Here is a 102,368-nt window from a genome sequence, read left to right on the forward strand (position 1 = left end):
ATTCCGGACCGAAACGGCCCTGAACCCGCCGCTCGCGGCGTCGTGCGATCCGGAACCGTCGGTATCCGCCGCTAAGCTGGATACCGGGGGCCGGAGGTCAGCGATCCAGCGGATACCGCGCCCGGACCCGGAAGCCGCCGTCCTCCGTTCCCGACGTCTCGAAGCTTCCGCCCAGCAGGCGAGCCCGCTCCGCCAGGCCTGTCAGGCCGTGGCCGCCCGAGGGCAAGCCCTCCGTCGGGCGGCTGGCGCGCTCGTTGCGGACCTCGATCTTGAGTGCGCCGTGCTCACCCTGGATGCGGATGGTCGCCGTCGCGCCCGGGGCGTGCTTGTGGACGTTGGTCAAGCACTCCTGCACCGTCCGGTAGGCCGCCGCCGACACCTGGTTGGGCAGGGCCTCCGGCAGGTGCTCCACCGTGAGGTGCACCGGGACGTCGGACGTGCGGATCAGCCGGTCGAGCTCGTTGATGCCCGCCCGCGGGCCGTCGTCGTCCGAACCGGCCCGCAGGACGCTGACCAGCGAACGCAGCTCCTCCAGCGTCCGCTTGGACAACGTGCGGATGACCTGCGCCGTCTCCAGCGCGCGGTCGTCGGTGGTCTGGGCCTGGAGCGCGCCGGCCTGCATGGCGATCAGCGTGATCTGGTGGGAGACGACGTCGTGCATCTCGCGGGCCAGCCGGGCGCGTTCCTCGGCGCGGACGGCGTCGGCGTGGAAGCGGCGCTCGCGGTCGCGGCTCGTGGCCAGCTCGGCGAGCTTGTTCGAAACCTCGGTGCGGGCGCCGATGAGCAGGCCGATCGCGATCGGCATGCCGGCGACCAGGACGCCGTAGATGCCGTCGAGGATGTGCTCGCGCCAGCTGAGCTCGGCGAAGTCCTCCAGCGGCCACTGCACGAACCGGCACATCCACACCAGCGCGGCGCCGACCCAGGTCTGCCAGTGCAGCTGACGGCGGGTGGCGAGCATGCCGAGAGTGATCATCGACGCGAGCTGGGCCCAGCCGGCCAGGAAGCCGGGGACCGCGACGAGCACGGCGAGGAACGGGAACTTCCGCCGGAACACCACCGCGAGGCAGGCGGCGCCGGACAGGTAGATCGAGTACGGCTGGGCCTTCTCGGGGATGACCAGCCAGACGTCGAGCACGGCCAGGATGACCGCGGCCGCCTCGATGGCGAACGTGACCACAGCGGGGCGGGGCACCGAGCCGAACAGGCTCAGGCCGCGTTTGCGCACCCGCTCGGCGGCCGATGGCCCCGAGCCGGCGATCGAGATGCCTGGAATCGAGAGTCCCTCTGTACTCATCGCTGGCGACCCCATTCGTCTTGTGGACTTGGTGGTGAGAGGCGCTCAGGGCCCGATCGGGACGCGCAGCGGCAGAGAAATGTGCGGATGCTAACGAGGTCACGTACGGAGACGGTTAGTTTCACCCGCGGTCGGTGCTCCGGCGTCCGGATTCCGTAATCGGCTGGGCCGTCCGGGGGATCGCCGACGCCGGGGGCTACCCAGGGTGCGAGTTCTGTTTCCCAGTGTGCGCCAAGACGACCACATCGTGGGAATCATGTTACCCACGTGTGGTCGCCCGGCGGTAGTTCTCAGGCCGCCATGGACCGGAGGTCGTCGCTCAGCAGGTCGTGCAGGCCGGACGCGCAGGCTTTCGCCGTCTCGATCGACCGCGGCAGCATGCCGGCCTCGTAGGCCCGGACCGCCTCCTCGACGCTCGGCGCCGTGGCCAGCGCGGTCGCCAGCTCGGTCCCGTCCAGCAGGGCGAGGTTCGCGCCGACGCCGAGCGGCGGCATCAGGTGCGCGGCGTCGCCGACCAGGGTGAGGCCGGGAGTGGTCGTCCAGGCGTGAGGGACCGGCAGGACGTGGAGCGGCCGGTGCGTGAACCCGCCGTCGGGCTCCCGCAGGTACGCGAGCAGGTCCGGGTGCCAGCCGGCGTAGCGCTCGAGCAGGTGTGCCCGCACCGCGTCCGGAACGGCGAAGTCGAGACCGGCGGCCCAGTCCTCGGACGCGTAGAAGACGGCGTAGCAGCGGATGTGGCCGTTGCTGGTGCGTTGCGCGACGAGCGCCTTCCCGCCGACCTTGGTCATCATCGTCCCGTGGCCGGTCAGCGCGGCCAGGGCGGCGTGGCGGCGGTCGGCGTCGTCGAGGCCGAACTCGACGAACGTGACGCCGCTGTACCCGGGCCGGACGCCGGTGAGGGCGTGCCGGACGCGGGACCACGCACCGTCCGCGCCCACGACGAGGTCGAAGTCCCGGCTGACGCCGTCGGCGAACGTCAGCCGCGCGCCGTCGCCGGTCGTGGTGACGTCGGCGACCGGTCGTCCCCATCGGACGGTGCCGGGGGAGAGGGAGTCCAGCAGGATGCCGCGCAGCTGGCCGCGGTCGATCTCGGGCCGGAAGTCGTCGCCGTCGGCCGGGACCTCGTCGAGGACGGCTTCGGCGGTGTGCGGGTCGAGCCCGCGCATCTGCTGGCCTTCAGGCCGCGCGAGGGCGCGGAACTGTTCGTCCAGGCCCGCGGTGCGGAGGGCGACCTGGCCGGTGTCGGCGTGCATGTCGAGCGTGCCGCCCTGGGGCCGCGCGTCGGCGGCGGGTTCCTGTTCGAAGACGGTGACGTCGAGGCCGTGCAGCTGCAGGACGCGGGCGCAGGCGAGGCCGCCCAGCCCGGCGCCGGCGATGGCGATACGAGGAAAAGTCATGTCACCAAGAAAGCACAACCACTCAGAAGGTGCAACGACTGAACTTTTTGAGTGAGTTAGACTTCGTCTCATGACCGAAGTGATCGGACGCCGCGAGCGCAAGAAGGCCCAGACCCGCAAAGCCCTCGCCGACGCGGCGCTCGAGCTGTTCCTCGCCCGCGGCTACGACCAGGTCGGGGTGAAGGAGGTCGCGGACGCCGCGGACGTCTCGGTGACGACGTTGTTCAAGTACTTCCCCAGCAAGGAAGCGCTGGTGTTCGACCAGGACGAAGACATCGAGGAGGCGCTCGTCCTGGCGGTCCACGGGCGGCCGCCGGGCTACTCGGTCGTGGACGCGCTGCGCGAGCACCTCCTGCGCCTGGCCAAGAGCGCCCCCAGCGACGAATTCCGGCGGCTGATCGAGAGCGAACCGGCCCTGCGCGACTACGCCAGGCGGATGTGGATGCGCCACGAGACGGCGCTGGCCCGGGCGATCGCGGAGGAGATGGGCGCCCCGGAGGGTGACGTCGCGTGCGCGGCCTTGGCCCGGTTCGCCCTGGCCTCCCGCGAGCTGATCCTGGCCGACGACCACCCCCGCCGGGCGGCGGAGGAGATCTTCGCTCGCTTGCAGCGCGGCTGGCGGACGGAGTGAGCCCGGCGCGGTGACCGGGCAGACGGCAAGAGAAGAACCCGCTGGTCGTTCGCGCCACCGCCGGAGCCCTCGGCCGTCTCGCCGCAGCGGGAGATCTCGGCCCCGTCGCCACCGCCGGAGACCTGGGCCCCTCGACCGGCCAACGAGTGAAGGCCCCCTGCCGAAGCAGAGGGCCTTCACCGGACAAAACTCAAGCCGTGGGTGGCTGGTACACCTTTGTCAGCTTCCCCGCCGCGGCCCGGTCGAGCAGCCACAGCGTCCGCCGGTGGCCGCGAGCCCCGGCCACCGGGAGCTGCACTTCGCCCGCCCCCGCCAACGCCAGCGCCACCGCGTCCGCCTTCGCCTCGCCGGCCGTCATCAGCCACACGTCCTGTGCCCGGCGGATCGCCGGCAGCGTCAACGACACCCGGGTCGGCGGCGGCTTCGGGCAGTTGCGCACCGCCACCACCGAACGCTCGGTCTCGTACACCGCCGGGGACTCCGGGAACACCGACGCCGTGTGCCCCTCACCGCCGAGGCCCAGCAGCATGATGTCGAACGACGGCACGTCGCCGTGGTCCTCCGGGCCCGCCTGCGCGGCCAGCACCTCCGCGTAAGCCGCAGCCGCCGCGTCCACATCGGCGCCGAACTCGCCGTCCGATGGCGCCATGACGTGGATCCTCTTCGGATCCAGCGGAACGTGGTCCAGCAAGGCCTCGCGGGCCTGCTTCTCGTTCCGCTCGTCCGAATCCGCCGGGACGAACCGCTCGTCGCCCCAGTAGATGTCCAGGCGGGACCAGTCGATCGCGTCGCGGGCCGACGAAGCCCGCAGCTCGGACAGCACCGCGATGCCCGTGCCGCCGCCCGTCAGCACCAGCGAGGCCGACCCCTTGGCCGCCTGGACGTCCACCAGCCGGGTGACCAGGCGAGCCGCCGCGGCGGCCGCCAGGATGTCCTGGTTGGCGTAGACGACGACTTCCGTCTTGCTCATTTCTTGGCACCCGAACCGGCCGCGGCAGCCGAAGCGGCCGAACCGGGGGCCGCCGCCGGCGACGTGACGTCCGCCTTGGCCGGCGCGGCCGTCTTGCCGTTCGTGCCCGACGTGATCTTGCCCAGGCCCTGCAGGGCCGCTTCGTAGACCTCGTCCGGGTCGAGCCGGCGCAGCTCCTCGATCAGGCAGTCCTGCGTGCTGCGCCGCTGCAGCGCGATCCGGCGGGTCGGCTGGCCCGGCTGGGTCAGCGTGCCCACGCGGCCGTCCGGGCGGTGCAGCTCCACCGGGCCCGACCGGCGGTCGAGCGTCACCGAGATGATCCCGGCCGCGCCCGAGCTCTTGACCCGCTTGACCGGCACCTTCAGGTACTCGGCCAGCCAGGCGGCCAGCAGCTCGGTCGACGGCGAGTCGGCCTCGCCGGTCACCGTCGCGCCGGTGATCTTCTCGTACGGCGGCAGGTCCAGCGCGGAGACGAGCTGGGCCCGCCAGTGCGTCAGGCGCGTCCAGGCCAGGTCGGTGTCGCCCTCGGTGTACGCCTTCGCCCGCGTGGTCAGCGCCTTGACCGGGTTCTTCTCCGCGGCCGAGTCGGTGATCCGGCGCTGGGCCAGCTCGCCGAGCGGGTCCTTGTCCGGGTCCTTCGGGCCGGCGCCCGGCCACCAGCAGACGATCGGGGCGTCCGGCAGCAGCAGCGGCACCACCGCGCTCTGGCCCTGCGCGGCCAGCGGGCCGTACAGGCGCAGCACGATGACCTCGCTCGCGCCGGCGTCGCCGCCGACCCGGATCTGGCCGTCGATGCGCGGGGCCGCCGTGCGGGCGCCCTTGGCCACCACGATCACCCGCGACGGGTGCTCGCGGCTCGCGCCGTTGGCCGCCTCGATGGCTTCCTCGAGATGGGCGTCGTCGTCGGCCACGATCACCAGCGTCAGGACTCGCCCGAGCGCCACTTGCCCGCCCTGTTCGCGGATCTCCACCAGCTTCTTGTTGAGTGCCGAAGTCGTGGTGGACGGCAGGTCGATGATCACGGGCGCCTCCATTTCCGGCCGGTGCGCTCCAGCATTTCGTCGGCGGACGGCGGGCCCCACGTGCCCGGCGCGTACTGCTCGGGCGCGCCTTCCTTCGCCCAGTGCTCCAGGATCGGGTCGAGGATCTTCCAGGAGAGCTCGACCTCTTCGTTCACCGGGAACAGCGACGGCTCGCCGAGCAGGACGTCCAGGATCAGCCGCTCGTAGGCCTCGGGGGAGGACTCGGTGAACGCGTGGCCGTAGCCGAAGTCCATCGTGACGTCGCGGACCTCCATCGTGGTCCCCGGCACCTTCGAGCCGAACCGCAGCGTGATGCCCTCGTCCGGCTGGACCCGGATGACCAGGGCGTTCTGCCCCAGCTCCTCGGTCGACGTCGAGTCGAACGGCAGGTGCGGCGCCCGCTTGAACACCACGGCGATCTCGGTGACGCGGCGGCCGAGCCGCTTGCCGGTGCGCAGGTAGAACGGCACCCCGGCCCAGCGGCGGCTCTGCACTTCGAGGGTCACCGCGGCGTAGGTCTCGGTCTTCGAGTCCTTCGCGAAGCCCTCTTCCTGCAGCAGGCCGGGCACCTTCGTGCCGCCCTGCCAGCCGCCCGCGTACTGGCCGCGCGCGGTGGTCTTGCCCAGCGGCCCGAGGGGCTTGGTGCCCGAGAGCACCTTGATCTTCTCCGCGCGCAGGGCCCGCGGGTCGAACGACAGCGGCTCCTCCATCGCGGTGAAGGCCAGCAGCTGCAGCAGGTGGTTCTGGATGACGTCCCGGGCGGCGCCGATGCCGTCGTAGTACCCCGCGCGGCCGCCGAGGCCGATGTCCTCGGCCATGGTGATCTGCACGTGGTCGACGTAGTTGGCGTTCCAGATCGGTTCGAACAGCTGGTTCGCGAAGCGCAGCGCCAGGATGTTCTGCACCGTCTCCTTGCCGAGGTAGTGGTCGATGCGGAACACCGACTCCTCGGGGAAGACGTCGTTGACGATCGCGTTGAGCTCTTCGGCGCTCTTCAGGTCGTGCCCGAAGGGCTTCTCGATGACGACGCGCCGCCAGGTGTTCTCGTCGGCGTTCGCCAGCCCGGACCGGGCCAGCTGCTTGGTCACCACCGGGAACGCGCCGGGCGGGATCGACAGGTAGAACGCGGTGTTGCCGCCGGTGCCGCGTTCGGCGTCGAGGTCGCGGACCGTCTGCGCGAGCCGGTCGAAGGCGTCGTCGTCGTCGAAGGTGCCCTGGACGAACCGGATGCCTTCGGCGAGCCGGTTCCACACCGACTCCTTGAACGGCGTCCGCGCGTGCTCCTTGACCGAGTCGTGCACGAGCTCGCCGAAGTCCTGGTGCTCCCAGTCGCGGCGGGCGAACCCGACGAGCGAGAAGCCCGCGGGCAGCAGGCCGCGGTTGGCCAGGTCGTAGATGGCGGGCATCAGCTTCTTGCGTGCCAGGTCGCCGGTGACACCGAAGATCACCAGGCTGGACGGCCCGGCGATCCGCGGGAGCCGCTTGTCCCGCGGGTCGCGCAGCGGGTTGCTCCAGGTCATGCGCCGGCCTCCTGTACCGCGCGGGCGACGGCCGCGAGGCCCGCGGCCCGGTCGGTCAGGTGCAGGCGCAGCACCGGGCGGCCGTGCTCGGCGAGCACCTGCCCGTCGCCGAGGGCCTGGGCGTGCTGCAGCTGCCCCAGCGTGTACGGCCGGTCCGGCACGTCGAGGTCCTGCTCGACGGCGCCGGTCAGCTGCAGGAAGACGCCGTTCTGGTGCCCGCCCTTGTGGTACTGGCCGGTGGAGTGCAGGAACCGCGGGCCCCAGCCGAACGTCGTCTGCTTTCCGGTGCGCTTGGCGATCTCGCCGCGCAGCACCGCCGTCGACGCGTCGTCGAGCCGGTCGAGGTAGGCCTGCACCGCGATGTAGCCCGCGTCCGGCGCCGAGGCGAAGAACGCCCGGAGCACGTCGGTCAGGCTGCCGTCGGTGGAAACGCCGTCACTGCCGAAGATCTCGACCGAACCGTCCACATTGGATGGCTCTTCGCCGCCCTTCAGCTTCTCCGGGTCGTCCAGCAGCGCGCGGGCCGCCTTCTTCGCCGTCTCGACGTCGGGCTGGTCGAACGGGTTGATTCCGAGCAGCCGGCCGGCGAGCGCCGTGGCGAACTCCCAGAGCAGGAACTGCGCGCCGAGCGAGCCGGTGACCGCGATCTTCGCGGCGCCCTGCGAGCTGCCGACGGCGACCGGGGTGGCGTCGGACTTCGCGTCGGCGAAGCCGGGCGCCTCCGTGCCCTCGACCGCGACCGGCAGCAACCCGGTGCCCTGCTTTCCGGTGGACTCCGCGATCAGCTGCTCGGCCCAGTCCGGGAAGCCCTTGACGCCGGAACCGGAGTCGGCCAGCACGACCTTCTCGGCGCCGCCTTCGTGCGCGGCGGCCCAGGCTGCGGCCAGCTTGACCGCCGGGTTGCCCGCGGAGTCGGCCGCGAGCTCTTCGGCCACCGAAGCGGCCTGGTCGAGCAGCCGGGCGACGTCCGCGCCGGCGAGCCCGGCCGGGACGAGCCCGAACGCGGTCAGCGCCGAGTAGCGGCCGCCGACGTGCGGGTCGGCGAGGAAGACCTTGCGGTATCCCTCCTTTTCGGACAGTTCCTGGAACGGCGAGCCGGGGTCGGTGACGACCACGATCCGCCGCGCCGCGTCGATGCCCGCGTCGGCGAACGCTTTCGCGAAGATCCGCCGGTGGCTGTCGGTCTCGACGGTGCCGCCCGACTTCGACGACACCACGATCACGGTGCGCTCGAGGTCGCCGGCCAGCGCGTCGGCGACCTGGCCGGGGTCGGTGGTGTCGAGGACGGTCAGCGCGACGCCGTCGGTCGCGGTGATCACCTCCGGCGCCAGCGACGAGCCGCCCATACCGGCCAGCACGACACGGTCGACGCCTTCGGATCGCAGTTCGGTGCGCAGTGCCTCGATCTCGCCGATCAGCGGCCGCGACGACTTGTGCAGCGTCGTCCACGACAGCCGGATCGACGCCTCGGATTCGGCGTCCGGTCCCCAGAGCGTCGCGTCCTGCGCCGCCAGCTTCGAGGCGGCCTGGTCGGCGACCAGCCGCTCGACGAGGGGCGCAGCGCGCTCCGCCAGTTCGGCGTCCACGATCTCGACGCCGGTTTTTTCCCCTGTCGTCATGGTGCGCTTCAGCCCTTCGCCTTCTCGAGCTGGCCGTTCACGGTGTCGAGGAGTTCCGTCCAGGACTTCTCGAACTTCTCGACGCCTTCGTTCTCCAGCGTGAGGAACACGTCGCGGATGTCGATGCCGACGGCTTCGAGCTGGTCGAAGACCTCCTGCGCGTCCTTGCCGTGGCCGCTGACCCGGTCGCCCTGGAGGTCGGCGTGCTCGGCGACCGCGTCGAGGGTCTTCTCCGGCATGGTGTTGACGGTGTTCTTCACCACCAGGTCGTCGACGTAGAGCGTGGGGGAGTAGTCCGGGTTCTTCACACCGGTCGAGGCCCACAGCGGGCGCTGCGCGTTGGCGCCGTCGGCCGCGAGGGCCTTCCAGCGGTCCGAAGCGAACAGCTCCTCGAAGGCCACGTACGCGAGCCGGGCGTTGGCGACGGCCGCCTTGCCGCGCAGCGCCAGGGCCTCGTCGGTGCCGATGGCTTCCAGGCGCTTGTCGATCTCGGTGTCCACGCGGGACACGAAGAACGAGGCGACCGAGTGGATGCCGCGCAGGTCGTGGCCGTTGGCCTTCGCCTGCTCCAGGCCCGCGAAGAAGGCCTCGATGACCTTCTTGTAGCGCTCGACGGAGAAGATCAGCGTGACGTTGACGCTGATGCCCTCGGCGAGCGTGGCGGTGATGGCCGGCAGGCCCTCTTCGGTGGCCGGGATCTTGATCAGCACGTTCGGCCGGTCCACGGTCTTCCACAGGTCCTTAGCCTCGGCCACCGTCTTGTCGGTGTCCTTGGCCAGGCGCGGGTCGACCTCGATGGAGACGCGGCCGTCGACGCCGTTCGTGGCGTTGTAGACGTCGCGGAACAGGTCGGCGGCGTTGCGCACGTCGGTCGTGGTCAGGTCCCGGATGGTCGCCTCGACGTCGGCGCCCTGGGCCGCGAGCTCCCGGGTGCGCTCGTCGTAGGCGTCACCCTTGGACATCGCGTTCGCGAAGATCGTCGGGTTGGTCGTCACGCCGACGACGTGCTTGTCGCGGACGAGCGCGGCGAGGTTGCCGGTGTTCAGGCGTTCACGCGAAAGGTCGTCGAGCCAGATGGATACACCGGCTGCGGACAGCTGCGCGAGCTTGTCGTTGCTCATTACTGTCATCCCCTTCAGGAATTCTTGGTGTTCTGGATCGAGCGGCGGGCCGCCTCGACGACTGCTTCCGCGGTGAACCCGAACTCACGGAACAGTGTGGCGGCGTCGGCGGAGGCGCCGAAGTGCTCGATCGAAACGTTCACCCCGGCGTCACCGGTGAAGCGGTGCCACGACTGGGCGATGCCCGCCTCGACGGACACGCGGGCCTTCACGGCGGCCGGGATGACGGATTCGCGGTAGGCCGCGTCCTGCGCGTCGAACCACTCGACGCACGGCATCGAGACGACGCGCGCCTTGACCCCGTCGGCCTCGAGGGTCTTCTTCGCCTCGACGGCGAGCTGGACCTCGGAACCGGTGGCGATGAGCACCACGTCCGGGGTGCCGTCCGAGTCCGCCAGGACGTACCCGCCCTTGGCGACGCCCTCGGCGCTGGTGCCCTCGAGCACCGGCACGTTCTGGCGGGTCAGCGCCAGGCCGGACGGGTGGTGGATGTCCTCCAGCACGGCCTTCCACGCGTACGCGGTCTCGTTGGCGTCCGCCGGGCGGACGACGTTGAGGCCCGGGATCGCGCGCAGCGCGGAGAGCTGCTCGATCGGCTGGTGCGTCGGCCCGTCTTCGCCGAGGCCGATCGAGTCGTGCGTCCAGACGTAGGTGACCGGCGCCTTCATCAGCGCGGCCAGCCGGACCGGCGGGCGCATGTAGTCGGAGAAGATGAGGAAGGTCGCGCCGTACGGGCGGGTGCCGCCGTGCAGCGCGATCCCGTTGAGGATCGAGCCCATGGCGTGCTCGCGGACGCCGAAGTGCAGCGTCCGGCCGTACGGGTTGGCCTGCCACATGTCGGTGGCGGCCTTCTCGGGACCGAACGAGTCGGCGCCCTTCATCGTCGTGTTGTTGCTCTCGGCCAGGTCGGCCGAGCCGCCCCACAGCTCCGGCAGCGGTTCGGCCAGCGCGCTGAGGACCTCACCGGAGGCCTTGCGGGTGGCGATGCCCTTGGCGTCCGGCTCCCACTTCGGCAGGTTGTCGGCGAAGCCCTCGGGCAGCGTGCGGGTGGCCAGCCGGTCACCGAGCTTCTTGCGCTCCGGGTTGGCCTCGGCCCAGGCCTGGTACTTCTCCTGCCACTCGGCGTGCGCCACCCGGCCGCGCTCGGCCGCCTGGCGGGTGTGCTTGAGCACGTCGTCATCGACCTGGAACGACTGCTCCGGGTCGAAGCCGAGGATCTTCTTGACCGCGGCGACCTCTTCGCCGCCCAGCGCGGCGCCGTGCGCCTTGCCGGTGCCCATCTTCTTGGGCGCCGGGTAGCCGATCACGGTCCGCAGGGCGATGAACGACGGCCGCTGCGTCTCGGCCTTGGCGGCCTTGATGGCCTCCTCGATCGCGACGACGTCCTCGCCGCCCTCGACGACCTGGGTGTGCCACCCGTAGGCCTCGTAGCGGGCGACTGTGTCTTCCGAGAGCGCGATGTTCGTGTCGTCCTCGATCGAGATCTTGTTGTCGTCGTAGAAGACGATCAGGTTGCCCAGCTCCTGGCGGCCCGCGATGGACGAGGCCTCGGAGGTGACGCCCTCTTCGATGTCGCCGTCGGAGGCGATCACGTAGATGTGGTGGTCGAAGATGCTCTCGCCGGGCGCGGCGTCCGGGTCCAGCAGGCCGCGCTCGCGGCGGGCCGCCATCGCCATGCCCACGCCGTTCGCGAGGCCCTGCCCGAGCGGGCCGGTGGTGGTCTCGACGCCGTCGGTGTGGCGGTACTCGGGGTGCCCCGGGGTCTTCGAGCCCCACTTGCGCAGCTGCTTGAGGTCCTCGAGCTCGAGGCCGTAGCCGGCGAGGAAGAGCTGGATGTAGAGGGTCAGGCTCGAGTGGCCGGCCGAGAGGATGAACCGGTCGCGGGCCGGCCAGTGCTGGTCGTTCGGGTCGTGGCGCATGGTCCGCTGGAACAGCGTGTAGGCGAGCGGCGCCAGGCTCATCGCGGTGCCGGGGTGGCCACTGCCACAGTTCTCCACCGCGTCCGCGGCGAGCACCCGCACGGTGTCCACGGCGCGGGTGTCGGTGTCGGTCCAGTCGGCGGGCGTGTTGCGCCGGAGGAGTGGGTTGTTCTCGCTGGTAGTGGCGGTTTCGGACACTGAACTCCAACTCCCGGTCATGATGGTTGCGGCTGGTCTTCCTCGTTCCGGTTACCCGTACGCGCGGCTACTTATCTCAATCGATCCCGAAGGGACGATATTCCTGCTCGCGGCCATGCGCAGGGGCAATCGCGGCCCGTCGCGGCCAGCCTAGTGCTTGGGCCGGTCGAGGACCCGCGATCACCCACGGGATTCACCACGTCTAACATCGTTCGAGGGTTCAGTAGGGCTGGTTCTTCGGCTACCCGGACTGTCCCGCCCGAACCTGACGCAGGGAGTGAAATGTCGCCGGTGAACGCTGCGCACGGACGCAGTGACGACACCAGCGCCGTGCACCCGACCGGTGAACGACCGCACGGTGAGCGGCGAAGCCTCCGCCGGGTCGTCGGCGCCTACGCCGCGCTGGCGAAACCGCGCGTGATCGAGCTCCTGCTGGTGACCACCATCCCGGCGATGTTCCTCGCCGGCCGTCAGATCCCCTCGCCCTGGCTGGTCCTGGCCACGCTGGTCGGCGGGACGATGGCCGCGGGCAGCGCGAACGCGCTCAACTGCGTGATCGACGCGGACATCGACAAGGTGATGAACCGCACGAAGCGCCGCCCGCTGGTCAAGGACTCGGTGCCCCGCCGCGGCGCGCTGGTCTTCGGCCTCGTGATGGGCGTCGCGTCGGCGGTCGTGCTCTACCTCACGGTGAACCTGCTCTCGGCGATCCTCGCCATCGCGACGATTCTCTTCTACATCTTCGTGTACACGCTCGGCCTCAAGCGGCGCACGTCACAGAACGTGGTCTGGGGCGGCGCGGCGGGCTGCATGCCGGTCGTCATCGGCTGGGCCGCGGTCACCGGCACGGTGCAGTGGCCGGCGTTCGTGATGTTCGGCGTGATCTTCTTCTGGACCCCGCCGCACACGTGGGCGCTGGGCATGAAGTACCGCGACGACTACGAGCGCGCGGGCGTCCCGATGCTGCCGGTGGTGGCCACCGCCCAGCACGTCGCCCGCCAGATCGTCATCTACTCGTGGGTGATGGTGGCGTGGACGCTGCTGTTGCTCCCGGTGACGTCCTGGCTGTACGGCACGTTCGCGATCCTGGCGGGCGGCTGGTTCCTCTTCTACGCGCACAGCCTGCAGGCGGCGGTGCGGCGGGGTGAAGAGACGAAGCCGATGGCGCTGTTCCACCGGTCGAACACGTACCTGATGATCGTGTTCGTGGCCCTGGCCGTGGACTCGGCGATCGGGCTGCCGACCCTCGGCCTGCCGTTCTGAGACGGGTCGGGACCGCGGTAGCCGCGGTCGTCGTTCTCGGCCTGCTGGTCCTCCTCGGCCACGGGAAGCTCCCGGCCCTGGACGAGAGCCTGCTCACCGGCGGCTGCGCCATCCCGAAACGGATCACGGCGGTTCCCGGGGCGGCCCCCGACGGTGGTGGCGTCCGCCTCGCCGAGACCGGCCCGGGTGTCGCGGTCTTGGAGAACACCAGCACCCTCGCGGCCTACCGGATCCCCGTGACGTCCGGCATCCGGACCGTCGAGGTGCCGGTGCTCATCCCGGGAGAGCGGATCGGCGTCGTGCTCGACCGGCCCACACCCGGCCCGGTGATCTGGCTCGCACCCGAGGCGCTGGGCGGCTTCACGCCCGTGACCGCCGACGTCATGCCGGGCGGCGTCCGTTACCGCTCGGCGAACTGCCGCGCCTTGACCAGCCGCGGAGCCGCCGTGCTGCACCGCGACGCCGCCGGGCACCTCACCGGCGGTGAGCAGCTGCCGCCGGAAAGCGTGTCGTGCGCGCCGGGGGAGCGGGTGCTTCCCGGAGGAGCTCCCGGTGCCGAGGTCTACCCGTACTGCGCCCTCGGCGCGGAATGATCGCGCGGCGGCCGCCGTTACACTTCGTTGGCTCTTTTTCCCTTGAGGCGAAAGCAGGATGCTCTTGTCCGTCTCCTCGGACGACTTCTCCGCCGAGCTCGCCCGCGAGCAGGCGTACGTCACCACCCTCTACTCGAAGCTCGACGCCGAGCGCCTCGAAGCCCAGCGACGCCTCGACGAGACGCTGCGGCAGACCGGCGGCACCCCGCAGGCGCGCACCGAACGCGACGTCGCCACCACCCTCTACACCGACCGGCTCGCCCAGCTCGGCTCCGTCGAGCAGGGCCTCGCCTTCGGCCGGCTCGACTTCGTCCCCGGGAGCGCCGAGGAAACCACCTACATCGGCCGGCTCGGGCTGTTCGACGAAGACGACGACTACCAGCCGCTGCTGGTCGACTGGCGGGCGCCGGTCGCGCGGCCGTTCTACCTGGCCACCGCCGCGTCCCCCGAAGGGGTGCGGCGGCGACGGCACCTGCGGTCGCTGAGCCGCAAGGTCACCGGGTTCGACGACGAGATCCTCGACCTCACCGCCGCCGACCAGGGCCAGGACCTCGGCCTGGCCGGCGAAGCCGCACTGCTGGCCGCGCTGGAGCAGCGGCGCACCGGCGAGATGAGCGACATCGTCGCGACCATCCAGGCCGAGCAGGACCGCATCATCCGCGCCCCGCTCGGCGGCGTGATGGTCGTGCAGGGCGGCCCGGGCACCGGCAAGACCGCCGTCGCGCTGCACCGCGCGGCTTACCTGCTCTACACGCACCGCCAGCAGCTCACCACCCGCGGCGTGCTCGTCGTCGGCCCGAACAGCACGTTCCTGCGCTACATCGGCCAGGTGCTGCCGTCGCTCGGCGAGACCGGCGTGCTGCTCGCCACCGTCGGCCAGCTCTACCCCGGCCTGACCGCCGACGGCGTCGAGCCGCGCGAAGCGACCGAGGTCAAGGGCCGGCTGGTGATGGCCGAGGTGCTGGCCAACGCCGTCCGCGACCGCCAGCGCGTGCCCGAGCCGGTCCTGGAGATCGAGTACGAGCACGACGTCCTCAGGCTCGACCGCAAGACGTGCACCGACGCCCGCACCCGGGCCCGCCGGTCGCGGCGCCCGCACAACCCGGCGCGGCGCCTGTTCGTCTCCGACGTCCTCGACGCGCTGACCCGCCAGGCCGCCCGCAAGCTGGGGGAGGACCTCCTCGACGGGCAGGACCTGGCCGACATCCGCGCCGAGCTGGCCGCGGACGAAAACGTCGCCGCGGCGTTGGATTCGCTGTGGCCGGTGCTGAGCCCGGAAGGCGTCCTCGACGACCTGTTCGCCGACCGCGAACGCCTCTCCCGGGCGGCCGGGAAGCTGCTCGCGGAGGAGGACCGCGCGCTGCTGGAGAGCGGCCGCGACGCGAAGTGGACGCCCGCCGACGTGCCGCTGCTCGACGAGCTCGCCGAGCTGATCGGCGTCGACGACACCGAGGCCCGCGTCGAGCGCAAACGCCGTGAGCGCGAGGATCGCGCCTACGCCGAGGGCGTGCTCGACATCCTGGAGCAGGACGAAGAGATCATCGACGAGGAGCTGCTGCGCGTCTCCGACGTCCTCGACGCCGAGCTGTTCGCCGAACGCCAGCAGGCGCGCAGCGAGCTGACCGCCGCCCAGCGGGCCGCGCAGGACCGGACCTGGACGTTCGGGCACGTGATCGTCGACGAGGCCCAGGAGCTCTCGGCGATGGACTGGCGGCTGCTGATGCGGCGCACGCCGAACCGGTCGATGACCCTGGTCGGCGACGTGGCCCAGACCGGCGCGGCGGGCGGGGCGCGGTCGTGGGGCGAGGTGCTCTCGCCCTACGTCGAGGACCGCTGGCGGCTGGAGCAGCTGACCGTGAACTACCGCACGCCCGCCGAAATCATGGCCGTCGCCGCGCGGGTGCTCGCCGAGGTGGATCCCTCCCTCTCGGCGCCGTCTTCGGTGCGGGAGACCGGGCTCCCGCCGTGGACGGTGCGTGCCGGGGACCTTCCGGCGGAGCTGCCCGGGCTGGTCGCGCGCGAGCTGTCCGAAGTGGACGGCGGCACGGTGGCGGTCCTGGTGCCCGCGGCCCGCTTCGACGCGGTGTCGGCGCTGCTCGCCGGCCACGACGAGCGGCTGAGCGTCCTGACGGTCGAGCGGTCGAAGGGCCTGGAGTTCGACTCGGTGGTGCTGGTCGCGCCGGACGAGGTCGTCGCGGGCTCGCCGAGGGGCCTCAACGACCTGTACGTGGCCCTGACGCGGGCGACCCGGCGGCTCGGCGTGGTCGCCACCGGTGACGAAGTGCCGGCACTCTCCGTGCTTGGTTAGGGTGCCCGGCATGCAGAACATCGGGAAGATCGTGGTCGTCGCCGTGGCGGCGCTGTCGCTGGCCGCGTGCGGCCAGGACCCCAAGACCCAGACGGCGGCGCCGCCGTCGTCGGCCGCCCCGTCGTCGACCGCCGCGCCGGCCACCCAGAGCAAGGGCCGCGAGTGCACCGCGGACGACATCAAGACGACGGGGAAGTTCGGCGAGAAGCCCGAAATCACCATCCCGGACGACTGCGACCCGCCGAAGAAGCTGATCACCAAGGACCTGTCCGAGGGCACCGGCGACGGCGCGAAGGCCGGCCAGAAGCTCCTGATGAACTACCACCTGGTGACCTGGTCGGACAAGCAGGTGCTCGACAGCTCGTTCGGCCAGCGGCCGTTCGACCTCGTCCTCGGCGCCGGCAAGGTCATCCCGGGCTGGGACCAGGGCCTGGTGGGCATCAAGCAGGGCGGCCGCCGGCTGCTGATCATCCCGCCGGACCTGGCCTACGGCGAGGGCGGCAACGGCATGAAGCCGAACGAGACGCTGGTGTTCGTCACCGACGCCGTCTCGGTCGCCGCGGCCTGACGTGCGTGAAGGCCGCCGCGGGGGTGCCCCGTGGCGGCCTTCGGCGCGTCAGGGGATGAGCAGGAGCTTGCCGGTGGTGCGGCGGCCCTGCAGGTCCTCGTGGGCCTGGCGGGCGTCGGCCAGCGCGTACTTGCCGCCGATGCGGATGTTCAGCCGGCCGGCGAGGATGGCGTCGAACAGCTCCTTCGACCGCCAGTCGATCTCCTCGCGCGTGCGCGTGTAGTGCGCGGACGTCGGGCGGGTCAGGTACAGCGAGCCGCCGGAGTTGAGGCGCTGCGGGTCCAGGGGCGGCACCGGACCGCTGGAGGCGCCGAACAGCGCGAGCAGGCCGCGGACCTTCAGGCTGGCCAGGCTGCCGTCGACGGTGTCCTTGCCGACGCCGTCGTAGACGACGTCGACGCCTTCGCCGCCGGTCAGCTCCCGGGTGATCGCGGCGAAGTCGTCGCGGTCGTAGCGGATGACCTCGTCGGCGCCGGCTTCGCGGGCGAGCTTCGCCTTCTCCTCGGTCGACACCGTGCCGATGACGCGGGCGCCGCGCGCCTTCGCCAGCTGCACCAGGAGCAGGCCGACGCCGCCCGCGGCCGCGTGCACGAGCACGTCGTGGCCCGGCTTGACCTCGAAGGTGGAGGCGACCAGGTAGTGCGCGGTGATGCCCTGCAGCATGGTCGCGGCCGCGGTCTCGAGCGAGACGCCTTCGGGAACCTGCACCGCGACCGACGCCGGGACGAGCTTGCGGGCCGCGTAGCTGCCGATCGACCCCTGCCAGGCGACGCGGTCGCCGGGCGCGAAGCCGGTGTCGGCATCAGCCTCCACGACCGTGCCGGCGCCCTCGAGGCCGAGCACGACCGGCAGCTCCATCGGGTAGACGCCCTGGCGCTGGTAGGTGTCGATGTAGTTGACCCCGGCCGCGGCGACGTCGACCAGGAGCTCGCCGGCCTGCGGGGCGCGGACGTCCACTTCGGCCGGTTCGAGCACTTCCGGGCCGCCGGTCTTCGTCACCTGCACTGCGGTGGGCATGGGTCCTCCTCGGGTCGTCTTCTCCCGGGTGCAACTATGGCCGAGGCCACGCTGTTCCGCGTTCCGGCTCTCCGTTGGTTATCGTTCGGGACGTGACTTCAGAAGAGACCGTCGTTTCGCCGACCAGCGCGCAGCTGGGCGCGGCCCGCAAGTTCGTGACGGCGCACGGCAAGCCGTCCCGCGCGGTGGTGGAGAACATCGGCCGGGCGGGTGCCCGCGTGGTCCTGGTCGGCGCGGACGGCGCTCTCGGGGACGTCGTCGTGCCTTCGGTGGCGACGGGCGAGGCCCTGATCGAGGCGGTCGAGGACCTCGCACCGGCGACGTGGGACGCGGAGACGGTCAACCAGACGAAGATCGGCCCGGAGCACCGCCGCAAGATGGCGGGCAAGTGAGCCCCACGGCAGTCCTGGTCAGCTGCGCGGAACTCCCTTCGGGTGACGGCGACGACGACGCTGTCGTGCCTGCGTTGTCTTCGCTGGGCTTTTCGGTCTCGTGGGCACCCTGGGATTCTTCGTTCGACTTCGCCTCGGCGGACGCGGTCATCCTGCGCGCGACCTGGGATTATCCGGATCGGCGCGCCGAGTTCCTCGCGTGGTGCGAGTCGGTGCCGTCGCTGCTCAACCCGGCACCCGTGGTCCGGTGGAACACGGACAAGTCGTACCTGGTTGAGCTGCTGGACGCGGGCCTGCCGGTGGTCCCGACGACGCTGGTCCCGCTGGGCTCGCCGGCATCTTTTCCGTCGTCGGATTTCGTGGTGAAGCCCGCGGTGGGCGCGGGATCGCGGGGCGCGGCCCGGTTCGCCGGTGGCGCTGATGCTTCTTCGCACGTCGCGGCGTTGCACGCTTCGGGTCGCGCGGCGCTGATCCAGCCGTATCAGTCCAGTGTGGACACCGACGGCGAGCTCGCTCTGGTGTACCTGGGCGGAATCTACTCCCACGCGTTCACGAAGGGCGCGATGCTCGGGTCCACAGTGGATGGCTCGGGCCTGTACCTGTCGGAGAAGCTGGCACCGGCCTCGCCGCCTCTTGACGCGGTGGCGCTGGCGGAAGACGTCCTCGATGCGGCTACGGCGTTGCTGGGGATCCTGCGGGCGGAGCTGTTGTACGCGCGGGTGGACCTGGTGCGCGGGGCGGACGGGAAGCCGTTGCTGCTGGAACTGGAGCTGACGGAGCCCTCGCTGGGCTTCCGCCAGACGGACCCGGCCGCGGTGACGCGGTTCGCCTCCGCGGTGCGGCAGCAGCTGGCGTAACGTCACCGGGCCACCTGCACGGCCACCAGCACGAGCGCGACGACCGCCCCGATCACGGTCACGGCCAGTGAGCCGGTGACCAGGTAGAGCCCGCCGATCCCGGCCAGGCCGGCCTTGATGAGCTCGCGCAGTCCGCGCTCGTCGTCCCGCCAGGGCGGCGGCTCCGGTCTGCCGGCGATGTCCTTCGCCATTGTTCTACCCCTCTTGATGGTGTACTAGTACGCCTAGGGCCAATGGTGACCGGTGATGGGTTGCACCGGAAATGATCTTTTGTTTTCGGGCCGAGTTTCTCGTTGCCGGGCGGCTGTCGCCGCAGATCTCGCCGTTGCCCGGGCTTGCCGGGGAATTGTCGATCATTGTCGGTGGAGGGTGCCGTGACCATCCCTATGGACTGCGAGCGCGTCGCCGAGGTGGCTTCGCCCAAGGAGGTCGAAGACGCGCTGCGCTGGCTGGCGACGCGTAAAGAAGGTGAACCGCTCCGGTTTCTCCGGTACGCGATCGAAGAACCGGCGAGCCAGTCGGCCGTAGCGCTGCGCTCTTTGGTGGCGCCGTCAGCGATGTTGTCCGTCGAGACGCCCGAATCGCGCGCGTTCGCCGTATGGGGTCTGGTCGCCGACGAGATCGGCAAGCTCGGCTCGGCGGGGGACTCCCGCCGGCGCAACACCCTGATGGCGGCGTTCCGGATTCCGCCGGCGCCCGGCGAAACCGCCTGGAAGGGGACGCTCGAGGACCGCTTCGGCCAACTGAGGCCACTGCGGGGCGTCTTCGGCGAGCGGCCGCCCACCACGACCGCCCCCATGCACAAGGCGTGGAAGCGAGCGGTCGGCGACCTGGCCGGGTGCCTGGCCGGGAAATTCGCCTCGCTGGACGAACAGGGCTGGCGGTTCTACATCGACATCGGGCGGGCGGTGGAGGTCGCGGGCGACGAACGCTGGCAGGCTCGAGCAGCTTCCCAGGGGGCGCAACCCGTCTTCGTCGAGCGCATGGTCGTCACGGTGGTGATGCACCGCAAAACGGCGCTCCGCCGCATCACCGAACGCGACATCATCGCCCGCGAGGACGGCGTCGACGGCTATCACGTGCACGCGCTGACCGGCTGGACGCACGAACCGGAAGAGATCCCGGTGACGGCGCTGTGGGCGTGCCGGCTGGTCGCTTCACCCGGAGCGCAGCCGGGCGACCCCGTGCTGGCCCGTCTGCGCTTCCGCCGGCCCCTTCGCCGGGGCGAGCGGTACTCCTTCGTGTCCGAGGCGTTCGACGGCGAACTCGACGAGGAGCGCTTGTGGATCAACGTCGACGTCGACCACCACGGCATCGCACCCGGGAGGTGCGCTCCGGACGGCAGGCCGGTCACCGGTTTGACGATTCAGATCGCTTTCGACGAGAAGTGCGTGCCCGAAGCTTGCTGGTGGTACGCGGAGCAAACCGAATACGAGCGAAGGTGCCGCCCGCCGGACGGTGATCCGCACCTGCTGCCCATCGAGGACGGGTTCGTCCGGCACACCTTCATCGACGGGTGTCATCCACGGGAGGACTACGGGGTGGCTTTCCGGTGGAAATCCTCGTGACCGAAGTGAGATCACGTCTTGGGACGAGGATTTCTTCCCGTTCCTTCGGCGACGAGGGGGTCAGCCGATGGTGCTCACGTCATTGCCGGTGTTTCCGCCGCCACCGTACTGTCCCGTAGGTGCCGCGACGACAACCGGCGCCGGGGTGGGCGGTGCGAACGCCATCGCGATGACCGCGAACCCCGCGACGACCACGACGGCAAACCGAGAGTGGCCCGTGGCATTTCCCTTGCCGGCCGCGGATTCTAGTGAGCTTTTACGATGCTTTTGTTCCACGCGCGGGAAGTTACCGTGCGTCGTCGGACACGGTAGAGGAGCACGCTAGGTCACTCCCCGTGATCAAACCCGCTTCGCGGCCAGCCGATCGGCCCGCGGCCACCGCACATCAGTCGCCCACCCGAACCGCTCGAACGCCCAGATCACCCGCGCCGAAACGTCCAGCTGCCCCCGCAACACCCCGTGCCGCGCACAAGTCGGATCAGCGTGGTGCGAGTTGTGCCACGACTCGCCCATCGACAGCAACGCCAGCGGCCAGAAGTTCGCCGCCTTGTCCCGGCTCGCGAACGGCCTCTCGCCGATCAGGTGGCAGACCGAGTTCACCGACCACGTCACGTGGTGCAGGAACGCGATGCGCACCAGGCCCGCCCAGAAGAACGCCGTCACGACGCCCCACCAGGACCACGAGATCAGGCCACCGAGGACCGCCGGGAGGGCCAGGCTCAACGTGATCCACAGCCAGAAGTAGCGGTTCACCCAGCGGACGTCCGCGTCCGCCACCAGGTCCGGGGCGAAGCGGTCCGCGTTGGTCACCTCGCGGCCGAACATCCAGCCCATGTGCGCGTGCCAGAAGCCGCGCAGGAGGGCTGATGGGGAGGTGCCGAACAGCCACGGCGAGTGCGGGTCGCCCTCGCGGTCGGCGAACGCGTGGTGGCGGCGGTGGCTGGCCACCCAGAAGATCACCGAGCCCTGCACCGCCATGCTGCCCGCGATGGCCAGGACCATCCGTAGGGGCCGCGACGCCTTGAACGCGCCGTGGGTGAAGTACCGGTGGAAGCCGACCGTCACCCCGAGCGTCGCGAACGTGTAGAACGCCGCCGCGAGGATCAGGTCGATCCAGCTCATGCCCCAGCCCCAGACCAGCGGGACCGCGATGAGCAGGGCCGCGAACGGCACCAGCAGGAAGGTCTTGAGCACGATCATCTCGCCGGTGCCGCGGCGGTGGGAGATGAGCGGCTTGGGCGCGGTGCGCGACGTCATGGCGCGAACAGTAATACACGGCCGGGACGCGCACGCCGACGCGGAGTTAAGCCCGCGTTGCCGTCAGGCGGCCGTGAGCTCGCGGGGCGCCGCTGCCAGCGATGTCACCGGGCCGCGGTCGCGGCTGCCGGTCCACAGGGACGCCGTCGCGACGATGACCGCCATCGCGCCCAGGACGTGGAACGACACCATGGCCTCCGGCACGCCCAGCGCGTACTGCAGCGAACCGAGACCCCCCTGCGCGACGGCGACCACCCACACCATCGTGTAGCGCCGCCAGAGGCTCTTCGGGGCGCCGACGCGCAGCAGCTGGAGGCCGAACACCGCGAGCAGCAGCAGGTAGAGCACCAGCAGTCCGCCGTGGACCTGGGCGAGCGCCTCGACCGGGGCGTCGAGACGGTGGGTGTTGAGGTCGCCGCTGTGCGGGCCGGCGCCGGTCACCGTGGTGCCCGCCGCCAGCACCAGCCACATCACGGCGGCGAGCGCGACGAGGATCCCCCGGCCGGAGGCGGGGACCAGCGACCGCGCGGGTTCGTCGCCTTCGCGGAACGCGCGCAGCAGCAGGACGGCCAGCCAGACGAGCGGGGTGGTCGCGAGGAAGTGGATCGCCACGGTCCACCACTCCAGCTTCGCGAGCACGGTGAGACCGCCGACGACGGCCTGCAGCACGACGCCGCCGGGCATCGTCCAGGCCAGCTTGACCAGGCGCTTGCGGCCCGGGTGGTCGATCTGCACGCGCCACGCGGTGACGACCGCGACGGCGGCGACCAGGATGACGACGCCGGTGAGCAGCCGGTTGCCGAATTCGATCCACTGGTTGAGCGCGTCGATCCCGGAGTCGTGCTTCGGCACGAGGCTGCCGGCGACGCACTCGGGCCAGGTCGGGCAGCCGAGCCCGGACCCGGTGACGCGCACGATGGACCCGGTGACGCCGATCAGCGCCTGCGCGAGGACCGCGGCGATCCCGACGGCCCGCTGCACGGCGGCGGAGGGATACGGCAAGCGGGCGACGAGGCTGGTGAACGGCACGGCATCGATGGTAGAGCGCGCGGAAAACGCGCTTTCGGCAGGTCCGGGCGCCCAGAACGGCGAGGCGGGCGCAAGGGACCAAGGTCACTCGGTTTTCTTCTGCTTCTTCTGGAAGAAGCCCATCGACTGCGCGAAGACGGCGCCGAACCCCACCACGGCCAGGGGAACCGTCCGGAGCCAGAACGTTCCCGCGTCCACCTTGATCAGCAGGACGAGCACCCCGATCGCCACCGCGAGCAGGAGCAGCATGATCAGGAAGACGCGGGTTTTCGAGACCATGTGAACTGCCCCCTCGGGTCCGGCTGTGGTCCGGCCGACCTTCTCAGAGGTGGGGCGTGGTTCGTGAGGTCACTTCTACCCGGGACTCAGGTGAGCTTCGTCGTGCGTGAAGCCAGCGCGCCCGCGAGAACCGCCCAGACCGCCAGCACCGCCATCGGGCCGGGAGCGAACGCCCCGTCCACCAGTGCCGCTCGCATCCCCTCCGCCAGCGCGCCCGACGGCAGCAGCTCCACCACGCGCGCCAGCCCCGTGGGCAGGGAAGCCGGCGCCAGCAGGATCCCGCCCGCCAGCAGCAGTGCGAACCACACGATGTTCGCCAGCGCCAGCACGGCTTCCGCGCGCAAAGCGCCGCCCAGCAGCACACCGAGCGCCCCGAACGCCAACGTTCCGAGCACCAGCAGCAGGACCGCCGACACCAGCCCGGACAGCGACGGCGACCAGCCCAGGAACGCCGCCACCACGCCGATGATCACCGACTGCAGGGCCACGACCACCAGCGCCGCCGCGAGCCGTCCCGCCACCAGCAGCCAGCGCGGCAGCGCCGTGGCCGAGAGCCGCTTCAGCACTCCGTAGCGCCGGTCGAAGCCGAGGGCGATCGCCTGGCCGGTGAACGCCGACGACATCACCGCCAGCGCCAGGATCCGGGGCGTGATCCAGTCCACTTTGGACGTCGAGCCGAGCGAAGACGCCGGGAGGATGTCCAGCAGGGACAGCCCGATCAGCAACGCCAGCGGGATCAACAGCGTCAGCAGCACCTGCTCGCCGTGGCGCAACGTCAGGCTCACCTCGACGCGCGCGTGTGTCCGCAGCATCCGGCCCAGGGACCCCCGTCCGGGCGCCGGAGCGAAAACGCCGGGCTCGAATACGCTCATGCCCGCAGCTCCCGTCCGGTCAGCTCCAGGAAGACCTCTTCCAGGGTCCGCTTGCCGACCTGCAGTTCCTCCGGCAGCACGCCCTGCTGCGCGCACCACGCCGTCACCGTCGACACCACCTGCGGGTCGACCGAGCCCAGCACCACGTACGTCCCCGGCGCCGACTCGCGCACCGTGTAGCCCTCCGGCAGCGCCGCGGTCAGCAGGGCCGTGTCGAGCCGCGTGCGGGCCTTGAAGCGCAGCCCCGCGTTGCCCGTCTCGTCCATCGTCAGCGACTGCGGTGCGCCGGACACGACGACCTTGCCGTGGTCCACGATCACCACCGTGTCGGCCAGCGCCTCGGCCTCCTCCATCAGGTGCGTGGTCAGCAGCACCGAGACGCCGTCGGCGCGCAGCGCGCCCAGCAGGTCCCACACCAGTCGCCGGGCCTGCGGGTCCATGCCCGCCGTCGGCTCGTCGAGGAACACCAGTTCCGGCCGCCCGACCAGGGCGCACGCCAGCGAAAGCCGCTGCTGCTGGCCACCGGAGAGGCGCTTGAACGGCGTCCGCCGCACGGTGGCCAGCCCGAGGACGTCCAGCAGCCACTCCGGGTCCAGCGGGGTCGCGGCGCAGGACGCCACCAGGCGCAGCATCTCGTCGGCGCGGACGCCGGGGTAGGCGCCGCCGCCCTGGGGCATGATCCCGATACGGGGCCGCAGCGCGGCCGACTCGCGGACCGGGTCGAGGCCGAGCACGCGCACCGAACCGGCGTCAGCGCGGAGGAAGCCTTCGCAGATCTCGACGGTGGTGGTCTTCCCGGCCCCGTTCGGGCCGAGCAGGGCGAGCAGGCTGCCGCGCTCCATCCGCAGGTCGAGGCCGTCGACCGCGCGGGTGGAGCCGTAGCTTTTGACCAGCCCGGTGATCTCGACGGCGGGGACACTCACATCGGGTCACGATACGGCGTCGGCCCGCGCGGGCACCCGCGGGGACGGCCGGGAGAGCAACACGGGAGCGAGCCGCCGCACGATCAGCATCCCGCCGCCGCAGACGACGATCGCCGCGACGTAGGCGAACGGCAGCACGTACGGGCGGCCGTCGAAGGTGCTGCCGGTGGGCGGGAGGAGGAACGGCAGGGCGGCCGACAGCACCGCCGCCGCCACCCGGAACCGCGACGTCCCGGCCGCGGCGGCGAGCGGGATCACCGCCCAGAGCACGTACCAGGGCTGCAGGTTGATCTGCAGGATCATCACCGCGCCCATCGAGACGCCGAGCCCGATGATCGGCCGGTAGCGCCACTTGAAGCTGTCCCAGAGGAACTTGAAGGTGATCCCGACGGCGACGAGGTAGCCGAGCGCGCCGAGGATGGGCACCAGCGCGTTCGTGTGGTTGCCGAGCCCGAGGGCGATGCCGAGGACGCCGGAGAGGTTGGCCAGCTCGGCGGTGGGGGAGATCCACGAACGGACCAGGCCGGGGGTGTTGAACGTCGCCCCGAACCAGCCGAAGCCGAGCCCGGTGCCGAAGCAGACGGCCACCAGGACCACGCCGAACCACAGCGCCATCGGCACGCCGGCCACGAACAGGTCCTTGAGCCGGCCGTGCCATCGCCGGGCCACCATCACGGCGAAGAACGGCAACGCGAACACCGCGGGCAGCTTCACCGCGACGCCGAGGGTGATGATCGCGACGCCGAGGCCGATGTACAGCAGCTCCCCGCGCGCGAGCGGGGGCGGGGTGTCGCCCTTCACCCGGATCGGCAGCCGCCGGATGCCCACCTCCAGCCCGGCGAGCATCAGGCCCACGGCGAGCGCGTCGTTGTGGGCGCCGGCCACGAAGTGGAAGATCAGCAGCGGGTTCAGGGCGCCGAGCCACAGCGCGGTCGCGGGCTGCACGCCGAACCGCCGCGCCAGCCGTGGCAGCGCCCAGACGATGAGGACCACGCCGGCCAGCGCGAGCACGCGCTGCAGCAGCACGCCGACCGCGATGCTGTTGCCGGCCAGCGGGGCGAGCCAGCCGCCGAGGCGCAGCACGACCGGCCCGTACGGCGCCGGCGTCTCCCGCCACATGTTCGACACGCCCGCGGTGAACTTGTCCGCGACGCCGAGGGCCTGCGCCGGGCCGAGGGTGTAGGGGTCCATCCCGCGGTGCACGATCTCGCTCTGCGCCAGGTAGCTGTAGACGTCGCGGGAGAACAGCGGCGGGATGACCAGCAGCGGCAGCACCCACAGCGCGATGGTGCGCGCGAGCTGGCCCTGTGACGCCAGCCGCGTGCGGCTGGGCTGGGCGAATCGGCCGAGCATCAGCCAGCTCAGCACCAGGATGCCCATCCCGGAGATGGCGATGGCCAGCGACACCGTCGGGATCCGGGTGAACAGCCGCAGCACCGGGATCTCCTGCACCGGGTTGATCACCGGGGCGGCGCCGGCGCCGAGGGAGCCGAGCGCGAGGAAGAGCGACCCGACCGTGCCGAACCGGCGGACGACGTTCAGCCCGCGCTGTTCGTCGGCCTCCAGGGGCAGCGGTTCGCGGGGGTGGACCGGGGAGAGCGTCACCGGGTGGGCACTCCCGGTTTCGAGCCGTGCCACTTGCTGTTCCTGTTCGCCCACTGCCACGCGTGCAGGGTATCGGTCCGCTCCCGAGTGAGTCGGGTCACTGCCGGACACCCCGCCTTTGCCGACCGCGGGGAAATAAGACACACTTGTGTTGTGAAAAAGACGGCGGCGGGCGACCAGGCGGGCGGCGATCTGCCGCGTGCCCAGCACCCGCACGTTCCGTCGCAGGTCAGCGCCGAGGGCAAGACCCGCCAGGAGGTCGCCCGGCTGCTGCTGGAACAGGGTCCCATGACCGCCGTCGTGGTCGCCGAGCAGCTCGGGATCAGCCCCACCGCCGTCCGCCGGCACCTGGACGCACTTCTCGCGGATGGCGAAGCCGAGACGCGGGACGCGCCGCGGCGGGGCCCCCGGGGCCGGGGCCGCCCGGCGAAGCTCTTCCTGCTGACCGAGCCCGGCCGCGCCCGCTTCGGGCACGCCTACGACGACTTGGCCGTTTCCGCCATCCGCTTCCTGGCCGAGCACGCCGGTGAAGACGCCGTGCGCGCCTTCGCCGAGCAGCGCATCGAGAAGCTGGTCGGCCCGCACCGCTCCGCGATCACCGGACCGGGTGATCCGGCGTCGCGCGCGGAGGCCCTCGCGACCGCGCTGAGCAGGGAAGGCTACGCTGCGTCGACCCGTCAGATCGGCGCGCTGCAAGCTTCGAAAGAAGCGCCCGGTCCCGGACAGAACACCGGCGCCCAGCTCTGTCAGCACCACTGTCCGGTCGCCCACGTGGCCGCGGAGTTCCCGCAGCTGTGCGAGGCCGAGACGGAGGCGTTCGCCAAGCTGCTGGGCACCCACGTCCAGCGGCTGGCGACCATCGCACGCGGGGACTCCGCGTGCACCACCCACGTACCCGTCACGGCGGGTCAGCCGGCCCATCCCGAGCCGGTGAGCACAGAGCCTTCGAGGGCGGCGGCGAAGCCGCTGTCCCCGGGGCGCACAGCACGGATCCCGAATGGAGGGAAACCCGCATGACTGCCGCTGCCGAGCAGCGCACTCCCACCACCGCGCCACTGAGCCAGGAAGAGACCATCGAGTCCCTTGGCAAGTACGCGTTCGGCTGGGCCGACTCCGACGAAGCGGGCGCCAGCGCCCGTCGCGGGCTGAACGAAGATGTCGTCACCGACATCTCCGGGAAGAAGTCCGAGCCGGAGTGGATGCGCGAAGCGCGACTGAAGGCGCTCAAGCTCTTCGAGAAGAAGCCCATGCCCAACTGGGGGGCCGACCTCTCCGGGATCGACTTCGACAACATCAAGTACTTCGTCCGCTCCAGCGAGAAGCAGGCGGCGAGCTGGGAAGACCTTCCCGAGGACATCAAGAACACCTACGACAAGCTCGGCATCCCCGAGGCGGAGAAGCAGCGCCTCGTCGCCGGTGTCGCGGCCCAGTACGAGTCCGAGGTCGTCTACCACTCGATCCGCGAGGACCTCGAGAAGCAGGGCGTGCTCTTCCTCGACACGGACACGGCGCTGCGCGAGCAGCCGGAGCTGTTCCGGGAGTACTTCGGCTCGGTCATCCCGGCCGGCGACAACAAGTTCTCCGCGTTGAACACGGCGGTCTGGTCCGGCGGCTCGTTCATCTACGTGCCGAAGGGCGTGCACGTGGACATCCCGCTGCAGGCCTACTTCCGGATCAACACCGAGAACATGGGCCAGTTCGAGCGGACCCTGATCATCGTCGACGAGGGCGCGTACGTGCACTACGTCGAGGGCTGCACGGCGCCGATCTACCAGTCCGACTCGCTGCACTCGGCGGTCGTGGAGATCATCGTCAAGAAGGGCGCCCGCTGCCGCTACACGACCATCCAGAACTGGTCGAACAACGTCTACAACCTGGTCACCAAGCGCGCCAAGTGCGAAGAGGGCGCGACCATGGAATGGATCGACGGCAACATCGGTTCCAAGGTGACGATGAAGTACCCGTCGGTCTTCCTCATGGGCGAGCACGCCAAGGGCGAGGTCCTTTCGGTCGCGTTCGCGGGCGAGGGCCAGCACCAGGACGCGGGCGCCAAGATGGAGCACCTCGCGCCGTACACCTCTTCGACGATCGTGTCGAAGTCGGTGGCGCGCGGCGGCGGCCGCACCTCCTACCGCGGCCTGGTCCGCGTGGCGAAGCGCGCGCACCACTCGCGCTCCAGCGTGGTCTGTGACGCGCTGCTGGTGGACACGATCTCTCGCTCGGACACCTACCCGTACGTGGACATCCGCAACGACGAGGTGTCCATGGGCCACGAGGCCACGGTGTCCAAGGTCAGCGAAGAGCAGCTGTTCTACCTGATGTCGCGCGGCCTCGACGAGGCCGAGGCGATGGCGATGATCGTGCGCGGGTTCGTCGAGCCCATCGCGCGTGAGCTGCCGATGGAGTACGCGCTCGAGCTGAACCGCCTGATCGAGCTCCAGATGGAAGGGTCCGTCGGCTAGTCATGTCGGTAACCGAGAACAACGTTTCGGAGTCTCTGCGCGAGGGGGCCGTCATTCCGGCGGCCTCCCGCGCGGAGCGCTTCACCTCCTACGACGTCGAGGCCTTCGAGGTCCCGAGCGGCCGTGAGGAGAACTGGCGCTTCACGCCGATGAAGCGGCTGCGCGGCCTGCACGACGGCAGCGCGGTCGCCACCGGCGAGATCACCCTCGAAGCCGACGCCGCGCCCGAGCTGGGCATCGTGACCGTCGGCCGCGACGACCCGCGGCTGGGCCAGGCCGGCGTCCCGAGCGACCGCATCGCCGCCCAGGCGTACTCCTCGTTCACCAAGGCCACCATCGTGACGGTGCCCAAGGAGACCAAGGCGTCCAAGCCGTCGGTGCTGCGCATCCACGGCCCGGGCGAGGACAAGGTCGCCTACGGGCACCTGCAGGTCCGCGCCGAGGCGTTCGCGGAAGCTCTCATCGTGCTCGACCACGTCGGCTCCGGCACCTACGCCGACAACGTCGAGTTCGTCATCGGCGACGGCGCGAAGATCACCGTGGTCAGCGTCCAGGACTGGGCCGACGACGCGGTGCACGTCTCCGAGCAGCACCTGAAGCTCGGCCGCGACGCCTCGCTCAAGCACACGGTCATCACCCTGGGCGGTGACCTGGTCCGCGTCTCGCCGACGGCGACCTTCGCCGACAAGGGCGGCGACGTCGAGATGCTCGGCGTCTACTTCGCCGACGGCGGCCAGCACCAGGAGCACCGTCTCTTCGTCGACCACGCGGTGCCGAACTGCAAGTCGCGCGTGGGCTACAAGGGCGCGCTGCAGGGCGAGGGCGCGCACACGGTCTGGATCGGCGACGTGCTGATCCGCGCCGCGGCCGAGGCCACCGACACCTACGAGTTCAACCGCAACCTGGTGCTCACCCCCGGCGCCCGCGCGGACTCCGTGCCGAACCTCGAGATCGAGACCGGCGAGATCGAAGGCGCCGGCCACGCGAGCGCGACGGGAAGGTTCGACGACGAGCAGTTGTTCTACCTCCAGTCGCGCGGGATCGCCGAAGAAGCCGCCCGCCGGCTGGTCGTGCGCGGGTTCTTCCACGAGATCCTGGTGAAGATCGACGTCCCCGAGGTGCGCGAGCGCCTCGAAGCCGCGATCGAGGCCGAGCTCGAAGCCGTTGGCGCCTGACGCTCTCCACCGCAGACTTTAGGCCCTCGCAGATTTAGGAAATGAAGAATGGCTACCCTGGAAATCAAGGACCTGCACGCCTCGGTCGACACCGACGAAGGCGCCAAGGAGATCCTCAAGGGCGTGAACCTGACCATCAAGTCGGGTGAGACGCACGCGATCATGGGCCCCAACGGCTCCGGCAAGTCCACCCTGTCCTACGCGATCGCCGGCCACCCGAAGTACCAGGTGACCTCCGGCGAGGTGCTGCTCGACGGCGAGAACGTCCTCGAGATGAGCGTCGACGAGCGCGCCCGTGCTGGCCTGTTCCTGGCCATGCAGTACCCGGTCGAGGTGCCCGGCGTGTCCATGTCCAACTTCCTCCGCACCGCGGCCACCGCGGTCCGTGGCGAGGCTCCCAAGCTGCGCCAGTGGGTCAAGGAGGTCAAGGAGGAGATGGGCAAGCTCGAGATCTCGCAGGAGTTCGCCGAGCGCTCGGTCAACGAGGGCTTCTCCGGCGGCGAGAAGAAGCGCCACGAGATCCTGCAGCTGGCGCTGCTGAAGCCGAAGTTCGCCATCCTCGACGAGACCGACTCCGGCCTCGACGTCGACGCCCTGCGCGTCGTCTCCCAGGGTGTGAACGACTACAAGGCCAACAGCGAGGTCGGCGTCATGCTGATCACGCACTACACCCGGATCCTGCGGCACATCACGCCGGACTTCGTGCACGTCTTCGCCGGCGGCAAGATCGTCGAGTCGGGCGGCAAGGAGCTGGCGGACGAGCTGGAGGAGCACGGCTACGTCAAGTACGCCGGCAAGCCCGAGCCGGCCGCGCTCTGACGTTTTCCCAGTAGGACACCGAGAATGAGAGGAGTCGGCCCGATGACCACCACCTCGGCCAGCTCTGTGCCACTCGACGTGGCGGCCCTGCGGGCCGACTTCCCCATCCTGTCGCGCACCGTCCGCGACGGGAAACCGTTGGTGTACCTGGACTCCGGGGCGACCTCGCAACGTCCGACCGCGGTGTTCGACGCCGAACGCGACTACGTCTTCACGTCGAACGCAGCCGTCCACCGCGGTGCGCACCAGCTGTCCGAAGAGGCCACCGACGCCTACGAGTCCGCGCGCGCGAAGATCGCGGAGTTCGTCGGCGCCGACCCCGAGGAACTGGTGTTCACCAAGAACGCGACCGAGGGCATCAACCTCGTCGCGTACTCGATGAGCAACGCCGCCACGGCCGGTCCCGAAGCTTCGCGGTTCGTGGTCGGCCCGGGTGACGAGATCGTCATCACCGAGATGGAGCACCACGCGAACCTCGTGCCGTGGCAGCAGCTGTGCCAGCGCACCGGTGCCACGCTGAAGTGGTTCAAGGTGACTCCCGAGGGCCGCCTCGATCTGTCCGATGTGGACGAGCTGATCACCTCGAAGACCAAGGTCGTCGCGTTCGCGCACCAGTCGAACGTGCTCGGCACGGTCAACCCCGTCTCGCTGCTCGTCGAGAAGGCGAAGGCCGTCGGCGCGCTGACCGTGCTCGACGCGTGTCAGTCGGTGCCGCACTTCGCCGTCGACTTCCACGCGCTGGGTGTCGACTTCGCGGTGTTCTCCGGGCACAAGATGCTCGGCCCGTCCGGCATCGGCGTGCTCTACGGCCGCACCGAACTCCTCGAAGCGATGCCGCCGTTCCTCACCGGTGGCTCGATGATCGAGATGGTCCGCATGGAGGGCTCCACCTTCGCGCCGCCGCCGCAGCGGTTCGAGGCGGGCGTGCCGATGACGTCGCAGGCCATCGGCCTCGGCGCGGCCGTCGACTACCTCTCGGCCATCGGCATGGACCGGATCGCCGCCCACGAGCACGAGCTCGCCGCGGCGGCCATCGAGGGCATCGGCGCCATCCCGGGTGTGCGGATCATCGGGCCGACGGACCTGAAGGACCGCGGCGCGACGGTGTCGTTCGTGATCGACGGGGTGCACCCGCACGACGCCGGCCAGGTGCTCGACAGCCTCGGCATCGCCGTCCGCGTCGGCCACCACTGCGCGTGGCCGCTGCACCGCGCGTGCAACGCCCAGGCGACCGTGCGGGCGTCGTTCTACCTGTACAACGACCTGTCCGAAGTGGACGCACTGGTGGCAGGGGTGCGAGAGGCGCAGAAGTTCTTCGGAGTGGCCCGGTGAACCTGGAGAGCATGTACCAGGAGATCATCCTGGACCACTACAAGAACCCGCACGGCCGCGGCCTGCGCGACCCGTTCGACGCCGAGTCGTTCCAGGTCAACCCGACCTGCGGCGACGAGGTGACGCTGCGGGTCAAGCTCGACGACGGGAAGGTCACCGACGTCTCCTACGACGGCCAGGGCTGCTCGATCAGCCAGGCCTCGACGTCGGTCATGACGGACCTCGTCGTCGGCCACACACTCGAAGAAGCGTTCACCACCATGGACGCCTTCGTGGAACTGATGCAGGGCAAGGGAAAGATCGAGCCGGACGAGGACGTGCTGGAGGACGGGATCGCCTTCGCGGGCGTCGCCAAGTACCCGGCCCGCGTCAAGTGCGCCCTCCTCGGCTGGATGGCTTTCAAGGACGCCGTCGCCCGGACGACCAGTGGAGATGGACAGGCATGACCGAAGACACCGCCACCGACGCTCGCGAGGGTCGGACCGCCGCCGACCTCGACGCCGAGACCACCGCGACGCAGGACCTCGACCTCGCCAAGCTCGAAGACGTCGAAGAGGCCATGCGCGACGTCGTCGACCCCGAGCTCGGCATCAACGTCGTCGACCTCGGCCTGGTCTACGACATCCGCGTCGAGCCGGACAACACCGCGACCATCGACATGACGCTGACGTCCGCGGCCTGCCCGCTGACCGACGTCATCGAAGACCAGACGTCGGCGGCGCTGACCTCCGGCGGGCTGGTCAAGGACTTCCGGATCAACTGGGTCTGGATGCCGCCGTGGGGCCCGGAGAAGATCACCGAGGACGGCCGCGAGCAGCTGCGCGCCCTCGGCTTCACCGTCTGAGTTCGTTCGCGTCGAGCGGGTCACCTTCCGAGGTGGCCCGCTTTGCGTATAACGCCATATACCGTGCGTGCCAGGCCAGCGCGTAGAGCACGAGCGCGGCGAAGAACCCGCTGCAGGCACCGGTGACGAGCAGGTAAGTGGCGTTGCCGACGACGCCGGCGCGGGTCATCGGGTCGTGGTGGGCCAGGAACGGCAGCACTTCGAGGAGCCCGCCGGAGAGCGTGCCGGCCGCCAGGAACGCGGCGACGGCCCTGCGGTGGCGGGTGCCCGGCGGTGCCGGCGCGACCGGCGCGGTGCGGTACCAGCGCCACAGCCACCAGGCGAGGATCGCGGCACCGGCGATGGTGCTGACCAGCTGGATCAGCCGGCCGACGTCGACGCCGGTGACCAGCGGGGTCCGCAGGAACGCCGGCCCGCCGCTTTCGTGGGTGAAGGCGTCCCAGCCGACGTGCGTGGCGGCGCCGAGCACCAGCGAAAGGGCGATCCAGTGCGGCTTCCGCCAGTCGAAGTGGCGGGGAAGCCGGCCGGCGAGTGGTCCGGGCGCCAATGCCAGCAGCGGCCGCTTGAGCAGGACGTGGAACACGGCCAGCAGGACGAGCGCGATGAGCGGGTCGAGCCACAGGACCGCGGTGAATTCGTGGGTGTCCGTCAGGCCCACGCTGTGGAGCCGCGGCACGAACCAGAAGAGGTCGGGCGCGACGGACCCGGCGACGAGCGCCGAGGGCACCAGCGGACGTCGCGCCAGGGGGAGCACGGCGGCGGGATGACTCAGCGTGAACGGCACGAGGTTAGTATCCCGGAGTGGTCCTGCGGTCGATCCTCCTGTTCCTGGCCGCGGCGGTGTGCGAAATCGGCGGCGCCTGGCTGATCTGGCAAGGCATCCGCGAAAGCCGTGGTCTGCTGTGGATCGGCGGCGGGATCGTGGCGCTGGGCGTGTACGGCTTCGTGGCCACCCTCCAGCCGGACGCCCACTTCGGCCGCATCCTCGCCGCGTACGGCGGGGTGTTCGTGGCGGGCTCGCTGGCCTGGGGCATGGTCGCGGACGGCTACCGCCCCGACCGCTACGACGTCATCGGCGCTTTGCTGTGCCTGGCGGGGGTCGCGGTGATCATGTACGCGCCGCGCGCGGGGTAACGGCGCAGGTGGGCGGGCGATGATCGTCGTGACCGAACCCGCCTTCGGCGACGCGGGCCTGCCGGGCGCGCCGTTCGAAGACACGATGTACCCCGCGCTGCGCTGGTGGCCGCTCGGCGGCGCGGTCCTGTTCTTCGCCGGCTTCACCGGGCTGGTCGTGACGCTCGTCCGGAACGCCGGAACACGACGAAGAGCAGCCGCAGTCCCACCAGGGCGCTGATCACCAGCAGGTTGTAGCCGAACACCTGGTGCAGCGTCAGGTCCGCGGCGATGCGCGGCCCGCCCGAGCCGGTCAGCAGGAGCACCGCCATCAGCCCGGTCGCCGCGCCGGTGAAGGCCAGCAGGATCTCGTGGACCAGGCCGGTGACCACCTCGCGGTCGCGCTCGTCGGAGAACAGGCGGACGTTCACCGACAGCCGGCCCTCCTCCAGGGCCGCGCCGATCCGGTCGATGCGGCGGGGGATGCGGCGCAGCACCGGCAGCAGCGCCGTCAGCGCGCCTACCGCCGTGCGGCCGAGCGGGCCCGGCCGCAGCCCGGCGCCGACCTGCTCGACGGCGAACGCGCGGGACTCGGCGACGACGTCGAAGCCGGGATCCAGCGCGGCCAGCGTGCCCTCGACCGTGGCCAGCGCGCGGAACACCGCGGCCACCGGCGGGGGCACGCTGAGCCGGAAGTCGGCGACCACGCGGAACAGGCCGGTGAACAGGTCGAGGTCCGGGGTGCGGCCGGGACCGAAGTGCCGGGCGACCAGGGCACCGAGGGCGCGTTCGAGGCGCTGTTCGTCGATTTCGCCGGTGCGGTCGACGATTTCGAGGAGCCCGTCGCGCAGGCCCGCCGGGTCGCCGCGGTCCAGGGCGAGCAGGAGGTTTTGCAGGCCGCCGCGCAGCCCGCTGTCGAGCCGGCCGACCGAGCCGAAGTCGAGCAGGCCGAGGCGGCCGTCACTCAGCAGCATGAGGTTGCCCGGGTGCGGGTCGGCGTGGAAGACGCCGCCGATCATCACCTGGTCGAGCAGGCACCGCAGGAGTGACCGCGCGAGCCGCTTGCGCTCGGCCGCGGGGAGGGTGTCCTTCGCCGCGGTGAGCGGCCGGCCGGTCAGCCGGGACATGACCAGCACCCGGTCGGTGGAGAGTCCCTTGTGGACCTTCGGCAGCCCGACGTCCGGGGAGCCGGTGGCGGCGACGGCGGTGATGTTGCGGGCTTCGATGGTGAAGTCGAGCTCCTCGGCCAGCGCGGTGGCGAACCCGTCGGCCAGTTCGGCGACGCCGAGCGACCGCGCCCAGTCCGCGCGGTCCTCCAGGGCCGCGGCGACGCGCCGGATGATGGCGATGTCACGTTCGGCCTGCTCCCGCACACCCGGCCGCTGCACCTTGACCACGACGTCTTCGCCGCTGCGCAGCTTCGCGCGGTAGACCTGCGCGACCGACGCGGCGGCCAGCGGTTCGGGGTCGAACTCGGCGAAGACGTCGTCGGGGGAGCCGCCGAGTTCGTCGGCCAGCAGGGCCCACACGGCGTCGGCGCGGGCGGGCGCGACCTGGTCCTGGAGCCGGGCGAGCTCGTCGGCGAACACCGGGGGCAGCAGGTCCGCGCGGGTGGAGAGCAGCTGGCCGAGCTTCACGAACGTCACGCCACCCTCTTCCAGAGCGCGGCGCAGGGACCGTGCGAGCTTGGCGTGCCGGCCCGGCGCGAGGCCGGGTTCGCGGCGGCCGGTCAGGTAGCGGCCGAGGCCGTGCTTGACCGCGATCCGGCTGATCTGCGCGTACCGGCGGGTGCGGGAGAGCCGGCCGCGCAGCCGGCCGAGCCCGATGCCGTGGGGCAGCGCCATCTCGACGACGAACAGGAAGATCAGGGTCGCGAGGAAAGCGCTGCCCGCCAACGGGATCAGCAGGCCGATCGCCGCGCCGCCGTTGCGCAGCAGCGAACCGGGGAACGCCTGCGCGATGCCGCCGGCGACGAGCCACCCGAACGCGGCGGCGCACAGGGCACGTACGGCACCGATCCGGACGCCGAGCACGCGCCGGGCCGCGGCGACGAGCGGCCACAGCAGGAGCACGTACAGGGGGAGGGTCAGCAGGCCCAGCAAGATGTCCATCGGTTCCCTTTCGCCGGGCACGAGCAGACCACGGCGGCCGCCACCGGCGGCTCACGCGGCGGCGGGAGGGCTCTCCCTCCCACGGGGGAACGACTTTCGGCCGTGGTCCCGGCAGTGGTGGCCTTCTAACCTGATCGCGCGAACCACGGTGAAGTGCTCTGGCGAATCGGACGAAGGAGACACGATGAACGGACGCGTGATCGGCCGGGTCTTGGCGTTGGTCACGGCCGTCGCCGCCCCGCTCGGCCTGGGCCTGGCCACCGCCCCGGCCGCTTCGGCGGCCGCGGTCACGACGCTGTACTACAGCTCGTCGGGCGCCCCGGACTACCTCACCCAGATCGACCAGGGCGCGGCCAACTGGAACGCCGCCGTCACCGACGTGAAGCTGGTCAAGCGGAACACGAGCGCCACGATCGTGTTCCACGAGATCCACAGCGGCGGCTCGTACACGAACACGAACGGCCACGGCCGCGGGCAGATCTACCTGGACACGAGCCAGGTGGCGGAGGGCTTCGACCCGACCCGCATCGCGGCCCACGAACTGGGGCACAACCTGGGCCTGCCGGACCACTACAGCGGCCCGTGCACGGAGCTGATGTCGGGCCACGGGCCGGGCACGGCGTGCAAGAACGCCACGCCGTCCGCGGCCGAGGCGGCGAAGGTGCAGTCGCTGTGGGTCAACGGGTTGGTGGCGGCGGCGGAGAGCCGCGCGGTCGCCTACTGAGCTGACTCGAGGTGGCCTTCGGTGTCGGTTCGCCGAAGGCTGCCTCTGGTCTTCTTCCGGTGCAGACCCAGTGTCACGCCGGCGATGACCACCGCTCCGCCGAGCACCTGCACCAGCGCGAGCCGTTCCCCGGCCAGCACCACCGCCCACACCAGCCCCGCCACCGGGACGACGTTCAGCAGGTTCACCGCGACGCTCGCCTCCAGCCGCCGGAGGCCGTAGTTGTACAACAAGAACCCCGCCACCGAACACAACCCCGCCAAGAACGCGATCCGCAGCACGTTCGCCCCGCTCGGCACCACCCAACGGTCCACTTCGGATAGTGACAGCAGGACGAACCCGCCCGCCCCGGCGAGGGTCTGGTAATACGTCACCACGATCGGCGAAGCCCCGGATCGGTCCCGCCGCGCCAGGATGTTGTACGCCGCCCAGGCCACTCCGCCCGCGATCAAGAACACGTCGCCCCACAGCGAATGCGTGCCGTTGCCCCGGACCACCAGGCAGACACCCCCCACCGTCAGCAGCATGCCCGTCAGCCGAACCGGGGAAAATTCGGCGCGGCCGGACAGGACCAGCGTCAAAATCGGGTACGAAGCGACGATCAGCGTCGCGTCGGACGCCGTCGCCAGGTCGACGCCGACGTTCTCCAGCGCGAAGTACGCGGTGATTCCCAGCAGGCCCGCCGAGCCGATGAACAGCCGCTCCCGGGGTGAGGGCAGGCGACGGCGGTCCGGGCCCGTGTGCACCGCCACCCCGAGGATCAGCGCCGCCAGCGCGAACCGCAGCGCGCCCAGCGTCATCGGCGGGACCTCCGCCAGCGCCACCTTGGTGACCGCGAACGAACTGCTCCAGATCAGCGCCGCCCCCAGGACGGCGGACACGGACAGACCCAGGCGAGGCGAATCGGTGATCATGGCGTCACGGTAAACAACAGGCAGCAAGAGAACGACGAATACCGTGCTAGATTCGGCGCATCAGGCACAAGGCCGAATATCACGAGTCCCGGAAGCGGAGAACGGCCCGATGGACGAACTTGACACGGCGCTGCTGACCCTTCTCCAGGAGGACGCCAAGCAGACCAACAAGGAACTCGCCCGCCGCCTGCACATCGCGCAGTCCACCTGTCTCGAACGGGTGCGGGACCTCACCCGGCGCGGGATCGTGCGCGGGCACACCGTCGACGTCGACCTGAAGAAGATCGGCCGGCCCGTGCAGGCGATGGTCGCCGTGCGGCTGCGGCCGCCCGACCGGGCCGTGATCGAATCCTTCCGCGCCTTCGTGACCGGCCTGCCCGAGGTGCTGTCGGTGTTCGTCATGTCCGGCAGCGACGACTTCCTGCTGCACATCGCGGTCGCCGACAACGACCAGCTGAGCGGGTTCGTCCTCGACCGGCTGACCCAGCGCCGGGAGATCGTCGACGTCCGGACCTCCGTCATCTTCAACCACTTCCGCCGCACCGTGGTCACCCCGGCCGAGAGCGAGGGCTGAGGCGGTTCCACCGCAAGAGGGAGGCGCGGCCGGGCGCCGGGCTGCGAAGATCGGCCGGTGCGCATCTTCGGGCCCCTGACGAGCAAGGCGACCTACCGCCGCTGGGTCTACCTCGTCCTCGGTGGCGCCATCAGCGTGCCCTACCTGCTGTTCGCCGCGGTCGCCGTGCCGTCGCTGCCGCCGTTCCTCGTCACGCCGGAACGGGTCGTGGTCGTCGGCGGCCTGCTCACCCTGGCCGTCCTGGCCGGGACGGCGTTCCTGCCCGCCGTCCACGTCCTGGAGTCCACCGCGGTCCGCGAACTGCTCGACGATCCGGTGCCGGACGCGCCCGCGAAACCGCACACCCTCCAGGGCCGGCTGCGCGCCGCGGTGATGTACGTGCTGCACGTCGGCGCCGGGTTCGTCGTCAGCTTCTTCAGCCTCGCCGCCCCCGTCGCGATCGGGCTGTCGGTCAACGCCGTCTTCACCGGGGAGCTCTTCCGGACCGGGGAGGGCGACGCCGTCACCGTGCCGGCGGGCTGGGCCTCGGCGTGGCTGCCGGTGGTCCTCCTGTTCGGCCTGGTGCTGCTGGTCTACGCCGTCAGCGTGACCGGCGGGCTGCTGCGCCGGGCGGCGGCCGGGCTGCTCGGGACGACCGCCGCCGACCGGATCGCCCGGCTCGAACGGCGGACCGAGCAGCTCGCCGAACGCAACCGCCTGGCCAGGGAGCTGCACGACTCGGTCGGGCACGCGCTGAGCGTCGTCACCCTCCAGGCGGGGGCCGCCCGGCGGACGCTGCGCACCGACCCGGACTTCACCGAACGGGCGCTCGGCGCCATCGAGGAGTCCGCCCGCACCGCGCTCGACGACCTCGACCACGTCCTCGGCCTGCTGCGGGAGGAGGCGGCCGGCCGGGCACCGCAGCCGACGCTCGCCGCGCTGCCGGCGCTGCTCGAAACGACCCGGCTCGCCGGCACCGACGTCACCGCCGACCTCGGCGGCGACCTGGCCGCCGTGCCGCCGGTGGTGTCCCGCGAGGTGTACCGGATCCTGCAGGAATGCCTGACCAACGCGGTGCGCCACGCCGGTAGGGTCCCGGTGACGGTGGTCGTCGGCGTCGCGGCGCACGAGCTCCGCGCGCGGGTCGCCAACCCGCTGGGGAGCGGCCCGCGCCGCTCCGGTGGCGGCCGGGGCCTGCGCGGGATGGCCGAGCGGGTGGCGGTGCTCGGCGGTGAGCTGTCGGCCGGGCCGGTGGACGGGCGGTGGGAGGTCGTCGTGCGGGTGCCGTGGGGGAGGGGGAGAGAGCGATGAGCGTGCGCGTGCTGCTGGTCGACGACGAGCCGCTGATCCGGGCCGGGCTCCGGGCGATCGTCGACAGCGAGGACGGCCTTTCGGTGGTCGGGGAGGCCACCGACGGCGCGGAGGTGCCGGGGCTGGTCGCCCGGCTGCGCCCCGACGTCGTGCTGATGGACGTGCGGATGCCCGCGGTGGACGGGATCCGGGCCACCACCCACCTGATGTCCGCTGTGGACGACCCGCCGAAGGTGATCGTGGTGACCACTTTCGAAAACGACGACTACGTGTACGACGCCCTCGTCGCGGGAGCCAGCGGCTTCCTGCTCAAGCGCGCCCGGCCGGAGGAGATCGTCGCGGCGATCCGGACCGTCGTGGCCGGCGAATCGCTGCTGTTCCCGGCGGCGATCCGCCGGCTGGCCGCCCAGCACGCCTCCACCCCGGCCGGCGACGGCCTGGCCACGTCGGGGCTGACCGAACGCGAGCGCGAAGTGCTGCGGCTGATGGGCGCCGGACGGTCCAATGTGGAGATCGCGGGCGCGCTGTACGTGGGTGTCCAGACGGTGAAGACCCACGTGGGCAACGTGCTCGCGAAACTCGGGGCGCGCGACCGGACCCAGGCGGTGATCCGCGCGTACGACTCGGGCTTCGTGACGCCGTCGCGCTGATTCGGGCACTATGGGCCGCATGACTGCCGCATACGACGACTTCGCCGAGGCGTACACGGCCGAGAACGAAAACAGCCTGATGAACGCCTATTACGAACGGCCCGCGACCCTGGCGCTCGCCGGGGACGTGGCCGGCCGTCGGATCCTCGACGCCGGCTGTGGCTCCGGCCCGCTGTTCGCGGCGCTGCGGGAGCGGGGCGCGGTCGTGACCGGGATCGACCAGAGCGCCGAAATGCTGGCGCACGCCCGGCGGCGGCTCGGCGACGGCGCCGATCTGCGGGTCGCCGACCTGGCCGGCCCGCTGCCCTTCGCCGACGGCGAGTTCGACGACGTCATCGCATCCCTGGTGCTGCACTACCTGCGGGACTGGGACCCGCCGCTCGCCGAGCTGCGGCGCGTCCTGAAGCCCGGCGGCCGGCTGATCGCCTCGGTGAACCACCCGATGATGGTGAACCTGACGCACCGCCACGAGGGGTCCCGGCCCGACTACTTCGAGCCGTACACCTGGACCGACGAGTTCGAGCTGCACGGCCGGAAGGCGCACATGACGTTCTGGAACAAGCCGCTGCACGCGATGACCGACGCCTTCACCGCGGCGGGCTTCCGGATCACCGTCATCAGCGAACCGCATCCCGTGCCGGCCGCCCGCGAGCTGTTCCCCGGCGACTTCGAAATCCTCGACACCTTCCCGAGCTTCCTCTTCTTCGTCCTGGAAGCCGAGTAAGGGTCAGTCCAAGCAGAACTCGTTGCCCTCGACGTCCTGCATCGTCAGGCACGACTCGTTGTCCTCGTCCGCCTCTTGGAGCCACAGGCGTTTCGCGCCGAGCGCCTCCAGCCGCGCGCACTCGGCCTCGAGCGCGGCGAGCCGTTCTTCGCCGACGAGCCCGGTGCCGACCCGGACGTCGAGGTGCACGCGGTTCTTGACGACCTTGCCTTCGGGTACGCGCTGGAAGTACAGCCGCGGGCCCACGCCCGTGGGGTCGACGCAGGCGAAGCCCGCGCTCTGCAGCTCGTACCCCAGCACCTCGCACCAGAACCGGGCGACGCGCTCGGGTTCCGCGCAGTCGAAGGTGACCTGGACCTGCCTGACCGACGTCATGCAGCCCACCCTAGGGGCGCGCGCAAGAGATTTCAGCCGAGATCGTCCAAGAGGGCCTGGATCGCCGCCGCCATCGCCGCCGGGTCGCCGTCGCCCGGGCGCAGCACCAGGTCCGGCGACGCCGGGCGCTCGTAGGGGGCGTCGATGCCCGTGAAGCCGGTGATCTCGCCGGCGCGCGCCTTCGCGTACATGCCCTTCGGGTCGCGGGCTTCGCAGACCTCCAGGGGCGTGTCGACGAAGACCTCCACGAACGGCAGCCCCTCGTGGACCGCTCGCGCCCGGGCCCGATCCTCCGAGTACGGGCTGATCAGCGACGCGATGGCCACCACGCCCGCGTCCGCGAACAGGCGCGCCACCTCGGCCACCCGCCGGACGTTCTCCGCGCGGTCCTCGGGGCTGAACCCGAGCCCCTTGTTGAGGCCGTGGCGCAGGTTGTCGCCGTCGAGCAGGTACGCCGGGCGGCCCGCCGCGACCAGGCGGCGTTCCAGCTCGACCGCCACCGACGACTTGCCCGACGCCGAAAGCCCGGTGAGCCACACCGTCGCGCCGCGGGTCGGGCGGTCTTCGCGTCGCACGGCCGCGGTGTGCCAGACGACCGGGGACACCGGTGCGCCGGTGATCATGCCCGCCGCGACCGTGTCGCCGGTGTGCTCGTCGACCAGCAGGAAGCCGCCGGTGGCCCGGTTGCGGCGGTACGGGTCGAACAGCAGCGGCGAACGCGTGCGCAGCCTGATCCGGCCGATGTCGTTCAGGGACAGCGCTTCCGCCGTCTCGTCGCGGTGCAGGGTGGTGACGTCGAGGCGGTATTCCAGCCGCTCCACCGTGCCCCGCGTCTCGGTGGTCGTGTGCCGCACCGCGTACGTCGCGCCCGGCGTCAGCGCGGCGCGCTCGGAGAACCAGCAGACCAGGGCGTCGACTTCACGGGCCGACTCCGCGCGGTTGCCCGGGCGGCACAGCATCGCCCCGCGGCCGAGGTCGAGGTCGTCGGCCAGCTCGACCGCCACCGCCTGGCCGGTGAACGCCTCTTCGAGGGGCTGCCCGCCGGGACCCCAGACCGCGCGCACCTTCGACGTGAACCCCGACGGCAGGGCCACGACCTCGTCACCCGGCTTGAACACCCCGCCCGCGATGGTGCCCGCGTAGCCGCGGAAATCGGACCGGCGGATCACGTACTGCACCGGGAACCGCGCGTCGATGAGGTTGCGGTCGGAGGCGACGTGCACCTCCTCGAGCTGGTGCAGCAGCGAAGTGCCTTCGTACCAGGGCGTGCTCGCGCTGCGGTGGACCACGTTGTCGCCGTGCAACGCCGAAACCGGCACGAACGTCAGGTCGGCGACGTCGAGTTTCATCGCGAACCGGCGGAAGTCCTCGCGGATCTCGTCGAACCGTTCCTGCGACCAGCCGACGAGGTCCATCTTGTTCACGCACACCACGAGGTGGCCGATCCCCAGCAGCGACGCCAGGAACGCGTGCCGCCGGGACTGTTCGAGTACGCCCTTGCGCGCGTCCACCAGAACGAGCGCCAGGTCGGCGGTGGACGCGCCGGTCACCATGTTCCGCGTGTACTGCAGGTGTCCCGGCGTGTCGGCGATGATGAACTTCCGCCGCGGCGTGGCGAAGTACCGGTGGGCGACGTCGATGGTGATGCCCTGCTCGCGCTCGGCGCGCAGGCCGTCGGTGAGCAGCGCGAGGTCGGGGTAGTCGTCGCCGCGGTCGCGGCTGGCGCGTTCGACGGCGGCGAGCTGGTCGGTGAAGATCGCCTTCGAGTCGAACAGCAGCCGGCCGATCAAGGTGGACTTCCCGTCGTCCACGCTGCCCGCCGTGGCGATCCTCAGCAGCTGCATCAGAAGTAGCCCTCTCGCTTCCGGTCTTCCATGCCTGCTTCGGAAATACGGTCGTCGGCACGCGTCGCGCCGCGCTCGGTCACGCGGGTGGCGGCCACCTCGTCGACCACTTCGGACGGTGTCGACGCCGAGGACTCGACGCAGCCGGTGCACGTGGCGTCGCCGACGGTCCGGAATCGCACGGTCGCCTCGTACGGCGTCTCGCCGTCCACAAGGGACAGGAACCGGGTGGCCGCGAGCAGCATGCCGTCGCGCTGGACCACCGGTCGCCGGTGCGCGTAGTAGAGCGGCGGGAGCGCGATCCGCTCGTCCCGGATGTACTGCCAGATGTCCAGCTCGGTCCAGTTCGACAGCGGGAACACGCGGATGTGCTCGCCGCGGCGGTGCCGCCCGTTGTAGAGGTTCCACAGCTCCGGGCGCTGCGCCCGCGGGTCCCACTGGCCGTGCTCGTCGCGGAAGCTGAACACGCGCTCCTTCGCGCGCGCCTTCTCTTCGTCGCGGCGCGCGCCGCCGAACACGGCGTCGAAGCCGCCCTCGCGGATCGCCCGCAGCAGGGTCACCGTCTGCAGCCGGTTGCGGCTCGCCCGCGGTCCGGTCTCCTCGACGACGCGGCCGGCGTCGATGTCGTCCTGCACGCTCGCCACCTCCAGGCGCAGGCCGAGGGCGGCGACGGTCTCGTCGCGGAACCGCAGCACCTCGTCGAAGTTGTGCCCGGTGTCGACGTGCAGCACGGGGAACGGCAGGGGCGCCGGCCAGAACGCCTTCGCGGCGGCGTGCAGCATCACCACCGAGTCCTTGCCGCCGGAGAACAGCAGGACGGGGCGCTCGAAGGTCGCCGCGACTTCGCGGAAGACGTGCACGGCCTCCGCTTCGAGCGCGGCCAGGTGCGAGAGCTCGTACGAGGTCACGGACACCGGAAAAAAGTAGAACATGTTCTTGTCTTTGGTCAAGCGGTGCGGGACGCTGTGTGCATGGACCTGGTCGTACTCGAAGAGATCAAGCGGCTGAAGTACCGGTACCTGCGCGGGGTGGACCTGAAACTGTGGGACGAGGTCGCCGACACGTTCACCGTCGACGCCACGGCCGACTACGGGACGCGCGCCGTGGGCAGCGACGGCAAGCAGTTCGAAGGCCGCGACGCCATCGTCGAATTCCTCACCCAGAGCCTCGGCAACGGCATCATCACCGTGCACCACGCAGGTCAGCCGGAGATCGACGTCGACGGCGACACCGCGACCGGGCGGTGGTCGTTCACCGACAAGGTCATCGTGCCCGACCACAAGGTGATCATCGAAGGCGCCGCGTTCTACGAGGACACCTACCGCCGTGACAACGACGGCGCCTGGCGGATCTCGCACATCGGGTACGTCCGGACCTACGAGTCGATGATGTCCTGGGACGCCCTGCCGGGCTACCGGCTGCTCGCGAACCGCTGGGCCGTCCCGGCATGATCGAGAACGAGTTCTCGTTGACCCGGCCGTTCGCCGACGCCATCGTCGAGGCCGAGAAGCTGATCGCCGAAGCCCCACCGGCGCAGACCGGGCAGGGCCTCCTCGAGGGCTACGACTACCTCGCGGGCAGCATCCGGGCGTCGCTGCAGATGGCCTGGGCCTACCAGCGCGACTTCCCGTACTTCACCGCGTCCACCGGGCCGTACACGAAGATGGGCCTGGACAACCCGGACACCCTGTACTTCAACGCGAACATCCGCGCCGACCGCGAGTACCTGGTCACCGGAGTCCGCGGCACCACCGCCGACCTGAGCTTCCAGGTCCTCAACGGCGACTACTCGCCGGTGGAGGTGCCCGACAGTCTCGCCGCGTTCGACGACCGGGCGATCGAGATCGGCCCGGACGGCCGCTTCGAGCTGCGGTTCGGCCCGGCTCGCGAGAACCCGGGCCCGAACTACTTCGTCCTCGGTGAGGGCTCGTCGATGCTCGTGGTCCGCGAGGTCTACAGCGACTGGGCCACCGAACGCCGTGGCGAGATCCGCATCCGGTGCGTCGACACCGCGGGCCAGGCGCCGCCGGTGCCGGACCGGTCCGCGCTGGCCAAGCGCTACGGCGTCACCGGCAAGATCCTGCTGAGCCGGCTCAAGACGTTCCTGGCCTTCCCGAAGTGGTTCTACGACAACCTGCCGGTGAACACGATGACCGAGCCGCGCTCGACACCGGGCGGGCTCACCACGCAGTTCTCCTCGGCCGGGCACTACGAGCTCGGCGCCGAAGAGGCGATGATCGTCACCGTGCCCCGCTGCGCGGACGCGCCGTACCAGGGCATCCAGCTCGGCAGCCTCTGGTACGTCTCGCTCGACTACATCAACCACCAGACGAGCCTCACCGCCGACCAGGCCCGCGTCGACGCGGACGGCAAGATCCGGTTCGTGCTCGCCGAGCGCGACCCCGGCCTGGCGAACTGGCTGGAGCTGACCGGCCACGAGCGCGGGTACGTGCAGATCCGCTGGCAGCGGCTGGCCCGCGACCTCGGCCCGGACGACGGCCCGGTCGTCGAGGTGGTCAAGACAGACGAACTGCCCGACCGGCTGCCCTACCACGCCGACGCGCGCGTGACGCCGGAGCAGTGGACGGCGAGGATCGCGGCCCGGCAGGACGCCGTCGCCGCCCGGATGCTGGGGTGAGCGTGGAGAACGTGTTGCAGGGCAAGGTGGTCGTCGTCTCGGGGATCGGCCCCGGGCTCGGTCGCTCGATCGCCGTGCGCAGTGCGCGGGCCGGCGCGGACGTCGTGCTCGCCGCGCGCACCGAGTCGCGGCTCAGCGAGGTCGCGAAGGAGGTGACCGACCTCGGCCGCCGGGCGGTCGCGGTGCGCACCGACATCGACGACGCGGACTCCGCCGCGAACCTGGTGAGCGAGGCGGTCGAGGCGTTCGGCCGGGTGGACACCGTGGTGCACAACGCCTTCGCCGTCCCGCCGCTGACCGACCTGGCCACCGTGGACCTCGACGCCGTCCGCGCGGGCTTCGAGACCGCGGCGATTTCGGTGCTCCGGCTGACCCGCCTGTTCCTGCCCGCGCTCAAGGAGAGCAAGGGCTCGCTGGTGATGATCAACTCCGCCGTGCTGCGGCACTCGCGGCGCACGTTCGGCGCCTACAAGATGGCGAAGTCGGCGCTGCTGTCGCTCTCCCAGAGCCTCGCCAGCGAGCTGGGGCCGGACGGCGTGCGCGTCAACACCGTGGCGCCCGGGTACATCTGGGGGCCGAACCTCCAGTGGTACTTCGGTTACCTGGCCAAGGAACGCGGCATCACGCCGGAGGACGTCTACGCCGAGACGGCGTCCACGATCGACCTGCGCAAACTGCCCGAGCCCGACGAGATCGCCGACGCGGTGGTCTTCCTCGCCTCGCCGATGGCGCGCGCGATCACCGGGCAGTGCCTCGACGTCAACGGCGGCGAGTACCACCACTAGGAGGATCGATGCTCCCCGGCCGCGAAGACGTCGGCACCGTCGAGGACCTGCACGCCTCGGCGTCGAAGCTCACCGGGCTCGGCGACTTCGGCAGCGACGAGTACGTCGAAGGCCTGCGCGTGCTGCTGGAGTCCTACGACGCGGACGCGGAACTGACGCCGTACGGCAACAAGGTGCACCGGGCGTTCCTGCGCGGTGCGCTCGTGGCGCGGCTGCTCAGCGAGGCGTCGTGGAAGCAGAACCCGGGGTACGCGGACGTCCGCGTGGAGCGGCCGATCTTCGTCACCGGGCTGCCGCGCACCGGCACGACCGCGCTGCACCGGCTGCTCGCCGAGGACCCCGCGCACCAGGGGCTCGAAGTGTGGCTCGCCGAGGTCCCGCAGCCGCGGCCGCCGCGTTCTTCGTGGGCGGACAACCCGATCTTCCAGGGGATCCAGGCCGGCTACGAACGCCACCACGTCGAGCACCCGGAGTTCATGGGTGTGCACCACATGTCCGCCGACCAGGTGGAGGAGTGCTGGCAGCTGCTGCGCCAGTCGATGCGGTCGGTGTCCTTCGAATGCCTCGCGCACCTGCCGCGCTACTCGCGCTGGCTGGCCAAACAGGACTGGACGGACGCCTACGCCCGGCACAAGCGCAACCTGCAGCTGATCGGGCTGCCGGACGCGGGCAAGCGCTGGGTGCTCAAGAACCCCAGCCACCTCTTCGCGCTGGACGCGCTGATGGCGAACTACCCGGACGCGCTGGTGATCCAGACGCACCGGGCGCCACGCACGATCATGGCGTCGATGTGCAGCCTCGCCGAGAAGGCCGCCGACGGCTGGTCGGACAAGTTCCGCGGCGAGGTGATCGGCCGCGGGCAGCTGGACCTGTGGGCCCGCGGAGCCGACGAATTCAGCTGGGCCCGCGCGCGCCACGACCCGGCGCAGTTCCTCGACGTGCGGTACGAGGACTTCGTCGCGGACCCGATCGGCACCGTGTCCACTGTGTACGACCACTTCGGACTGGAGTTCACGCCGGAGGCGCGGGCGGCGATGACGGCGGTGCACGAGGCGAGCCGGACCGGGGAACGGAAACCCGTGCATCGGTACAGCCTGGCGGACTTCGGCCTGACGCCCGAGGAGGTCGACGAGCGGTTCGCGGGCTACCTGGCGGCGCACGGCTCGTGACGCTCAGCCGGTGATCAGCTTCACCACCTCGTCCATCGCCGGCCCGGCGGCCATTTCGCCGGCCAGCTCCCGGGCCCGGGTGCGGTAGCGCGGATCATCGAGGACGGCGCGGACGGCCCGCCGCAGCGTCCGCGGCGCGGCCGAGGCGCGGGCGCGGCCGATCCCGGCCCCGGACCAGGTGACCCGGGCGGCGACCTCGCGCTTGTCCTCGCTGGCCCCGACCACGACCAGCGGCACGCCGTAGCGGAGGGCGTGGTTGACGCCGCCGTACCCGCCATTGCTGACGACGGCGGCGCAGCGGGGGAGCAGCTCGTCGTAGGGCAGGAAATCGGCCACGCGGACGTTCTCCGGCAGCGGGCCGGGCCGCAGGGGCGTCCCGCACGTCGTCGCGACGACCAGGACGTCCTCGCCGGCCAGCGCGTCGATGGTGGGTTCGACGAGCCGGCCGAGGTCGTCGTTCGCGACCGTCCCCTGGGTCACGTGCACCACCGGCCGGCCGCCGTCGAGGTCGGCCCACCACGGCGGCAGCGGGTGCTCGCTCGCCGCGCTGACCGTCGTCGGCCCGATGAAGTGCAGCGGCACCCCGGGGCGCGGGTACTCGAAGCTCGGGCAGGTCATCTGGAGCACGCCGTCGCTGAGCAGCGGCCAGTCCGTGAACAGCATGCCCGGATCGCCACCCAGCAGGTCTTTCGCCAGTTTCTGCGCGGGGCCGGTCACCCACGGCACGAGCGCTTTGAAGATCGCACCGCGCAGGGGGTGCCCGGGCGGGCCGGTCGGGACGGGGGGCATGAACGGCAGGAACCCCAGCGTCAGCAGGCGTGGCCGCCGTTCGCGCCGGACCAGGGCCAGCCCGGCCGTCATCAGCGGATCGCACAGCACGACGTCGGCCTGGTGCCCGTCGATGACGCTCAGCTGCGCGGGCATGGCGCGGACGAAGTTGGCCAGCTCGAACCGCGCGAGACCGAGCCCGCGTCGCCCGGCCCGGCCGGGGATGGTGCCGTTCAGGTCGGTCTCGTCGAAGTCGGCCTCGTCCGGCAGGACGGTGACGGTGGCGCCCAGCCCCTCGAACGTCTCCCGGTAACGCGCACCGGTGACGACGGCGACCTCGTGACCGGCGGCGACCAGCGCTCCGACGATCGGCTTGGTCGGCCCGGCGTGACCGCGCGCGGGCTGCACGCAGACGAGTACGCGAGTCATGGCTCCCCCTCGATGGACCGATGAATTGACCGATACGATGTACTATCCAATAGTGACGATACCGGAATCCGAGGGCACGCGGCGCCGTTACGAGTCGCCGGTGCGCGAGGCCCGCGCCCGGCGTACCCGGGCCCACGTGGTGGCGACGGCGGGCAAGCTGTTCGCTGCACGCGGCTACGCGGGCACGAGCATGCGGCAGATCGCGGCGGCAGCCGGGGTGAGCCTGGAGACGGTGACGCAGACGGGCCGCAAGCCGCAGCTGCTGCTGGCCGCGTTCCGCGACGGCTTCGCGGGCGACCCGGACGCGGTGAACCTGGACGCCTTGGCGGGCCCGGCCGGACCGGCGGACCTGCCGGCGGTGGTGTCCCGGGTGGCGGCGGGGGTGCGCGGATCGCTGCCGATCTGGCGCGCGTTCACCACGGCGGCCGCGGCGGATACGGAGGTGGCGGCGGCCCGCGCGGAGCTGGCACTGGCGCGCCGGTCGGAGATCGCGGAGCGCCTCTCGGCGGCCGGGTTGGCGCCTGAAGGTGCTTCTGCGGGACGGCTCGCCGACGCGATCGGGCTGATCATGTCGCACGAGGCCTACGACCACCTGACGGCGGTGTGCGGCTGGCGGCACGAGGAGTACGTGGCCTGGGCGGCGATGGCGGTCCAGGCACAGTTGACGCTCGACTGGGAGTGAGCGCTAGCCGGCCGCCTGCAGGCCGCGAGTTCCGATGCCGCGCAGCACTTCCACCCGCTCCGAGCCCGGGCGGCTCAGCACCCAGCTCGAGCCCGGTACCGCCTTCGCGCGCTTCTTCAGCGGCGCCAGCAACCGCGAAACCTCCTGGTACGACCCGATCGCCCCGCTCGCGCAGACCAGCGTCGCCAGGGACACCGTCACCGGGCGCCCCTCCGCCGACCAAGCGCGGTCCAGCACCGCCCCGGCCACCGTGGCGATCTCGTCGACGTCGCACACCACCAGGAAGTCGTCGCCGCCGACGTGGCTCACGCGCATCCGCCGCAGGCCGCCGGCCAGCTCGGTCAAAGCCGCGCCGAGCTCGCGGATCAGGTGGTCGCCCGCCGCGAAGCCGGCCGTGTCGTTGATCGCCTTGAAACCGTCGATGTCCAGCCAGGCCGCGACGAACGGCTCGCCGATCGTGATGCGGCGGGCGACGTCGCGGGCGATCGTGTCGCTGCCCGGCAACCGCGTCAGCGGGTTCAGCGCCGCGGCCGCTTCGACCTTCGCCTCGGCCACGCCGCGGACCACCTCGGTCACCAGCACCACGCCGAGGCAGCGGCCGAGTTCGTCGACCACGACCACGTCGTCGCCCGTGCGGCCCCAGTCGGCGTCGGTGACCAGCTCGAGGAACTCCATCGCGCCGGCGCGGGCCTCGATCGTGTGCGGGGTGTCCGCGAGCCGGGCGGCCGGGCGCCTCGCGTGCAGCGCGTGCCCGTACGGGCCGGTGACCGCCACCAGGAACCGGGTCCGGTCGACCGACCAGCGCGGCCGGTGCAGCTCGTCCACCCCGACCACGCCCGAAGGCGCGTCCGCCGCCGCGAGCACCGCGCGGACTTCGTCGCACGTCGCCGTTTCCGGCAGGGTCGTCGCCGGGCGGAGGAAGTCGCCGACGCACGGTGCCGGGGCCCCGGTCGTGGGGCGGCCGCGCGTCAGCAGGGCCGGCGCGGGACCGGCGGCGGTCGGCGGCGCGAGGAGGTGCCCCTGCGCGATCCGGACGCCCAGGCCGCGGACGGCGTCGAGCTGCGCGTCGGTTTCCACGCCGGTCGCGACGAGCCGCGTGCCGGTGCGGTTCGTGTAGTGCAGCAGCGCCTCGACCACCGCGGCCGGTGCCGGGTCGTCCGGCAGCCCGCGCAGCACGGTCCGGTCGAGCTTCACCAGGTCGATCGGCGCCTCGACGAGCAGGCCCAGCGGCAGGTCGCCGCGGCCGAGACCGTCGAGCGCGAGCCGGAAGCCGAGTTCGGTGAGCTCGCGCATGCCGGCGAGCGCGCGGCCGGACGGCAGCGGCGCGAACGGCGGCCCGATCTCGAGGACGACGTCGCGGGTGCGCCGGCCCGCGTCGCCGAGCTCTTCGAGGAGGTCGTCGTACATCGCCGGCGGCGCGGCCAGGGTGCGGGCCGAGAGGTTCAGGTGCAGGGGGAGCGACGTCGGGTTTTCGGCGTCCTGCCGGACGGCGGCCACCGCGAGCCCGAGGTCGGCCTCGGCGAGCCTGCCGTCGCGGCGCGCCTGCGCGAGCAGCTCGGGGACGGTTCCGCGGCCGGGCCTGGCCAGCGCTTCGTGCGCCACGACGCCTCCCGTGTGGAGGCTGTACAGCGGCTGGAAGGCGAAGCGGACCGCGCGTGGCGACTTCACAGCCCGATCGTCGCGGGTCGCGCGCCGCAGCGGAACCGATGTCGGCTGATGTTCACCGGGGGTTGCCCCCATCGGCGCAACTGTTTCAGTCTTGACTTATATAAGCCGACACTTGTACCTTGGCCGGGTGCACGCGTTCGACGTCCTCGGCGACCCGGTCCGCCGCCGGATCCTCGAGCTGCTGGCCGACGGCGAACGGGCCGCCGGCGCGGTGACCGAGGTGATCCGGGCCGAGTTCGGCATCTCGCAGCCGGCCGTCTCCCAGCACCTGAAGGTGTTGCGGGACAACGGCTTCGCGGTCGTCCGCCAGGACGGGACGAGACGGCTGTACGCGGTCGGGCACGATCCGCTGCGCGACGTCGACGTCTGGCTGGACCGGTTCCGCCGGTACTGGACACCGCCGCTGGACGCGCTGGCCACCGAAATCGCCCGCGGCAAGCGCGAGCGCCGCATCGAGCAAGGAGAAGATCCGTGATCGACGTCAGCCACCAGATCAGCGCCGTCCGCCGGACGCTCGGCGACCGGGTGATCGAGGAGAAGGAGGCCCGCGTCCTCACGATCAGCCAGGTCTACGACACCGATGTCGACGACCTGTGGGACGCCTGCACCGACCCCGAGCGCATCCCGCGCTGGTTCCTGCCGGTCAGCGGCGAGCTGAAGGTCGGCGGGAAGTACCAGCTGGAGGGCAACGCCGGCGGCACGGTCGAGCGCTGCGACCCGCCGAAGAGCTTCGCCGCCACCTGGGAGTTCGGTGGCAACGTCAGCTGGATCGAGGTCCGCCTGACGCCGGAGGGGACGGGCACGCGGTTCGAGCTGGAACACGTGGCGCACGTCGACGAGCGCTGGGACGAGTTCGGCCCGGGCGCGGTCGGCATCGGCTGGGACGGGGCGCTGGTCGGCCTGGTCCTGCACCTGTCCGCGCCGGGCACGGCCGTCGACCCGGAGGCGGCGATGGCCTGGATGATGTCGCCCGACGGCATCCGCTTCATGACGGCGTCGAACGAGGCGTGGTACGAGGCCGACGTCGCGGCGGGCGCGGACCCGGCCAAGGCCCGGGCGGCGGCCGACCGCACGCTGAAGGCGTACACGACCCCGCCGGAGGCCTAACGGTCGTCGTACTTGACCGCGGTCAAGGTGATCACCGCGTCGGCCGGGACCTCGGTGCCGGGCGCCGGGTCCTGGCCCGTCTGGCGCCAGTTGCGGTCGATCACCAGCGCGCGGCCCTGTCCGGTGCCGTCGACCTCGCGCAGGTTGTAGAGCCCGGCGCGCTGCATCGCGTTCTGGGCGTCCTGGTGGTTCATGCCGGAGACGTCCGGGACCTTGACCAGCTTCGCCGGAGCGGAAGCCGAGGTCGAAGTCGCGGTCGAGACCGTGGTCGAGGTCGTCGTGCCGGGCGAGCCGGGCGGGGTACCGCACGCGGCCGTGGCGAACGCGAGCGCCGCCAGTGTCGTGACCATCCGTCGGGGCATACCTCCGGGGTACCCACGCGCCTGGCCGCCGTTCAGGTGAACCTGGCGGATAAGGTCGGGCGCATGGATCAGGAGACCGACCCGCGGACGGCCCGGCGCGATCCCGTGGCGAACGTCGGCGGGTTCACCGACCTGGCGACCAGCCCGTTCCGGATCGACCGCGACCGGATCGCCGCGTCGCCGTTCTTCGCGCGGCTCGGCGGGGTGACGCAGGTCGTCAGCGCCGGCGGCGCCGGGCTGCTGCACAACCGGCTCACCCACAGCCTCAAGGTCGCGCAGGTCGCCCGGGCCATCGCCGAGCGCGTCACCAGCGGGCCGGACGCCGGGCTGGCCGACAAGCTCGGCGGCTGCGACCCCGACGTCGCCGAGGCCGCCGCGCTCGCCCACGACCTCGGGCACCCGCCGTTCGGGCACCTCGGGGAGCAGACGCTCGACCGGATCGCCCGCCACCGCTTCGGCCTCGCCGACGGCTTCGAGGGCAACGCGCAGACGTTCCGGATCATCACCACGACCGACGTGCGCGGGCCGTCGGCGATCGGGCTGGACCTGACGGCCGCGGTGCGCGCCGCCGTCCTGAAGTACCCGTGGCTGCGGCTGCACCACCCCGCGCCGCACCCGTCCGAGCTGGCCGTTCCCCCGCGCGGGGCGGCCGAGCCGGGCGACCTGCCGGGCACCGGCGCGGCCAAGTTCTCCGCCTACGCCACCGAACTCGACGACTTCGAGCAGGCGCGCGCGGCCTTCGCGGGCCGCGTCGAAGGCTGGCAGCAGACGGTCGAAGCGTCCGTGATGGACACCGCCGACGACATCGCCTACGCCATCCACGACCTGCAGGACTTCCACCGCATCGGCGTCCTGCAGCACGCGCCGGTCGCCGCGGAGCTGGGGCAGTGGCTCGAGCACGCGGTGGAGCTGGCGTCGCTGGACGACGAGACGCTGTACGCGGACCTGCGCCGCCCGGGCCGCTCGCTGGAACGCCTCCGCCGCCGCATGCACGCCAAGGACGCCTGGATCGTCGACGACGACGCGTTCGCCGCCGCGGTCGCGCGGGTGCGCGCGGAGCTGGTCGACGGGCTGCTGGGCGGCGAGTTCGACGGCTCGATCGAGGCGGAACAGGCCACGGCGGCGTTCTCCGCGAACTGGACGGCCCGCCTGGTCGACGGCGTGTTCCTGCTGCCCGCGCCGTCCACCCGCACCGGACACGTCTCGCTGCGGCCCGCCCAGTGGCACGAGGTCCAGGTGCTGAAGTTCGTGCACCGCCGGTTCGTGCTGCTGCGCCCCGACCTCGCGCTGCACCAACGCGGCCAGGCCGGAGTGGTGACGAGCCTGGTCGACGCGCTCGACGCGTGGCTGCTCGACCGCGACGAGGTGTCCCGCCTGCCGCGCCGGCTGCACGACCTGGTCGAGCTGGCCCGCGCCGAGTACACCGGATTGGCCCGCACGGCGCCGGAGCTGCTGGTGGGGGCGACGGGCGAGCCGGTGACGGGAGCGGACGCGGTGCGGGGGCTCGCCCGCGGGCGGGCGGTGGTCGACTTCGTGGCTTCGCTGACGGACAAGCAGGCGGTGACGCTGCTGGACGCGCTGTCCGGCCGGGCCGCGCAGCCGTGGTCGGATTCGTTCGTGCTCTGAGCCGCCGGGCCGGCTGCCGGAAGCGGCGGGAGCCGGATTCGCCCGCCGCCCGATGCCCCGCGGCACCCGGCATGGCTGGTCGCCGCCTGATGCTCCGCGGCGCCTCCACACGGCTGCCCGGCCCGCGGCTCCCCACCTGGCCGGGCGGTCCCGCCGCGGCGGGACACCGCCGCCGTTCGGCCGGCAGCCCGCGGCGGGCGCCGTACCGGACCGGCGTAACTCGCCGTCCCTGCGCGGTAACGAATTCTCCCGGTGGCCCCGCCGGTTGCACGGTCCGGTGTGTTGCTTGTGGACATCCCAGTCCGTGGTCGCCCCTGGCGGGCGGCGGTGGGACGATCATTTGTCCGGTGCGTGTCCGGTGACCGGTTCACCGCTGCGCTGAACGGCCTACGTCATCCGGCCCCTTCGGGAAATTATCCGTCCTTTGTCACTCGAACGGCTGATGTTTACGGAGAACTCGCGGTACTTGACTGGGTTCAGCCGGTGATCACCGGCGTCGGTCAGCGTGAGTCGGGGCACGCGCCTGGAGAATTCGGAGGGCGCCCGTGCGCCGTACCCGTTCCAATAGATCGAGATCCACTGTGCTCACTGCCGGTGCCGCGGCCCTGCTCGCCGCGCTCGGCCTGGTTTCCCCGCCTGTCGCGGGAGCCGCACCAGCGTCCGGTCCGGACGCGTTCAGCGAAACCGCGCAACAGCAGATCGCCGCCCTGCAGGCGGTCAAGGCGGGCCGCACCGCCACCGAATCCAAAGTGGACAGCAAGCTGCTCGTCGCCGCCAAGGGCGTGGGGAAGCAGCTGAACGCACTGCAGTCGGGGGCCACCGTCTCCGCGGCCGGGACCGTCCTGGTCGACATCCGCGCGAGCAAGGTCTCGCCGGACCTCCTCGCCGGGCTCACCAAGGCCGGGGCGGGCATCCGCGCGGTGTCCGACCGCTACGGCAGCGTCCGCGCCGAAGTGCCGCTGGACAAGGTCGGCGAGATCGCCGCCCGCGGCGACGTCAAGCGCGTCGAGCAGGCCGACCAGGCGATGACCGCGCGGGAACTGGCCACGCCGGCGACGACGCCGGGCAAGTCCGAAACCAAGGCCGAAACCAAGCAGCAAAAGGCCGACCGCATCGCCGGCGAGCTGCAAAAGGCCATCAGCGCCAAGACCCAGCGCAGTGCCGCCGCGGCCGCGCCGCTGGTCAGCGAAGGCGACCGGGCGCACAACGCCGACCTCGCGCGCCAGCAGTTCGGCGTCACCGGTGTCGGCGTCAAGGCGTGCGCCCTGTCCGACGGCGTCGACTCCCTGGCCGCTTCGCAGGCCAAGGGCGAACTCCCGCCGGACGTCGACGTCCTCCCCGGCCAAGAGGGTCAGGACGACGAGGGCACCGCGATGCTCGAGATCATCCACGACCTCGCGCCCCGCGCCGCGCTCGGCTTCGCGACGGCGTTCAACTCGGACGCGAGCTTCGCGGACAACATCCGCCGGCTCCGCTTCGAGTCGCACTGCGACGTCATCGTCGACGACGTCATCTACTTCAAGGAATCGCCGTTCCAGGACTGGATCATCGCCCAGGCCGTGAACGACGTGACCGCCGACGGCGCGCTGTACTTCTCGTCCGCGGGCAACGAAGGCAACGTCGCCAGCGGCACCGCCGGGCACTGGGAAGGCGACTTCGCCGACTCCGGCAAGTCGGTCGGCAAGTTCGCCGGCACCGCGCACAACTTCGCCGGCGCGGCGGGCAACCAGATCTACGAGCCCATCTCGAACGCGTCCTCGGCCGGCGTCCCGGTGACGCTGCACTGGTCGGACCCGATCGGCGCGTCCGCCAACGACTACGACCTCTACCTGCTCAACTCCGCGGGGGCCGTGGTCAGCTTCAGCCAGAACGTCCAGGACGGCACCCAGGACCCGTACGAGATCCTGCAGACGCCGGCCTTCGGCGGCACCGGGCTGCGCCTGGCCGTCGTGAAGTTCTCCGGCCAGAACCGCTACCTGTCGCTTTCGGCGCTGCGCGGCCGGTTCTCCGACTCGGCCGACGGGCTCAAGGCCTACAACACCCCGGGCGTGACGGTCGGCCACTCGGCCGCGCGGGACGCCGTCAGCGTCGCGGCGGCTCCGGCGGCCAAGGCGTTCGGCCGGGCCCTCGAGCCGGGCGACCCGGCCAACCCGGCGGGCCCGTACCCGGGCTCGTTCAGCGGCGCCACCAAGGCCGAGCGGTTCACCTCCGACGGTCCGCGTCGGGTGTTCTACGAGGCCAACGGCACGCCGATCACCCCGGGCAACGTGTCCTCGACCGGCGGCGAGGTCCGGAACAAGCCGGAGATCACCGCGGCCGACGGCGTGCAGACCAGCGTCACCGGGTTCAACCCGTTCTTCGGCACCTCGGCCGCCGCTCCGCACGCGGCCGCCATCGCCGCGCTCGTGCTGTCCGGCAACCCCGGCCTGCCGCCCGCGGAGGTGCGCGAAGCGCTGATCAACACCGCGATCGACATCGAAACCCCCGGCCGCGACAACTTCACCGGGGCCGGCGTCATCCTGGCGGACAAGGTGCTGGCCTACACCGGCGCCAGCCCGCAGCCCCTCGCGGTGGCGAAGCAGCCGACGGTCACCCCGGCCGACGGCGGCTCGGCGCTCGACCCGGGCGACACCGCCAAGGTGACGCTGCCGGTGACCAACGACGGCGACGGCACCGCGGTGTCCACCAGCGTCGTGCTCACCAGCCCGACCCCGGGCGTGACCGTCGCGCCGCGTTCGAAGTCCTACGGCACCATCAGCCCGGGACAGACCGGCGTGAACGACTTCACCATCACCGTCCCGGCGAGCCAGCAGCTCGGCGTGCCGGTGGTGCTGAACGCCCGCGTCACCTTCGCCGGCGCGCACTCGCCGACGACGACGTCCTTCGCGCTGCCGGTCGGCACCCCGTCGCCGGTCGCGCAGGACTTCGCCTACGCGGGTGAGCCGGTGGCGATCCCGGACAACAGCCCGGTCGGGGCGTCGGTGACCATCCCGGTCACCGGGGTCGGCCGGGCGTCGAAGGTGTCGTTCTCCGTGGACGGCACCACGTGCAGCACCGACCCGACCTCGACGACGGTGGGGCTCAACCACTCCTACGTCGGTGACCTGGTCGGCACGCTGACCGCGCCTTCGGGTGCCAAGGCGACGGTGTTCCAGCGCAACGGCGGTTCCGGCAAGAACCTGTGCAAGGTCGTCTTCGCCGACGACGCGGCGGCCGCGTTCAGCACGGTGACCTCGGCGAACGCGCCGTTCACCGGCACCTGGCGGCCGACGCAGGCCCTGGCCGGCAACCTCGCCGGCGCGGCGGTCGACGGCACGTGGACGTTCGGCGTGGTCGACGCGGCGGGCGGCGACGCCGGCTCGATCCGTTCGGTCGCGCTGCACATCAACGGGTTCGTCCAGCCCGCGGCGGCCGGCGCGCCGTCGAACGTGCGGGCCGTGACGAACAACGGCCCGGTGCACCCGCTGTAACGCACTACCACCGGTACGGGGCCGTCGCGATCACCGCGGCGGCCCCGTACCGTTTTCCCCGTGGCGAAGGCACGGCAGGTCCCGGGTGGCGGACGCGCCGTCGAGGTGCCGCCGGACCGCCTCGCCGGCTGGTTCGAGCGGTTCGCCGGCGGGCACGGGGGAGCGGTGGCGACCGCGGCCACGCCGCACGAAGTCCGGGTGACCGCGGCGGACGGGACCACCGCCACCGCGACCGTCCCTTTCGGACCGCTCGCGGAGCCTTCCCTCGACGCCCTCGTGGCGCACGCGCTGGCGCCACGGCGCATCGCGCTCGTGCTGGTGCGGCGGGGCGGCCACAGCGTCGGCATCGCACGCGGTGGCCGGATCGAGGTCTCGCGCACGGCCCGGCACCTCGTGCAGGGCCGTTCCGCCGCGGGCGGGTGGTCGCAGCAGCGCTTCGCCCGGCGTCGCGCGGGCCAGGCGCGCCACGCGCTCCAGGACGCGGCGAAGGACGTCTTCGAAGTGCTCGTGCCCCGGCTGTCCGAAGTGGATGCCGTGGTGCTGGGCGGTGACCGCCGGGCGCTCGACGAGCTGCGTGCGGACCGCCGGCTGGCCCGGCTGTTCGCGCGGGCGGAACCGCGCGTGCTGGAGGTCGCCGAGCCGAGCCGGGCCGTCCTCGAAGAAGCCGCTGAGCGCGCGCTGTCCGAGCAGGTCACGCTACGCGACGGGTGAGTCCGCACACGTCCGGAAAATCCGCTGGCGCCCGGCCCGTACACTGGACTCCGTGGATATCCAGCTGGAGTGACGCCGCGACCCCATCGGTCGCCTGACGCTGTCCTCCATTCGCCCTTTTTCCACGGGAGTTTCCCTTGATCACGGCCACCGGCCTTGAGCTGCGCGCGGGTTCGCGCATCCTGCTCAACGGCGTCACCCTCCGCATCCAGCCCGGCGACCGCATCGGTCTCGTCGGCCGCAACGGCGCGGGCAAGACCACCTCGCTGAAGGTCCTCGCCGGTGAAGGCGAGCCGCACGCGGGCGACGTCCGCCGCACCGGCGAGCTCGGCTACCTGCCGCAGGACCCGCGCGAAGGCGATCTGTCGGTCACGGCGAAGGACCGCGTGCTCTCCGCGCGTGGTCTGGACAAGCTGATGCGCGACATGGAGAAGGCGCAGGCCTCGATGGCCGAGCTCGTCGACGAGGCCGCGCGTGACAAGGCCATCAACCGCTACGCCCGGCTCGAAGAGCGCTTCGCCTCCCTCGGCGGGTACGCCGCGGAGAGCGAAGCCGCGCGGATCTGCTCCAACCTGGGCCTCGCCGACCGCGTCCTCGCGCAGACGCTGGGAACGCTTTCCGGTGGTCAGCGCCGCCGCGTCGAGCTGGCGCGGATCCTGTTCGCCGCGGCCGAAGCCGGCGCCGGCGGCAAGTCCGAGACCATCCTGCTGCTCGACGAGCCGACCAACCACCTCGACGCCGACTCCATCAACTGGCTGCGCGGCTTCCTCAAGCAGCACGACGGCGGCCTGGTCGTGATCAGCCACGACGTCGAACTGCTGGCCGACGTGGTCAACAAGGTGTGGTTCCTCGACGCCACCCGCGGCGAGCTCGACCTGTACAACATGGGCTGGCAGCGCTACCTCGACGCGCGCGCCACCGACGAGAAGCGGCGTCGCCGTGAACGCGCCAACGCCGAGAAGAAGGCGTCGGCGCTGCAGCAGCAGGCCGCGAAGCTCGGGGCGAAGGCGACGAAGGCCGTGGCGGCCAAGAACATGGCGCGCCGCGCCGAGCAGATGCTGTCCTCCCTCGAGGACACCCGCCACGCCGACAAGGTCGCCCGGATCAAGTTCCCCGAGCCCGCGCCCTGCGGCCGCACCCCGCTCACCGCCGAGGGCCTCTCGAAGTCGTACGGCTCGCTGGAAATCTTCACCGGCGTCGATCTCGCCATCGACCGCGGTTCGAAGGTTGTCGTACTCGGGCTCAACGGCGCGGGAAAGACGACTTTGCTCCGGCTGCTCGGCGGAATGGAAACCCAGGACACCGGATCCGTCGTTCCGGGTCACGGATTGCGTTTGGGGTATTACGCACAGGAACACGAAACTCTTGATCATGACGCGTCGGTGTGGGAAAACATCCGACATCTCGCTCCGGACACCGGCGCGCAGGAGTTGCGGAACCTGCTGGGCTCGTTCCTCTTCACCGGCGAACAACTCGACCAGCCGGCCGGCACGCTTTCCGGCGGTGAGAAGACCCGGCTCGCGCTGGCGGGCCTGGTCTCCAGCGCTGCCAACGTGTTGCTGCTCGACGAGCCCACGAACAACCTCGACCCGGCCAGCCGGGCCCAGGTCCTGGACGCCTTGCGCAGCTTCGCCGGTGCCGTCGTCCTGGTGACGCACGACCCCGGCGCGGTCGAGGCGCTGGAGCCCGAGCGGGTCATCCTGCTGCCCGACGGGACCGAGGACCACTGGTCGGCGGACTACCTCGAACTTGTCCAGCTCGCGTGAGCCGTGCGTCCATTCGGGTGCAAGATCACTCGCCGTAGAGCACTGGAATGGCCCAATGTGATCGCAATTTCGGCTGTTTCGCGTCTGTCGTCTGGCATTCCGGCGCTCAGTGTTCGATCATTGCCCCGGCAGGGGCCGATATGTGGCCCAGAACACTCTCGGCGGGAAGGCGATCGACGTGGCTGATCTCAAGAAAGGCGCGCGGATCACCGGCAACACGCGCGACAAGCTGGCCGCTGACCTGAAGAAGAAATACGAGAAGGGCTCGAGCATCCGGGCGCTCGCGGAGTCGACGGGGCGGTCCTACGGGTTCGTCCACCGGGTGCTGTCGGAGTCCGGCGTCCAGCTGCGGGGGCGTGGCGGAGCCACCAGGGTCAAGAAGAAGTAGTCGCGGACTGCTGCGCGGGGGGCGCAGTGGGAACTTCGGCCACGCGGAAGGCCAGGTGGGCCCCGAGCAGGACCAGCGGGTACACCAGGTAGCCGTACCGGGTGGCCGGGGTGAGCAGGATCAACGCGCCGAGTCCGACGGCGGTGCGCAGCAGTGCGCCGGAGCCGTTCGCGGGGGGCCGGCGCACCAGCCAGACCACCATCGCCACGGCCGCGGCGCCGACGAGCACGAACGCCGCCACCTGGCCGAACGGGCCGGTCTCGGCGATCAGGTGGCCCGGCAGCGGGCTGGCCGCGGGCGACCGCACCACGCCCATCCCGAGCGGGAACCGGAAGACGTGCTCGACGAACGCCGCCGGATCCACCAGGTACACCGGCAGGTGCACGGCGGCCGTCGTCGCCACCAGCGCCGCCGCGAACCGGCCCAGTGCCGCCCAGTCCAGCCTTGTTTCGGGGCGATCCCGTCCGCGGCGCACCAGCACGAGCACCGCCAATATCGCGGCCGCGGGCACGACGATGAGCTTCGCGCTGACGACCAGCGCCAGCACCAGGCCCGACCAGGCGACCCGCCCGGTGGCCGCGAGCGCGCAGCTGAGCACCAGCAGGCCGACGATCGCCAGGTCCGGGCCGGCCACGGCCCAGGTGAGCGCGGTGAGCGGGCAGGCCAGCGCGAGCTGCGCGGCACCGACCGGCACCCGGGGCCACTTCAGCAGCTTCAGCGTGCCCAGCACGCACGCGCAGGCGGCCAGGGCGAACATCCAGCGGGCGTCGGTGAGCGCGTCGGTCAGCGGGGTGCCGCCGAACAGCGCCCGCGGCAGGCCGAAGACCGCCATCACCGGGCCGTAAGGCGTGTAATCGTTTACCACGGGCGGCCGGCCGAGCGCGGTGACGTCGACGTACGGGGTTCCGCGGTGCAGCAGCAGATCCGCGGACCGCTCGATCACCCAGACCTCGGGCTGCGCGGCCCACGAGAACGGCGTGATCAGCCAGTCCACTCCGGTCAGTCGCCGAATCACCAGAAGCGCCAACGGGAGGATCATCGCCAACAGTGCCACCGCGGCGATGCCGCACCAGCGTGAACCGGGTACGCCACGCGGCGTACGTCCGCTTCGTGCGGAGAGCAGCAGGTAGCCGCTGTGCGCCGCGCCGAAGCCGTACGCGACCGTGGCGAAGGTGCCCCAGATGCGGTAGCCGTAGAACTCGGACACCAGCGCCGTCGGCAGCGCGAAAGCCAGGCAGGCCAGGTAGAACCCCAGGTCCCAGCGCAGGGGGGCGGCCTCTGCCGTGCGCGACGGCGCCGTGAAGAGCCGGGCCGCGCGCCGCCATGCGGGCGCCTGGCCCACCTCCGTTCCCACGGCGTCAGGCTACCGAGGGGACCACCGCCCGGTTCAGCCGACGTCTCGCAGGCGGGGGAGAATATTATAGGACGCTTCGGAGGCCGCGACGCCGTCGTCGCGGCCGGCGGGCATCAGCACCAGTTCGGTGAATCCGGCCTCGAGGTAGCTCTGCGTGAGCCGCAGGGCGCTGTCCGCATCGGAGGGCAGCCGGAACTGCACGGCGCGGCGGACGGTCGCCGGATCCCGGCCCACCGCCGCGCAGTGCTCGTCCAGGACGCGGGAAAGCCGGCGCAGCTCGGCGGTTTCCGTGCCGGGCAGGGCCGCGTTGAGCCAGACGTCGGCGTGCTCGGCGACGACGCGGAGACCGCGCTTTTCGCCGCTGCTGCCCAGCCACAGCGGGGGTTTCGGTCGTTGCAGCGGCTTCGGATCGCTGATCGCGCCGGTCAGGCGGTAGTGGCGGCCGTGGTGGTCGGCGACCGGCGCGGTCCACAGCAGACGGAGGATTTCGCAGGTCTCGGCCAGCCTTTCGACGCGTTCCGCCGCGGACGGCGTCGGCGTGCCCATCATCGCGTCGGTCAGGGTGTCACCGCCCGCGCCGAGGCCGACGTCGAGCCGGCCGCCGGAGAGGTGGTCGACGGTCGCGGTGATCTTGGCGAACGTGCCCGGGTGCCGGTTGGTGTTGCCGGAGACCAGGCAGCCGAGCCGCACCCGCGTGGTGGCTTCGGCCATCGCGGCCAGCAGGCTCCAGCCGTCGAAGACGTCGCCGGTGCGGTCGGGCCCCATCGGCGCGAGGTGGTCGAACACCCAGCAGCCGTCGAAGCCGGCGTCGTCGGCGATCGCCCAGATCTCGCGGAGCGCGGCGATGCCGATGTGCTGCTGGGGCGGTTTGAGCCCGATGGTGGTCATGGGGAACTCCTGATCGTCAGTTAGTAAAATCATCAGTGATACTGACGATCAGCGTAGGTGTAAGGTCGGCGCATGTCCAGCGCGCCCCTCGCCGTCACCCAGCGGCTCGGCTACCTGCTCAAGCACGCGCAGCTGCGGCTCGCCGAGCTGGCCGAGCCGCTGTACGCCCCGCTCGGCGTCACCGGGCGGCAGCTCGCGCTGCTGACGCTCTTCGGTGACGGGCCGGCGCGGTCGCAGCAGGACGGCGCGGTCCGGCTCGGCGTCGACCGGACGACGATGGTCGCGCTCGTCGACGAACTGGAGGCCAAGGGCCTGGTCCGGCGCGAGGTCGCGCCGGGCGACCGCCGCAAGCGCCTGGTGCTGCTGACTCCCGAGGGGGAGCGCGTCCGCGAAGCGGGGGTGGAAGTCACGCGGAAGGCCGAGGCACTCCTGCTGGAACCGCTCTCCGCCGAGGACGCCGAGCGGCTGCGCGCGGCCCTGCGGCAGGTCGTTCGCACCGAGTGAACGACATCGGGAAGCAAACGGACAGCGAGGGCGTTGTCCAGGTCATATCCGGCGAAAACCTCAGCTAATGTAGAGGTTTCTGATCCTGGGGGTTTCCCGTGGACAACATGTGGGGGCTGTGGAGTTCGGCGATGCGCGCCGGCGACACCCCGAAAGCGCTCACGCGCGGCACGCTCAAGCGCGTCGCGCGCTTCGCCCGGCCGCATTGGCGGCGCCTGCTGGCCTTCCTCGTGCTGACCGTCGTCTCGGCCGTGCTGGCCGTCTCGACGCCCGTGCTGGCGGGCAAGGTGGTCGACGCGATCGTCGGCGGTCACGACGTCACGGTGGTCGTCTGGCTCGCCGTGGTGATCGCCGCGCTGGCTGTCGCCGACGCCGGGTTCGGCCTGATCGAGCGGTGGCAGTCCGCGCGCATCGGCGAGGGCATCATCTACGACCTGCGGCGTGCGGTCTTCGAGCACGTCCAGCGCATGCCGATCGCGTTCTTCACCCGCACCCGCACCGGCGCGCTGGTCTCGCGGCTCAACAACGACGTCATCGGCGCGCAGCGGACGTTCACCGCGACGCTGTCGGGGCTGGTCACCAACGTCATCCAGCTGGCGCTGTCGCTGGCCGTCATGCTCACGCTGTCGTGGCAGGTCACGCTGCTCGCGCTGGTGCTGCTGCCGATCTTCGTCATCCCCGCGCGCCGGCTCGGCCGCCGGATGGCCGGGCTGCAGCGGGAAGCCGCGGACCTCAACGCCGGGATGACCACGCAGATGACCGAGCGGTTCTCCGCGCCGGGCGCGACGCTGGTGAAGCTCTTCGGCCGGCCGGTCCAGGAGGCGGAGGACTTCGGGCTGCGGGCCGGGCGCGTGCGGGACATCGGCGTCCGGACCGCGATGCTGACCCGCTGGTTCATGACCAGCCTGACCCTGGTTTCCGCGCTGGCGCAGGCGCTCGTCTACGGCCTCGGCGGTTACCTCGCGCTGACCGGCAAGCTCGCGCCCGGCACCGTCGTCGCGCTGGCGCTGCTGCTGACCCGGCTCTACGCGCCGCTGACCGCGCTGGCCAACGTCCGCGTCGACGTCATGACGGCGCTCGTGTCGTTCGAGCGGGTCTTCGAGGTGCTCGACCTGGAGCCGATGATCAAGGAGAAGCCCGCCGCGCGTGCGCTTTCCGCCTCCGGTGGCGTCTCGGTCGAGTTCGCGGGAGTCCGCTTCGGCTACCCGGCGGCGGACCGGTACTCGCTGGCGTCGCTGGAAGACGTCGCCACGCTCGACCACCGCGGTGGCGAAGAGGTGCTGCACGGGATCTCGTTCCGGGCCGAACCCGGGCAGATGGTGGCGCTGGTCGGGTCCTCGGGGGCGGGGAAGTCGACGATCGCTTCGCTGCTGCCGCGGCTCTACGACGTCGACTCCGGTTCGGTGCGGCTGTCCGATGTGGACGTCCGGGAGCTGACTTTCGCTTCCCTGCGGGAAACCGTCGGCGTGGTGACGCAGGACGGGCACCTCTTCCACGACACGATCCGCGCCAATCTGGCGTACGCGCGCCCCGGCGTCACCGACGACGAGATCTGGGAAGCGCTGGAGCGGGCCCGGCTGGGCGAGCTGGCGCACTCGCTGCCCGACGGCCTCGACACGACGGTGGGCGAGCGCGGCTACCGGCTTTCCGGCGGCGAACGCCAGCGGCTGACCATCGCCCGGCTGCTCCTGGCCCAGCCCAAGGTCGTCATCCTGGACGAGGCGACCGCGCACCTGGATTCCGAGTCCGAAGCCGCCGTCGGCGAGGCACTGACGCACGCACTGGCCGGCCGCACGGCCCTGGTCATCGCCCACCGGCTGTCGACGGTCCGCGCGGCCGACCAGATCCTGGTCCTGGAACACGGCGAAATCGTCGAGCGCGGAACCCACGACGAGCTCCTGGCCGCCAACGGCCGCTACGCCACCCTCCACGCAACCCAGTTCGCCGACCAGGAACCCGCCGTGGCGTGATCAGCCGCGGAACTCGCGTGACTGAAGCCGGATCCAGCGTGATTGGGGCCGTAACTCACGAGTTACGGCCCCGATCACGCGAGTTACGGCCCCAGTCACGTGGGTTACGGCCCCAGTCACGCGAGTTACGGCCCCGATCACGTGGGTTACGTGTTCGGAAGGGACTCGTAGAGGGCTTGGACCAGGGCCATTTTGCGGGGGTCGTCGCGGATGAGGGGGCCGAGCTGGTTGAGGGTGTAGCCGAAGGCGATGCCGTTCTCCGGGTCGGCGGCGCCGGTGGAGCCGCCGAGGCCGTCGTGGCCGAAGGCCGCGGGGTTGGGGCCGAAGCCGCGGGCGTCGCTGCCGAGGTAGAAGCCCAGGCCCCACTCGTTCGGGAGGCCGAGCACCGCGTCGATCTCCTTGCCCTGGCTTTCGCGGGCGCGGGCCAGCGCGGGCGGGGACAGCAGCGTGCCGTCGGCGATCGCCGCGTAGATCGTCGCGATCGCGCGGGCCGTGCCGTGGCCGTTCAACGCCGGCATGACCGCGTGCCGCCACGCCGGATCGTTGGCGTCGTGGCCTTGGACGCGCGGGTTCATCAACGCGGCCTGCGCGACCGGGCCCGCGGCGGCGAACGCCGTGGCCAGCGCGTTCGCCATCTCCTCCGTCATGACCGGGTCGACCAGCGTCGCGCACCGATCGAGGTCGGCGTCCTCGGGCAGGCCGATCGAGAAGTCCGCGCCCAGCGGCCCGGCGACCTGCTCGGCGAAGAACTCGCGGATGCCCTGCCCGGCGACCCGGCGGACGACTTCGCCGACGAGCCAGCCGTAGGCCAGCGCGTGGTAACCACCCGCGGACCCGGGCTCGTACAACGGTTCCTGGGCCGCGAACAGCGACGTCATCAGCTCCCAGTCGTACAGCTCCTCGACCCGCACCGGCCGGTCCAGGCCGATCCCGGGCACGCCCGAACGGTGCGAAAGCAGCCACCGCACCGGGATCTCCGCCTTCCCGGCCGCGGCGAACTCCGGCCAGTACTTCGCGACCGGTGCGTCCACGTCGAGCTCGCCCGCGTCGGCGAGCTTGTGCGCGCACAGCGCGGTCATGCCCTTGGTCGTCGACCAGACGTTGGCCAGCGTGTCCGGCTGCCACGGCCGGGCGCGCTCCGGTCCGGACCAGCCGCCCCACAGGTCCGCCACGACCTCGCCGTGCCGGATGGCGGTGAACGCGGCCCCCAGCTCGCCGCGGGAGCGGAAGTTCTCCTCGAAGGCCTCGCGCACCGGTTCGAAGCCGGGAGCGCACTCGCCGTGCACCGTCGCCGTGGCACCGTCCATCGGACCTCCTCCGGGAGCGACCGGTCCACACCGACCAGTCGGTATGTCGAAGCTAGGACGGCCGGGCATGCCCGTCAAGAGCTGCCCGGCCGGTGCTTTCCGACGAACTACCGCAGCCGGGGGACGATTTCGCCGTACTTCGCCAGCAGTGCGGCGTTCGCCTCGTCGCCACCCTCCACATTGGAGCTCCGCCACAGCGGGACGTCGAGGCCCTCGGCCGTTCCGCGGTCGTAGACCTGGGCCAGCACCAGGTTCCACAGGAACGCGTTGACCACAGTGGACAGCGGCGCGGTGCGCGGGGCGTCCGGCGGGTAGCTCGCGTCACCGGGGACGACCAGCGAGTCCAGCACCACGGTGCCCTGCTCGGCCAGCGTGCTCGACGACCGCCGCGGCGCCGCGGCCACGCACGCCCGCGACGTCACCGCGATCACCGCCGCACCCCGCTTGCGCGCCTCGATGCACAGCTCGACGGGGTAGGGGTTGACGCCGGACGTCGAGAACACCACCAGCACGTCGTCCGGCCCCGGCGCGCGCTCGGCCAGCACCTCCGCGGCCAGGCCGCTGCGCCGCTCGGTCCGCGTGCTGGACACCGCGCCGTGCAGCGGGAGCAGCTCCGGGTGGTAGAGCGGGTAGACGCAGGCCAGCCCGCCGGCCCGGTAGAACGTTTCGGCGACGGCGGCCAGCGAGTGCCCGGCGCCCGCGGTGTAGACCAGTGCGTCGGCCCGGATCACCCCCAGCACCAGGTCCGCCGCGGCCCGCACCGCTTCGGCGTTGACCTGCTCGACTTCCGCCAGCTGCCGGGCGATGCTGCCGGCGATCTCCGTGGCGCTCACCACACCCACCCTTCCGTCGGGGATCGGGCGCCGAATCTACCGTGCGGACCACTTCGCACGGTGGAATAGCCGGACGGGGGACCGAGGTTGACCCGGATGCGGGGAAGAGGAGGACGAGGGTGGGCGAGGTGGATCCGGCGGTGTCCGTGTGGAGGGCGCGCGGGCGGACCCGGGCGGTCGTGCTCGTGCTGCACGGCGGCGCGGAGCGGGGCGCGGGCAGTGTGCCGCCCTGGAAACCGGCCTATCTCAGGATGGTGCCGATCGCGCGCGCCCTGCACCGGGCCGGCCGGAGAGAGGGCGTCGAGGTGCGGCTGCTGCGCAACCGCCGGTACGGCTGGAACGCGCCCGCGGAACATCCGGTCGAGGACGCCCGCTGGGCCCTCGAACGCATCCACGCCGACCACCCGGGCCTGCCGGTCGTGCTGGTCGGTCACTCGATGGGGGCACGGGTCGCGCTGCGCGTGGCCGACGACCCGGCCGTGCGCGGGGTCTGCGCGCTCGCGCCGTGGACGCCGCGGGGCGAGCCGGTCGAGGCCGTCGCCGGCCGGTCGGTGCTCGTCGTGCACGGCACCCGCGACCGGATGACGAGCCCGGCGGAGTCGCACGCCTACGCCGAACGGGCCGCGCGCGTCGCCGCCCGCGTCGCCCGGTTCGAAATCGCCAACGAGGGCCACGCGATGCTGCGCCGCGCCCGGGTCTGGACTCGGCTGACGGTGGCGTTCACCCTGGATCTGCTCGCCGGGGACGATGGCGGAGCCCTCCGCGGTGCGTGGGCCGCGACCGGGCCCGACCGGCTGCGGATACCGGTGTGAACGTGCCCCGAACAGGGCATTCGGCGAAACGCGCCGCGGGGGTGCGGCGACTACGATCGACCACCGGCGAAGCCGGCCGGCCGGAGGGAGTCCCCGTGACCACTTCGAGCGCTGACCGGGCGTCGGCCCGGGACGTCCCGGACGGGACCCGGTGGCCGGGCCTGGCCACCCCGCCGCACTCCGCGCTGCGCGCGCGGATCGCCGCCGCGCTGTTCCGCCGCGCGGTCCGCCCGCTCGAGGTCCGGGTGACCTTCCCGGACGGCACCGTGCTCGGCGCCGGGGGCCCGGAAGCACCCGAGATGCGGATCCTGCGCCCCGAGGCGTTCTTCCACCGCCTCGGCGTCGACGCCAAGATCGGCTTCGGCGAGTCCTACATGGCCGGTGACTGGACCGCGTCCGACCTGGCCGAGGTGCTCACGCCGTTCGCCGAGCGGATGGCCACGCTCGTCCCGCCGGTGCTGCAGAAGTTCCGCCGGGTCGCCGAGCGGGCGCAGCCGCCGTCCGAGGAGAACACCCTCGAGGGCGCGCGGGCGAACATCCACCGCCACTACGACCTGTCCAACGACCTGTTCGGCGCCTTCCTCGACGAGTCGATGACGTACTCCTCGGCGCTGTTCGGCCCCGGTGACGACCTGACCACCGCGCAGCACCGCAAGATCGACAGCGTGCTCGACTACGCCGGCGTCCGCGAAGGCAGCGAAGTCCTCGAAATCGGCACCGGATGGGGTGAACTCGCCATCCGCGCCGCGGCCCGCGGCGCGCAGGTGACGTCGCTGACCATTTCGGAGGAGCAGCGCGCGCTGGCCACCGAACGCATCGCGGCGGCCGGGTTCTCCGACCGCGTCGAAGTGAAGCTGTGCGACTACCGCGAGTCGAGCAGCCGGTACGACGCCGTGGTCAGCGTCGAGATGATCGAGGCCGTCGGCGCGTCCTACTGGCCGGCGTTCTACGCCACGATCGGGGACCGGCTGCGTCCCGGCGGGCGGTTCGGCCTGCAGGCCATCACGATGGACCACGACCGGATGATGGCGGCGTCACGCGCGTACGGCTGGGTCCACAAGTACATCTTCCCGGGCGGCCTGATCCCGTCGGTGCGGTCGATCGAGGAGGGCGTCAAGGCGAACACCCGGCTCAAGCTGGCCGGGATGCGCGAGTTCGGCCAGGACTACGCGCGCACGCTACGGTGGTGGCGCGAACGGTTCCTGCACCGCTGGACCGACATCGCCGGGTTCGGGTTCGACGACGTCTTCCGCCGGATGTGGGAGTTCTACCTGGCCTATTCCGAGGCCGGGTTCCGGTCCGGGTACCTCAAGGTCCACCAGTTCGGCTACGAGGCAACCGGCCGGTAACCCGTCGCGGCAACCCGACCCCGTGCCGGACGTCTTCCTATCGGAGACGTGCGGTGTACTGACGACGACACGTTTTGTCCGGATCGGGATTGGGTGATGGTGATGACGTACCGTGGCGACGACGGCGGGCGCCGGATGCCGCCGCCCCGGCCGCCTGGCGGCCGCTCCCGGGACCACCAGCGCGCGCAGATGATGCCGCTGCCCGGGCGGGGCCGCAGCCCGTACGACGAACGCACCCGCCCGATGGGCACCCGTGAGCCCGAGTACGCCCCGCCCCCGCCGCCGCGGCAGGACCCGCCCCGCCGCCCGGCCGAGGACGACTACCCGCCGTCCCGGCCGCCGCGCCGGCGTCGCTGGAGCTTCGGCCGCGTCCTGGGCGCGCTGGTGCTGGTGTTCGTCGTGTTCCTCGCCGGCATCTGGGTGTACCTCGAGTTCTCGATCAAGCGCGTCGACGCGCTGGCCGACTACTCCGGCCGCCCGGTGGCCGCGTCCGGCACCAACTGGCTGATCGTCGGCTCGGACAGCCGCGAAGGCCTGACCGCGGAGGACGAGGAGCGGCTCGCCACCGGCGACGTCGCCGCGGCGGGCGGCGGGCAGCGCACCGACACGATCATGGTCGCGCACCTGCCGGACAACAGCACCAAGCCGACGCTGCTGTCGCTGCCGCGCGACTCGCAGGTGTCGATCCCCGGCCACGGCAAGAACAAGATCAACGCGGCGTTCTCGCTCGGCGGCCCGAAGCTGCTCGCGCAGACCGTCGAAGGCGCCACCGGTCTGCACATCGACCACTACGCGGAGATCGGTTTCGGCGGGTTCGCCAAGATCGTCGACGCGATCGGCGGCGTCGAGATGTGCATCGACCAGGACATGAACGACACGGTGACGGGGATCAGCATCAAGGCGGGCTGCCCCCAGACGCTCGACGGCCGGTCGGCGCTGGGCTTCGTCCGGATGCGCCACAGCGACGCGACGCCGCGGTCGGACCTCGACCGCGTCGCCAACCAGCGCAAGTTCATCGGCGCGCTGGTCAGCCAGATCGCCAGCCCCGGCACGCTGCTGAACCCGTTCGACTTCTTCCCGCTGCTGTCCTCGGCACCGGACGCGCTGACCATGGATTCCGGCGACCACGTGCACAACCTCGCCGGCCTGGCGATCGCGATGCGCGGGATCTCCTCCGGCGGCGTGGTGACGACGACGGTGCCGGTGACCAGCGGGTCGGCGGAGAACTGGGACAAGGCCAAGTCGAAGCAGCTGTTCGACGCGCTGAAGAACGACACCGAGGTCCCCGACAGCGTGATCGTGAATTGATTCGCGTGTGACGTCCCGGCCGGGGCACCATGAGCCGCATGGAAACCCCGGCCGAGACCTACCGCGACGGTGACCTGACGCTGACCCGCTGGCACGCGGGCGACCGGCCGGTGCTGACGGCGGTCGTCAGCGGCTCGCTGGCGCACCTGAGCCCGTTCCTGATCTGGGCCGCGGGCGGGTACACCGACGACGACTCGGCGGAGTTCCTGAGGCTGACCGCGAATCGCTGGGAGAGCGGCGAAGCGTACGAATACGCGTTGCGGCTGGGCTCGGAGGTGGCGGGCGGCATCGGCGTGATGACCCGCGACGGCGGCGTCGAGATCGGCTACTGGCTCGCGCACGGTTTCGTCGGCCGCGGCTTGATGACCCGGGCCGTCACGCTGCTGACGGAGGAGGCGTTCCGCCTCGGCGCCGGGTACGTCGAGATCAAGCACGACGAGCGGAACGTCCGAAGTGGAGCGGTGCCCGCGCGCCTCGGCTTCACCAAGGTGCGCTCGGAACCGGCGGAGAAGCCGCTGGCGCCGTCGTGCACGGGCACCAACCACGTGTGGCGGCTCGCTCCTCGCTAGGCGACCTTGTTCCGCTCCCGCAGCACCTTGAGCGCCTCGTCGGCGTGGACGGTGAAGTTCAGCTCGCTCTTGATCTTCGCGATGACCTTCCGGTCTTCGCCGATAACGAAGGTGGCGCGCTTGGTGTGCAGCGGCAGGAGCTTCCGCCACACGCCGAACTGCTTCGCGACCTCACCCTCCACATCGGACAGGAGCGGGTAGTCGAAGCTGTTGGCCGCCGAGAAGGCCCGCTGCTTGGTGATGGCGTCCGGGCTGATCCCGACGCGGTGCGCGCCGACCGCCGCGAACTCCGCCGCGAGATCCCGGAAGTGGCAGCTCTCGGCGGTGCAGCCCCCGGTCATGGCGGCCGGGTAGAAGAACAGGACCACGGGCCCGGTGGCCAGGAAGTCCGAGAGCGTGCGCTCCTGGCCCTGGTCGTCGGGCAGCGTGAAGTCGGGGGCGAGGTCTCCGGCGTCCATGGACGTCCTTTCTCGTCGGGGGGCGGAACCCATCCTGCCGGGTGTTCGGAGCAGGGTCGCCACCGGCTTGGTCCGGACGCGCTGTGGCCAGGCCGCTTCGGGCGCTACCTCCGCGGGTGGCGGGCGATCATCTCGTCGACCTCGTCACCCGTCGCCGAATCCGCCACGAACGGCCCTCGGGCCGCGATCACGCCGAGCTGACGGAGCCGGGTCGCCTGCTCGTGTGTTCGCACGCCTTCCGCCCCCACCCGCAGGTGCAGCTCGCGGGCCCGGGTGATCAGCTGCGTCAGGTGCCGCAGGTCGGACTCCGCCGGCTCGTCCGTGTCCAGCGCGTCGACCACCGGGCCCGACAGGATCACGTGCCGGACCGGGAGCTGGTGCTGGGGGATCAGCTCCAGGTCCGCCGACCCCGAGATCGTCAGCACCAGCTGGGCGCCCAGGTCGGCCAGGACCGCCAGGGAGTCCAGGACCTCGCCGCGGGGATCGAGCATCGAGTCGCGGTCCGTGCACAGCCTCAGTGCCCTCGCCGGGAGCTCGTGCTTGTCCAGCTGCTCCTTCACCAGCAGCACCAGGTCCGGGTCGATCGCCAGCCGGGCCGGGAGCCGCACGCAGACGTCCGGTGCCGCGTCGCCCAGGTGCGTGCGCCAGCGGGCCGTCGCCGCCAGGGATTCGGCGAGGAGCCAGCGGCCCAGCGGCACCGTCATGCCCGTGGTCTGGGCCAGCGGGTAGAACTCGTCGGAGCCGAGCTCGCCCTTCTCCGGGTGGTTCCACCGCAGCCCGGCGTTGACCGCGGCGAGCTCGTCCGGCCGGGCCAGCTTCACCGTGGGCTGGTAGACCAGCGAGAACTCGCCGTTCTCCAGCGCGCCGGCGATCACCGCGCCCAGCTGGTAGCGGCCGCGGTCGCGGGCGTCCAGCTCCGGGTCGAACAGCATCCACTGCGCCTTGCCGGCCTCCTTGGCCCGGTGCAGCGCGATCTCCGCCGCCCGCAGCAGTTCCGCGGCGCCGCCCTCGACCGCGGCGCGCACCACGATGCCCGCGCTCGCACTGACGCCGATGCCGTGCCCGCCCAGGTAGATCGGCTCGTTGAGGTCCTCCAGGGCGCGCTCGACCAGCCTGACGACCTCGGTCGCCGCCAGCTCGCCGCGCAGCAGCACCGCGAAGCCGTCGCCGGACAGCCGGGCGACGAACCCGTCGTGGTGGCCGGTGAACACCGCCGACAGCTTGTTCGCGACCCCGCGCAGCACCTGGTCGCCGACCCCGGCGCCGAGACCGTCGTTGATCACCTTGAAACCGTCGACGTCGAGGTAGATCAGCGCGATGTCGTCGCGCGCGCCGGCGCCGAGCGCGGCTTCCAGCTTGGTGGTGAACGACGACGCGTTCGGCAGCCCGGTCAGCGGGTCGTGCACGTTCTGGTGCAGCAGCCGCTCCTGCAGCAGGTGCAGCTCGTTGGCGTCCGACACCATCAGCACCGGGTAGATCGAGCCGGGCCGGTCGCCGGGCAGCCGGGCGAGCGTCACGTCGGTCCAGAGCTGCCCGTCTTCGGTGTGGTCGAGCAGCATCCGTTCCTGGTAGCGGTCGCGGCCGGTGCGCACCTGCTCCAAGCCCGCCTCGAGCCGCGAGACGTCGTGGTCGGTCGAGCCGAGGTCGGTGATGTGCCTGCCCCGCAACCGATCCGGCGAGCAGCCGAGCAGCTGGCCGAAGGCGAGGTTCGCCTCCACGATGTCGCCGTCGGGGTCGGCCAGCGCGATCCCCATCGGCGACGCGGCGTAGAGCGCGGTGAACCGCAGCAGCGCGCCGTCGTGCTGCGAGCCGGCTTGGTCGACCGCTTCGTTCGCGACCTCGAGCAGCAGGGCTTCGAGCTCCTCCGGGGGAAGCGTTACTCCTTTGGTGTCGGCCAACGTCGCCGCCCACCGGCGCGCCACGTCCAGTAGCCCTGACGCGGCACCGGGTTCAGGCACACTCCACCTCTTCACGCACAGGTATGGCCAGGTCGGACACGGTGTCGGGGATCATGAAGCCACACCAGGCAGCCTTCGCCCACGATCGATGCCACGCCATCATGCGCGTGACAGGGTGTCTACCGGCTGAACGAGTGAACGAATCTCCACAAACGGTAACTTTTCGTTACCTTGCGTATGCGGTGGTGGACGCTCGCGGGGTCAGCGAGGGGTCAGGTGGACCGGGAGACCGTCCGCGGGCACCGGCAGCGAGACGTAGTCCCAGCGCGCGGTGTAACTCTCCGGAACCGACCAGCGGTACGCCCGCAGCAGTTCGTGCATCAGCAACTTCACCTCGAGACCGCCGAAGTGCAGCCCGATGCACTTGTGCGCGCCGCCGCCGAACGGCATCCACGCCATCCGGTGCGACTTGTCCTCGCGCCGCGGTTCGGCGAAGCGTTCCGGGTCGAACGCGAAGGGGTTCGTCCAGCACTCGGGCGTGAAGTGGTTGACCGTGGGCGAGACGCCGACCAGGGTGCCCGCCGGGATGTAGTGGCCGAGCACCTCGGTGTCCTTGACGGTCTGGCGGGTCAGGGACGGCACCGGCGCGACCAGCCGCAGCGCCTCCTTCATCACGAGGTCGAGGGTCTCCAGCCGCTCCAGCGCGGCGATGTCGGGCAGGTCGTCTCCCAGGGCCAGGGACTCCGCGCGGGCGCGTTCCTGCCACTCCGGGTGCTTGGCCAGGTAGTAGGCCATGGCGCTGCTGGTGATGGTGGTGGTGTCGTGCGCGGCCATCATCAGGAAGATCATGTGGTTGACGATGTCGGTGTCGGAGAACCGGTCGCCGTCCTCGGTGGTGGCCTGGCAGAGCGCGGCGAACAGGTCGTCCCCACCGGAACGCCGTTTGGCGGGCAGGTTTTCGCCGAAGTAGCGTTCGAGGACCTTCCGGCCGTGCAGCCCGGCCGACCAGCGCCCGCCCGGCACCGGGAAGCGCACGAAGGCGGTGCCGGCGCGCACCGAGCTGACGAACGCGCGGTTGATCCGGGCCGCGTCGCCGCCGCTGCGCATGCCCATGAACACGCGGGTCGCGACGTCGAGGGTCAGCTGCTTGAGCGCCCAGTACAGCCGCGGCCGCTCGCTCGAGCCCCAGCTCGCGACGCCTTCGCGCAGTGCGGGCCCCATTTCGCCGACGTAGCCGGCCAGCCGCGGGCGCGTGAAGGCCTCCTGCATGATCCGGCGGTGCAGGTGGTGCTCGCCGAAGTCCATCAGCATCAGGCCGCGCTCGAAGAACTTCTCGATGAAGAACTTCCAGCCTTCCTGCGAGAACGCCTTGTCCTTGTTGACGAGCGCGATCTGCGTGGCTTCGGGCCCGGATAGCGCGACGATCTTCCGGCCGAAGCCGCCGGTCCACGACACCGGGCCGTAGAGCTCGTAACGGCGGAGGCCGAACGCCGGGCCGAAGCGCATCATCTCGAGCATGTGCCCGACCAGCGGCGGTCCCGCGTCCCCGAGCACCGGCTCGAGGCCGCTGCCCGCGGGTGGCGTCGCGAGTTCCTCGACGGGCCAGCGCGACCGCAGCCAGCGTTCGTCGACTTTGGGCGGCAGGGGGAGCGCGGTCAGCGTCGGCACGCGTTCGCGCAGCGCTTCGGCGGCTCGGCTCACGGTGCCCGGCAAACTGACCATCTCCTGCGTCGAGATCGGCTACCCCTTCACGATGCACCCTTGTTGACGGTCTGACAACACCTCGCCGGCCCTCTTTTCGGGTGGTTTGCGGGGAGGCGCAAAGCCCCGGTCTGCTTTCAGGCGTCGGGCTTGCCGGGTGACTGCCTTCCGATCAGGCGGAGGTGGCGTTCCGCCGGTACTCGCTCGGCGTGACGCCGCGGACCCGTTTGAACGCCGCGCTGAAGCCGAAGGCGTCGGCGTACCCGACGTGGCGGGCGACTTCCGAGACGGTCGCGGCGGTCCGCTCGGCCAGCAGGTTCGCCGCGAGCGCCATGCGGCGCCGGGTGAGGTAGGTCAGCGGTGGTTCGCCGAGCAGCTCGGTGAACCGCTTGGCCAGGGTCGAGCGCGAAACCCCGGCGCGCGCGGCCAGGGCGGCGACCGTCCACGGCGCGGCGGGTTCCTCGTGCAGCAAGCGCAGCACGGGGCCGGCCACCGGGTCGCGCTGGGCGCTCCACCACGCCGGGGGTTCGCCGCCGGGCCGGTCGAACCACTCGCGCAGGGTGCAGACGAGCATCCAGTCGAGCAGCCGGTCGAGCACGACCTGCTGCCCGGGCGTGTCGGCGGCGACCTCGGCGGCGAGGTGGTCCAGGACGGCGTCGCCGGTACCCCCGCCGCCGACGCGCAGCACGGCGGGCAGGGCGTCCAGCAGCGGGCGGCTGACCTCCCCGCCGGCCGGGTAGGCGCCGACGATCAGCGTGGTCGGTCCCTCGCCGTCGTCGCGCCAGCCGCGCCGGTGCCGCGTCCCGCCCAGTTCGGGTGCGGCGCAGTACTCGCCGCACGCGACGGGCTCGGCGTCGGTGCCGATTTCGTCGACGAAGGTGAACGTCTCCGGGCCGCGCACGACGACGGTGTCGTAGGCGCGCAGCGGCTCGGGTTCGCCGTGCTCGGGGACGATCCAGCCGCCGCCCGAGAGCACGGTGCACAGGGTGAGTGGCGCGCCGTCGACGAAGTGCAGCGAAAACGGCGGCGACAGGGCCGAGCTGCCGAACAGCGAGCCGTGGGCCCGTACGCCGCGGAAGAGGTCGTCCACGAGCTTGAGGTTAGACGAATGGACAGGGAATCCGGCTTTTCACCCATGGGATCGTCCGGGCCCGGCCGGTTCAATCGGAGCATGACCGCATTGACTTCCGACGACCTCGAGTTCCTCCGCCGTCCCCTGCACGGGTTCTTGACCGTGGCGGGCGGCCGACCCCGCCCCGTGTGGTTCGAGGCGGCCGACGGCACGATCCAGCTGTTCTCGGAACCGGACGCGCCCAAGGTGCGGCGCGTGCGCCGGGATCCGCGCGCGTCGATCGTGGTCGCGGCGCCGGTGGGGGAGCGGGAGCGGTGGGTGTCGGTCGAAGGCCGCGTTTCGGTGGAACCCGGCGGGGCGCATGAGCTGGCCCGACGCCTGGCGGGCCGGTACTGGGACCTCGACGACCCGGACCGCGCGGCCGGCCTGGAGGCGATCCTGAAGACGGACCAGGTGCGCTTGGTGATCCACCCGGAAACCGTGCGCCGCTACGCCTATTGACGGGAGACGATGCCGACGTGGCCGAGCTTCCCCTCCGCGATCGAGCGGGGACCGTGCTGCTCGAGCCCGGCGAAACCTGTCGCGAAGCCGCCGTGCGCGAGCTGGCCGAGGAGACCGGCATCCGTGGCGTGGCGCTGACCTTCGCCGTGGTGGCCGAGTTCGCTTGGTGGACACCGGGCGAACCCGTCGACGCGGACATGAGCCCGCTGGACGCGGAGCTGGCGGTGCGAGTGGCCACGACGTGAAGCGGCCCCGCCCTGGACGACCAGGGCGGGGCCGGTGTGCCCGGGAGCTCAGTCCCAGTCGAGGGCGCCGCCCGACTGGTACTCGATCACGCGGGTCTCGAAGAAGTTCTTCTCCTTCTTGAGGTCCATCGCCTCGGACATCCACGGGAACGGGTTCTCGGTCTCGCCGAAGATCGGCTGCAGGCCGATCTGCTGCGCGCGGCGGTCGGTGATGAAGTGCATGTACTGCTCGCACAGCTGCGCCGACAGGCCGAGCATGCCGCGCGGCATGGTGTCGCGCGCGTACTTGACCTCCAGCTCGCACGCCTCCTTCAGCATCCCGCGGACCTCCGCCTGGAACTCTTCGGTCCACAGGTGCGGGTTCTCGATCTTGATCTGGTTGATGCAGTCGATGCCGAAGTTCAGGTGGATCGACTCGTCGCGCAGGATGTACTGGTACTGCTCGGCGATGCCGACCATCTTGTTCCGGCGGCCCAGCGACAGGATCTGCGCGAAGCCGGTGTAGAACCACATGCCCTCGAAGATCACGTAGAACGCGACGAGGTCACGCAGGAACGCCTGGTCGGCCTCCGGCGTCCCGGTCTCGAAGTCCGGGTTCTCCAGGTTCTGCGTGTACTTCAGCGCCCACGCGTCCTTGTCCGAAATGGACGGAACCTCGCGGTACATGTTGAACAGCTCGCCCTCGACCAGGCCGAGGCTCTCGCAGATGTACTGGAAGGTGTGCGTGTGCACGGCCTCCTCGAACGCCTGGCGCAGCAGGTACTGGCGGCACTCGGGGTTGGTGATCTGCCGGTACACCGCGAGCACGATGTTGTTGGCCACCAACGACTCCGCGGTCGCGAAGAAGCCCAGGTTGCGCTTGAGCATCTGGCGCTCGTCCTCGGTGAGGCCGTCCGGGGACTTCCACAGCGCGATGTCGGCCTGCATGGCGACCTCGGTCGGCATCCAGTGGTTGTTGCAGCCGGCCAGGTACTTCTCCCACGCCCACTTGTACTTCATGGGCAGCAGCTGGTTGACGTCGGCGCGCGCGTTGATCATGCGCTTGTCGTCGACGGTGATCCGGGCGGCGCCGACCTCGATCTCCCCGAGGCCGGTCGCGTCCGTCGTCTCCACGTTGGTCATCTGTGCAGGGGTTCCTTTACTGGCAGGCTTCGCAGTCGGGGTCGTCGATGCGGCAGGCGGCGCCTTCGGTGGCGACGAAGTCGACGTCCGGCTCCGGCTTCGGCGAGGGCGCAGGCGCGGGTGCCGGCGTCGGCGCGGGGGCCGGGGCAGCCGCGGCGGGAGCCGCCGGTGCCGGGGTCGCCGAGACGGCGTTCAGCTTGCCGTCGGTGCCGCGCAGGGTGCTCTTCTCCACGTGCGTCGCGGACTGCGCGCGCAGGTAGTACGTGGTCTTGAGGCCCTTGTGCCACGCGTAGCGGTAGAGCTGGTCGAGCTTGCGGCCGCTCGGCGCCGCGATGTACAGGTTCAGCGACTGCGCCTGGTCGATCCACTTCTGGCGCACCGAACCGGCGTCGACGATCCACTTCGACTCGATCTCGAAGGCCGTCGCGTACAGCGCCTTCAGGTCGTCCGGCACGCGGTCGATCTGGCCGAGGCTGCCGTCGAAGTACTTGAGGTCGCTGACCATGACCTCGTCCCAGAGCCCGCGCTCCTTGAGGCTCTTGACCAGGTGCGGGTTGACGACGGTGAAGTCGCCGGACATGTTCGACTTGACGAACAGGTTCTGGAACAGCGGCTCGATCGACTGGCCGACACCCGAGATGTTGGAGATCGTCGCGGTCGGCGCGATCGCCATCACGTTCGAGTTGCGCATGCCGACGGTCTTGACCCGCTCGCGCAGCGGCGCCCAGTCCAAAGTGGACGACGTGTCGACGTCGAGGCCGTCGCCCTGGCGCGCGTCGATGAGCAGCTGCAGCGAGTCGATCGGCAGGATGCCCTTGCTCCAGAGCGATCCCTCGAACGACTGGTACTGCCCGCGCTCCTCGGCGAGGTCGGTCGACGCCGAGATCGCGTAGTAGGAGAGGTGCTCCATGGAGACGTCGGCGAACTTCACGGCTTCTTCGGAGGCGAACGGGACGCCGATCTCGAACAGCGCGTCCTGGAAGCCCATGATGCCCAGGCCGACCGGGCGGTGGCGCAGGTTGGAGCGGCGCGCCTCCGGGATCGTGTAGAAGTTGATGTCGATCACGTTGTCCAGCATGCGGACGGCCGTGCGCACGGTCTTCTCGAGGCGCTGGGTGTCCAGGCCTTCGGGCGTGACGTGCTTGAGCAGGTTCACCGAACCGAGGTTGCAGACCGCGACCTCGTCGACGGTGGTGTTCAGCGTGATCTCGGTGCAGAGGTTGGACGAGTGCACCACGCCGACGTGCTGCTGCGGCGAGCGGAGGTTGCACGGGTCCTTGAAGGTGATCCACGGGTGGCCGGTCTCGAACAGCATGGTCAGCATGCGGCGCCAGAGGTCGACCGCGCGGACGCGCCGGAACACCTTGATCTCGCCGCGGTCGGCCATCGCCTCGTACTCGCGGTAGCGGGTGGCGAACTCGTTGCCGTAGAGGTCGTGCAGGTCCGGCGTCTCGTTCGGCGAGAACAGCGTCCACTGCGCGTCGGCCTCGACGCGGCGGAGGAACTCGTCCGGCACCCAGTTCGCGGTGTTCATGTCGTGGGTGCGGCGGCGGTCGTCACCGGTGTTCTTGCGCAGGTCGAGGAACTCCTCGATGTCGACGTGCCACGTCTCGAGGTACGCGCACGCCGCGCCCTTGCGCTTGCCGCCCTGGTTGACCGCGACGGCGGTGTCGTTGGCGATCTTGAGGAACGGCACGACGCCCTGCGACTGGCCGTTGGTGCCCTTGATGTGCGCGCCGAGGCCGCGGACCGGGGTCCAGTCGTTGCCGAGGCCGCCCGAGTACTTCGCCAGCAGCGCGTTGTTCTTGTACGCCTGGAAGATCGAGTCCAGGTCGTCGTCCACCGTGGTCAGGAAGCAGGACGACAGCTGCGGGCGCGTGGTGCCCGAGTTGAACAGCGTCGGGGTGGACGCCATGAAGTGGAAGCTCGACAGCAGCTCGTAGAACTCGATCGCGCGGGCTTCGCGGTCGTCCTCGCGGACGGCCAGGCCCATCGCGACGCGCATGAAGAACGCCTGCGGCAGCTCGAAGCGGGTGCCGTCGTGGTGCTGGAAGTACCGGTCGTACAGCGTCTGGAGGCCGAGGAAGCCGAAGTCGAGGTCGCGCTCGGGCCGGATCGCGGCGGTGATCTTGTCGAGGTCGAAGCGCTGCAGCTCGGCGTCGACCAGCTCCAGCTCGATCGCCCGGCGCAGGTAGGCGCGGAAGTACGCCGGGTACTCGCCGGCCATCTCGTCCTGGCTGGCCAGGCGCGGGGTGCCGGCGAGGTAGCTCAGCGCCTCGCCGCGCAGCTTGTCCAGCAGCAGCCGCGCGGAGACGTAGGAGTAGTTCGGCTCCTGCTCGACCAGCACGCGGGCGGCCAGCACCTGGGCCAGGGCCAGCTCGTCGGCGCTGATGCCGTCGTAGAGGTTGCGCTTGGCCTCGGCCAGCACCGGCTCGGCACTCACGTCTTCGAGACCGGCGACGGCCTCGCCCACGACGTGGGACACGCGGGCCCAGTCGAGCGGGCGCAGGACGCCGTCGGTGCCCTTGACGTTCAGCGAGACCTCGGTCGCGGCCGGCTTGGCGGCCTCGCGGGCCTTGGCACGCTCGTCGCGGTAGAGGACGTACGCGCGGGCGACCTTGTGGTGCTCGCCGCGCATCAGGGCGAGCTCGACGATGTCCTGGATCTGCTCGATGTGCAGGGCGGTCTCGGGGCCGGCGTGGCGCAGCAGGGTGGTCTCCACCTGCTGGGTCAGCTCGGCGACGACGTGGTGGACGCGGGAGGACGCGGCGGCGTCGCCGCCCTCGACCGCGAGGAACGCCTTGGTCAGCGCGACCGAGATCTTCCCGGCGTCGAACGGCGACACGCTGCCGTCCCGCCGGATGACCCGGATCGCGGTGGGTGTGTCCGCGGCGGAGGGCCGCTGACCGGTTTCGACTGACATGCGTGTCTCCAAGTTTTCGGGCGCGTTCGATCGCCACACGGCGTCATGAGGCCGTGCGCTGCGGTTTCTTGAAAGCTGCCCGGCCGCCCTCTGCAGCGGTCTCCCCGTCGCTGGGGGCTGCCGGTTCTCAGAGACTACATGTTGGGGTGGGTGTGCGCGCGGGACCCCAGATGGCGTGTCATTAGTTCACTCTGGCGGGGTGGGGTGATCACCCAGAGGTGCTGCTCACGCCCCGAAACGCAGCTCGCTGCCGGGCAGGGCGAGGCTCAGGAACGGGCGCCGGCCGGCGAGGTAGCCGAGCGGGCCGGACGCGTTGACCGTCCAGTCGGCCGCGGCGAGCCGGGGCCGGATCTTCGCGCCGACGGGGGTGCGCACCGGGGTGCCGTCGCGGTCCTGGAGGACGTCGAACCGGCCGGGGAGGGCGAGCGGCGAACCCGGCCTCGGGGTGAAGGCCGCGGTGGCGATCCAGTCGTCGCCGGTCGCCGCGGTGTACGTGCGGTCGGTGAACTGCAGGGCCGCGAGGTCCTTCGGGATGGCCCACAGCTCGCGGCCGCCGGCGAGCGAGACTGCGGAGTCGACCCAGATCTGCGTGATCGTGCACGTGGTCCGCTTCCCGCGCACCGGGACGGCGGCGAGCAGCTCGTGGTAACCGAGCTGCCCGGGCTCGCGGTAGGCGATCCAGGCGGTGAACACGCAGGTGTACCCGGCGAGGGACAGGGCGCCCGGGTGCACGTCGCGCGCGGGGACCCGCCAGATCGACACGTGGGCGTCGGCGACCAGGTTCCAGGGCTGCGGCGGGTACGGGGTCATTTCTCCAGCCAGGGCAGGTAGTCGGGCAGGTCCTTTTCGACGCGCATGCCGAACGACGGCGGCCGCTTCTGCAGGAACGACAGGACACCCTCGACGGCGTCCGGGTTCGCGCCGAGCCCGCCGATCAGCTTCGAGTCGAGCTCGTGCACCGGGAACGGCGACCCGGCGCTCGCCATCCGGTAGAGCAGCTGGCGGGTCACCGCGACCGACACCGGGGCCGTCGTCTCGACGATCTCCTTCGCCAGCTTCTTCGCTTCGTCGAGCACGGTTCCAGTGGGGAAAACCTGGTGCACCAGGCCTTTTTCGAGAGCCTCCGCCGCCGGGAACACGCGTCCGCTGATCATCCAGTCGAGCGCGGTGCCCATCCCGACGAGCCGGGGGAGGAACCACGCGGAGGCGCCCTCGGGGTAGATGCCGCGGCGGGTGAAGACGAACCCGAACCGGGAGTCCGCTGAGGCGAGCCGGTAGTCGCACGCCAGCGTGATCGTGATGCCGCCGCCGACGGCCGCGCCGTGCAGGGCGGCGATCACCGGCTTGTTCATGGTGAAGATCCGCTTCGAGCACCGCCCGGCGGGCTCCTGCCATTCCCGGCCGGGCCCCTCGGCGGGGTCGAAGTCGAAGCCGCCTTGCGAGAGGTCGGCCCCGACGCAGAAGTCCTTCCCGGCGCCGGTCAGCACGACCACACGGACGTCCTCGTCACGATCGGCACGGTCCATGGCGGCACCGAGCTCGTCGGCCATCCGGATCGTGTAGCCGTTGCGCGCCTCGGGCCGGTTCAGCGTGACCGTGGCGATCCGGTCCGCGACGGCGTAGGTGATCTCGGCGTAGTCGGCCATGCGACGAAGCTATTGCAGTCCGGCGCTACTGGCAAGATGTCAATAGTGGGTTTGCAGCGTCCCGAACAAAACAATCAGGCGTGCTTGATTTTTCTGGCCGCCGGTGCCACGCTGGCTCCCGGACGCAAGGAGGCGGGCGATGGCGGATCTCGGCGTGATCCTCGGGGATCTCGACGCGGAGACACGGACGATCGACGACGTGGTGGCGAACCTGCCCGCGGCGGACTGGGCGCGGGAAACGCCGGCCGCGGGGTGGACGATCGCGCACCAGATCGCGCACCTGGCCTGGACCGACCGGAAGGCCCTGATCGCGGCCGCGCACCCGGAGGACTGGCAGGCCGAGGTCGAAGCACTCCTCAAAGCCGGGGAGACCTACGTCGACGACGGGGCCGCGGCCGGAGCGCAGCGGCCGCCGCGGGAGATCCTCGAAGACTGGCGGTCCGGGCGCGCGGCGCTGGCCGAAGCCCTCGCCGCCGTCCCCGACGGGCAGAAACTGCCCTGGTACGGGCCGCCGATGAGCGCCGCTTCGATGGGCACCGCGCGGATGATGGAGACCTGGGCGCACGGCCAGGACGTCTTCGACGCCCTCGGCCTGACCCGCGAGCCCACCGCGCGGCTGTGGCACATCGCCCGCTTCGGCACCCGGACCCGCGACTTCGCCTACAAGGTCCACTCGCTCGCGCCGCCGCCCGGGGAGTTCCGCGTCGAGCTCACCGCGCCCGACGGCTCCACCTGGGCGTTCGGCCCGGAGGACGCCGGGCAGAAGCTCACCGGCAGCGCGCTGGACTTCTGCCTCGTCGTCACGCAGCGGCGGCACCCGGCCGACACGGACCTCGTGGCGCAGGGCGCCGACGTCGAGGAGTGGCTGACCATCGCGCAGGCCTTCGCCGGGCCTGCCGGGGAAGGCCGCAAGCCGGGGCAATTCACATGACGTACCGCATCGGCAACGCCTCGGGCTTCTACGGCGACCGGTTCAGCGCGGTTCGCGAGATGCTCACCGGCGGCCCCCTCGACGTGCTCACCGGCGACTACCTGGCCGAGCTGACCATGCTCATCCTCGGCCGCGACCGGATGAAGGACGCCACCCGCGGCTACGCCAAGACGTTCCTCCGCCAGATGGCGGAAAACCTCGGCCTGGCAAAAGAAAACGGCGTCAAGATCGTCACCGACGCGGGCGGCCTCAACCCCGCCGGGCTCGCCGGCGCCCTCCGCGAACTGGCCGCCGAGCTCGGGCTGGACGTCAAGATCGCGCACGTCGAAGGCGATGATCTCGTGGCGCGGGCCGAGGAGCTGGACCTCGGCAAGCCGTTGACCGCCAACGCCTACCTCGGCGCCTGGGGCATCGCGGAGTGCCTCAACGCGGGCGCCGACGTCGTCGTCACCGGGCGCGTCACCGACGCCTCCGTCGTCGTCGGCCCGGCCGCCGCGCACTACGGCTGGGCCCGTGACGACTTCGACGCCCTCGCCGGCGCGGTCGCCGCCGGGCACGTCATCGAATGCGGAGCCCAGGCCACCGGCGGCAACTACGCCTTCTTCACCGAACACTCCCTCGGCGTGCCCGGGTTCCCGATCGCCGAGATCGAGGCCGACGGCTCCAGCGTCATCACCAAGCACCCCGGCACCGGCGGCGTGGTCAACGTCGGCACGGTCACCGCGCAGCTGCTGTACGAGATCACCGGAGCGCGGTACGCGGGACCGGACGTCACCACGCGGTTCGACACGCTGTCCCTGGCCGAAGACGGGCCCGACCGCGTCCGCATCTCCGGGGTCCGCGGCGAAGCCCCGCCGCCGACGCTGAAGGTCGCCCTCAACCGCCTCGGCGGGTTCCGCAACGAGACGACGTTCGTCCTCACCGGACTCGACATCGAGGCGAAAGCCGCGCTGGTGCGGGAACAGCTCGAAGCGTCCATGAAGGACCGGCCGCCGGCCGACGTCCGCTGGACCCTCGCGCGCACCGACCACCGGGACGCCGACACCGAGCAGACGGCGAGTGCGCTGCTGCACGTCGCCGTCAAGGACGCCGACCCGAAGATCGCCGGCCGCGCGTTCACCGGCGCGGCCGTCGAACTCGCGCTGGCCAGCTACCCCGGGTTCCACGTGACGGCCCCGCCGTCCGATGCCTCGCCGTACGGCGTCTACACCGCGGCCTACGTGGACGCCGCGAAAGTCCCGCACGTCGCCGTGCTGCCGGACGGGATGCGTGTCGATATAGCGCCTTCGACGTCCACCCAGGAGCTGTCCGAAGTGGATGAGCCGGCCCGGCCCGAACCCCTCGGCCACGGGCCGGTGCGGCGGGTGCCCCTCGGCGCGATCGCCGGCGCGCGCAGCGGCGACAAGGGCGGCAACGCCAACCTCGGCGTCTGGGTGCGGTCGGACGAGGCGTGGCGCTGGCTGGTGCACCGGCTGACCGTCGCCGAGGTCAAGCTGCTGCTGCCCGAGACCGCCGACCTGCCGGTCACGCGGTACCTGCTGCCGAACCTGCGGGCGATGAACTTCGTCGTCGAAGGCCTCCTCGGCGAGGGCGTCGCCTCGCAGGCCCGGTTCGACCCGCAGGCCAAGGCGCTCGGCGAGTGGCTGCGGTCGCGGGAGATCGACGTCCCGGAGGTCCTGCTGTGACCGATCCCTTCCGGGCGCCCGAACGGACCGAACTGCGCCGGACCGTCCGGAAGTTCGTCGAGCAGGAGGTCCTGCCGCACCTCGACGACTGGGAGCGCTCCGGCGAACTCCCCCGGGACCTGCACCGCACGGCCGGGGACCTCGGCCTGCTCGGCGTCGCCTTCCCGGAAGAGATCGGCGGGGGAGACGGCAACTACCTCGACGCTCTGGTCGTCGCGGAGGAGATGCACTACGCCGGTGGTTCCGGCGGGCTCTTCGCGTCGCTGTTCACCTGCGGCATCGCCGTGCCGCACATCGCCGAGGCGGGCGACCCGGTCCAGATCGAACGCTGGGTGCGGCCGACCCTGGCCGGGGCCAAGATCGGCGCCCTCGCCGTGACCGAGCCGGACGGCGGCTCCGACGTCGCCGGGATCCGGACCACCGCCGTCCGCGAGGGCGACGAGTACGTCATCAACGGCGCCAAGACCTTCATCACCTCCGGCTGCCGCGCGGACTTCGTGACGACGGTGGTGCGCACCGGCGGTGACGGTGCCCACGGGCTTTCACTGATCGTCGTCGAACGCGGGACACCGGGTTTCACGGTGAGCCGCAAGCTCGAGAAGATGGGCTGGCTCTGCTCCGACACCGCCGAACTGTCCTACGTGGACGTCCGGGTTCCGGTGGAGCACCTGGTCGGCACCGAGAACAGCGGGTTCGCCCAGGTTGCCACCCAGTTCGTCACCGAACGGCTGTCGCTGGCCGTGCAGGCGTACGCCCACGCCCAGCGCGCGCTCGACCTGACGCTGGACTGGTGCCGGCTGCGCGAGACGTTCGGCCGCCCGCTCATCTCGCGGCAGGTCGTCCAGCACAAGCTCACCGAAATGGCGCGGAAGGTCGACGTCGCCCGCACCTACACCCGGCAGGCCGCGATCCGGCACGTCTCCGGTGAAGAGGTCATCGCCGAAGCCTGTTTCGCCAAGAACACCGCCGTCGAGGCCGCCGAATGGGTGGTCAACGAGGCCGTCCAGCTGCACGGCGGGCTCGGCTACATGCGCGAGTCCGAAGTGGAGCGCCACTACCGCGACGTCCGGATCCTCGGCATCGGCGGCGGCACCACCGAGATCCTCACCGGCCTGGCCGCGAAGCGATTGGGATACACCTCGTGACTGCTCTGAGGTCCACAGTGGACACACGGGCCGCCGAGTTCGGCGCGAACCGCGACGCGATGCTGGAAAAGCTCGCCGAAATCGACGCCGAGCACGCCAAGGCCGTCGCCGGCGGCGGCGAGAAGTACGTCGAGCGGCACCGCAAGCGCGGCAAGCTCCTCGCCCGGGAACGCATCGAGCTCCTCCTCGACGCGGATTCGCCGTTCCTGGAGCTGTCGCCGCTGGCCGCGTGGGGCACCGACTACCGCGTCGGCGCGAGCCTGGTGACCGGGATCGGCGTCGTCGAAGGCGTCGAGTGCCTGATCTCGGCCAGCGACCCGACGGTCAAGGGCGGCGCGAGCAACCCGTGGACCACGAAGAAGAGTTTCCGGGCCGCGGACATCGCCGCGCAGAACCGGCTGCCGTCGATCAACCTCGTCGAGTCCGGCGGCGCGGACCTGCCCACCCAGAAGGAGATCTTCATCCCGGGCGGCCGGATCTTCCGGGACCTCACGCGCGCCTCGGCCGCGGGCTGCCCGACGATCGCGCTGGTCTTCGGCAACTCCACGGCCGGGGGCGCGTACCTGCCCGGCATGTCGGACTACGTCGTGATGGTCAAGGAACGCGCGAAGGTGTTCCTCGGCGGGCCGCCGCTGGTGAAGATGGCCACCGGTGAGGAGTCCGACGACGAGTCGCTCGGCGGCGCCGAAATGCACGCGCGGACCTCGGGCCTGGCCGACTACCTGGCCGCCGACGAGCAGGACGCGATCCGCCTGGGGCGCAACATCGTCAAGCGGCTCAACTGGACGAAGCAGGGGCCTTCGCCGAAGCCGGACTACGAAGAGCCGCTCCACGATCCCGAGGACCTGCTCGGCATCGTGCCGACCGACCTGAAGGTGCCCTTCGACCCGCGCGAGGTCATCGCCCGGGTCGTCGACGGCTCCGACTTCGACGAGTTCAAGCCGCTCTACGGCTCTTCGCTGGTGACCGGCTGGGCGAGCATCCACGGCTACCCGGTCGGCGTGCTGGCCAACGCCCAGGGCGTGCTCTTCGGCGAGGAGTCGCAGAAGGCCGCGCAGTTCATCCAGCTGGCCAACCAGATCCACACCCCGCTGGTGTTCCTGCACAACACGACCGGCTACATGGTCGGCAAGGAGTACGAGCAGAGCGGCATCATCAAGCACGGCGCGATGATGATCAACGCCGTCTCGAACTCGAAGGTGCCGCACCTGTCCGTCCTCATGGGAGCGTCCTACGGTGCCGGCCACTACGGGATGTGCGGCCGGGCCTACGACCCCCGTTTCCTGTTCGCCTGGCCGAGCGCGAAGTCCGCGGTGATGGGCCCGGCGCAGCTGGCCGGCGTGCTGTCGATCGTGGCCCGCGCCGCGGCCGAAAGCCGCGGCCAGGAGTACAACGAGGAACACGACAAGGCCATGCGCGCCATGGTGGAAGGCCAGATCGAAGCCGAGTCGATGCCGATGTTCCTCTCCGGCATGCTCTACGACGACGGCATCATCGACCCGCGCGACACCCGCACCGTGCTGGGCCTGAGCCTGTCCGCGATCCACAATGGACCAGTGAAGGGCGCCGAAGGTTTCGGCGTCTTCCGGATGTGAGCGAGCGATGATCCAGAACCTGCTGGTCGCCAACCGCGGTGAGATCGCCCGCCGCGTCTTCCGCACCTGCCGCGACGCCGGGATCGGCACGGTCGCGGTGTTCTCCGACGCCGATGCCGCCGCGCCGCACGCCCGGGAGGCCGACGCGGCCGTCCGGCTGCCCGGCAACGCGCCGTCCGAGACGTACCTGCGGGCGGAGCTGCTGGTCAAGGCCGCGGCCGGGACCGGCGCCGACGCCGTTCACCCCGGCTACGGCTTCCTCTCCGAGAACGCCGCGTTCGCGCGGGCCGTGCTCGACGCCGGGCTCACCTGGGTCGGTCCGCCGCCCGGGGCCATCGAGACGATGGGCTCCAAAGTGGAGTCGAAGCGGCTGATGGCCGCGGCCGGGGTCCCGGTCCTGGCCGAGCTGGACCCGGCTTCGGTGACCTCCGAAGACCTGCCGTTGCTGGTCAAGGCGTCCGCCGGCGGTGGCGGCCGCGGGATGCGCGTGGTCCGCTCGCTCGGCGAGCTGGCCGAGGCGGTCGAAGGCGCCAGTGCCGAGGCCGGGTCGGCGTTCGGCGACCCCACCGTCTTCTGTGAGCGCTACCTGGAGACCGGGCGGCACATCGAGGTCCAGGTGCTCGCCGACCGGCACGGCACGGTGTGGGCGGTGGGGGAGCGGGAGTGCTCCATCCAGCGACGGCACCAGAAGGTCGTCGAGGAGGCGCCCTCGCCGTTCGTCGACGCCGCCATGCGCGCGGAGCTGTTCGACGCCGCGCGCAAGGCCGCCAAGGCGATCGACTACGTCGGCGCGGGCACGGTCGAGTTCCTCGCCGGGCCCGACGGCCGCTTCTACTTCCTCGAGATGAACACCCGGCTGCAGGTCGAGCACCCGGTCACCGAGAACGTCACGGGGCTCGACCTGGTCGCCTTGCAGCTGCGGATCGCCGAGGGCGAGCGGCTCCCGGCCGATCCGCCCCCCACGGTGGGCCACTCCATCGAGGTCCGGCTGTACGCCGAAGACCCGGCGGCGGGCTGGCAGCCGCAGAGCGGCACGCTGCACACGTTCGACGTGCCCGATGTGGACCGCTCCTTCACGCACGGGCCCGGACTGCGCCTCGACTCCGGGTTCGAGACCGGGTCGGTGGTGGGCGTCCACTACGACCCGATGCTCGCCAAGGTGATCACCTGGGCGCCCACCCGCGCCGAAGCGGCGAGGCGGCTGGCGAAAGCTTTGGCGGCGTCGAAGATCCACGGTGTGGTCACCAACCGCGATCTCCTGGTGAACATCTTGCGCCACGAGGCGTTCCTGGCCGGGGAGACGGACACGGCGTTCTTCGACCGCCACGGCCTCGACACCCTGGCCGCCCCCCTGGCCACAGTGGACACCGAACGGCTCTCTGCCCTCGCGGCGGCCTTGGCGGACGCGGCAGGCAATCGGGCGTCGGCCACCACGCAGAGCAGGCTGCCCAGTGGCTGGCGCAACGTCCGCTCGGCCGGGCAGCGCAAGGTCTTCTCGATCGCGGACCGCGAGTACGAAGTGGTCTACTCACTGACCCGGAACGGGTTGGCCGCCGAGGGCTACGACGCCGAGCTGATCAGTGCCGAGCCGGGCCGGGTGGTCCTCGCCGTGGGCGGGGTGCGGCGCACCTTCGAGGTCGCGCGCCACGACGAAGTGTCCTATGTGGACTCCGCGCTCGGTCCGGTCGCGCTGACGGCGGCCCCGCGATTCGCCGGCCCGGACGCGGCCCTCGCTGCCGGGTCACTGGTGGCGCCGATGCCGGGCACGGTCGTGCGGCTCGCCGTGCAGGCCGGGGACCCGGTCAAGGCCGGCGATCCGCTGCTGTGGCTCGAAGCGATGAAGATGGAACACCGGATCGCCGCGCCCGCCGACGGTGTGGTGGCGGAACTGCCGGTCACGGTCGGACAGCAGGTCGAAGTGGGCACGATCCTCGCGGTGGTGGGAGAAGCAGAATGAACGCCATGAACTTCGTCGAGCCGGAGGAGCGGATCGCGCTCCGCAAGGCCGTCGCCGAGCTGGGTGCCAAGTACGGGCACGAGTACTACGCCCGCAAGGCTCGCGCGGGCGAGAAGACCCACGAGCTGTGGGACGAAGCCGGGCGCCTGGGCTACCTCGGCGTCAACATCCCCGAGGAGTACGGCGGCGGGGGCGCGGGCATCGCCGACCTCGCGGCGGTGCTCGAAGAACTCGCCGCCGCGGGTTCGCCGCTGCTGCTCATGGTCGTCTCGCCGGCGATCTGCGGCACCGTGATCTCCCGCTTCGGCACCGAAGAACAGAAGAAGCAGTGGCTGCCCGGCATCGCCGACGGCAGCAAGCGGATGGTCTTCGCGATCACGGAGCCGGACGCCGGGTCGAACTCGCACAAGATCACCACCACCGCCAAGCGCGACGGCGACGGCTGGGTCCTCAACGGACGCAAGGTCTACATCTCCGGCGTCGACGAAGCCGACGCGGTGCTCGTCGTGGGCCGCATGGGGGACTCCAGGACCGGCAAGCTCAAGCCCGCGCTGTTCATCCTGCCGACGAACACCGAGGGCTTCGAGCACACGAAGATCCCGATGGACATCGTCGCGCCGGAGAACCAGTTCTCGCTGTTCCTCGACGACGTCAAGCTCCCGGCCGAAGCGCTGGTCGGCGAGGAGGACGCGGCGATCGCGCAGCTGTTCGCGGGCCTCAACCCGGAACGCATCATGGGGGCGTCGTTCTCCCTCGGCATCGCGCGGTACGCGCTGGCCAAGGCCGTCGGCTACGCGAACGAGCGGCAGGTCTGGGGTACCCCCATCGGCACCCACCAGGGCCTCGCGCACCCGCTCGCCGAGATCAAGATCGAGCTGGAACTCGCGAAGCTGATGACGCAGAAAGCGGCGTCGCTCTACGACTCCGGCGACGACTTCGGCGCGGGGGAGTCGGCCAACATGGCGAAGTACGCCGCCGCCGAGGTCGCCATCCGGGCCACCGACCAGGCCGTGCAGACCCACGGCGGCAACGGCCTGGCCACCGAATACGGCCTCGGCACGCTGGTGACGGCGGTGCGCCTGGGCCGGATCGCGCCGGTCAGCCGCGAGATGGTGCTCAACTTCGTCGGCCAGCACAGCCTCGGCCTCCCGAAGTCCTACTAGGAGCCGACATGTCTACTTTGGACGGCAAGACGATCATCATGTCCGGTGGCAGCCGCGGCATCGGCGAGGCGATCGCGCTCCGGGCGGCCGCCGACGGCGCGAACGTCGCGCTGCTGGCCAAGACGGGTGAGCCCCACCCGAAGCTGCCGGGCACGATCCACACGGCGGCCGAGGCGATCGAGAAGGCGGGCGGGCACGCACTGCCGATCCTCGGCGACGTCCGCGACGACGACGGTGTCGCCGCCGCGGTGGCGAGGACCGTCGAGCAGTTCGGCGGCATCGACATCGTCGTGAACAACGCCAGCGCGATCGACCTGACGCCGACCGAGCAGGTCAGCATGAAGCGCTACGACCTGATGCAGGACATCAACGCGCGCGGCACGTTCCTGCTGTCCAAACTGGCCATCCCGCACCTGCGCCGGTCGGCGAACCCGCACATCCTGACGCTGTCGCCCCCGATCAGCCTCGACGAGAAGTGGTTCACCGCCGGGCACCTCGCGTACAGCATCGCCAAGTACTCGATGAGCCTGGTGACCGTCGGGCTCGCCGCGGAACTGAAGGAGGACGGGGTCGCGGTCAACTCCCTGTGGCCGCGGACCACGATCGACACCGCGGCGATCCGCAACGTCGTCGGCGCGGAACTGGCTTCGCGCAGCCGCACACCGGAGATCATGGCCGACGCGGCGCACGCGATCCTGACCGAGCCGAGCCGTTCGGCGACCGGTCACTTCTTCCTCGACGACGAAGTGCTGCGCGCTGCCGGCGTCACGGATTTCTCGAAGTACCGTGTCGGGGGTTCGGAAGAGGACCTGCAGCTCGACTTCTGGGTGGACCCGGCTTGACCGGCATCCGCGAACCCCAGCAGGAGCGCAGCCGCACCACGCGGCGGCGCCTGGTCGAGGCCGCGCTCGACAGCTTCGGCGAGCGCGGCTGGCACGGCGTGACGGTGGCCGGGATCGCCGAGCGAGCGGGCGTCTCCCGCGGCGCGGCACAGCACCACTTCCCGGCCCGCGAGGACCTCGTGGTGGCGGCGGTCGACCTGCTCGGCGAAGCCCAGATCGACGAGCTGCGCGCCCAGGCGGCCGGCCTGCCGAGCGGGGCGTCCCGCATCGAGCGCGTCGTGGAGATGGTGCTGAACCTGTACACCGGCCCGCTGTTCCGCGCGGCCCTCCAGCTGTGGTCGGTGGCGGCGACCGACGAGGCGCTGCGGGACGTGCTGGTGCCCCTCGAAGCCCGGGTCGGCCGCGAGGCGCACCGCGTGACGGTGGAGCTCCTCGGCGTCGACGAGTCCCGGCCGGGCGTGCGCGAGCTGGTCCAGGCCACCCTCGACCTGGCCCGCGGCCTCGGCCTGGCCAACCTCCTGACGGACGACACCCGCCGCCGGCGCCAGATCGTGCGCGAATGGGCCCGGACGCTGGAGCTGCGGCTGACCTAGGCGCGGTCGTCGCCCGTTCCGGGTGCGGCCCGAGTTCAGCGGCCGTCCACGAGGCCGTGTTCGTAGGCGTGGATCACCAGGTGGACCCGGGTACGCAGGCCGAGCTTGGCCAGCATCCGGGCCACGTGGGTCTTGACCGTGCCTTCACCGACGACGAGGGCACCGGCGATCTCGGCGTTGCTCATGCCCTTCGCCACGTGCCGCAGCACTTCGAGTTCCCTCGGGGTGAGCCGGTCGAGGCCGTCCGGCGGGCGGCGGGGTGCGGGTTCGGCGAACCGGCGGAGGGTGCGGCGGGTGACCTGCGGGTCGAGCATGCCCTGGCCCTTCGCCGCCGCGCGGACGGCATCGACCAGCAGCGCCGGTTCGCTGTCCTTCAGCACGAAGCCCGCCGCGCCCGCCGCGAGTGCTCCGAACAGGTACTCGTCGACGTCGAACGTGGTCAGTGCGACGACCGCGGGCGCCGGGTTGACCGATTCGCCGATCCGGCGGATGGCGGCGATCCCGTCCAGGCGCGGCATGCGGAGGTCGAGCACCACGACATCGACGCCGCCGTACCGGGCCTTCTCGACGGCTTCGGCGCCGTCGGCGGCTTCGCCGACCACCTCGATGTCTTCCTCGGCGTCGAGCACCAGGCGCAGGGCCCAGCGGACCGGCTCCTGGTCGTCCGCGAGCAGTGTGCGGATCATCGGGGCAGCCGGGCTTCGACGCGCCAGCCGGCCGGGCCGTTGGGCCCGATTTCCAAGGTGCCGCCGAGCAACCGGGTCCGCTCCCGCATCCCGCGCAGGCCGCTGCCTTCGGCCGGGGCACCGGGGTGGGTGGAGCCGTTGTCCGCGACGGTGACCACGACGGCGTCCGGACGGTGGTCGACGCTCAGGTCCACGCGGGTCGCGTCGGAGTGGCGCAGGACGTTGGTGAGCGCTTCCTGGGCCACCCGGTAGCCGGCGTGGTCCAGGTGCGGCGCCACGTCCGGCGCGCCGCGCCGGGTGAGGGTGACCGTGCGGTCCGGGCCGGTGATGCGTTCGACCAGCGTGTCCAAATCGGACAGTGAACCGCCCGTTCGCGGCAGGACGGCCCGCACTTCGGCGAGGGCGGTGGCCGAGGCGTCGGCGATGGTGACCAGCGCCCGGTCGGCGGCCGGCGGCAGCGCGCGGACGACGTGGCGGACGGCGGTGGCCTGCAGCCGGATGACGGTGAGGTGGTGCCCGACGGCATCGTGCACCTCCCGGGCGATGCGGGCGTGCTCCTCGGCGACGACGCGCCGGGTCTCCGCCCGGTAGAGACGCTCGGCGTGCTCGGCGCGGTCCCGGTGCAGCCGCAGGGCGTACCCGGCCGCGACCGGCGCGACGCCGAGGAGCACGAGGTCGGTGTAGGTGGCGGCGCCGGCCGGCCGGACACCGGCGACGGCCAGGACGAACAGCCAGCCCACCGAGCAACCGAGCACGCGCAGCCGCGGCCGGTGGTAGGCGGCCGACCCGAACGCGGCCATGGTGACCAGCCGCCCGGGCCAGAGCGGCAGGGCCAGGACGACGGCGGCGCAGAGCAGGGCGGCACCGAGCGGAAAGCGGCGGCGGAGCATGAGCGGAGCGGCCACCGCGGCGGCGCCCGCGCCGACGGCGAGCGGATCGGCGCCGGCACGTTCGGCCAGCCCGAGCACCAGCACGACCACCGCGGCGGCGCCGGTGACGAGGAGATCGCCGGTGGCGGTGCGGAGGAAAGCCGGCGGTTGCCACGGTCCCGGGCTGGTCGGGTGGTCGATGGCCATGTCCACGTTGTACACGTCCGGCTGGGTTCGCGGGGCGGGTTCCGGCTGGCCGGGTGTGGGGTTTCGGGTGGCTGACCGGCACCGGGAGCCGTGGCGATGAAGGCCGATCCGGGCAGCCGCCCGCCCGTCAGCCCGCGCTTCCGCAGCGGGCCCCCGACGGCGGCAGCTCCCCGTCCCACAGCCACCGGTGCACGTAGCCGCGCACGCACGCGTTCCCCCGCAGGTACAGCGCATGGTTGCCCGCCGATGGCAGATAACTCCCGTGCAGCTGCGCAGCCACCCGGCGGCCGTGGTCCGCGGGCGTCAGCGGGTCGTCGTCGCCGTTGGCCACCAGTACCCGGGGCATCGGGGGCAGGGCGGCCGGTGGGGTGAGCCCGGTCCGGGGCAGCCCGGCGCACTGCCCCGACACCCGCCACGGGTGCGCGGCCCAGCCCAGCCGTGGCGCCGCCGCCCGCAGCTCGGCTTCCACCCGCTCGGCGGCCGGAAACGTGCGCGGCTCGGGGAAATCCGCACAGAACGCCGTCCGGGCCAGGCGGGCGTCGGGCGGGGCCGGACGGGGCGTCACCGCCGAGGTGTCCCCGGCTTCGGCCGCCGCCAGTGCGGCCGTCAGCGCGGGCCAGCTCCGGTCGTCGCCGATCCGGGCGGCCGTCCACGCGACGGCCACCCCCGCCGGGAGCCCGTCCCACACCGCGATCACGTCACGCCCGTGCAGCGCGCAGCCCGGGTCCGCCGCGCACCAGCGGGCCATCCGGAACAGGTTGCGTTCGGCCGTCACCGCGCCGGCCCGTGCCCACGCCACCGGATCGGACCGGGTGTGGTCCAGCACGCTGTCGAGGTACATGCGCCCGACGCGGGGGCCGAACAGCGCCGCGTACTCCTGCCCGTACACCGTGCCGTACGAGCTGCCGAAGTAGTTCAGCCGGGGCTCGCCCAGCCGGGCCCGGATCGCGTCCATGTCGCGGGCGACCTGGCGGGCGCCGAGGTGGCCGGGGGCCGCCGGGCAGTCCGCGGCGAACTTCGCGTTGGCGGCGGCGTAGGCGTCATACGCGCTCTTCGTCAGCGGCCCCGGCAGGGCCGCGGGCGCCGGCCCGGGGCACGTGACGTCGAGGCCGCGCGGGTCGAACACCACCACGTCGAACCGGGCCGCCAGGTCGGTGAACTGGTCGCGGAAGCCCGGCACGGCGAAGAGCGGGATCGACTGCGCGGGACCGCCCGGGTTCACCAGCAGGGTGCCGAGTTTCCGTTCGCGCGCGGGGATCCGCAGCAGCGGGACGGTGACGGTGGCCCCGCCGGCCGGGTGGTCCCAGTCAGCGGGCACCTCGATCCCGGTGCACGACAAGCCGTCGTAACAGTCTCGCCACGCCAAACCCCCGTCCGCCACAGCGGTCCCGGCTCCGGTCACGAGCAGCACGGCCACCGCGGCCACGTGCTTGAGCAGTGCTTTCATGCCTCGATTCGAGCAGCCGGGGGCGCCCCGCGCGTCTGCCTCGCGACAGACTTTTCCGCCCGGGGAACCTCACCCACACCCCGGACGTCCTAGTGCCGTAAGTAACACAATCGGCCCAATGGGCGAATAACCCGTTGTAGTGGCGACAAAGGAAAGGCAGTCCGGTGTCCGGTTCAGGAGTCGAGCTCACCCACCGCGCGATGGCCATGTTGAGGGCGGTGGCCGCCGGTCGTGCGCAGATGACGTGCAGCTGTGAGCCCGACCTCTTCATCGACGGATTCGCCTGTTGTGATCAGATGACCGCCCACGCGCTGGCCCACGGCGGTTTTCTCCGCCCCGGCGCCGAAGGGGCCACCGGCCGCGTCGCCGCCGAGCTGACCGAGGCGGGCCGCGCGGCGCTGGCGATCACCGTCGCCGCCTGAGCGGCTGATCACGCGTCACGCAGGGTCGTGACTTCGCTCTGGTGTTCGATTTATCCCGGGTCGCCGACCTGGCAGGCTTGTCCCCATGGCGGAGCACCCACCACCGGTGGACGACGAGGCGACGGTCTTCCTCCCGAGCGAGCTGAGGGGCCCGCACTGGCCGACCCGTGACCCCGATGTCTCCCGGCGCGCCTACGACGAGTTCGCCGGCCAGATCGTCGCGCGGCCGCCCGCGTCGCCGGTCAGCGCCGGGCGCGGGGAAGGCGCCGGCTCGTCGCTGGCCCGCTCCAGCGGCCGGATGGCGGTCGCCTCGGCCGTCAGCCGGGTCACCGGGTTCGTCGCGAAGCTGCTGCTCGCCGCCGTGGTCGGGGCCGGGGTCGTCAACGACTCCTTCACCGTCGCGAACACGTTGCCCAACATCGTCTTCGAACTGCTCTTCGGCGGCGTCCTGGCCAGCGTCGTGGTGCCGCTGCTGGTCCGCTCGCACGACGACCCCGACGGCGGCCGCGCCTACACCCAGCGGCTCATCACGATGGCGCTGGTGCTGCTCGCCGTCGGCACGGCCGTCGCGGTGGCGATCGCCCCGCTGTTCACCGCGCTCTACGTCGACAAATCGTCCGCGTCCGCGAACTCCGGGCTGACCACCGCGCTGGCGTACCTGCTGCTGCCGCAGATCCTGTTCTACGGCCTGTTCGCGCTGCTCTCGGCCATCCTCAACGCGCAGAACGTCTTCGGCCCGCCGGCCTGGGCGCCGGTGCTGAACAACGTCGTCGTCACCGGCACGCTCGTCGTGTTCGCGTTCGTGCCGGGGGAGCTGACGTTGGATCCGGTCCGGATGAGCGACCCCAAGCTGCTCGTGCTCGGCCTCGGCACCACGCTCGGCATCGTCGCGCAGGCGGTCGTGCTCATCCCGGCGTTGCTGCGCACGGGTTTCCGGTTCCGCTGGCGCTGGGGCTTCGACCCGCGGATCAAGGAGTTCGGCGGGCTGGCCGCGTGGATCCTCGGCTACGTCGTCGTCAGCCACGTCGGGTTCGTCATCACCACCCGCGTGCTGACCGGCGGCAACAGCGGCGGCGTCACGGCCTACAGCTACGCGTCCCTGCTCTTCCAGCTCCCGTACGGCATCCTCGGCGTTTCGCTGCTGACCGCGCTGATGCCGCGGATGAGCCGCGCCGCCGCGGACGGCGACACGGTGTCCCTCGTCGGCGACCTCTCGCTCGCCTCCCGCATGTCCACCGTGCTGTTCGTGCCCATTTCGGCGGTGCTGGCCGTGGTCGGCACACCGATCGGCATCGCGATCTTCACCTGGGGCCGCGGCACCCTCGACGACGCCGAGCGGCTCGGCCAGACGCTGGCCGTCTCGGCGGTCGGGCTGCTGCCGTTCGCGCTGGTCATGCTGCAGTTGCGGGTGTTCTACGCGATGAAGGACGCCCGCACGCCCACGCTGATCATGCTCGTGATGACCGCGGTGAAGATCCCGCTGCTGCTGCTCTGCCGCGGATTGCTCGACGGCGAGCACGTCGTCTACGGCGTCATGCTCGTCAACGGCGCCGGGTTCGTGGTCGGGGCGGTCCTCGGCCAGGTCTGGCTGTGGGTCCGGCTCGGCCACCTGCGCAGCAAGCGCTCGCTGCGGGTCGGGCTGATCACCCTCTCGGTGAGCGGGCTGGGAGTGGTGGCCGCGGTGCTCGCCGGGCGCGCCGTGCCCGCGTCGCTCGGGGTGATCCCGGGGGCGTGGGTGAAGCTGCCGGTGCAGGGGCTGCTGGGGATGGCCGTGCCGTTCGGGTTGCTGGCGTTGCTGAAGCTGCCGGAGTTCACCCCGGTGACCCGGCGGGTGGCCGGGCTTCGGCGGCGGTTCGCGGCTCGTTGAGGTTGGGGCCGGGGTGTGGTCGGCTTGCCGAGGCTGTCAGAGCTGCCCGGGTGGCCGCCGCGCGGGGGTGGTTCGCGGCTCGTTGACGGCTACGGCCGGGAACGCGATCCGGTTGTCTCGAAACGGTAACGAGAGCGCGGCGATCAGCGCGTTTACAATTGCCGCAAGGGTTTCTACTATCCACCGGGATCATGCGGCCGCGGGCGAGCGCGGCGGCGGGGGCACGGGTGGAGGACATGCATGACGCGCAGTGCGCGCAAGCGGCGGGACCGGGTCACGGTCGACGAACTGCTGCGGCAGACCGGGGCGCGGCCGCGCAAACCGGGCTCGCGGGCGGCCGAGCTGGCGGCGCGCCGGGACACCGGACCCGAATCGGGGCTCGGCGCCGGGCACAGCGGGGCGGCGCGGGTGGCGCTGGCGTCGGCGGTGTTCGTCGTGCTGGGCGGGCTGGTCGTCGTGCTGGCGACGCGGCCGGACTCCGTGCCGGGCTCCACGCAGTTCCCACAGCTGCAGCCGGCCACCGCCGTGCCGTCCTCGACCGCGCTGGCCGTCCCGACCGAGACGACCACGCCGTCCCCGGCGGTGATGCACGCGCGCCGGACGCCGACCCCGACCCCGACGGTGACGATCGAACTGCCGCCGCCGTCGACGACGGCCAAGACGAGCCCGCCGCCGCCCACGTGGACGCCGCCGCCGTGGAACCCGTACCAGTGCAACCCGTACTCCTGCGGGCCCTACTCCGGCGGGCCGCGGCGCTGACCCGCGAAGGCCCTCTCACCGACCCCGATGCCGGTGAGAGGGCCTCCGACAGCCCCACTACGGGTCGGTGGGTCAGCCGGTGTAGCCGGCGACGATCTTGGTGAACGCGTACTTGTCCTGGCTGATCCCGCTGCACTCGCCACCGCCGCTGCAGTCGCGGTTGGTGGCCCAGAACGTGAAGCGGGCCAGGTGGTGGCCGGCCGCGTAGCCGCGGATGGAGGTGAAGTTCGCGACCGTGACGGTCTCGCCCGCGTTGTCGGTCTTGCCGTTCATCGAGGAGAGGCCGCTGTGCCGGTAGGCGGTGTCGTCGCTCCAGCCGAACGTGGTCTTGAGCTGGTTCTTCAGCCCGTCGACCGCGGACTTCGTGTGGGCGGCCATGTCACCGCCGTCGGAGAAGTCGAACGGCATGACCGACCAGACGTCGACCGGGGCGCCGATCGCCTTGGCCTGGTTGATCAGGCGCTTGCCCCACGAGTCGGGGCCGGTCGTGGTGGTGCCGATGGTGATGACGACCTTCAGGTTCGGGTTCTTCTGCTTGGTCAGCTTGACCGCGTTGAGGATGCGGTCCTGCACCGTGTTGTTCTGGAACTCGTCGGTGTTCTCGATGTCGAGGTCGATCGCCTTGAGCGCGTAGGCGTCGATCACCTTCTGGTAGGCGCCCGCCAGCGCGGCGGCCGACGTGCACTTCGAGCCCAGCTTCGTGCCGGACCAGCCGCCGAAGGAGGGGATCACGTCCCCGCCCGCGTTGCGGATGTTCTGGATCATCGTCTTGTCGGAGCCGGTCAGCGACCGGCTGCCGTCCCACTTGGGGTTGCACGAGCCGTCCGAGAGGACGAACGCGAGCGTAAACGCTTTCACGCCGGTCGCGGACATCGCGGCGGTCGGGCTGGTCTGCCCGCCCCACTGGTACAGGTACGGGGAGGCGAGCACGGGGTCGACCGCGGCCATGGCCGGCGGGGCGAGCCCGACCGTCGTCGCCAGCGCGGCCGAAGCCGCGGCCGCGAGGGTGAGGAGACGGCGCACTGACTTCGCCGATCCGGCCGAAAGCAGGCCGCCCCCCGAGCGACGGGCAACCGTCGCTACGAAGGTCTTCGGCCGTGACTGTGGGCGGATCGGCGATGAACGAAGCAGCATGGGGGTCCTCCGAAACGCGCAGGTGGAGCACCTCCGGTTTGAGGCGGCGGGATCAACCCGGGAGGAGTGCTGTGTGCCACCACACAGTGGACTAGACCAATGTTGCGTGTCAACCCTCCGTCGGTCGGAAAATGACCCACGGTGCCCGGCGCTCCCGGGCGTGTTAAATTCCCCTTAAGGCGGATCGACACGGGCCCGCATTCCGGCTACTTTGCCGAAATGGTGGGGGATTCCACGGTCGCCGCCGGCGGGGAAGGCCGCCCGGGCCGGTTCCTGCCCGCCCTCGTCCTGCGGCGCTGGGCCCTGCGGCGGTGGGCGCTGTGGCGGCTGCCGCGCCGCGGCCAGGTCTGGTACCTCGTCGGGATCGACGCCCTCGCCATCGCCGCCGTCGTGCTCGCCGCCCTCCGCTTCCCGCCGCTCGCCGCGATGCTGACGCCGTTCGCGCTGCTCGCGGCCGGGATGCTCGTGTCGGCGGAGCTCGCGCGGCCGGTCGAGCGCCACCGCGAGGACACCCTCCTCGGCCCCGGCGTCGACACGTCGTGGATCTTCGCCGGCGTCCTCGTGCTCCGCCCCGGTCTCGCCGTCGCGCTGGTCGTGCTCTCCGCGCTGCACCAGTGGTTCCGGGTCCGCAGAAGACCCGTCCACCGGCAGGTGTTCGGCGCCGCGGCGACGGCGCTGGCCGGCCTCGTCGCGGGGGCTTTCCTCACCGCGACCGGCGTCCGGCCGGTCGGTGAGGTCCTTGGCTCCCGGACCGTTCTCCTGCTCACCGCCGCCGGGCTGGTGTTCCTCGCGGTCAACGCCGCCCTCGTGACCGGTGCCGGCGGGCCCCGCCGTCCGCGCGAAGCCGCCCCCGGGTACGCCTTCGACGCCGCGATGACGGCCTTCGGCCTCCCGCTCGCCTGGGCCGCGGTCGCCGCGCCGCTGCTGGTCCCGGTGCTCGCCGGCGCCACCGTCGTGCTGCACCGCGGCGGGCTGGGCGGCGGCCGCCGCGACCACGTCACCCTCGATCCGGGCACCGGCGTGCTGACCGCCGCGTCCTGGCGCGGCGCCGCCGAGGCCCGGCTGGACCGCCCCGGCGGCCCCGGCCCGGCCGTGCTGCTGCTCGACCTCGACCACTTCCGCCTGCTCAACGACCGCTACGGCGCCCGGATCGGCGACGCCGTCCTGCGCGCGGTCGCCGGCACCCTGCGCGACGAGGTCCGGGCCGCCGATCTCGTGGGCCGTTCCGGCGGCGAGGAGTTCGCCGTGCTGCTGCCCGGTTCCGGCCCGTTCGACGCGATGGCGATCGCCGAGCGCATCCGCCTGCGGATCGCCTCGACGCTGGTGGCGCTGAAGGCCTCGGGTGACGGCCCGCAGTTCGTCGGGGTGACGGTGTCGATCGGTGTGGCGGGCTGCTCGGCCGGGCTCCTCGACGAAGCGCTGCTGGCGGCGGAACAGGCGTTGCTGCGGGCCAAGGCGGCGGGCCGCAACCGGACGGTCTGCGCCGAACCGGCGTCGTGACCCCACCGTTGAGCGGGGCGTGCAACCGGTAGTACCGCCGGGCGTCTTGAGGGTGGAAGACGGTGAGGGGCCGTCGGACAACGCAGGGGAAAGGGGCTGCAGGGCGTCAAATGCGAGGCGCCCTGGGGCATTCGCGCACTTCATCAACGAAATCGAGGGTGGCCGGATCCTGTTCGGCTACCGTAGCGGGAAGTGGGTGGTGCAGGGCGGCGGGACGGGCCAATTGTGTGAAAGTGTCCCGGCCGCGATCGCCGAGCGGATCTGCGGCTAGTGTCCTGCGCCTGAAGTCCGCTATCTATTTGTAGGATGCGGTGATGGCGGGTCGTGGACGGTCCAAGGTTGAGCTGGTTCTCAGCGATGA

96 protein-coding genes are annotated in these 102,368 nt (G+C 71.4%); 54 read left to right on the forward strand and 42 right to left on the reverse strand.

Features of this window, described 5'->3' with window-relative positions:
- Window positions 1-97: 97 nt before the first annotated feature.
- Complete coding sequence (locus ACFVYA_RS14945) at window positions 98-1,297, reverse strand: sensor histidine kinase (RefSeq protein ID WP_387045286.1); 1,200 nt, start codon at window positions 1,295-1,297, stop codon at window positions 98-100.
- Between the two features lie 290 nt (window positions 1,298-1,587).
- Window positions 1,588-2,694, reverse strand: coding sequence for an FAD-dependent oxidoreductase (locus ACFVYA_RS14950; RefSeq protein WP_387045287.1), 1,107 nt, complete (start codon window positions 2,692-2,694; stop codon window positions 1,588-1,590).
- A gap of 70 nt (window positions 2,695-2,764) precedes the next feature.
- Between ACFVYA_RS14950 and ACFVYA_RS14955 the strand changes: the two genes are divergently transcribed.
- The gene (locus tag ACFVYA_RS14955) at window positions 2,765-3,325 is read left to right on the forward strand and encodes a TetR/AcrR family transcriptional regulator (protein WP_285990048.1); all 561 of its coding nucleotides are present in this window, start codon (window positions 2,765-2,767) and stop codon (window positions 3,323-3,325) included.
- A gap of 190 nt (window positions 3,326-3,515) precedes the next feature.
- Here ACFVYA_RS14955 and pgl read toward each other — a convergent pair whose 3' ends face one another.
- The 6 genes from pgl to tkt are packed head-to-tail and all read right to left on the reverse strand — an operon-like array spanning window position 3,516 to window position 11,694.
- A complete protein-coding gene (gene pgl, locus ACFVYA_RS14960) occupies window positions 3,516-4,295 on the reverse strand; it encodes a 6-phosphogluconolactonase (RefSeq protein WP_285990049.1) in 780 nt (259 codons plus the stop codon).
- A complete protein-coding gene (gene opcA / locus ACFVYA_RS14965; RefSeq protein ID WP_285990050.1) occupies window positions 4,292-5,317 on the reverse strand; it encodes a glucose-6-phosphate dehydrogenase assembly protein OpcA in 1,026 nt (341 codons plus the stop codon). Before opcA ends, pgl begins: the two co-directional genes overlap by 4 nt.
- Window positions 5,314-6,837, reverse strand: a complete 1,524-nt coding sequence (gene zwf / locus ACFVYA_RS14970) for a glucose-6-phosphate dehydrogenase (RefSeq protein WP_387045289.1) — start codon at window positions 6,835-6,837, stop codon at window positions 5,314-5,316. Before zwf ends, opcA begins: the two co-directional genes overlap by 4 nt.
- Complete coding sequence (locus tag ACFVYA_RS14975; RefSeq protein WP_387045291.1) at window positions 6,834-8,456, reverse strand: glucose-6-phosphate isomerase; 1,623 nt, start codon at window positions 8,454-8,456, stop codon at window positions 6,834-6,836. The genes zwf and ACFVYA_RS14975 overlap by 4 nt, the downstream gene beginning before the upstream one ends.
- An 8-nt stretch (window positions 8,457-8,464) precedes the next feature.
- On the reverse strand, window positions 8,465-9,577 hold the full coding sequence (gene tal, locus ACFVYA_RS14980; protein ID WP_387045293.1) for a transaldolase: 1,113 nt from the start codon (window positions 9,575-9,577) through the stop codon (window positions 8,465-8,467).
- A gap of 14 nt (window positions 9,578-9,591) precedes the next feature.
- The gene (gene tkt, locus ACFVYA_RS14985; RefSeq protein WP_387045295.1) at window positions 9,592-11,694 is read right to left on the reverse strand and encodes a transketolase; all 2,103 of its coding nucleotides are present in this window, start codon (window positions 11,692-11,694) and stop codon (window positions 9,592-9,594) included.
- A gap of 282 nt (window positions 11,695-11,976) precedes the next feature.
- Between tkt and ACFVYA_RS14990 the strand changes: the two genes are divergently transcribed.
- From ACFVYA_RS14990 to ACFVYA_RS15005, 4 genes are all read left to right on the forward strand, one after another.
- Window positions 11,977-12,957: a heme o synthase gene (locus ACFVYA_RS14990; protein WP_285990055.1), complete on the forward strand. Its 981-nt coding sequence runs from the start codon at window positions 11,977-11,979 to the stop codon at window positions 12,955-12,957.
- A gap of 197 nt (window positions 12,958-13,154) precedes the next feature.
- Window positions 13,155-13,550 (forward strand): hypothetical protein, encoded by a 396-nt coding sequence (locus ACFVYA_RS14995; protein ID WP_285990056.1) that lies wholly within the window; start codon window positions 13,155-13,157, stop codon window positions 13,548-13,550.
- A 58-nt stretch (window positions 13,551-13,608) separates the two neighbouring features.
- The gene (locus ACFVYA_RS15000) at window positions 13,609-15,858 is read left to right on the forward strand and encodes a HelD family protein (protein WP_387045297.1); all 2,250 of its coding nucleotides are present in this window, start codon (window positions 13,609-13,611) and stop codon (window positions 15,856-15,858) included.
- Between the two features lie 10 nt (window positions 15,859-15,868).
- Complete coding sequence (locus ACFVYA_RS15005) at window positions 15,869-16,426, forward strand: FKBP-type peptidyl-prolyl cis-trans isomerase (RefSeq protein WP_387045300.1); 558 nt, start codon at window positions 15,869-15,871, stop codon at window positions 16,424-16,426.
- A gap of 48 nt (window positions 16,427-16,474) precedes the next feature.
- Here ACFVYA_RS15005 and ACFVYA_RS15010 read toward each other — a convergent pair whose 3' ends face one another.
- A complete protein-coding gene (locus ACFVYA_RS15010; RefSeq protein WP_387045302.1) occupies window positions 16,475-17,443 on the reverse strand; it encodes a quinone oxidoreductase family protein in 969 nt (322 codons plus the stop codon).
- 92 nt (window positions 17,444-17,535) lie between these two features.
- Between ACFVYA_RS15010 and ACFVYA_RS15015 the strand changes: the two genes are divergently transcribed.
- Together ACFVYA_RS15015 and ACFVYA_RS15020 are read left to right on the forward strand one after the other, a co-directional pair.
- A complete protein-coding gene (locus ACFVYA_RS15015) occupies window positions 17,536-17,835 on the forward strand; it encodes a hypothetical protein (RefSeq protein WP_387045304.1) in 300 nt (99 codons plus the stop codon).
- A complete protein-coding gene (locus tag ACFVYA_RS15020) occupies window positions 17,832-18,692 on the forward strand; it encodes a RimK family alpha-L-glutamate ligase (RefSeq protein ID WP_387045306.1) in 861 nt (286 codons plus the stop codon). Before ACFVYA_RS15015 ends, ACFVYA_RS15020 begins: the two co-directional genes overlap by 4 nt.
- Window positions 18,693-18,694: 2 nt before the next feature.
- Here ACFVYA_RS15020 and ACFVYA_RS15025 read toward each other — a convergent pair whose 3' ends face one another.
- Window positions 18,695-18,883: a hypothetical protein gene (locus tag ACFVYA_RS15025; protein ID WP_387045308.1), complete on the reverse strand. Its 189-nt coding sequence runs from the start codon at window positions 18,881-18,883 to the stop codon at window positions 18,695-18,697.
- Between the two features lie 183 nt (window positions 18,884-19,066).
- Here ACFVYA_RS15025 and ACFVYA_RS15030 point away from each other — a divergent pair, with 183 nt between their 5' ends.
- Window positions 19,067-20,260, forward strand: coding sequence for a hypothetical protein (locus ACFVYA_RS15030; RefSeq protein ID WP_387045309.1), 1,194 nt, complete (start codon window positions 19,067-19,069; stop codon window positions 20,258-20,260).
- A 60-nt stretch (window positions 20,261-20,320) separates the two neighbouring features.
- Here ACFVYA_RS15030 and ACFVYA_RS15035 read toward each other — a convergent pair whose 3' ends face one another.
- The 7 genes from ACFVYA_RS15035 to mptB all read right to left on the reverse strand — a co-directional run bounded on the left by ACFVYA_RS15035 (window position 20,321) and on the right by mptB (window position 26,258).
- Window positions 20,321-20,536 carry a hypothetical protein gene (locus ACFVYA_RS15035; RefSeq protein ID WP_387045312.1) on the reverse strand — a complete coding sequence of 72 codons (216 nt, stop codon included), beginning with the start codon at window positions 20,534-20,536 and terminating at the stop codon, window positions 20,321-20,323.
- 63 nt (window positions 20,537-20,599) lie between these two features.
- On the reverse strand, window positions 20,600-21,517 hold the full coding sequence (locus tag ACFVYA_RS15040; RefSeq protein ID WP_387045313.1) for an acyl-CoA desaturase: 918 nt from the start codon (window positions 21,515-21,517) through the stop codon (window positions 20,600-20,602).
- Window positions 21,518-21,580: 63 nt separating this feature from the next.
- Window positions 21,581-22,546, reverse strand: a complete 966-nt coding sequence (locus tag ACFVYA_RS15045) for a heme A synthase (RefSeq protein WP_387045315.1) — start codon at window positions 22,544-22,546, stop codon at window positions 21,581-21,583.
- Between the two features lie 84 nt (window positions 22,547-22,630).
- A complete protein-coding gene (locus ACFVYA_RS15050) occupies window positions 22,631-22,825 on the reverse strand; it encodes a hypothetical protein (RefSeq protein WP_360183349.1) in 195 nt (64 codons plus the stop codon).
- 86 nt (window positions 22,826-22,911) lie between these two features.
- On the reverse strand, window positions 22,912-23,697 hold the full coding sequence (locus tag ACFVYA_RS15055; RefSeq protein ID WP_387045317.1) for an ABC transporter permease: 786 nt from the start codon (window positions 23,695-23,697) through the stop codon (window positions 22,912-22,914).
- On the reverse strand, window positions 23,694-24,620 hold the full coding sequence (locus ACFVYA_RS15060; protein ID WP_387045319.1) for an ABC transporter ATP-binding protein: 927 nt from the start codon (window positions 24,618-24,620) through the stop codon (window positions 23,694-23,696). Before ACFVYA_RS15060 ends, ACFVYA_RS15055 begins: the two co-directional genes overlap by 4 nt.
- A gap of 6 nt (window positions 24,621-24,626) precedes the next feature.
- Window positions 24,627-26,258 (reverse strand): polyprenol phosphomannose-dependent alpha 1,6 mannosyltransferase MptB, encoded by a 1,632-nt coding sequence (mptB, locus tag ACFVYA_RS15065; RefSeq protein WP_285993757.1) that lies wholly within the window; start codon window positions 26,256-26,258, stop codon window positions 24,627-24,629.
- A 120-nt stretch (window positions 26,259-26,378) separates the two neighbouring features.
- Between mptB and ACFVYA_RS15070 the strand changes: the two genes are divergently transcribed.
- The 7 genes from ACFVYA_RS15070 to ACFVYA_RS15100 are packed head-to-tail and all read left to right on the forward strand — an operon-like array spanning window position 26,379 to window position 32,857.
- Window positions 26,379-27,242, forward strand: coding sequence for a helix-turn-helix transcriptional regulator (locus tag ACFVYA_RS15070; protein ID WP_387045321.1), 864 nt, complete (start codon window positions 26,379-26,381; stop codon window positions 27,240-27,242).
- A complete protein-coding gene (gene sufB / locus ACFVYA_RS15075; protein WP_387045324.1) occupies window positions 27,239-28,687 on the forward strand; it encodes a Fe-S cluster assembly protein SufB in 1,449 nt (482 codons plus the stop codon). The genes ACFVYA_RS15070 and sufB overlap by 4 nt, the downstream gene beginning before the upstream one ends.
- Before the next feature lie 2 nt (window positions 28,688-28,689).
- A complete protein-coding gene (sufD, locus tag ACFVYA_RS15080; RefSeq protein ID WP_387045326.1) occupies window positions 28,690-29,862 on the forward strand; it encodes a Fe-S cluster assembly protein SufD in 1,173 nt (390 codons plus the stop codon).
- A 48-nt stretch (window positions 29,863-29,910) separates the two neighbouring features.
- Entirely contained in the window at window positions 29,911-30,681 is a 771-nt protein-coding gene (gene sufC / locus ACFVYA_RS15085) for a Fe-S cluster assembly ATPase SufC (protein ID WP_387045327.1), read from the forward strand.
- A gap of 42 nt (window positions 30,682-30,723) precedes the next feature.
- The gene (locus tag ACFVYA_RS15090) at window positions 30,724-32,013 is read left to right on the forward strand and encodes a cysteine desulfurase (protein ID WP_387045329.1); all 1,290 of its coding nucleotides are present in this window, start codon (window positions 30,724-30,726) and stop codon (window positions 32,011-32,013) included.
- Window positions 32,010-32,459 carry a Fe-S cluster assembly sulfur transfer protein SufU gene (gene sufU, locus ACFVYA_RS15095; protein ID WP_285990075.1) on the forward strand — a complete coding sequence of 150 codons (450 nt, stop codon included), beginning with the start codon at window positions 32,010-32,012 and terminating at the stop codon, window positions 32,457-32,459. The genes ACFVYA_RS15090 and sufU overlap by 4 nt, the downstream gene beginning before the upstream one ends.
- On the forward strand, window positions 32,456-32,857 hold the full coding sequence (locus ACFVYA_RS15100; protein WP_013224702.1) for a metal-sulfur cluster assembly factor: 402 nt from the start codon (window positions 32,456-32,458) through the stop codon (window positions 32,855-32,857). The genes sufU and ACFVYA_RS15100 overlap by 4 nt, the downstream gene beginning before the upstream one ends.
- Here the strand turns inward: ACFVYA_RS15100 and ACFVYA_RS15105 are convergent.
- Window positions 32,847-33,641 carry a DUF4184 family protein gene (locus ACFVYA_RS15105; RefSeq protein ID WP_387045331.1) on the reverse strand — a complete coding sequence of 265 codons (795 nt, stop codon included), beginning with the start codon at window positions 33,639-33,641 and terminating at the stop codon, window positions 32,847-32,849. The genes ACFVYA_RS15100 and ACFVYA_RS15105 overlap by 11 nt on opposite strands.
- Window positions 33,642-33,658: 17 nt before the next feature.
- Between ACFVYA_RS15105 and ACFVYA_RS15110 the strand changes: the two genes are divergently transcribed.
- Both ACFVYA_RS15110 and ACFVYA_RS15115 read left to right on the forward strand, forming a co-directional pair.
- Window positions 33,659-33,991, forward strand: a complete 333-nt coding sequence (locus tag ACFVYA_RS15110; RefSeq protein ID WP_285990077.1) for a YnfA family protein — start codon at window positions 33,659-33,661, stop codon at window positions 33,989-33,991.
- A gap of 19 nt (window positions 33,992-34,010) precedes the next feature.
- On the forward strand, window positions 34,011-34,211 hold the full coding sequence (locus ACFVYA_RS15115) for a hypothetical protein (RefSeq protein ID WP_387045334.1): 201 nt from the start codon (window positions 34,011-34,013) through the stop codon (window positions 34,209-34,211).
- Here the strand turns inward: ACFVYA_RS15115 and ACFVYA_RS15120 are convergent.
- Window positions 34,135-36,081 (reverse strand): ABC1 kinase family protein, encoded by a 1,947-nt coding sequence (locus ACFVYA_RS15120; RefSeq protein WP_387045336.1) that lies wholly within the window; start codon window positions 36,079-36,081, stop codon window positions 34,135-34,137. The genes ACFVYA_RS15115 and ACFVYA_RS15120 overlap by 77 nt on opposite strands.
- A 184-nt stretch (window positions 36,082-36,265) precedes the next feature.
- On the opposite strand from ACFVYA_RS15120, the gene ACFVYA_RS15125 reads away from it, so the two are divergent.
- Complete coding sequence (locus ACFVYA_RS15125; RefSeq protein WP_387045338.1) at window positions 36,266-36,805, forward strand: snapalysin family zinc-dependent metalloprotease; 540 nt, start codon at window positions 36,266-36,268, stop codon at window positions 36,803-36,805.
- On the opposite strand, the gene ACFVYA_RS15130 is transcribed toward ACFVYA_RS15125, so the two are convergent.
- Window positions 36,799-37,719: a DMT family transporter gene (locus tag ACFVYA_RS15130; protein WP_387045339.1), complete on the reverse strand. Its 921-nt coding sequence runs from the start codon at window positions 37,717-37,719 to the stop codon at window positions 36,799-36,801. The two genes, ACFVYA_RS15125 and ACFVYA_RS15130, sit on opposite strands and share 7 nt — an antisense overlap.
- A 109-nt stretch (window positions 37,720-37,828) precedes the next feature.
- On the opposite strand from ACFVYA_RS15130, the gene ACFVYA_RS15135 reads away from it, so the two are divergent.
- From ACFVYA_RS15135 to ACFVYA_RS15150, 4 genes are read left to right on the forward strand one after another with little or no spacing between them, the layout of a single operon-like run.
- Window positions 37,829-38,293 (forward strand): Lrp/AsnC family transcriptional regulator, encoded by a 465-nt coding sequence (locus tag ACFVYA_RS15135; RefSeq protein WP_285990082.1) that lies wholly within the window; start codon window positions 37,829-37,831, stop codon window positions 38,291-38,293.
- A gap of 57 nt (window positions 38,294-38,350) precedes the next feature.
- Entirely contained in the window at window positions 38,351-39,583 is a 1,233-nt protein-coding gene (locus tag ACFVYA_RS15140) for a sensor histidine kinase (protein WP_387045342.1), read from the forward strand.
- Window positions 39,580-40,233, forward strand: coding sequence for a response regulator (locus ACFVYA_RS15145; protein ID WP_387045344.1), 654 nt, complete (start codon window positions 39,580-39,582; stop codon window positions 40,231-40,233). The genes ACFVYA_RS15140 and ACFVYA_RS15145 overlap by 4 nt, the downstream gene beginning before the upstream one ends.
- Window positions 40,234-40,252: 19 nt before the next feature.
- The gene (locus ACFVYA_RS15150) at window positions 40,253-40,957 is read left to right on the forward strand and encodes a class I SAM-dependent methyltransferase (RefSeq protein ID WP_387045345.1); all 705 of its coding nucleotides are present in this window, start codon (window positions 40,253-40,255) and stop codon (window positions 40,955-40,957) included.
- A gap of 3 nt (window positions 40,958-40,960) precedes the next feature.
- On the opposite strand, the gene ACFVYA_RS15155 is transcribed toward ACFVYA_RS15150, so the two are convergent.
- The 3 genes from ACFVYA_RS15155 to cysD are packed head-to-tail and all read right to left on the reverse strand — an operon-like array spanning window position 40,961 to window position 44,108.
- Entirely contained in the window at window positions 40,961-41,332 is a 372-nt protein-coding gene (locus ACFVYA_RS15155; RefSeq protein ID WP_387045347.1) for a VOC family protein, read from the reverse strand.
- 32 nt (window positions 41,333-41,364) lie between these two features.
- Window positions 41,365-43,176 carry an adenylyl-sulfate kinase gene (cysC, locus tag ACFVYA_RS15160; protein WP_387045349.1) on the reverse strand — a complete coding sequence of 604 codons (1,812 nt, stop codon included), beginning with the start codon at window positions 43,174-43,176 and terminating at the stop codon, window positions 41,365-41,367.
- On the reverse strand, window positions 43,176-44,108 hold the full coding sequence (cysD, locus tag ACFVYA_RS15165) for a sulfate adenylyltransferase subunit CysD (RefSeq protein WP_387045431.1): 933 nt from the start codon (window positions 44,106-44,108) through the stop codon (window positions 43,176-43,178). Before cysD ends, cysC begins: the two co-directional genes overlap by 1 nt.
- Window positions 44,109-44,147: 39 nt before the next feature.
- Here cysD and ACFVYA_RS15170 point away from each other — a divergent pair, with 39 nt between their 5' ends.
- Genes ACFVYA_RS15170 through ACFVYA_RS15185 form a run of 4 tightly spaced genes read left to right on the forward strand, consistent with a single transcriptional unit; the run spans window position 44,148 to window position 47,768 of the window.
- Window positions 44,148-44,627, forward strand: a complete 480-nt coding sequence (locus tag ACFVYA_RS15170) for a nuclear transport factor 2 family protein (RefSeq protein ID WP_285990089.1) — start codon at window positions 44,148-44,150, stop codon at window positions 44,625-44,627.
- Window positions 44,624-45,814: a hypothetical protein gene (locus ACFVYA_RS15175; protein WP_387045351.1), complete on the forward strand. Its 1,191-nt coding sequence runs from the start codon at window positions 44,624-44,626 to the stop codon at window positions 45,812-45,814. The genes ACFVYA_RS15170 and ACFVYA_RS15175 overlap by 4 nt, the downstream gene beginning before the upstream one ends.
- Entirely contained in the window at window positions 45,811-46,599 is a 789-nt protein-coding gene (locus tag ACFVYA_RS15180) for an SDR family oxidoreductase (protein WP_387045353.1), read from the forward strand. The genes ACFVYA_RS15175 and ACFVYA_RS15180 overlap by 4 nt, the downstream gene beginning before the upstream one ends.
- A gap of 8 nt (window positions 46,600-46,607) precedes the next feature.
- On the forward strand, window positions 46,608-47,768 hold the full coding sequence (locus ACFVYA_RS15185) for a sulfotransferase (protein WP_285990092.1): 1,161 nt from the start codon (window positions 46,608-46,610) through the stop codon (window positions 47,766-47,768).
- Window positions 47,769-47,771: 3 nt separating this feature from the next.
- Here the strand turns inward: ACFVYA_RS15185 and ACFVYA_RS15190 are convergent, their stop codons facing one another.
- On the reverse strand, window positions 47,772-48,965 hold the full coding sequence (locus ACFVYA_RS15190) for a glycosyltransferase (RefSeq protein ID WP_387045355.1): 1,194 nt from the start codon (window positions 48,963-48,965) through the stop codon (window positions 47,772-47,774).
- A 52-nt stretch (window positions 48,966-49,017) separates the two neighbouring features.
- Between ACFVYA_RS15190 and ACFVYA_RS15195 the strand changes: the two genes are divergently transcribed.
- Complete coding sequence (locus tag ACFVYA_RS15195) at window positions 49,018-49,647, forward strand: TetR/AcrR family transcriptional regulator (protein ID WP_387045358.1); 630 nt, start codon at window positions 49,018-49,020, stop codon at window positions 49,645-49,647.
- 3 nt (window positions 49,648-49,650) lie between these two features.
- Here ACFVYA_RS15195 and ACFVYA_RS15200 read toward each other — a convergent pair whose 3' ends face one another.
- A complete protein-coding gene (locus tag ACFVYA_RS15200) occupies window positions 49,651-51,315 on the reverse strand; it encodes a GGDEF domain-containing protein (protein ID WP_387045360.1) in 1,665 nt (554 codons plus the stop codon).
- A 127-nt stretch (window positions 51,316-51,442) separates the two neighbouring features.
- Between ACFVYA_RS15200 and ACFVYA_RS15205 the strand changes: the two genes are divergently transcribed.
- Both ACFVYA_RS15205 and ACFVYA_RS15210 read left to right on the forward strand, forming a co-directional pair.
- Complete coding sequence (locus ACFVYA_RS15205; protein ID WP_285990096.1) at window positions 51,443-51,790, forward strand: helix-turn-helix transcriptional regulator; 348 nt, start codon at window positions 51,443-51,445, stop codon at window positions 51,788-51,790.
- On the forward strand, window positions 51,787-52,422 hold the full coding sequence (locus ACFVYA_RS15210; RefSeq protein ID WP_387045363.1) for an SRPBCC family protein: 636 nt from the start codon (window positions 51,787-51,789) through the stop codon (window positions 52,420-52,422). The genes ACFVYA_RS15205 and ACFVYA_RS15210 overlap by 4 nt, the downstream gene beginning before the upstream one ends.
- On the opposite strand, the gene ACFVYA_RS15215 is transcribed toward ACFVYA_RS15210, so the two are convergent.
- Complete coding sequence (locus ACFVYA_RS15215; protein ID WP_387045364.1) at window positions 52,419-52,772, reverse strand: PASTA domain-containing protein; 354 nt, start codon at window positions 52,770-52,772, stop codon at window positions 52,419-52,421. The genes ACFVYA_RS15210 and ACFVYA_RS15215 overlap by 4 nt on opposite strands.
- Window positions 52,773-52,847: 75 nt before the next feature.
- On the opposite strand from ACFVYA_RS15215, the gene ACFVYA_RS15220 reads away from it, so the two are divergent.
- The 5 genes from ACFVYA_RS15220 to ACFVYA_RS15240 all read left to right on the forward strand — a co-directional run bounded on the left by ACFVYA_RS15220 (window position 52,848) and on the right by ACFVYA_RS15240 (window position 60,745).
- Window positions 52,848-54,410 (forward strand): deoxyguanosinetriphosphate triphosphohydrolase family protein, encoded by a 1,563-nt coding sequence (locus ACFVYA_RS15220; protein ID WP_285990099.1) that lies wholly within the window; start codon window positions 52,848-52,850, stop codon window positions 54,408-54,410.
- Between the two features lie 581 nt (window positions 54,411-54,991).
- The gene (locus ACFVYA_RS15225; protein ID WP_387045367.1) at window positions 54,992-57,880 is read left to right on the forward strand and encodes a S8 family serine peptidase; all 2,889 of its coding nucleotides are present in this window, start codon (window positions 54,992-54,994) and stop codon (window positions 57,878-57,880) included.
- A 60-nt stretch (window positions 57,881-57,940) separates the two neighbouring features.
- Window positions 57,941-58,591 carry an acVLRF1 family peptidyl-tRNA hydrolase gene (locus ACFVYA_RS15230; protein WP_387045369.1) on the forward strand — a complete coding sequence of 217 codons (651 nt, stop codon included), beginning with the start codon at window positions 57,941-57,943 and terminating at the stop codon, window positions 58,589-58,591.
- A gap of 137 nt (window positions 58,592-58,728) precedes the next feature.
- Window positions 58,729-60,357, forward strand: coding sequence for an ABC-F family ATP-binding cassette domain-containing protein (locus ACFVYA_RS15235; protein ID WP_285990102.1), 1,629 nt, complete (start codon window positions 58,729-58,731; stop codon window positions 60,355-60,357).
- A 178-nt stretch (window positions 60,358-60,535) separates the two neighbouring features.
- Window positions 60,536-60,745 (forward strand): helix-turn-helix domain-containing protein, encoded by a 210-nt coding sequence (locus tag ACFVYA_RS15240; RefSeq protein WP_003071237.1) that lies wholly within the window; start codon window positions 60,536-60,538, stop codon window positions 60,743-60,745.
- Here ACFVYA_RS15240 and ACFVYA_RS15245 read toward each other — a convergent pair.
- Entirely contained in the window at window positions 60,732-62,099 is a 1,368-nt protein-coding gene (locus tag ACFVYA_RS15245; RefSeq protein WP_387045371.1) for a glycosyltransferase 87 family protein, read from the reverse strand. The genes ACFVYA_RS15240 and ACFVYA_RS15245 overlap by 14 nt on opposite strands.
- A 33-nt stretch (window positions 62,100-62,132) precedes the next feature.
- Entirely contained in the window at window positions 62,133-62,987 is an 855-nt protein-coding gene (locus ACFVYA_RS15250) for an LLM class flavin-dependent oxidoreductase (protein WP_387045373.1), read from the reverse strand.
- A gap of 72 nt (window positions 62,988-63,059) precedes the next feature.
- Here ACFVYA_RS15250 and ACFVYA_RS15255 point away from each other — a divergent pair, with 72 nt between their 5' ends.
- Complete coding sequence (locus ACFVYA_RS15255) at window positions 63,060-63,491, forward strand: MarR family winged helix-turn-helix transcriptional regulator (protein ID WP_387045375.1); 432 nt, start codon at window positions 63,060-63,062, stop codon at window positions 63,489-63,491.
- Between the two features lie 98 nt (window positions 63,492-63,589).
- Window positions 63,590-65,461 carry an ABC transporter ATP-binding protein gene (locus ACFVYA_RS15260; RefSeq protein WP_387045377.1) on the forward strand — a complete coding sequence of 624 codons (1,872 nt, stop codon included), beginning with the start codon at window positions 63,590-63,592 and terminating at the stop codon, window positions 65,459-65,461.
- Window positions 65,462-65,607: 146 nt separating this feature from the next.
- Here ACFVYA_RS15260 and ACFVYA_RS15265 read toward each other — a convergent pair whose 3' ends face one another.
- Both ACFVYA_RS15265 and ACFVYA_RS15270 read right to left on the reverse strand, forming a co-directional pair.
- On the reverse strand, window positions 65,608-66,768 hold the full coding sequence (locus ACFVYA_RS15265) for a serine hydrolase domain-containing protein (protein ID WP_387045379.1): 1,161 nt from the start codon (window positions 66,766-66,768) through the stop codon (window positions 65,608-65,610).
- Between the two features lie 107 nt (window positions 66,769-66,875).
- Entirely contained in the window at window positions 66,876-67,604 is a 729-nt protein-coding gene (locus ACFVYA_RS15270) for an SIS domain-containing protein (RefSeq protein WP_387045380.1), read from the reverse strand.
- A gap of 116 nt (window positions 67,605-67,720) precedes the next feature.
- On the opposite strand from ACFVYA_RS15270, the gene ACFVYA_RS15275 reads away from it, so the two are divergent.
- The 4 genes from ACFVYA_RS15275 (at window position 67,721) to ACFVYA_RS15290 (ending at window position 71,639) form a co-directional block, all read left to right on the forward strand.
- On the forward strand, window positions 67,721-68,413 hold the full coding sequence (locus ACFVYA_RS15275; protein ID WP_387045381.1) for an alpha/beta hydrolase: 693 nt from the start codon (window positions 67,721-67,723) through the stop codon (window positions 68,411-68,413).
- A 95-nt stretch (window positions 68,414-68,508) separates the two neighbouring features.
- Window positions 68,509-69,762: a class I SAM-dependent methyltransferase gene (locus ACFVYA_RS15280; RefSeq protein ID WP_387045382.1), complete on the forward strand. Its 1,254-nt coding sequence runs from the start codon at window positions 68,509-68,511 to the stop codon at window positions 69,760-69,762.
- A 96-nt stretch (window positions 69,763-69,858) separates the two neighbouring features.
- On the forward strand, window positions 69,859-71,070 hold the full coding sequence (locus tag ACFVYA_RS15285) for an LCP family protein (protein ID WP_387045384.1): 1,212 nt from the start codon (window positions 69,859-69,861) through the stop codon (window positions 71,068-71,070).
- 38 nt (window positions 71,071-71,108) lie between these two features.
- Window positions 71,109-71,639, forward strand: coding sequence for a GNAT family N-acetyltransferase (locus ACFVYA_RS15290; RefSeq protein ID WP_387045387.1), 531 nt, complete (start codon window positions 71,109-71,111; stop codon window positions 71,637-71,639).
- Here the strand turns inward: ACFVYA_RS15290 and ACFVYA_RS15295 are convergent.
- From ACFVYA_RS15295 to ACFVYA_RS15310, 4 genes are all read right to left on the reverse strand, one after another.
- Entirely contained in the window at window positions 71,636-72,097 is a 462-nt protein-coding gene (locus tag ACFVYA_RS15295) for a peroxiredoxin (RefSeq protein ID WP_285990113.1), read from the reverse strand. The genes ACFVYA_RS15290 and ACFVYA_RS15295 overlap by 4 nt on opposite strands.
- A 104-nt stretch (window positions 72,098-72,201) precedes the next feature.
- On the reverse strand, window positions 72,202-74,019 hold the full coding sequence (locus tag ACFVYA_RS15300) for a putative bifunctional diguanylate cyclase/phosphodiesterase (RefSeq protein ID WP_387045432.1): 1,818 nt from the start codon (window positions 74,017-74,019) through the stop codon (window positions 72,202-72,204).
- 237 nt (window positions 74,020-74,256) lie between these two features.
- The gene (locus ACFVYA_RS15305) at window positions 74,257-75,717 is read right to left on the reverse strand and encodes a cytochrome P450 (RefSeq protein WP_387045389.1); all 1,461 of its coding nucleotides are present in this window, start codon (window positions 75,715-75,717) and stop codon (window positions 74,257-74,259) included.
- A 151-nt stretch (window positions 75,718-75,868) separates the two neighbouring features.
- A complete protein-coding gene (locus ACFVYA_RS15310) occupies window positions 75,869-76,786 on the reverse strand; it encodes an AraC family transcriptional regulator (RefSeq protein ID WP_387045391.1) in 918 nt (305 codons plus the stop codon).
- Window positions 76,787-76,867: 81 nt separating this feature from the next.
- On the opposite strand from ACFVYA_RS15310, the gene ACFVYA_RS15315 reads away from it, so the two are divergent.
- The gene (locus ACFVYA_RS15315) at window positions 76,868-77,269 is read left to right on the forward strand and encodes a pyridoxamine 5'-phosphate oxidase family protein (RefSeq protein WP_387045394.1); all 402 of its coding nucleotides are present in this window, start codon (window positions 76,868-76,870) and stop codon (window positions 77,267-77,269) included.
- Between the two features lie 17 nt (window positions 77,270-77,286).
- Complete coding sequence (locus ACFVYA_RS15320) at window positions 77,287-77,514, forward strand: NUDIX domain-containing protein (protein ID WP_387045396.1); 228 nt, start codon at window positions 77,287-77,289, stop codon at window positions 77,512-77,514.
- Window positions 77,515-77,562: 48 nt separating this feature from the next.
- Here ACFVYA_RS15320 and ACFVYA_RS15325 read toward each other — a convergent pair whose 3' ends face one another.
- The 4 genes from ACFVYA_RS15325 to ACFVYA_RS15340 all read right to left on the reverse strand — a co-directional run bounded on the left by ACFVYA_RS15325 (window position 77,563) and on the right by ACFVYA_RS15340 (window position 83,205).
- Window positions 77,563-78,750, reverse strand: a complete 1,188-nt coding sequence (locus ACFVYA_RS15325) for a ribonucleotide-diphosphate reductase subunit beta (RefSeq protein WP_387045433.1) — start codon at window positions 78,748-78,750, stop codon at window positions 77,563-77,565.
- Complete coding sequence (locus ACFVYA_RS15330) at window positions 78,653-81,559, reverse strand: ribonucleoside-diphosphate reductase subunit alpha (protein WP_387045399.1); 2,907 nt, start codon at window positions 81,557-81,559, stop codon at window positions 78,653-78,655. Before ACFVYA_RS15330 ends, ACFVYA_RS15325 begins: the two co-directional genes overlap by 98 nt.
- A 225-nt stretch (window positions 81,560-81,784) precedes the next feature.
- Window positions 81,785-82,369: an acetoacetate decarboxylase family protein gene (locus ACFVYA_RS15335; RefSeq protein ID WP_387045400.1), complete on the reverse strand. Its 585-nt coding sequence runs from the start codon at window positions 82,367-82,369 to the stop codon at window positions 81,785-81,787.
- Window positions 82,366-83,205: an enoyl-CoA hydratase-related protein gene (locus ACFVYA_RS15340; RefSeq protein ID WP_387045402.1), complete on the reverse strand. Its 840-nt coding sequence runs from the start codon at window positions 83,203-83,205 to the stop codon at window positions 82,366-82,368. The genes ACFVYA_RS15335 and ACFVYA_RS15340 overlap by 4 nt, the downstream gene beginning before the upstream one ends.
- 139 nt (window positions 83,206-83,344) lie before the next feature.
- Here ACFVYA_RS15340 and ACFVYA_RS15345 point away from each other — a divergent pair, with 139 nt between their 5' ends.
- From ACFVYA_RS15345 to ACFVYA_RS15380, 8 genes are read left to right on the forward strand one after another with little or no spacing between them, the layout of a single operon-like run.
- A complete protein-coding gene (locus ACFVYA_RS15345; protein ID WP_387045404.1) occupies window positions 83,345-84,136 on the forward strand; it encodes a TIGR03084 family metal-binding protein in 792 nt (263 codons plus the stop codon).
- Window positions 84,133-85,821: an acyclic terpene utilization AtuA family protein gene (locus ACFVYA_RS15350; protein WP_387045407.1), complete on the forward strand. Its 1,689-nt coding sequence runs from the start codon at window positions 84,133-84,135 to the stop codon at window positions 85,819-85,821. The genes ACFVYA_RS15345 and ACFVYA_RS15350 overlap by 4 nt, the downstream gene beginning before the upstream one ends.
- A complete protein-coding gene (locus ACFVYA_RS15355) occupies window positions 85,818-86,966 on the forward strand; it encodes an acyl-CoA dehydrogenase family protein (protein WP_387045409.1) in 1,149 nt (382 codons plus the stop codon). The genes ACFVYA_RS15350 and ACFVYA_RS15355 overlap by 4 nt, the downstream gene beginning before the upstream one ends.
- Entirely contained in the window at window positions 86,963-88,561 is a 1,599-nt protein-coding gene (locus ACFVYA_RS15360) for an acyl-CoA carboxylase subunit beta (protein WP_387045410.1), read from the forward strand. Before ACFVYA_RS15355 ends, ACFVYA_RS15360 begins: the two co-directional genes overlap by 4 nt.
- Before the next feature lie 7 nt (window positions 88,562-88,568).
- Window positions 88,569-90,518, forward strand: coding sequence for an acetyl/propionyl/methylcrotonyl-CoA carboxylase subunit alpha (locus tag ACFVYA_RS15365; protein WP_387045411.1), 1,950 nt, complete (start codon window positions 88,569-88,571; stop codon window positions 90,516-90,518).
- A complete protein-coding gene (locus ACFVYA_RS15370) occupies window positions 90,515-91,681 on the forward strand; it encodes an acyl-CoA dehydrogenase family protein (protein WP_387045413.1) in 1,167 nt (388 codons plus the stop codon). The genes ACFVYA_RS15365 and ACFVYA_RS15370 overlap by 4 nt, the downstream gene beginning before the upstream one ends.
- Window positions 91,682-91,689: 8 nt before the next feature.
- Window positions 91,690-92,523 carry an SDR family oxidoreductase gene (locus ACFVYA_RS15375; RefSeq protein WP_387045415.1) on the forward strand — a complete coding sequence of 278 codons (834 nt, stop codon included), beginning with the start codon at window positions 91,690-91,692 and terminating at the stop codon, window positions 92,521-92,523.
- Complete coding sequence (locus ACFVYA_RS15380) at window positions 92,520-93,116, forward strand: TetR/AcrR family transcriptional regulator (RefSeq protein ID WP_285990127.1); 597 nt, start codon at window positions 92,520-92,522, stop codon at window positions 93,114-93,116. The genes ACFVYA_RS15375 and ACFVYA_RS15380 overlap by 4 nt, the downstream gene beginning before the upstream one ends.
- Window positions 93,117-93,151: 35 nt before the next feature.
- Here the strand turns inward: ACFVYA_RS15380 and ACFVYA_RS15385 are convergent, their stop codons facing one another.
- From ACFVYA_RS15385 to ACFVYA_RS15395, 3 genes are all read right to left on the reverse strand, one after another.
- On the reverse strand, window positions 93,152-93,802 hold the full coding sequence (locus tag ACFVYA_RS15385) for a response regulator (RefSeq protein ID WP_387045419.1): 651 nt from the start codon (window positions 93,800-93,802) through the stop codon (window positions 93,152-93,154).
- Complete coding sequence (locus ACFVYA_RS15390) at window positions 93,799-94,878, reverse strand: sensor histidine kinase (protein WP_387045420.1); 1,080 nt, start codon at window positions 94,876-94,878, stop codon at window positions 93,799-93,801. The genes ACFVYA_RS15385 and ACFVYA_RS15390 overlap by 4 nt, the downstream gene beginning before the upstream one ends.
- Window positions 94,879-95,005: 127 nt before the next feature.
- Window positions 95,006-96,325, reverse strand: a complete 1,320-nt coding sequence (locus ACFVYA_RS15395) for an alpha/beta fold hydrolase (RefSeq protein ID WP_387045421.1) — start codon at window positions 96,323-96,325, stop codon at window positions 95,006-95,008.
- Between the two features lie 164 nt (window positions 96,326-96,489).
- Here ACFVYA_RS15395 and ACFVYA_RS15400 point away from each other — a divergent pair, with 164 nt between their 5' ends.
- The 3 genes from ACFVYA_RS15400 to ACFVYA_RS15410 all read left to right on the forward strand — a co-directional run bounded on the left by ACFVYA_RS15400 (window position 96,490) and on the right by ACFVYA_RS15410 (window position 99,373).
- Window positions 96,490-96,747, forward strand: coding sequence for a hypothetical protein (locus tag ACFVYA_RS15400; protein ID WP_285990130.1), 258 nt, complete (start codon window positions 96,490-96,492; stop codon window positions 96,745-96,747).
- A gap of 85 nt (window positions 96,748-96,832) precedes the next feature.
- On the forward strand, window positions 96,833-98,614 hold the full coding sequence (gene murJ, locus ACFVYA_RS15405) for a murein biosynthesis integral membrane protein MurJ (RefSeq protein ID WP_387045422.1): 1,782 nt from the start codon (window positions 96,833-96,835) through the stop codon (window positions 98,612-98,614).
- 240 nt (window positions 98,615-98,854) lie between these two features.
- Window positions 98,855-99,373 (forward strand): hypothetical protein, encoded by a 519-nt coding sequence (locus ACFVYA_RS15410; protein ID WP_387045424.1) that lies wholly within the window; start codon window positions 98,855-98,857, stop codon window positions 99,371-99,373.
- Window positions 99,374-99,445: 72 nt separating this feature from the next.
- Here the strand turns inward: ACFVYA_RS15410 and ACFVYA_RS15415 are convergent, their stop codons facing one another.
- Window positions 99,446-100,396, reverse strand: coding sequence for a chitinase (locus tag ACFVYA_RS15415; RefSeq protein ID WP_387045425.1), 951 nt, complete (start codon window positions 100,394-100,396; stop codon window positions 99,446-99,448).
- 330 nt (window positions 100,397-100,726) lie between these two features.
- On the opposite strand from ACFVYA_RS15415, the gene ACFVYA_RS15420 reads away from it, so the two are divergent.
- Window positions 100,727-102,007, forward strand: a complete 1,281-nt coding sequence (locus ACFVYA_RS15420) for a diguanylate cyclase (protein WP_387045428.1) — start codon at window positions 100,727-100,729, stop codon at window positions 102,005-102,007.
- The last annotated feature ends 361 nt before the right edge of the window (window positions 102,008-102,368 follow it).

This window comes from Amycolatopsis sp. NPDC058278, from assembly GCF_042881395.1.
Taxonomy (GTDB): domain Bacteria; phylum Actinomycetota; class Actinomycetes; order Mycobacteriales; family Pseudonocardiaceae; genus Amycolatopsis.

What these genes read in the sequence shown, in the direction of transcription:
- ACFVYA_RS14945 (WP_387045286.1), bottom strand. Translation starts at nt 1,297, where the DNA reads ATGAGTACAGAGGGACTCTCGATTCCAGGCATCTCGATCGCCGGCTCG.
- ACFVYA_RS14950 (WP_387045287.1), bottom strand. Translation starts at nt 2,694, where the DNA reads ATGACTTTTCCTCGTATCGCCATCGCCGGCGCCGGGCTGGGCGGCCTC.
- ACFVYA_RS14955 (WP_285990048.1), top strand. Translation starts at nt 2,765, where the DNA reads ATGACCGAAGTGATCGGACGCCGCGAGCGCAAGAAGGCCCAGACCCGC.
- pgl (WP_285990049.1), bottom strand. Translation starts at nt 4,295, where the DNA reads ATGAGCAAGACGGAAGTCGTCGTCTACGCCAACCAGGACATCCTGGCG.
- zwf (WP_387045289.1), bottom strand. Translation starts at nt 6,837, where the DNA reads ATGACCTGGAGCAACCCGCTGCGCGACCCGCGGGACAAGCGGCTCCCG.
- ACFVYA_RS14975 (WP_387045291.1), bottom strand. Translation starts at nt 8,456, where the DNA reads ATGACGACAGGGGAAAAAACCGGCGTCGAGATCGTGGACGCCGAACTG.
- tal (WP_387045293.1), bottom strand. Translation starts at nt 9,577, where the DNA reads ATGAGCAACGACAAGCTCGCGCAGCTGTCCGCAGCCGGTGTATCCATC.
- ACFVYA_RS14990 (WP_285990055.1), top strand. Translation starts at nt 11,977, where the DNA reads ATGTCGCCGGTGAACGCTGCGCACGGACGCAGTGACGACACCAGCGCC.
- ACFVYA_RS15000 (WP_387045297.1), top strand. Translation starts at nt 13,609, where the DNA reads ATGCTCTTGTCCGTCTCCTCGGACGACTTCTCCGCCGAGCTCGCCCGC.
- ACFVYA_RS15005 (WP_387045300.1), top strand. Translation starts at nt 15,869, where the DNA reads ATGCAGAACATCGGGAAGATCGTGGTCGTCGCCGTGGCGGCGCTGTCG.
- ACFVYA_RS15010 (WP_387045302.1), bottom strand. Translation starts at nt 17,443, where the DNA reads ATGCCCACCGCAGTGCAGGTGACGAAGACCGGCGGCCCGGAAGTGCTC.
- ACFVYA_RS15025 (WP_387045308.1), bottom strand. Translation starts at nt 18,883, where the DNA reads ATGGCGAAGGACATCGCCGGCAGACCGGAGCCGCCGCCCTGGCGGGAC.
- ACFVYA_RS15040 (WP_387045313.1), bottom strand. Translation starts at nt 21,517, where the DNA reads ATGACGTCGCGCACCGCGCCCAAGCCGCTCATCTCCCACCGCCGCGGC.
- ACFVYA_RS15050 (WP_360183349.1), bottom strand. Translation starts at nt 22,825, where the DNA reads ATGGTCTCGAAAACCCGCGTCTTCCTGATCATGCTGCTCCTGCTCGCG.
- ACFVYA_RS15055 (WP_387045317.1), bottom strand. Translation starts at nt 23,697, where the DNA reads ATGAGCGTATTCGAGCCCGGCGTTTTCGCTCCGGCGCCCGGACGGGGG.
- sufB (WP_387045324.1), top strand. Translation starts at nt 27,239, where the DNA reads ATGACTGCCGCTGCCGAGCAGCGCACTCCCACCACCGCGCCACTGAGC.
- sufD (WP_387045326.1), top strand. Translation starts at nt 28,690, where the DNA reads ATGTCGGTAACCGAGAACAACGTTTCGGAGTCTCTGCGCGAGGGGGCC.
- sufC (WP_387045327.1), top strand. Translation starts at nt 29,911, where the DNA reads ATGGCTACCCTGGAAATCAAGGACCTGCACGCCTCGGTCGACACCGAC.
- ACFVYA_RS15090 (WP_387045329.1), top strand. Translation starts at nt 30,724, where the DNA reads ATGACCACCACCTCGGCCAGCTCTGTGCCACTCGACGTGGCGGCCCTG.
- ACFVYA_RS15100 (WP_013224702.1), top strand. Translation starts at nt 32,456, where the DNA reads ATGACCGAAGACACCGCCACCGACGCTCGCGAGGGTCGGACCGCCGCC.
- ACFVYA_RS15115 (WP_387045334.1), top strand. Translation starts at nt 34,011, where the DNA reads ATGATCGTCGTGACCGAACCCGCCTTCGGCGACGCGGGCCTGCCGGGC.
- ACFVYA_RS15120 (WP_387045336.1), bottom strand. Translation starts at nt 36,081, where the DNA reads ATGGACATCTTGCTGGGCCTGCTGACCCTCCCCCTGTACGTGCTCCTG.
- ACFVYA_RS15125 (WP_387045338.1), top strand. Translation starts at nt 36,266, where the DNA reads ATGAACGGACGCGTGATCGGCCGGGTCTTGGCGTTGGTCACGGCCGTC.
- ACFVYA_RS15130 (WP_387045339.1), bottom strand. Translation starts at nt 37,719, where the DNA reads ATGATCACCGATTCGCCTCGCCTGGGTCTGTCCGTGTCCGCCGTCCTG.
- ACFVYA_RS15135 (WP_285990082.1), top strand. Translation starts at nt 37,829, where the DNA reads ATGGACGAACTTGACACGGCGCTGCTGACCCTTCTCCAGGAGGACGCC.
- ACFVYA_RS15145 (WP_387045344.1), top strand. Translation starts at nt 39,580, where the DNA reads ATGAGCGTGCGCGTGCTGCTGGTCGACGACGAGCCGCTGATCCGGGCC.
- ACFVYA_RS15150 (WP_387045345.1), top strand. Translation starts at nt 40,253, where the DNA reads ATGACTGCCGCATACGACGACTTCGCCGAGGCGTACACGGCCGAGAAC.
- ACFVYA_RS15155 (WP_387045347.1), bottom strand. Translation starts at nt 41,332, where the DNA reads ATGACGTCGGTCAGGCAGGTCCAGGTCACCTTCGACTGCGCGGAACCC.
- cysC (WP_387045349.1), bottom strand. Translation starts at nt 43,176, where the DNA reads ATGCAGCTGCTGAGGATCGCCACGGCGGGCAGCGTGGACGACGGGAAG.
- cysD (WP_387045431.1), bottom strand. Translation starts at nt 44,108, where the DNA reads ATGTTCTACTTTTTTCCGGTGTCCGTGACCTCGTACGAGCTCTCGCAC.
- ACFVYA_RS15170 (WP_285990089.1), top strand. Translation starts at nt 44,148, where the DNA reads ATGGACCTGGTCGTACTCGAAGAGATCAAGCGGCTGAAGTACCGGTAC.
- ACFVYA_RS15175 (WP_387045351.1), top strand. Translation starts at nt 44,624, where the DNA reads ATGATCGAGAACGAGTTCTCGTTGACCCGGCCGTTCGCCGACGCCATC.
- ACFVYA_RS15185 (WP_285990092.1), top strand. Translation starts at nt 46,608, where the DNA reads ATGCTCCCCGGCCGCGAAGACGTCGGCACCGTCGAGGACCTGCACGCC.
- ACFVYA_RS15190 (WP_387045355.1), bottom strand. Translation starts at nt 48,965, where the DNA reads ATGACTCGCGTACTCGTCTGCGTGCAGCCCGCGCGCGGTCACGCCGGG.
- ACFVYA_RS15215 (WP_387045364.1), bottom strand. Translation starts at nt 52,772, where the DNA reads ATGGTCACGACACTGGCGGCGCTCGCGTTCGCCACGGCCGCGTGCGGT.
- ACFVYA_RS15220 (WP_285990099.1), top strand. Translation starts at nt 52,848, where the DNA reads ATGGATCAGGAGACCGACCCGCGGACGGCCCGGCGCGATCCCGTGGCG.
- ACFVYA_RS15250 (WP_387045373.1), bottom strand. Translation starts at nt 62,987, where the DNA reads ATGACCACCATCGGGCTCAAACCGCCCCAGCAGCACATCGGCATCGCC.
- ACFVYA_RS15255 (WP_387045375.1), top strand. Translation starts at nt 63,060, where the DNA reads ATGTCCAGCGCGCCCCTCGCCGTCACCCAGCGGCTCGGCTACCTGCTC.
- ACFVYA_RS15265 (WP_387045379.1), bottom strand. Translation starts at nt 66,768, where the DNA reads ATGGACGGTGCCACGGCGACGGTGCACGGCGAGTGCGCTCCCGGCTTC.
- ACFVYA_RS15285 (WP_387045384.1), top strand. Translation starts at nt 69,859, where the DNA reads ATGGTGATGACGTACCGTGGCGACGACGGCGGGCGCCGGATGCCGCCG.
- ACFVYA_RS15290 (WP_387045387.1), top strand. Translation starts at nt 71,109, where the DNA reads ATGGAAACCCCGGCCGAGACCTACCGCGACGGTGACCTGACGCTGACC.
- ACFVYA_RS15295 (WP_285990113.1), bottom strand. Translation starts at nt 72,097, where the DNA reads ATGGACGCCGGAGACCTCGCCCCCGACTTCACGCTGCCCGACGACCAG.
- ACFVYA_RS15305 (WP_387045389.1), bottom strand. Translation starts at nt 75,717, where the DNA reads ATGGTCAGTTTGCCGGGCACCGTGAGCCGAGCCGCCGAAGCGCTGCGC.
- ACFVYA_RS15315 (WP_387045394.1), top strand. Translation starts at nt 76,868, where the DNA reads ATGACCGCATTGACTTCCGACGACCTCGAGTTCCTCCGCCGTCCCCTG.
- ACFVYA_RS15330 (WP_387045399.1), bottom strand. Translation starts at nt 81,559, where the DNA reads ATGTCAGTCGAAACCGGTCAGCGGCCCTCCGCCGCGGACACACCCACC.
- ACFVYA_RS15335 (WP_387045400.1), bottom strand. Translation starts at nt 82,369, where the DNA reads ATGACCCCGTACCCGCCGCAGCCCTGGAACCTGGTCGCCGACGCCCAC.
- ACFVYA_RS15340 (WP_387045402.1), bottom strand. Translation starts at nt 83,205, where the DNA reads ATGGCCGACTACGCCGAGATCACCTACGCCGTCGCGGACCGGATCGCC.
- ACFVYA_RS15345 (WP_387045404.1), top strand. Translation starts at nt 83,345, where the DNA reads ATGGCGGATCTCGGCGTGATCCTCGGGGATCTCGACGCGGAGACACGG.
- ACFVYA_RS15350 (WP_387045407.1), top strand. Translation starts at nt 84,133, where the DNA reads ATGACGTACCGCATCGGCAACGCCTCGGGCTTCTACGGCGACCGGTTC.
- ACFVYA_RS15365 (WP_387045411.1), top strand. Translation starts at nt 88,569, where the DNA reads ATGATCCAGAACCTGCTGGTCGCCAACCGCGGTGAGATCGCCCGCCGC.
- ACFVYA_RS15370 (WP_387045413.1), top strand. Translation starts at nt 90,515, where the DNA reads ATGAACGCCATGAACTTCGTCGAGCCGGAGGAGCGGATCGCGCTCCGC.
- ACFVYA_RS15375 (WP_387045415.1), top strand. Translation starts at nt 91,690, where the DNA reads ATGTCTACTTTGGACGGCAAGACGATCATCATGTCCGGTGGCAGCCGC.
- ACFVYA_RS15385 (WP_387045419.1), bottom strand. Translation starts at nt 93,802, where the DNA reads ATGATCCGCACACTGCTCGCGGACGACCAGGAGCCGGTCCGCTGGGCC.
- ACFVYA_RS15390 (WP_387045420.1), bottom strand. Translation starts at nt 94,878, where the DNA reads ATGGCCATCGACCACCCGACCAGCCCGGGACCGTGGCAACCGCCGGCT.
- ACFVYA_RS15395 (WP_387045421.1), bottom strand. Translation starts at nt 96,325, where the DNA reads ATGAAAGCACTGCTCAAGCACGTGGCCGCGGTGGCCGTGCTGCTCGTG.
- murJ (WP_387045422.1), top strand. Translation starts at nt 96,833, where the DNA reads ATGGCGGAGCACCCACCACCGGTGGACGACGAGGCGACGGTCTTCCTC.
- ACFVYA_RS15410 (WP_387045424.1), top strand. Translation starts at nt 98,855, where the DNA reads ATGACGCGCAGTGCGCGCAAGCGGCGGGACCGGGTCACGGTCGACGAA.
- ACFVYA_RS15420 (WP_387045428.1), top strand. Translation starts at nt 100,727, where the DNA reads ATGGTGGGGGATTCCACGGTCGCCGCCGGCGGGGAAGGCCGCCCGGGC.